This window comes from Citrobacter freundii complex sp. 2025EL-00176, from assembly GCF_053309355.1.
In genome coordinates this window covers 285,385-380,612 of sequence record NZ_JBRYHT010000002.1, presented here as the reverse complement: position 1 = coordinate 380,612, position 95,228 = coordinate 285,385, and the positions used below count along the sequence as shown (strand labels likewise).

Below are 95,228 nucleotides of genomic sequence, written 5' to 3'. Positions count from 1 at the left end.
TGTCACTTGTGGAGAACGGCAGCCCGCTGCATAAATCTACACTACAGGTTGTTAACCTAAGGCCTGATACGGCATGCGGGCTGCATGGCAGAAAGAACTGGCCGGTTCTCTCTGCACAGAAAGGATAATACAAGGCCCGATAAGCGAAACGCCATCAGGCCCTGTTCCTGTCAGCATGCCGGATGGCGGCGTTGGACGCCTTATCCGGCCTACAGGAAGCGGTTAATCAACACTGGCGGTGGTATGGACCATATAGTTCACATCCACGCCCGGACCGAGTTTAAAGCTGTTGGTGATCGGGTTGTAATGCAGGCCGGTCATATGACGCTCTTTCAGCACCGTCTGATCTACCCACTGTAATAACTCTGCCGGCTTAATAAATTTTTTCACATCATGCGTGCCTTTCGGCACCATGCGCAAAATATATTCCGCTCCGACCACGGCCATCAGCCAGGATTTACCGTTGCGGTTAAGCGTGGAGAAAAACACTTCGCCGCCCGGTTTGACCAGCCTGGCGCAGGCGCTGACCACCGACTGCGGATCCGGCACGTGCTCCAGCATTTCCATGCAGGTGACAACGTCATATTGGTGCGCATGTTTTTCCGCGTGCTCTTCGACGGTTTCCTGGACGTACTCGACCTGGATACCGCTTTCCAGCGCATGCAGTTTTGCTACCTGTAACGGTTCAAAGCCCATATCCAGGCCCGTGACGGTTGCGCCTTCGCGCGCCATACTTTCCGCCAGAATGCCGCCGCCGCAGCCGACGTCGAGTACCTTTTTACCAAACAGACCGCCTGAGCGCTCTGTGATGTAGCCCAGACGTAGTGGGTTAATGCGGTGCAGTGGCTTAAATTCACCCTCAAGGTCCCACCAGCGTGACGCGACTGCTTCAAACTTGGCAATTTCTTCATGGTCAACGTTGTGACTTACCGGGGGTTTTTCGGCATTCATTGGGGCTTCTACTCCTAAATTAGCAATGCAAATGAGTATATCAGCCTGACGGGATGAATAAAGCCTCTGTCAGGGGGAATCCATTTACCTGAATCTGTGCGAATGTGTTATAATTTGCGACCTTTGAATCCGGGATACAGTAGAGGGATAGCGGTTAGATGAGCGACCTTGCGAGAGAAATTACACCGGTCAACATTGAGGAAGAGCTGAAGAGCTCATATCTGGATTATGCGATGTCGGTCATTGTTGGCCGTGCGCTGCCAGACGTCCGAGATGGCCTGAAACCGGTTCACCGTCGCGTACTTTACGCCATGAACGTATTGGGCAACGACTGGAATAAAGCCTATAAAAAATCTGCCCGTGTCGTTGGTGACGTAATCGGTAAATACCACCCGCATGGTGATACCGCCGTTTACGACACCATTGTTCGTATGGCGCAGCCATTCTCCTTGCGTTACATGCTGGTAGATGGTCAGGGTAACTTTGGTTCTGTCGATGGCGACTCCGCAGCGGCGATGCGTTATACGGAAATCCGTATGTCGAAAATCGCCCATGAGCTGATGGCTGACCTGGAAAAAGAAACGGTTGATTTCGTCGATAACTACGACGGCACCGAACAAATTCCTGACGTCATGCCGACCAAAATTCCTAACCTGCTGGTGAACGGCTCGTCCGGTATCGCGGTAGGTATGGCGACCAACATTCCGCCGCACAACCTGACGGAAGTGATCAACGGCTGTCTGGCATACATTGACGATGAAGACATCAGCATTGAAGGGCTGATGGAACATATTCCGGGTCCGGACTTCCCGACCGCCGCGATCATCAATGGTCGTCGCGGTATCGAAGAAGCCTACCGTACCGGTCGTGGCAAAGTGTACATTCGCGCCCGCGCGGAAGTCGAAGCCGATGCCAAAACCGGCCGTGAAACCATCATCGTCCATGAAATTCCGTATCAGGTGAACAAAGCGCGCCTGATCGAGAAAATCGCCGAGCTGGTAAAAGACAAACGCGTTGAAGGTATCAGCGCGCTGCGTGACGAGTCTGACAAAGACGGTATGCGCATCGTGATTGAAGTGAAACGCGACGCGGTCGGGGAAGTGGTTCTGAACAACCTTTACTCCCAGACCCAACTGCAGGTTTCTTTCGGTATCAACATGGTTGCGCTGCACCATGGTCAGCCGAAGATCATGAACCTGAAAGATATTATTGCCGCGTTTGTACGTCACCGTCGTGAAGTCGTAACGCGCCGTACTATCTTTGAACTGCGTAAAGCTCGCGACCGTGCGCATATCCTTGAAGCACTGGCGATTGCGCTGGCGAACATTGACCCCATCATCGAACTGATCCGTCGCGCGCCGACCCCGGCAGAAGCGAAAGCAGCGCTGGTGGCGCGTTCGTGGGAGCTGGGTAACGTGTCCGCCATGCTGGAACGTGCCGGTGATGACGCCGCGCGTCCTGAGTGGCTGGAGCCGGAATTTGGCGTGCGTGACGGTCAGTATTATCTGACTGAACAGCAGGCCCAGGCGATTCTGGATCTGCGTTTGCAGAAACTGACCGGCCTTGAGCATGAAAAACTGCTCGACGAATACAAAGAGCTGCTGGAGCAGATCGCTGAACTGCTGCACATTTTGGGCAGCGCCGATCGTCTGATGGAAGTTATCCGTGAAGAGATGGAGCTGATTCGCGAGCAATTCGGCGACGAACGTCGTACCGAAATCACCGCCAACAGCGCTGACATCAACATCGAAGATCTGATTAGCCAGGAAGATGTTGTCGTGACCTTGTCTCATCAGGGCTACGTGAAATATCAGCCGTTAACCGATTACGAAGCACAGCGTCGTGGCGGTAAAGGTAAATCAGCAGCACGTATTAAAGAAGAAGACTTTATTGACCGCCTGCTGGTAGCTAACACCCATGACACGATCCTCTGCTTCTCCAGCCGTGGTCGTTTGTACTGGATGAAGGTTTATCAGCTGCCGGAAGCCAGCCGTGGCGCGCGTGGACGTCCAATCGTCAACCTGCTGCCGTTGGAAGCGAACGAACGCATCACCGCAATTCTGCCGGTACGCGAGAACGAAGAAGGTGTGAACGTCTTCATGGCGACCGCCAGCGGTACGGTGAAGAAAACCGCGCTGACCGAGTTCAGCCGTCCGCGTTCTGCCGGTATCATTGCGGTTAACCTGAACGAAGGCGACGAACTGATTGGCGTTGACCTGACGTCCGGTAGTGACGAAGTCATGCTGTTCTCTGCCGCGGGTAAAGTGGTGCGCTTCAAAGAAGATGCCGTTCGTGCGATGGGTCGTACCGCGACCGGCGTACGTGGTATCAAGCTGGCAGGCGAAGACAAAGTCGTTTCTCTGATTATTCCGCGCGGCGAAGGCGCTATCCTGACCGTGACGCAAAACGGCTACGGTAAGCGTACCGCGGCAGAAGAGTATCCGACCAAGTCTCGTGCGACTCAGGGCGTTATCTCCATCAAAGTTACCGAGCGCAACGGCTCTGTTGTTGGCGCGGTGCAGGTTGAAGATACCGACCAGATCATGATGATCACCGATGCAGGTACGCTGGTGCGTACTCGCGTGTCGGAAATCAGCGTGGTAGGGCGTAACACCCAGGGTGTGATCCTCATCCGTACTGCGGAAGATGAAAACGTCGTGGGTCTGCAACGCGTAGCTGAGCCGGTTGATGATGAAGAACTCGACTCCATCGACGGAAGTGCCGCTGAGGGCGACGAGGATATCGCGCCTGAAGCAGAAACTGATGATGATGCAGCGGACGACGCTGACGAGTAATTGAGATGTTATGAAAAGGGCCGGAGAAATCCGGCCCTTTTTTTAATTCATGCGTTCCACAATCATTGCGATTCCCTGACCGCCGCCGATGCACAGCGTGGCAAGCCCAAGCGTTTGATCGCGCGCCTGTAGCGCATGCAGCAGCGTAACCAGAATTCGTGCGCCGCTGGCGCCAATAGGATGTCCCAGCGCAATGGCCCCTCCGTTGACGTTAACCTTTTGCGGATCGAACCCCAGCGTTTTGCCGACGGCAAGAAACTGCGCGGCAAATGCCTCGTTGGCTTCGATAAGATCGATATCGGACAGCTGCAGCCCGCTCAGCTGTAGCGCTTTTTGCGTGGCCGGAACCGGCCCCATCCCCATCATCGCCGGTGCCACGCCGCCGCTGGCCCAGGCTTTGATCCGCGCCAGCGGTTTTAGCCCTGCCGCCAGTGCCGCTGACTCTTCCATTACCACTAATGCCGCAGCACCGTCGTTGATCCCCGAAGCGTTGCCTGCGGTGACGGTTCCTGTTTTATCGAAAGCCGGGCGCAAGGCGGCGAGGCCTTCCGCCGTCGAGTCAGCTTTGGGAAACTCGTCGCGCTCAAAGATGATGGTTTTTTTACGGGACGACACGCTGACGGGCACGATTTCAGCCTGGAATGCGCCGGACGCGATTGCGGCCACGGCTTTACGCTGTGACTGCAGTGCCAGTTCATCCTGCATTTCGCGGCTGATGCCGTACTCTTTAGCGACATTTTCTGCGGTGATCCCCATGTGGTATCCATGCTCGGCACAAATCAGACCGTCGCGCAGAATAACGTCGGACAATTGCCCATCACCAAGACGATATCCCCAGCGCGCTTTTGCGTCTAACAGGTAGGGGGCCTGGCTCATGTTTTCCATCCCTCCCGCCACGATCGCCTGTGCTTGCCCTGCTTTGATTGCAAGGGCGGCAAGCGCCACGCTTTTCAGACCCGAGCCGCACACTTTGTTGACGGTAAAGCCGCAAACGGTGTCAGACAGGCCGCTTTTTAACAATGCCTGACGCGCCGGATTTTGTCCGAGTCCTGACTGCAACACATTGCCCATAATCACCTCGTCCACGCGTCGAGGGTCAAGGTGAGCACGCTCAAGGGCGGCTCTAATGACGGTTGCTCCAAGCTCGACGGCACCCGTCGTTGCCAGTGCGCCGTTAAAACTGCCGATTGCGGTACGTGCCGCGCTGACGATGACACAGTTTTTCATTTTCAGTTCCTTTTAATAAGTTGTTGCCGTCAGAACACGGTCAATCCAATAACAAAAATGACACCGGAGAAGAGCAGGGCGGTGATGCAATACCCCATAATGTCGCGCACGCCCAGCCCGGCGATGGCCAGCGCAGGTAGCGCCCAGAATGGTTGTGCCATGTTCATCCACTGCTCCCCGTAGGCGATGGCCATCACTGATTTGCCAAGATCGGCACCCAGCGCCTGCGCCGCAGGCATGACGAATGGTCCCTGAATAACCCAATGGCCGCCGCCGGATGGAACGGCAAAGTTAATCAGCGCTGAACTGAAGAACGTCATCAGCGGGAAGGTATCTTTGTTGGCGACGTTAATGAAAAACTCGGTAATAAGACCACCGAGACCGGAGTGCTCCATCATCAACTGAATACCGGCGTAGAAGGGGAATTGCACCAGAATCCCGGCGGTGCTACGTGCGGCAGCGCTGACGGCGCGCATATAGGCCATCGGTGTTTTATGCAGCAGCAGACCGGCAATCATAAACATCAGGTTGACGGTATTGATGGTGATGTTGAAACCTTTCTCGGCAAAGTAGATGCCCAGATAGGCAATACCTAATGCACCGATGATCAGTGCCAGAATGCGGCTTTCTTCCAGTTTTTCCGATGGCGGCGCGTCTGGCGGCAGCTTCTTCTGAAAATCAGCTTCTTCCAGTAATAGTTTCGGATCGATGCTCACCACATCTGCAGGTTTTGGCGTCATCATGCGCGTGATGAACGGCATTACCACAATCAGCGCCACGGTGATGAAGATATTGAAGCCGGTGAACAGGGTATCCGCGACGGGAATTAACCCTGCTACGTGCTCCACCGGGTTGCCAGGCGTTGCCGCCAGCAAAGGCATTGAACCGGAAAAACCACCGCCCCAGGTCAGGAAGCCAATGTAGGCGCAGGCAATCAGTAACGGATAATCGGAACCCGGTACCCGACGAGCGACTTCGCGGGCGAACATCGCCCCGACCACCAGACCGAATCCCCAGTTGATAACGCAGGCAACCGAACCAAAAAAAGTGACCAGCATTACGCCCTGAGCAGGGGTTTTGGCGGCGGATGCCGCCGTACGTAGCAGGCTTTTCACCGGCCCGGAGCTGGCTAACGCATGGCCGGTCACGATGATCAGCGCCATCTGCATACCAAACGCCAGCAGGTTCCAGAAACCGTCACCCCAGAATTTCACCATGCTGATGGGCGTCTGTGGCGTTAACCATAGCGCGATGCCGAAAGTCAGCAATGTTAACAACATGGCGAAAATCAGCGGATCGGGCAGCCAGCGGCTGACCACCCGTGTCATAAAGCGAGCGATGCGGCCAATCATGCGTCACCTCGTACGATGAGCAGATCGTCGGCAATAGCAAACTGCGCTTCGGTTTTTTCACGCAGCGTGGCGATATCACATCCTTCGACAATTTCAGTCAGCCACATTTTGCCGTCAATAAAGCGGAATACGGCAAGTTCAGTGACCAGCATGTGCACAGCATGCTGCGCGGTGAGCGGCATGGTGCATTGGCGCAGGATTTTCGCTGAGCCGTCTTTCGCACAATGCTCCATAGCGATAATGACTTTCCGTGCACCGGTCACCAGATCCATCGCGCCACCCATGCCAGGCACCATTTTCCCCGGGACCACCCAGTTGGCAAGGTTAGCCTGCTCATCCACCTGTAACCCACCCAGCACACAGGCATCAACGTGACCGCCGCGAATCAACGCGAACGACATGGCGCTATCAAACATCGCCGCACCTGGTAAAATACCGCACGGTTGGCCGCCCGCGTTTACCAGATCAGGATGCGCGGTGGTCACGGGGCCCAGTCCCAGAAAACCATTCTCAGATTGCAGCGTAATGTGAATATCTGCAGGCAAGTAGTTGGCTACCATGGTTGGCAGGCCAATACCTAAGTTGACGATATCGCCATCGCGAAGCTCTTGCGCCACCCGGCGCGCAATACGTTGTTTAGCATCCATGATTAGCTCTCCTGTGGAATGACGATATGGTCGATAACGGCGCCGGGGGTAACAATCTGGTCAGGCTGCAGCTCGCCTGTTTCAACCATTTCATCAGGTTCAACCAGCGTGATGTCAGCGGCGAGAGCAATCAGAGGGTTAAAGTTTCGGGCGCTGAGCTGGTAGGTGAGGTTGCCAAGCATGTCAGAGCGATGGGCGCGAATAAGCGCTAAATCGGCGCGCAATGGGCGTTCAAGCAGCCAGGTTTTGCCCTCGAGCGTCATGGTCTGCTTACCATCTTCCACGATGGTGCCAACGCCGGTAGGCGTCAGAAAACCACCAAGACCCGCGCCGCCGCAGCGTATTTGCTCGATCAGGGTACCTTGCGGAACCAACTGTACGTCCATCTCGCCGGCAATCATGCGACGACCGGTTTCCGGGTTGGTACCAATGTGCGAGGCAATCACTTTGCTCACCCGCCCATTGACGATCAATGGCCCGATACCGGTATCGACAAATGCAGTATCGTTAGCAATCAACGTCAGATCTCTGACGCCGGATTCCAGCAGGGCTTCAACCAGGCGAGGCGGTGTGCCAACCCCCATAAAACCACCGACCATGATGGTCATGCCGTCACGAAAGAAGCTTGCAGCGTCTTGTAAGGTAATCAGTTTTGTTTTCATTATGTTTCCCTTTTGCATACTCCATGTTGGGTACGCTCAGGGAAGTGCAAGCAGGATGCCAGGATGATTAAAAAGACACGTTAATCTTTATCGTTTTGAATTTATTGATTTATTTATATGTTTTTGACGAGGTGGTAAAGCGAGGGGCTATGCAGAATTTTGCGCAGTGTGCAAAATTCTGCATAGCAAATTTGCGTCTCAGGAACCCGAAGGGTCGATGCCGTACTCTTGTAATTTATACATCAGGGCGCGTCGGCTAATTCCCAGCATCAACGCCGTGCGGGTGCGATTGCCATCCTGACTGTTGAGGACTTCGAGGATAATGCGTTTTTCCTCACGCTTAATCTCTTCTTTCAGATTGCGCTCCCCGGAGTGAGTCGGTTTTGTCTCTGTCGTGGCGCTCACCGGGTTGCGGAAAGCGTCGGGGAGATCGTCGGCAAAAATTATCGCGCCAGTATTCATAATGACGGCCCGTTCGATGACGTTTGACAGTTCACGAATGTTACCCGGCCAGGGCCAGGCGGTGAGCATCGACATTGCCGTCGGGTCGATCTCGATAATATCGCGCTGATTTTCAGCGCTGAATTTTTGTAAAAAGTGGTTGGCGAGTAAGGCAATGTCTTCACGACGCTCGCGTAAGGGAGGCAAAGTTAAATGGATAACGTTGAGCCGGTAAAAAAGGTCTTCGCGAAACGTTCCTTCCTTCACCATGGTTTGCAGGCAGCGGTTGGTGGCGGCAACGATACGAATATCAACGCGAATGGTCTGGTGCCCGCCGATGCGTTCAAACTCTCTCTCCTGCAAAATACGCAGCAGTTTGGCCTGCAACACCAGCGGCATCTCACCAATTTCATCAAGCAACAGCGTTCCCTGATGAGCGCGCTCGAACAATCCCTGACGCAACGTCTGTGCCCCGGTGAAAGCGCCTTTTTCGTGACCAAATAGCTCGCTTTCCAGCAGCGACTCCGGCAGAGCCGCACAGTTAACTTTGATAAAGGGGCCATTGGCGCGTTTGCTGTTGTAGTGAATGGCGCGGGCGATCAGCTCTTTTCCTGTGCCGCTTTCACCGCTTATCAGGACACTGGCCTGTGAGAGGGCGATTTTCGCCGTGTCTTTACAGATATCCATCATACGCGGACTGTTGGTCAGAATATGCCCCCACTGCCAGCTGGTGCTCAAGGCTTTGTGTAGATTGCGGATTTCCTGTTTCATCTCCTGCAGTTGCAATGCGCGTTGAATCACCATGCTTAGCTCGTCGAGATCAAAAGGTTTAATCACGTAATCAAATGCGCCGCTACGTAGCGCTTCTACTGCGGTTTCGACTTCGGCGTAAGCGGTCATCAGAATGACGGGGATCCGTGGTTGTTGCGCGCGCATCACTTTCAGCGCGTCGATGCCGTCCATCTCCGGCATGCGAATATCCATCAGCACGACGTCTGGCTGCGTTTCGCTAAACAGGCTCAGCGCGGCTTTCCCGTCGCTGGCGCAATGCGTTTCATGCCCTTGCAGGGAAAATGCGGTGGCAAGCATACGGCGAACATTTTCTTCATCATCAACGATGAGAATACGGTATGTCGTTTTCATTCTGACGGATTTCCCTGCGGGTTAAGAGGTAAAATCAGGGTGAATATTGCCCCACAGCCGGGTTGGCTGGTGACGTGGATATCCCCCTGATGCGCATTGATGATGCGCTGGCTCAGCGCCAGTCCAAGACCAGTGCCTGACGCTTTTGTCGTAAAAAAGGGATCGAATATTTTCTTCTGGATGGCGAGATCGATACCATTGCCATTATCTTCAATCATCACGGCCTGTTGTGAGGCCGAGTATTGCCAGGTGCGAATGCGAATTTCGCCTCGCGCAGCGATCGCCTGTACCGCATTGATTAAAATGTTGAGGATCACCTGCTTGAGGAGTTCGCGATCGGCGACGATCGGCGGCAGGCTGGGATCTAATTCCGTGGTAAAACCAATCCGTGCCTGAAGGCCGGCGGTTTGCACCAGGATTAGCGTTTCTTCAATTAACGCATTGAGCTGAATCTGCTGCCACTGGCTTTGTCGCGGGCGTGAAAAATCTAACAGTTGTTGAATAACTTTATTGATGGAATCAATTTCGTTAAGCACAACAGATAAATACTCCTGATGTTCGGGCAGGGAGGTTTGCTGGCGGATGATCTGGACGTAGCCACGAATTGCGGTCAGCGGGTTTCGCACTTCATGCGCGACCCCGGCCATCAGTTCACCCAGAGTGGCGAGCCTTTCGGTTTGCGCCAACCGACGCTGGGTCTCTTTCCGGGCGGTTAAATCGGAGAAAATAACCAGTGCGCCAATCAGTTCGCCGTGTGCGTTATGGATCCGACTGGTGGTAACACTTATCTCAATGGTGCGTTCTCGTCCCGGAAAGCTAATCTCCTGAGCCACGTGCTCAGTACCGTGCTCGAGAGTATCCAGTACCGGGCTATGAAACTGCGTGTTGGCAAACAGCGTCGCATAGGACTGTCCGACCAGCTCATGCAGCGTGTAGCCAGTTATCTGTTCTGCCGCCGGGTTCATGGTGGTGACGTCGCCTTGTCTGTCGATGGCGATCACACCATCTGCGGCATTTTCAATAATCAGATCGTTGAGGGTTTTGGTTTCCCGTAGCGTTTGCGCCAGCGCATTCACGCTACGGCTGATTTGTCCCAACTCGCCGGGAAGTTCAGGCAGTCGGGCGGGCGTTTTTTGTGCCAGCGTTGAGAGCCCATCAGTGATGATGTCGATATTCGCACTGAGTCGACGTGAAAAATGCACGATCAGCAGCAGACTAAAGATGAGCCCGGTAACCAGTATGGCAATTATTCTGACGTCCATTCTCCAGGCCTGCTGGCGGATATCTTCGGTTAGCTCATTGGCCCAGATATACCCAATAACCTCTCCCTGGCGCTCTATTGGGATCATGGAGTTGAGTATGTCGCCGCGAACCTGTCGTCCTGAATAGACCACTGGCGCATTACTACTCATCACTTCGCGTCCCGGATGATCGTCGGTGATAGTGATACCTACATTGCTCTGATACAGCGCAGAGGGCGCGTAGGTGATAATGGCATCCAGCGCTTTGTGATAATACCCTGCGCCAACGCCGGGAAATGCCCGGGTAATTCGCTCGGTAACGGGGGCTAACTCATGATTAAGCGCCCGAATGCGCGCTTCGCGCGGCAGGTTATCGTAGTCATTAAAGCTGTCGCCCAGTGCATCGTTTAGCAGAGCTATGACTGATGACAGTTTTTTCTCTTTTTCAGATAAGACTGCTGAACGGCCTTCAGTTTCTACGATATAACCTATGGATATCGTCGGAATGATGACCATCAGAATGGCCATCATGATCATTTGGTTGCGTAATCGTCGTGGGTATAACCGACGAGCCAGCCATCTCAGGTCGCGCATTCTGACATCCGTGCAGTGTTTTTCAGGCAAACGACGATTATCACGGGTTAAGACAATGGTTTCAGAGCGGTGTATCATATTCCCGTAAAGAGAGGGCATTGCGACGCCGGACATTTACCGCTACCTTAACCACACTCTATTAATGCCCTGAGGCGGAGCTTCGCCCCTTTGAAATACCTTGCTTCCGTTCATTCAACCCTAAAAGTCTCACGCTACCTGTTCAGAGCGTTGGCGCTCCTGATCTGGTGTCTGATCGCTTTTGCCTCCGTGTTCTACATTGTGAACGCGCTGCACCAGAGAGAGTCTGAGATCCATCAGGAGCTTAACCTCAGCTCCGATCAGGCCCAGCGTTATATCCAGCGCACATCGGATGTTATTAAAGAGCTTAAATATATTGCCGAGAATCGCTTAACGGCGGAAAACGGCGTGATGTCGCTGCGGGCGCGGGATGACAAAACCGTCGTACCCAATTTTGAGCCGCTGTTTGCCGACTCCGACTGTTCGGTGATGGGCAATGCCTGGCGAGGTTCTCTGGAGTCGCTGGCGTGGTTTATGCGCTACTGGCGTGACAATTTTTCTGCTGCCTATGATTTGAATCGCGTATTCCTGATCGGCAGCGACAATCTCTGTATGGCGAATTTTGGTCTGCGTGAGATGCCCGTCGAACGTGACCAGGCCCTGAAAGCGCTGCATGAGCGCATTATTAAGTATCGTAATGCGCCGCAGGATGAAAACGGTAATAACCTGTTCTGGATTAGCCAGGGGCCGCGTCCTGGCGTGGGCTATTTCTATGCTCTGACGCCGGTTTATCTTGCCAACCGTCTGCAGGCGCTGCTGGGCGTGGAACAACCTATTCGCATGGAGAACTTTTTCACGCCGGGCAGTTTGCCGATGGGGGTGACCATTCTCGATGAAAATGGTCATGCGCTGATTTCGCTCACCGGCCCTGAGGGTAATGTTAAGGCTGAACCACGCTGGATGCAGGAGCGTTCCTGGTTTGGCTATACGCCGGGTTTTCGCGATCTGGTGCTGAAGAAAAATCTGCCGCCGTCATCGCTGAGCATTGTGTACTCGGTTCCGGTTGATCTGGTGCTGGAGCGGATCCGCATGATGATCCTGAATGCTATCCTGCTGAATGTGCTGGTCGGCGCGGCTTTATTTATGCTCACGCGTATGTATGAGCGGCGTATTTTTATTCCTGCGGAAAGCGATGCTCAGCGCCTGGAGGAACACGAGCAATTTAACCGTAAAATCGTGGCTTCCGCGCCGGTGGGGATTTGTATTTTGCGCACGCTGGATGGTATTAACATCCTGAGTAATGAACTGGCGCATACCTATCTGAACATGCTGACGCATGAAGACCGGCAACGGTTAACGCAAATCATCTGCGGCCAGCAGGTCAATTTTGTCGATGTGCTGACCAGTAACAATACCAATCTGCAAATCAGCTTTGTGCATTCGCGCTATCGCAATGAAAACGTGGCAATTTGCGTCCTGGTTGACGTCAGCGCGCGCGTTAAAATGGAAGAGTCGTTGCAGGAGATGGCCCAGGCGGCGGAGCAGGCGAGTCAGTCCAAATCGATGTTCCTTGCGACGGTGAGCCATGAGCTGCGTACACCGCTGTATGGCATTATCGGTAACCTCGATTTGTTGCAAACCAAAGAGTTACCCAACGGAGTGGATCGCCTGGTGACGGCGATGAATAACTCTTCCAGCCTGCTGTTGAAAATTATCAGCGATATTCTCGATTTCTCGAAAATCGAATCTGAACAGTTGAAGATTGAACCGCGCGAGTTCTCACCGCGTGAAGTGATGAGCCACATTACAGCAAACTATCTGCCGCTGGTGGTGCGTAAGCAGTTGGGATTGTACTGTTTTATTGACCCGGATGTGCCCGTCGCGTTGAATGGCGATCCTATGCGTTTACAGCAGGTGATCTCTAATCTGCTGAGTAACGCGATCAAGTTTACCGATACCGGCTGCATTGTGCTGCATGTGCAGTGTGACGGCGATTATCTCAGTATCCGTGTGCGTGATACCGGGGTGGGTATCCCCGCCAAAGAAGTGGTCCGTTTGTTCGATCCTTTCTTCCAGGTAGGCACTGGCGTACAACGTAATTTCCAGGGAACCGGGCTCGGTCTGGCTATCTGTGAAAAACTGATCAGCATGATGGATGGCGATATTTCCGTTGATTCAGAACCGGGAATGGGCAGCCAGTTTACGCTACGTATTCCTCTTTATGGCGCCCAGTATCCACAGAAAAAAGGTGTAGAGGGACTGGCTGGTACCCGTTGCTGGCTGGCGGTGCGTAACGCATCGCTGTATCGCTTTGTCGAATCCAGCCTGACGCGTAACGGGGTGACGGTGCTGCGTTATGAGGGGCAGCGCCCGGATGCTGATGATTTGCTGGTTGCCGACGATGTGCTGGAACAGGCGTGGCAAGGACGTGCTGCGGTAATTTTCTGCCGTCGCCATATTGGGATTCCATTGGAAAGGGGGCCAGGGGAGTGGGTGCACAGCGTAGCGTCACCGCACGAACTGCCCGCGCTGCTGGCGCATATTTACAGCGTTGATCTGGGGAGTGAAGAACTTTCCACGGCGCTACCCGCCCCGGATAAAGTCGGTGCGACCAACGATGACATGATGATACTGGTGGTCGACGATCATCCTATCAACCGGCGTTTACTGGCCGATCAACTGGGATCGTTGGGATATCAGTGTAAAACGGCGAATGACGGTGTTGATGCACTCAATGTACTGAGTAAAAACCATATCGACATCGTGCTGAGCGACGTCAATATGCCAAATATGGATGGTTATCGCCTGACGCAGCGTATCCGTCAGTTAGGCTTAACGTTGCCGGTTGTGGGCGTGACGGCAAACGCGCTGGCTGAAGAGAAGCAACGTTGTCTGGAGTCCGGTATGGATAGCTGTCTTTCCAAGCCAGTGACATTAGATGTATTGAAGCAAACGCTGACGGTCTATGCGGAAAGAGTGAGGAAGGCGCGGGGATAAGAGATGCCTTATCAGGCCTACGGAACAACCTGTTCGTAGGCCTGATAAACGCAGTGCCATCAGGGCAGTTAATTACTCTTTATCTGAAGGACTCAGCGTCACGGAAGAGAGGTAATTCAACAGCGCGATATCGTTTTCTACACCGAGTTTCATCATCGCCGATTTTTTCTGGCTGCTGATGGTTTTAATACTGCGGTTGAGCTTTTTGGCAATTTCCGTAACCAGGAAACCTTCGGCAAACAGACGCAGAACTTCGCTCTCTTTCGGTGACAGACGTTTGTCGCCATAGCCACTGGCGCTGATTTTTTCCAGCAGACGAGAAACGCTTTCCGGGGTAAATTTCTTGCCCTTTTGCAGTGCAGCCAGCGCTTTCGGCAGGTCTGTTGGCGCGCCTTGCTTCAGAACAATCCCTTCAATATCGAGATCCAGTACCGCGCTCAGAATGGCCGGGTTATTGTTCATGGTCAGCACAATAATCGACAGGCTCGGGAAATGGCGCTTGATGTATTTAATTAACGTGATCCCATCACCGTATTTATCTCCCGGCATGGAAAGGTCGGTAATCAACACATGAGCATCTAACTTAGGCAAATTGTTGATCAGTGCTGTGGAGTCTTCAAATTCGCCGACAACATTAACCCACTCGATCTGTTCAAGTGATTTACGAATACCGAACAGTACAATCGGGTGGTCATCGGCAATAATTACGTTCATAGTGTTCATGTATTGGGCTACCTTGCTACAGCAAGCTCTTGACGTATGCGTCAATGTCGCTGATGTATTTTTCTATACCTGGAGCATCTTTCTCTTGAATAAGATGTTCCAGCGCTTCACATAACTGCTTGCCGGGTACCAGATTAAGCATGGCAAACACGCCTTTCAGGCGATGAGCCGTTTGGGCTAACGCAGCGAAATCACTGATTGCTGCCTCAGTATACAACCTCTTAACATCATCCGGTACTGTGTCTACAAAGAGTGCATAGTAACCGCTGGCATGAAGTTCAGCGTTTTCATCTCCGCCGAGGGGGAGCTCCTGGAGCTCTTCTTGTGCCAACTGCTCTTCTATCAGCTCGAGGACAGCTTCCTGCATAGCATTGCTCATATTAAAGTTGACGCGCAGCTGACCGGGGCCAATTTTCCGTACGCCAGACTCATCATCGCTTAAAAGCAAGCCCGAGGCAGTAAGATTAGACGGATTATCTGTTAAAAAGAGATCATATTCTTGACTATTCAACCGTTCATCGGGCGTGATGCAGGTTGCCCCCCAGTTTTCCAGTTGACGTAATACAATGCTCCGTACGTCATTAGAGGTCACATCAACCATCACGCAGACGTCATCTAACAGGCGCTCTTCACTATCAGCATGTTGATCGTGCAGCGGCATTTTAACATGGACTATATAACGTGTTCCAAGCTCTTCCCGCGCTTTAATGTTCAGGTGTCCACCCAGCTTACGGGCTAACTGATCGCACAGCCAAAACGTTAACGGGTTGGCTTTGCCATAACGATCGCCTTGGGTGTCATTAATGAACGGGAAATGCAGGTTATCAACTTCCTGCAACGTGACGCCTTCCCCGGTATCCAGAATGCGGAAGGTCAGACGTTCAGCCTCCGATTCATCCTGGTCGACTTCCAGCGTGATTTTACCAATTTGCGTGGTGGTTACCGCATATTGAATCAGCAGCAGCAAAATACGGCGCAGGGCATCGCGGTCGCCACGGCGTTCGTCATGAGCGCTAAGGTGATTTTTAATCAGTAGCTGCAGCCCTTTACGCCTAATAGCCGGCAACACCTCCGGGACCACATCGTCAATCAACGCCTGCACGGAAAACAGCGTCGATTCACCTTTCCACGCGTCGCTTTCCAGCAAGTTAGCCAACTGGATTTCATCCACCATACGAACCAAAACGTCAGCCTGATTTGCCAGTTTTTGGCTGTCGGGGGTATTGAGCGCGGCGGCATTAGCAGCCAGTGTTTTAGCGGGGTCTTTCAGCGCATTACCAATATTCTGCATAAAGGCCGCGCGGGCCTGCTGGTTTTTCTCATACAGTCGCTGTGCTTGCTTCAACTTCTTATTAACCAGCACTTCGCGGTCCTGGTCACGAATGATAAAGATCTGCGTTCGCGATGAGATCTGACTGCGAAATAGCCTGATTTCATACAGTTCATTATTGATCGTGGCTTGAATGACGCCCTGATGCTGTTCCGCCATATTGGTAATGTTTTGCAGATTTAAATGCGGCAGCAGGTGGTCGGCAATTTTATTGCTAATTACCGTGCGGTTGGCTTCTTGATCGTGCACCAGTAATCCCAGCGGCAACAGGGAAACAATTTCTTCATTGATCGCACGCAGGATCCGCAGTTCATTATTCGCCGCAAGATTTGGCGCCACTTCCGTGGAACGGGCAGGAAGGTGACGAAAGGTGGTATAACCAAACAGCGCCAGGGCCAGCAACGCGATGTTCAGTAACAGCGGTAGTAGAATGTTCTGCAGCGTATCGAGTAGCAATGAGCCAAACGGAACCTGCCAGACCAGCCGCATATCCGTTGAGTCCAGCGCCGATGAGATCTCAATTTTGCTGTTGTTGAAGCTAATACTGACGCTGTCAGGCGACTCTTTTTCATTAACATGTTCAGTCGTTGAGCTGGCATCAGGTACCAGATGGAAACTGTCCAGCGGCATGCCGGCAGGGATCAGGTCATTAATCGGCAGGTCAAAGGCGACAACTGTTGCCAGATGTCCCGGCTGATTAAAGGTCGTGCGTAGCGTGAAGTAATGTCCGTTTTGCCAGACCAGACGGCGCAGCGATGAGAAGCTTTCACGCTCATCCAGCGCATTGGCCTGCTGCAGCATTTCAGCGCGACGGGAGTCGACAATATTACCGATCGTCGATTCCTTAAAGCCGGAAGTGAGATCTTTCAGCGGCAATGTTGAGATAAGGATCAGGCTATTGTCCTGACCATTGAGGTAATACATTGACCATGGGACATTTTCCGCGCCCCATAGCGTATCCAGATAGGTTGAGATACGTTGGGTCATCTCCAGCGTAGAGCTGTCATGCGAGCCGAAAATCAGCGCCTCGGTCTTTCTGCGAGGTTTCTCAAGATAGTAGACGTCTTGCTTCAGGCGAGTTTCCTGCAGCCCTTCTGCGCCAGGCGAGCTGGCCGTGGCGGCGATATTGTCATAAATTTGCCAGGTCACGTATCGCCAGGTATCGACCCTTTTATGAATAGCATGAGTGATATCGACAATCTGATAGCTCTTATCCTTTAGCCAGGTATTGACGGCGCTCTGGACCATGACGCCCATCATCACCAACAGCACCACGATCAGTAATAAGAAGTAACGGGTAATATTTCCCGGTAGTAGGGAAAATCGGGTAGAAGCCGTTGTGTCAGACTGACTCATTCGTGTTTATGACCTGTTAAACGACGCGAAACATGAAGGGGCAGTATAAAGGGTAATGTATGAATTGCCATACCTGGAGCATGCCACAGAGTTTGTATTGTCTGCGCCGCATTTTGCTGAAACCACGATGATGCAAAGATGTACAGCGAATAATAGCGGGTACAAATATTTTGTAGTGAATGTATACATTTAGCATTAAATAACAAGAAATTAATAATAAGATTTATTTCTGTTCTCGACATGACGGGATGGTTAATAGTCGTGATAGTTGTTCATCGGTAGCACAGAACAGTCAGTTTTGTGTAAAGAAGAGTAAAAAAAAACCGAACGCAGAGCATTCGGTTGAAATAGGGGTAAACAGACATTCATGAATGAATGACGGTAATAAATAAAGTTAATGATGATAGCGAGTCTATTTTAGTTGCGAGTGAAGATTTTTTTTTATCATTCAGTGCTATGGTTGTGATTTGTTTAAATTATTGATTTTTATTTATTTTATAATAATTCTTGACTATTCGTGCTTATTCTCTCCATTTTCTTAATTAAAAAAAGTTCCCTTTTGTTAATATTTTGAAACATCTACATGGATAAATGAAACATCTTTAAAGTATTAGTATCATATTCGTGTTGGATTATTCTGTGTTTTTGCGGAGAATGAAGTTGCCGACTGGTTAATGAGGGTTAGCCAGTGAGCAGTGGCATAAAAAAGCAATAAAGGCATATAACAGAGGGTTAATAACATGAAAGTTAAAGTACTGTCCCTCCTGGTACCGGCTCTGCTGGTAGCAGGCGCAGCAAATGCGGCTGAAATTTACAACAAAGACGGCAACAAATTAGACCTGTACGGTAAAGTCGATGGTCTGCACTATTTCTCTGATGACTCTACTAAAGATGGTGATCAGACCTATATGCGTATCGGCTTCAAAGGCGAAACCCAGGTTAACGACCAACTGACCGGTTACGGCCAGTGGGAATACCAGATTCAGGGTAACTCCTCTGAAAACGAAAACAACTCCTGGACCCGTGTGGCGTTTGCTGGTCTGAAATTCGCTGATGTAGGTTCTTTCGACTACGGTCGTAACTACGGCGTGGTTTACGATGTAACGTCCTGGACCGACGTTCTGCCAGAATTCGGCGGCGACACTTACGGTTCTGACAACTTCATGCAGCAGCGTGGTAACGGCTTCGCGACCTACCGTAACACCGATTTCTTCGGTCTGGTTGATGGCCTGAACTTTGCCATTCAGTATCAGGGCAAAAACGGTAGCCCGGAAGGCGAAGGTATGACTGGTGTGACCGGCAACGGTCGTGAGGCACTGCGTCAGAACGGCGACGGCGTTGGTGGATCCATCACTTATGATATCGGTGAAGGCTTCGCGCTGGGTACTGCAGTTACCAGCTCTAAACGTACTGACGAGCAGAACAAGCTGAACTTCGGTACCGGCGATCGTGCTGAAACTTACACCGGTGGTCTGAAATACGACGCGAATAATGTGTACCTGGCAGCACAGTACACCCAGACCTACAACGCAACGCGTGCGGGTAACTTGGGCTGGGCGAACAAAGCACAGAACTTCGAAGCCGTTGCGCAGTACCAGTTCGACTTCGGTCTGCGTCCGTCCGTGGCTTACCTGCAGTCTAAAGGTAAAGACCTGGGCCGTGGCTATGGCGACGAAGATATCCTGAAATATGTTGATGTTGGCGCAACCTACTACTTCAACAAAAACATGTCCACCTATGTTGATTACAAAATCAACCTGCTGGATGACAATGATTTCACCCAACGTGCCGGTATCTCTACCGATGATATCGTAGCACTGGGCCTGGTTTACCAGTTCTAATCTGCGTTCATGTTGTTAAAAGGCCCTGCGGGGCCTTTTTTAATGCTTTTTTTCCGCCGTACAAACAACGATTTTTGGTGTACTCTTGCGCCCGTTCGCATGAGGATAATTACGTATGGAAATGAATTTTTATCGCGCAGCGCTAATAGCTGTGACGATCTTTTTTGTCGGGTGCGATGAAGCTCCGAAACCGGCTCAGGCCACACAACCCGCCACCGTTCTGGAAGGTAAAACGATGGGCACCTTCTGGCGGGTCAGCGCGGTGGGCGTGGATGGCAAACGCGCCAGAGAATTGCAGGCGAAGATCCAGACTCAGCTTGATGCTGACGATCAGCTTCTTTCGACCTATAAAAATGAATCTGCCCTGATGCGCTTTAATCTGTCGAAAAGCCTGTCGCCGTGGCCGGTTAATGACGCGATGGCGGATATCGTCACGTCGGCGCTGCGAATTGGCGCGAAAACCGATGGGGCGATGGATATCACCGTGGGACCGTTGGTCAACCTGTGGGGTTTTGGTCCGGATCAGCAACCCGTGCACATTCCCACTCAGGCGCAAATTGACGCCGCAAAAGCGCAAACCGGACTTTCACATCTGAAGGTAGTGAATGAGGCACAACGTAACTACCTGCAAAAAGACTTGCCGGATCTGTATGTGGATCTGTCTACCGTTGGTGAAGGTTATGCCGCCGATCATCTGGCACGACTGATGGAGCAAGAGGGGATCGCCCGTTATCTGGTTTCCGTTGGCGGTGCGCTAAACAGTCGAGGTATGAATGCGGAAGGACATCCATGGCGGGTGGCGATCCAGAAACCAACCGATCGTGAAAACGCAGTGCAAGCGGTTGTCGACATTAACGGGCACGGCATCAGCACCTCCGGTAGCTACCGAAACTATTACGAGCTGGACGGTAAACGCCTGTCGCATGTTATCGATCCGCAAACCGGTCGTCCGATCGAACATAATCTGGTGTCTGTGACGGTGATAGCCCCTACAGCGCTGGAAGCTGATGGCTGGGATACCGGTTTGATGGTGCTCGGCCCGGAAAAAGCCAAAGAGGTGGTGCGTCGTGAAGGGCTGGCGGTGTATATGATTGTGAAAGAGGGGCAAGGGTTTAAAACCTGGATGTCGCCGCAGTTTAAAAGCTTTCTGCTCAGCGAAAAAAATTAAAAAGCAAGATTGCGGGTTTTTATACCTGGCTATCAGGACACACTGAGGCTAAGCGCTATGCTTAACAAAGGAGTCCATAATGAAAAGTCGTTTACGCATAACTGATGATGACCGTTGGCAGTCTGTTGTGGATCGTGATGCTGACGCCGACGGTCAGTTTGTTTTCGCCGTCCACACCACCGGTATTTTCTGCCGTCCGTCCTGTCGGGCGAAGCATGCGCTGCGCAAAAATGTCAGTTTCTTTGCTGATGCCCAGCAGGCGCAGGACGCCGGGTTTCGGCCCTGTAAACGCTGTCAGCCGGATAAAGACAGTGCGCAGCAGCATCGGCTGGACAAAATAGCCCACGCCTGTCAGTTGCTGGAGCAGGAGTCGCCCCTCACGCTGGATGACCTGGCGCAGCAGGTGGCGATGAGCCCGTATCATTTACACCGCCTGTTTAAAGCCACGACGGGCATGACCCCGAAAGCGTGGCAGCAGTCCTGGCGCGCTCGTCGTCTGCGCGATGCCCTGGCAAAAGGGGCGCCAGTAACCCAGGCAATTCTGAACGCCGGATTCCCCGACAGCAGCAGCTATTACCGACAGGCGGATCAGGCGTTAGGCATGACCGCCAGGCAATTTCGCAAAGGCGGCGACAACGTTTCTGTGCGCTATACCCTGACAGATTGCGCCCTGGGTCGTTGCCTGGTGGCGGAAAGCGAACGCGGTATCTGCGCGATCTTGCTGGGTGATGATGATGCTACCTTGGTTGCGGAACTGCATGAGCTGTTTCCCGCCGCTCAGGATGAAGCAGCCGATGCCGATTTCCAGCAGCATGTGCGTGAAGTCATCGCCGTGATTAATACGCGCAATACGCCGCTGTCACTGCCGCTGGACATACGCGGGACCGCATTCCAGCTGCAGGTGTGGCAGGCGCTGCGCGCAATCCCATGTGGTAAGACGGTTAGCTACCAGCAGTTAGCCAGCGCCATCGGCAAACCGAAAGCGGTACGCGCGGTGGCCAGCGCCTGCGGAGCCAACAAGCTGGCGATTGTCATCCCGTGTCATCGGGTGATCCGCAATGATGGTGCGCTTTCGGGCTATCGCTGGGGGATTGCGCGCAAGGCGAAGTTACTGCAACGAGAAACCACTGGGGAGGAAACGTAATGCTTGATCTCTTTGCGGATGAGAAACCCTGGCAGGAACCGCTGGCATCCGGCGCGGTAATTTTGCGACGTTTTGCCTTTGAGTCCGCACCGTCTTTACTGCAAGCGATCGCGGCTGTCGCCAGACGGTCGCCGTTTCGCCAGATGGTGACGCCCGGCGGTTACACGATGTCGGTGGCGATGACCAACTGTGGCCATTTGGGCTGGACGACGGATCAACATGGCTACCTTTATTCTCCGTTTGACCCGCTATCCGGTACGCCCTGGCCGCCGATGCCGGATACTTTCGCGGACCTGTGCCAGCAGGCGTCATCCGCAGCAGGCTATGCCGATTTTCAACCCGATGCCTGCCTGATTAACCGCTACACGCCAGGGGCGAAACTGTCATTACATCAGGATAAAGACGAACCAGACCTGCGGGCGCCTATCGTTTCTGTCTCACTGGGATTACCGGCCATCTTTCAGTTTGGCGGTTTGCGCCGTAATGACCCTTTAAAGCGTTTACTGCTGGAGCATGGCGATGTTGTGGTATGGGGTGGGAATTCGCGGCTGTTTTATCATGGGATCCAGCCGCTTAAGACAGGGTATCATCCGTTAACCGGTGACTGCCGTTACAATCTGACGTTTCGCCAGGCTGGTAAAAAAGAATAAAAATAAGAATTATTATTGCTGTCGGCAAAGAGATGTTTAAACTGCGGGCTGTTATTACTTGCCCGGGTTGTTTGCATGGAACTTTTACTTCTTGTCTGGCGGCAGTATCGCTGGCCATTTATCAGCGTCATGGCACTCAGCCTCGCCAGCGCTGCGTTGGGAATTGGGCTGATTGCGTTTATTAACCAGCGCCTGATTGAAACGGTCGACACCACGTTGATGGTGCTGCCGGAGTTTCTTGGCCTGCTGCTGTTGTTGATGATTGTTACCCTTGGCTCACAGCTGGCGTTAACCATGCTGGGACACCACTTTGTTTACCGCCTGCGTAGCGAATTTATCAAGCGTATTCTGGACACCCACGTCGAGCGTATCGAACAGCTTGGCAGCGCCTCGTTGCTGGCCGGTTTAACCAGCGATATCCGCAACATCACCATCGCTTTTGTCCGTCTGCCTGAGCTGGTGCAAGGGATTATCCTCACCATCGGGTCGGCGGCGTATCTGGCGATGCTATCAACCAAAATGCTGCTGGTGACGGCAATCTGGATGGCAATCACCATCTGGGGCGGGTTTGTACTGGTCGCGCGGGTATATAAACATATGGCGACCCTGCGCGAAACAGAAGACAAATTGTACAACGATTACCAGACGGTGCTGGAAGGGCGCAAAGAGTTGACGCTCAACCGCGAGCGCGCCGAGCATATCTTTAATCAATTATACGTCCCGGATGCCAAAGAGTATCGTCACCATATTATCCGCGCCGATACCTTCCACCTCAGTGCAGTAAACTGGTCGAACATTATGATGCTGGGCGCCATTGGCCTGGTGTTCTGGATGGCTAACAGTCTGGGCTGGGCGGATACCGCCGTGGCGGCGACCTATTCGCTGACGCTGTTATTCCTGCGTACGCCGCTGCTCTCTGCCGTTGGCGCACTGCCGACGCTGCTCACCGCACAGGTCGCATTTAACAAGCTGAATAAGTTTTCACTGGCGCCCTTTAAGGCCGAATTCCCGCGCCCAACTGCGTTTCCGGACTGGCAAACGCTGGAGCTGCGTAACGTGGTCTTCCACTATCAGGATAACGCGTTCTCTGTCGGGCCGGTAAATCTGACTATTCGTCGCGGGGAACTGATCTTCCTGATTGGCGGCAATGGTAGCGGGAAATCCACACTGGCTATGTTACTGACCGGATTGTATCAGCCGCAGTCAGGCGAGATCCTGCTCGACGGCAAAGCGGTTGCTGTCGAAAAACCAGAGGACTATCGCAAGCTGTTCTCCGCCGTGTTTACCGACGTCTGGCTGTTCGACAAACTGCTCGGTCCGGAAGGTAAAGAGGCCGATCCGGCGCTGGTGGCGAAGTGGCTTGAACATCTGAAGATGGGTCACAAGCTTGAGCTGAACGATGGGCGTATTCTCAATCTCAAGCTGTCGAAAGGGCAGAAAAAACGCGTGGCGCTGCTGCTGGCGCTGGCGGAGGAGCGCGACATTATTCTGCTGGATGAATGGGCTGCCGATCAGGACCCTCACTTCCGCCGTGAGTTCTATCAGGTGTTATTGCCGCTGATGCAGGAAATGGGTAAAACCATCTTCGCTATTAGCCATGACGATCACTATTTTATTCACGCCGATCGTCTGTTGGAGATGCGTAACGGACAGTTAAGTGAATTAGTGGGCGATGAGCGTGATGCCGCCTCGCGTGATGCCGTCGCTCGTACTGCGTAATCCCAGCAACCGCCGGTTTTTTATCCGCCCGGCGGTTCCGTTTATTGTTATTTACATAAATCGGCATCATGATTAATGATATTTCATATCATGGATTTATGATTAATGTCCGCATTCAACAAAAACAGCGCCAGACTGCGTGATGAAGAGCGTGCGCGCCTCATCTGGCTGCTGACCACTGATAAAGCCATTATTTCCACGCTGTTGGGCAAGCTTACCCTGGCTGAGCAATATGACGTCGGTACCTTAGCCGACGATATTGCTGAGGTAGGGGCGCTGGTGGCGCACCTGCCGCCGCCGGATCTGGCCGATACCCTCGAAGCATTACCCTCTGAAGAGCGCCACGCCCTGTGGCGGCTGGTCGAAAATGAAAAACGCGGTAACGTCTTGCTTGAGGCGTCAGAAAACGTCTGGGACGACCTGATTGATGAGATGAGCGACCGCGAGCTGCTGGATGCGCTGCAATATCTCGATATCGATGAACAGATTTACCTGGTCCAGCATCTGCCGCGTAATCTCACAGGCCGTCTGCTGGCAACGTTACCCGCAGAGGAGCGGGCGCGCGTGCGCCAGGTGTTGCACTACGAGAAGAATCGCGTCGGTGCGATTATGGAGTTCGAAGTCATCACCGTGCGCCCGGACGTGACGCTGGAAGTGGTGCAGCGCTATTTACGGCGGCTCGGCAGGATGCCGGAGAACACCGATAAACTTTTCGTGACCGATCGTAATAAGGTGCTGGTCGGCGAACTGACGCTAACCTGTATCCTGCTCAATGATGTGCAGCGTAAAGTCTGCGAAGTGATGGAAAATGACCCGCTCACCTTTTCCCCGGAAGACATTGCCGAAAACGCCGCGCGTACGTTCGAACGTGACAACCTGGTCAGTGCCGCGGTGGTTGATCCTGCCGGTAAGTTGATGGGCCGTTTGACCATCGATGAGATCGTGGATGTGGTATACGAAGAAACCGATACCGATCTGCGTCGAATGGGGGGCTTGAGCGCTGAAGAGGATGTGTTTGCTCCGGTTACCAAAGCGGTAAAAACCCGCTGGGCATGGTTGGCCATTAATCTCTGTACCGCCTTTATCGCCTCGCGGGTCATTGATGGCTTTGAACATACGATCTCGCAACTGGTGGCGCTGGCTTCGCTGATGCCGATTGTGGCAGGGATCGGCGGCAATACCGGAAATCAAACTATCACCATGATCGTTCGCGCGCTGGCGCTACAAAATATTCAGCCGGGAAACCTGACGTTTTTGATCCTGCGTGAGATGGGCGTGGCGCTGGTAAATGGCCTCGTCTGGGGTGGGATTATGGGCGGCATTACCTGGTGGCTGTACGATGATATGGCGCTCGGCGGCGTGATGACTCTGGCGATGATGCTTAATCTGCTGATGGCGGCGTTGATGGGGGTGATTATTCCCATGACCATGGTGAAGCTCGGGCGCGACCCGGCGGTCGGCTCAAGCGTCATGATTACGGCAATTACCGACACCGGCGGTTTCTTTATTTTTCTCGGTCTGGCAACGCTGTTTCTGATGTAGCCGCGCGTTTACGTCTGACGATGCGCGGCAGGATGAGCATGGTCATCACTCCGGCAACCACGCCAATCGCCAGGTTGCCGGTAGAGACCGTTGCGCCGACGGTTATCAGCATGACCAGTGTTTCAGTGGCGGGGATTTTGGTCAGCGTGGTGGGCTGAATGCTGTGCCAACTGAAGGTTTTCACCGCCACAATCACCATAATTCCCGCCAGCACCGACATGGGTATTTTCGCCATGACTTCGCTCAACGCGGTGACTAACAGCAGCAATACAAGCCCGGCGGCAATCGTCGAAATGCGGCTGCGTCCTTTGCCCATCTCGACGTTAACGATGGTTTGACCAATCATCGCGCATCCGGCAATACCGCCATAAAATCCGGCCAGAATATTGGCTATCCCCAATCCAGCGCTCTCTCTATTCTTATTCGACGGTGTCACCGTCAGGTCATCCACCAGACGGGCGGTTAACAGCGATTCCATCAAACCGACAAAAGCGATGCTCAGCGCACAGGGCCAGATAATGGCCAATGTTTGCAGGTTGAGCGGCACTAACAGCTGCGTTATTCCCGGAAGTCCACCGCTCATTGAACCTTCATCACCGACGGTTGGTAACAGTTGTCCGCTGCTTACAGTGAATACCGTCAGCAGCACGATGGCGATAAGCGGCGCGGGGATTGTTTTAATAAACCGTGGAACCCACAGCACAATCAGCAGTGTCAGGACAAACAGTCCCCAGATTAGCGGGCTTTTACCCCAAAAATGCGGGACCTGAGCAAAGAAAATCAAAATGCCCAAGGCGTTGACAAAGCCGGTCATGACGGCTGTAGGAATGAATCGCATCAGACGCGCCATCCCTGATACGCCAAACAGGATCTGGATAATCCCAGCCAGCGCCACCGCAGGCAGAATGTACTGCACGCCGTGTTGATGCACCATCGGACCAATCACCAGCGCAACCGATCCTGCAGCAGCCGTAACCATTGCCGGACGGCCACCTAAAAAAGACATGGCCAGGCACAACACGACGGAAGCGATCAGGCTGACTTTAGGGTCGACGCCCGCAATAACGGAAAAAGAGATCACTTCCGGGATCAGCGCCAGGGCGGTTACCACCCCCGCCAGCGTTTCACGTACCAGCAGGCGGGGTTGTCGCAGTACGGTGCGGGTGCTCTGTTCTGTCACAGCAGAGGAGGAGTGTGTTGCAGACATAGTAACTCTCAGGTCAGAAAGGGCCTGATAACAGCAGACCGACAGGCATCCGTGCGGTGAATAGCAAAGCGCAGCATAGTACGCGTCTGACGGGCGGGTTTCCAGAAGTGATTGTCAATAACCGTATAAATTATCAACGTATTAATAACATTTTTAAAATTAAAATATAATTTATAAACAATATTTAATTATTTTTACTTAAGTGTTACCGTTAGTGCCGCTCGATTTTCACCTGCATTAAAAGCAAAAAGCGATACTAAAAGTAAGGCATTAACATTATGAAAAAAGTGACTGCCATGCTCTTCACCATGGCTGTAGGGCTGAACGTTGTCTCTATGGCAGCAAAAGCGAAAGCGGCGGAAGAGCAGGAAACGGATGTACTGTTGATTGGCGGCGGTATCATGAGCGCCACGCTGGGAACCTATTTACAGGAGCTGGAGCCACAATGGTCAATGACCATGGTCGAGCGACTGGATGGCGTCGCTCAGGAAAGTTCGAACGGCTGGAACAACGCCGGAACCGGCCACTCCGCACTGATGGAGCTGAACTACACGCCTAAAAAGGCCGACGGTAGCATCAGCATTGAAAAGGCAGTCGAAATCAACGAAGCCTTCCAGATTTCCCGTCAGTTTTGGGCTTATCAGGTTAATAATGGCGTGATGCATGAACCACGCTCATTTATCACTACCGTCCCGCATATGAGTTTTGTCTGGGGCGACGAGAACGTGAATTTCCTGCGCGCCCGTTACACCGCACTGCAGCAGAGCACCTTATTCCGTGGTATGCGTTATTCCGAAGATCACGCGCAGATTAAAGAGTGGGCGCCGCTGGTTATGGAAGGTCGCGATCCGAAACAGAAAGTTGCGGCAACGCGTACCGAGATTGGTACCGACGTTAACTATGGTGAAATCACGCGCCAACTGATTGCCTCGTTGCAGAAAAAGCCCAATTTTGCGCTGCAGCTCAGTACCGAAGTGCGTGGCTTTAAACGCAATGCGGACAATAGCTGGACCGTCACGGTTGCCGATCTCAAAAACAACGAAGCGGAACATGATATCAAGGCGAAGTTTGTCTTTATCGGTGCCGGTGGCGCTGCGCTGAAGCTGTTGCAGGAAACCGACATTCCAGAAGCAAAAGGCTATGCCGGATTCCCGGTTGGCGGCCAGTTCCTGGTGGCGGAAAACCCGGACGTGGTAAATAGCCACCTGGCGAAAGTATATGGTCAGGCCTCTGTGGGCGCGCCGCCGATGTCCGTACCGCACATCGATACCCGTATCCTCGATGGCAAACGCGTCGTGCTGTTTGGGCCATTCGCGACATTCTCCACTAAGTTCCTGAAAAACGGTTCGTTGTGGGATCTGCTCAGCTCGACCACGACGTCGAACTTTATGCCGATGGTCAACGTAGGCCTGGATAACTTCGATCTGGTGAAATATCTGGTAAGCCAGGTGATGCTGAGCGATGACGACCGTTTTGCCGCACTGCAAGAATACTATCCGCAGGCGAAAAAAGAAGACTGGCGTTTATGGCAGGCGGGTCAGCGTGTGCAGATCATTAAAAGTGATGCAGAGAAGGGCGGCGTGCTACGTCTGGGAACCGAAGTCGTCAGCGATAAAGAAGGTACGATTGCTGCGCTGCTGGGCGCTTCGCCTGGTGCGTCAACCGCGGCACCGATCATGCTGCATCTGATGGAAAAAGTGTTTAAAGATAAAGTCGCCAGCCCCGAGTGGCAGGCGAAGCTGAAAACGATTATTCCGTCTTATGGTACTAAGCTGAACGGAAACGTTGAGGCGACTGAACAAGAGCTGCAATACACCAGCGAAGTTCTGGGTCTGAAATACGACAAGCCGCAGGTTGCCGATGAAGCGCCAAAACCGCAGCTGAAACCTCAGGCTCAACCGCAGCCTGAGCAGAAAGCTGTGGCGGATATTGCGCTGTAAATAAAATGCCGGATAAGCGCAGCGCTTATCCGGCCTGGTTCATGCGTCTGTAGGCCGGATAAGGCAGTACGCCGCCATCCGGCACATTCTCACTTATCGCGCGATTGCGTCCTGAATCTTCTCTTCCGCTTTCCAGATACGGTATTTCACTTCCACGTTTTCCGGGGTGTAGACCACAATCGGCAGCTTGCTGTTGTAGCGCAGCATGCCGTCATCACCCAGATACGCGGTAATAAATTTCTTCTCTTTCTTACCGTCCGGGCAGGCCATCATGGTTGAAACCGGAGAGGTGACTTTGTCGAAAACATAGTAGTCGTATCCCCAACCTTCCAGCGTTTTGCTGTCCAGCTCTCCGCCCAGGCGGTGCTGGTTACAGTCAACTTCCAGCGTTTGTCCGATCAGCAGTTCTACTTTCAGAGTAGATTCATCTTTCTCAGGGGTAAGCTGGATAACCTGGCGCTTCATACCCTTTTCCGCTTGAGGATAAGGGGCGACTTTTTCCAGCGGCTGTGCGCCGGTATCGTTACTGGCAGCCCAGGCAGAGGTGCTGGCAAAGGCGGCGAAAAGTACGGCAGGGACAATTGTCTTCATCTTATTGTTCACAGTGTTTCCTTTCTTCTGTCTTATGAACGAGTCTGGGGCAGGTTAACATATTCGTATTATCTATTAATCTAGATTTACTTATATTTTAAGTTAGTTTTTGATTAGTTTAGGTTCGGTGTAGTGATATGTTCTAAGATTTATCTTAATAGTAAGATAATTCTCTTGTTGCTTTGTTCGCTATATACTTCATTATATAACTCATTGAAATGTGAGCAAAAGCGCATTTTTTCCCGTCAACTCAACACTCTTTTGATCCGGCAACAGCATTTACCCCGATCGGGGTATGCTCCTCTTACACATCCTGAAATATCTTACGACTAAAAATAACTACTCATAAATAGTGCAGTTTTTTATGTCGTTCAACCCGCCGAGGGTGAGCGTCATTATGGAAGGACAATGTCATGGTTGATCTATCCCGTCGAGGCATGTTGACAGGCAGTTGGCGTAACGCCAACGCAGGGATTCGTCCGCCGTGGAGCAAGGAAGACTCTCACTTTCTGACCCATTGCCTCCGTTGTGACGCCTGCATCCAGGCGTGTGAAACCGACATCCTGCAGCGAGGCCAGGGTGGTTATCCGAGCGTAAATTTCAAACACGGCGAGTGCAGCTTTTGTTATGCCTGCGCAGAGGCCTGTCCCGAATCACTTTTTCTTCCGCGCCACACCAGGGCATGGGATCTGAATTTTACGATCGGGGAAGACTGTCTCGCACACCAGTCAGTTGAGTGTCATCGCTGTCAGGATAGCTGTGAACCTATGGCCATAACCTTTCGCCCCACGCTGTCCGGTATTTATCAGCCACAGCTCGACAATCAGGCTTGTAACGGATGCGGCGCGTGTGTCGCTATTTGCCCGGTATCAGCCATTAATGCGGAGTACAACCATGGACAGTAACTGGCAGGTCTGCAGCCTGGTCGTTCAGGCCAAAAGTCAGCATATCAATGATATCGCCACGCAGTTGCGTTCATTTCCGGGTTGCGAAGTTGCACTTAGCGATGTGGAAAGCGGCCAGCTCATTGTGGTGGTGGAAGCAGAGCAAAGTGAAACGTTAATGAAAACTATTGAGTCAGTGCGCAACGTTGCGGGCGTGCTGGCGGTGTCGCTGGTTTATCACCAGCAGGATGAGCAAGGTGAGGAAACACCATGAAACTCAGTCGTCGTAGCTTTATGAAAGCTAACGCCGTTGCGGCCGCTGCGGCGGCTGCCGGGTTAAGCGTGCCGGGCGTAGCCCGCGCGGTAGTCGGTCAGCAAGAAGCCATCAAATGGGACAAAGCCCCGTGCCGTTTCTGCGGGACGGGCTGTGGCGTATTGGTCGGGACGCAGCAAGGGCGTGTTGTGGCATGCCAGGGCGACCCGGATGCGCCGGTTAACCGTGGACTTAACTGCATCAAAGGTTACTTCCTGCCGAAAATCATGTACGGAAAAGACCGTTTAACACAGCCGATGCTGCGTATGAAGGACGGTAAGTATCACAAAGAAGGCGAATTCACCCCGATTAGCTGGGAACAGGCCTTTGACGTGATGGAAGAGAAATTCAAAACCTCCATGAAAGAAAAAGGCCCAGAGTCTATCGGCATGTTCGGCTCGGGTCAGTGGACGATTTGGGAAGGTTACGCTGCCGCCAAATTGTTTAAAGCCGGCTTCCGTTCTAATAACATCGACCCGAACGCGCGTCACTGCATGGCGTCAGCGGTGGTTGGCTTTATGCGTACCTTTGGTATGGATGAGCCGATGGGCTGTTATGACGATATTGAGCATGCCGATGCTTTCGTCTTGTGGGGCGCGAATATGGCGGAGATGCACCCGATTCTGTGGTCGCGCATCACCAACCGTCGTCTGTCCGATCCGAATGTTAACGTCGCGGTGCTCTCCACCTTCCAGCATCGTAGTTTTGAGCTGGCGGATAACGGCATGGTCTTCACGCCGCAAACCGATCTGGTGATCCTCAACTACATCGCGAACTACATCATTCAAAACAATGCGATCAACCAGGATTTCTTTAGCAAGCACGTTAACCTGCGTAAAGGGGTGACGGACATTGGCTACGGCCTGCGTCCAACTCATCCGCTGGAAAAAGCGGCGAAGAATCCAGGTTCCGATGCCTCTGAACCGATGAGCTTTGAGGATTACAAAGCCTTCGTTGCTGAGTACACGCTGGATAAAACCGCCGAAATGACCGGCGTACCGAAAGATCAACTGGAACAGCTGGCGCAGCTGTATGCCGATCCGAAGAAAAAAGTCATCTCCTACTGGACGATGGGCTTTAACCAGCATACCCGCGGCGTGTGGGCCAACAACCTGGTCTATAACCTGCACCTGCTGACCGGTAAAATCTCTCAGCCAGGCTGTGGCCCGTTCTCATTGACCGGTCAGCCTTCCGCTTGCGGTACCGCGCGTGAAGTCGGTACGTTCTCCCACCGTCTGCCTGCGGACATGGTGGTCACCAACGAAAAACACCGCGATATCTGCGAGAAGCACTGGAATATCCCGTCAGGGACCATTCCGGCAAAAATCGGGCTGCACGCCGTGGCGCAGGACCGTGCGCTGAAAGATGGCAAGCTGAATGTTTACTGGGCGATGTGTACCAACAACATGCAGGCCGGTCCGAACATCAACGAAGAGCGTATGCCGGGTTGGCGCGATCCGCGCAACTTCATCATCGTTTCCGATCCGTACCCGACGGTCAGTGCCCTGTCAGCCGACCTGATCCTGCCGACCGCGATGTGGGTAGAGAAAGAAGGTGCCTACGGTAACGCGGAACGCCGCACTCAGTTCTGGCGTCAGCAGATTAAAGCGCCGGGTGAATCGAAATCGGATCTGTGGCAACTGGTGCAGTTCTCCCGTCGCTTCAAAACCGAAGAAGTGTGGCCGGAAGAGCTGCTGGCGCAGAAACCAGAGCTGCGCGGCAAAACGTTGTATGACGTGCTGTTCGCCACGCCAGCCGTGACCAAATTCCCGGTTGCTGAACTGGCTGAAGATCAGCTCAACGATGAATCCCGCGAGCTGGGCTTCTATCTGCAAAAAGGGCTATTCGAAGAGTATGCCTGGTTTGGTCGTGGTCACGGGCACGATCTCGCACCATTCGACGACTACCACAAAGCGCGTGGTTTACGCTGGCCGGTCGTTGAGGGCAAAGAGACCCAGTGGCGCTACAGCGAAGGCAACGACCCTTATGTGAAAGCGGGCGAAAGCTACAAGTTCTACGGTAAGCCGGACGGCAAAGCGGTCATCTTCGCGCTGCCATTTGAACCTGCCGCTGAAGCACCGGATAAAGAGTATGACCTGTGGCTCTCCACCGGACGTGTGCTGGAGCACTGGCATACCGGCAGCATGACGCGTCGTGTGCCTGAACTGCACCGCGCCTTCCCGGAAGCGGTGCTGTTTATCCACCCGCTGGATGCAAAAGCGCGCGATCTGCGCCGTGGCGATAAAGTCAAAGTGGTTTCCCGCCGTGGCGAAGTTATCTCGATTGTTGAAACGCGCGGGCGTAACCGTCCGCCGCAGGGGCTGGTATACATGCCGTTCTTCGATGCCGCACAGCTGGTGAACAATCTGACGCTGGATGCGACGGATCCGCTCTCCAAAGAGACGGATTTCAAGAAGTGCGCCGTGAAACTGGCGAAGGTGTAACGCGTTATGTCCCGGTCAGCAAAACCCCAAAATGGCCGCCGCCGCTTTCTGCGCGATATGGTTCGCGCAGCGAGCGGGCTGGCCGTCGTTGGCGTGGCGCTGGGGTTACAACAGCAAACCGCACGTGCAACCGGCGTGCGGTTACGCCCGCCAGGCGCACTGAGCGAGGAGGCCTTCGCCAGCGCCTGTGTGCGCTGCGGTCAGTGCGTTCAGGCATGCCCGTATGACACGCTGAAGCTGGCGACGCTGGCCTCCGGGCTGGCAGCCGGTACGCCGTATTTTGTCGCCCGCGATATTCCCTGCGAAATGTGTGAGGACATTCCGTGCGCCAAAGTCTGCCCCAGCGGCGCGTTGGACAGGGAAATTGCATCCATTGACGATTCGCGTATGGGGCTGGCGGTACTGCTGGATCACGAAAACTGCCTCAACTATCAAGGGTTACGTTGCGATGTTTGTTATCGCGAGTGCCCGAAAATCGATGAGGCTATCACCCTTGAGCTGGACCGCAATATGCGTACCGGCAAGCATGCGCGGTTTATTCCAACCGTCCATAGCGATGCCTGTACCGGCTGCGGGAAATGCGAAAAAGTCTGCGTGCTGGAGCAGCCGGCAATAAAAGTGCTGCCGCTGTCGTTGGCGAAAGGGGAGTTAGGACACCATTACCGCTTCGGTTGGCTGGAGGGGAACAATGGCAAATCGTAAACGTGACGCCGGGCGTGAAGCGCAGGCAAAAAAAGGGTGGTGGAAGAGTCATCGCTGGCTGCTGCTGCGTCGTCTGAGTCAGTTTTTGATACTGGCGATGTTCCTGAGCGGCCCGTGGTTTGGCGTATGGGTCCTGCATGGCAATTACAGTGGCAGCCTGCTGTTGGATACCGTCCCATTCACCGATCCGCTGATTACGCTGCAAAGCCTGGCCAGTGGACACCTGCCGGCAACGGTTGCATTAACGGGGGCGGTCGTTATCACGGTGCTGTATGCCCTTGCGGGTAAGCGTCTGTTTTGCAGCTGGGTTTGTCCGATGAACCCGGTCACCGATTTAGCCAGTTGGTTACGTAGAAGGTTTGACCTGAATCAGTCCGCGACCTTGCCGCGCTATATACGGTATGTCCTGCTGGTGGTTATCCTGGTCGGTTCCGCCTTGACCGGTACGCTGCTGTGGGAATGGATAAATCCCGTCTCTCTGCTCGGGCGGAGTCTGGTCATGGGATTTGGCAGTGGAGCGCTGCTGATTCTGGCGCTGTTTATATTTGATCTACTGGTCGTTGAGCATGGCTGGTGCGGGCATCTCTGCCCACTGGGCGCACTGTATAGCGTGGTGGGAAGTAAAGGTGCATTAACCGTTTCGGCAAAAGAACGTAACAGATGTAACCGCTGTATGGATTGTTTTCATGTTTGCCCGGAACCGCATGTGCTACGTGCGCCGGTGCTGGATGAGCAAAGCCCGGTGCAGGTAACCAGTCGCGATTGCATGGCCTGCGGTCGCTGCGTGGATGTCTGTTCTGAGGATGTTTTTACAATAACAACACGATGGAGTTCGGGAGCGAAATCATGAAAAGCCATGACCTGATTAAAAAGCTGAGTCAATGGACGGCCCTGCTTGCCCTGGTCGTCAGTGGGGCCGTTTGGGCTGCAAACGGAGTGGATCTGAGCCAGTCACCGGAAGTCTCAGGAACACAGGAAGGGGCGATTCGCATGCCGAAAGAGCAGGAGCGTATGCCGCTTAACTATGTGAATCAGCCGCCGATGGTTCCGCACAGCGTTGAAGGGTATCAGGTGACAACCAATACCAACCGCTGCCTGCAATGCCACGGTGTGGAAAGCTATCGCACCACCGGCGCGCCGCGCATCAGTCCGACGCACTTTATGGACAGCGACGGCAAGGTATTGGCTGAAGTCGCGCCACGTCGTTATTTCTGTCTGCAATGTCACGTCCCGCAGGCTGACGCTGCGCCGATTGTTGAAAATACCTTCACCCCCTCGAAAGGTTACGGGAAATAAGAGGTCATTATGGAAAATTCTAACCGTAAACCAGGCTGGATTAAGCGCGTCTGGCAATGGTGGCGCCGCCCCAGCCGTCTGGCGCTCGGCACGCTGTTGTTAATCGGCTTTGTGGGCGGCATTATTTTCTGGGGCGGCTTTAATACCGGTATGGAAAAGGCCAATACGGAAGAGTTCTGCATTAGCTGTCACGAAATGCGCAATACGGTGTACCAGGAATATATGGAAACCGTACACTACAACAACCGCAGTGGTGTGCGTGCGACTTGCCCTGATTGCCACGTCCCGCATGAGTGGGGCCCGAAAATGATCCGTAAGATCAAGGCCAGTAAAGAGCTGTACGCGAAAGCATTGGGGTTAATAGATACACCGCAAAAATTTGAAGACCATCGTCTGACGATGGCGCAAAATGAGTGGCGGCGTATGAAAGACAATAATTCGCAAGAGTGTCGCAACTGTCACAACTTCGAGTTTATGGATTTAACCGCCCAGAAAGGCGTAGCGGCCAAAATGCACGACCAGGCCGTGAAAGACGGGCAAACCTGTATTGACTGTCATAAAGGGATAGCGCACAAACTGCCTGATATGCGCGAAGTCAAACCGGGATTTTAACAGGATGTAGATAACCAGGTATGCTTGAAGCCAGAGAATTACTTTGCGAGCGGGATGACCGAATACTGTTCAGCGATCTGTCATTTCGCGTCAACGCAGGGGAATGGGTACAAATTACCGGCAGCAACGGCGCGGGGAAAACCACTCTGCTGCGGTTGCTTACCGGGCTGGCGCGTCCCGACGCAGGGGAGGTTTGCTGGCAAGAGCAACCCTTGCATCACGTGCGGGACAGCTACCATCAGCAATTGCTGTGGATCGGACATCAGCCGGGGATAAAAACCCGGCTTTCGGCGTTGGAGAACCTGCGTTTTTTCCATCACGATGGCGACATCGCACAGTGCCTGGACGCGCTGGCGCAGGCGGGACTTGCCGGATACGAAGATATTCCGGTGAATCAGCTCTCCGCCGGACAACAGCGGCGCGTGGCGCTGGCCCGTTTGTGGCTGACCCGCGCTCGACTGTGGATCCTCGATGAACCCTTTACCGCCATTGATGTGAACGGCGTTGAGCGACTGACTCAGCGTATGGCGCAGCATACGGAGCAGGGCGGTATTGTCATTCTCACCACCCACCAGCCGCTTAATGTTGAGACCAATAAAGTGCGACGTATTGCGCTGACCAGCGAGAGGGCAACGCAATGATGTGGCGAATCTTCCGTTTAGAACTGCGGGTTGCGTTTCGTCATAGTGCGGAAATCGCCAATCCTTTATGGTTCTTCCTGATTGTTATCACGCTGTTCCCCCTGAGCATTGGACCGGAGCCACAGCTGCTGGCGCGTATTGCGCCGGGCATTATCTGGGTTGCGGCGCTGCTGGCGTCATTGCTGGCGTTGGAGCGCTTGTTCCGTGATGACTTACAGGACGGCAGCCTCGAACAACTGATGCTGCTGCCGCTGCCGCTGCCGGCGGTCGTGCTGGCGAAAGTGATGGCGCACTGGGTCGTAACCGGTTTGCCGCTGTTAATCCTTTCTCCGCTGGTGGCATTACTGCTGGGCATGGATATGTACGGCTGGAAAATTATGGCGCTGACCTTGCTGCTCGGCACGCCGACGCTAGGTTTTCTCGGCGCGCCTGGCGTAGGCCTGACGGTGGGTTTAAAGCGCGGCGGCGTGCTGTTAAGCGTGCTGGTTCTCCCGCTTACTATCCCACTACTGATTTTTGCGACCGCGGCGATGGATGCGGCTTCCATGCACTTGCCTGTTGAAGGATACATGGCGATTTTGGGGGCGTTGTTGGTAGGCAGCGCCACGTTAAGCCCGTTTGCCACGGCTGCGGCGTTACGGATCAGCGTGCAATAATGCGAACAGGATTTGCAGGCCGGGCAAGGCGCTCCGGCAAAACGGATATTAATTAATGGAGTCTGGTGACTGAACTATGTGGAAAACACTTCATCAATTGGCGATGCCCCCTCGGCTCTATCAGATCTGCGGCTGGTTTATTCCGTGGCTGGCGATTGCCAGCGCGGTGGTACTCATAACGGGATGGGTCTGGGGCTTTGGCTTCGCGCCAGCTGATTATCAGCAGGGTCAGAGCTATCGCATCATTTATCTGCACGTTCCGGCGGCAATCTGGTCGATGGGGATTTATGCCTCGATGGCTGTTGCCGCGTTTATCGGCCTGGTCTGGCAGATGAAAATGGCCAATCTGGCGCTGGCTGCGATGGCGCCCATTGGTGCCGTGTTTACCTTTATTGCGCTGGTGACGGGGTCCGCATGGGGCAAACCGATGTGGGGAACCTGGTGGGTCTGGGACGCCCGACTCACCTCTGAACTGGTGCTGCTGTTTCTCTATGTTGGCGCCATTGCGCTGTGGCATGCGTTTGACGACCGCCGCCTGGCGGGGCGTGCTGCCGGTATTCTGGTGCTGATTGGCGTGGTCAACTTACCGATTATTCACTACTCGGTCGAGTGGTGGAATACGCTGCATCAGGGGTCAACCCGTATGCAGCAGAGCATCGATCCGGCAATGCGCGCACCGCTGCGTCTGGCGATTGTCGGCTACCTGTTGCTGTTCGTCACGCTGGCGCTAATGCGCATGCGTAACCTGATTTTGATGATGGAAAAACGCCGCCCGTGGGTGAGCGAACTGATCTTAAAAAGAGGCCGCCAATGACCCCTGCATTTGCATCATGGAGTGATTTTTTCGCGATGGGCGGTTACGCCTTGTATGTCTGGCTGGCTGTCGCCATGAGCGTTATTCCGTTGCTGGTGCTGGTGCTGCATTCTGCGTTACAGCATCGCGCAATTTTACGCGGCGTGGCTGAGCAGCGGGCGAGGGAAGCGCGCATGCGCGCAGCGCAAGTACAACGGGAGGCGGCGTGAATATTCGACGTAAAAATCGGTTATGGATAGCCTGCGCGGTACTGGCAGGTCTGGCGTTGACCATTTCGCTGGTGCTCTACGCGCTGCGTTCCAATATCGATCTGTTCTACACGCCGGGAGAGATACTCTACGGTAAGCGCGAAACGCAGCAGATGCCTGAAGTCGGGCAACGACTGCGCGTGGGTGGGATGGTGATGCCCGGCAGCGTGAAGCGCGATCCGCAATCACTGAAGGTGAATTTCAGCATCTATGACGCCGAAGGTGTGGTGGATGTGACCTATGAAGGCATTTTGCCGGACCTGTTCCGTGAGGGGCAGGGCGTCGTCGTTCAGGGCGAACTGGACAAGGGAAATCATGTGCAGGCCAAAGAGGTTCTTGCCAAACATGATGAAAATTACACCCCACCGGAAGTCGAAAAAGCGATGCAGGAAAACCACCGTCGCCCGGAAAGTGTTTATAAGGATAAAACGTCATGATGCCTGAAATTGGCAATGCGCTGTTGTGCCTTGCGCTTGGCGTTGCATTACTGCTGTCGGTCTACCCGCTGTGGGGCGTGGCGCGCGGCGACGTACGGATGATGGCCTCAGCACGACCTTTTGCCTGGGTTTTGTTTATCTGCGTGATGGGGGCGTTCCTGATTCTGGTTAATGCCTTCGTGGTTAATGACTTTACCGTGACCTATGTCGCCAGCAACTCCAATACCCAGCTTCCGGTCTGGTATCGGGTTGCGGCGACATGGGGCGCGCATGAAGGCTCGCTGCTGCTGTGGGTGCTGCTGATGAGCGGCTGGACTTTCGCCGTCGCGGCCTTCAGCCAGCGCATGCCGCTGGATATCGTCGCCCGCGTGTTGGCGGTGATGGGGATGGTCAGCGTCGGCTTCCTGCTGTTTATCCTGTTTACCTCTAATCCGTTTGCCCGCACGTTGCCCAACTTTCCTATTGAAGGGCGCGACCTGAACCCGCTGTTGCAGGATCCGGGACTGATTTTCCATCCGCCGTTGCTGTACATGGGATATGTCGGTTTCTCGGTGGCCTTCGCGTTTGCGATTGCCGCGTTGATGAGCGGACGTCTGGACAGCACCTTCGCCCGCTTTTCGCGTCCATGGACGCTGGCGGCGTGGGTATTTCTGACGCTGGGCATTGTACTCGGTTCGGCCTGGGCCTATTACGAGCTGGGTTGGGGCGGCTGGTGGTTCTGGGATCCGGTTGAGAACGCCTCCTTTATGCCATGGCTGGTGGGCACCGCCCTGATGCACTCGCTGTCGGTAACCGAACAGCGCGCCAGCTTCAAAGCCTGGACGCTGCTGCTGTCAATCAGCGCCTTCTCGCTGTGCCTGTTGGGCACTTTCCTGGTGCGCTCCGGCGTACTGGTTTCGGTACATGCTTTCGCCTCTGACCCGTCGCGAGGGATGTTTATTCTGGCCTTTATGGTGCTGGTGATTGGCGGTTCCCTGCTGCTGTTTGCGGTGCGTGGGCATAAGGTTCGCTCGCGGGTAAACAACGCGCTGTGGTCGCGTGAATCGCTGCTGCTGGGCAACAACGTCCTGCTGATCGCCGCTATGCTGGTAGTGTTATTGGGCACGCTGCTGCCGCTGGTGCACAAACAGCTTGGGCTGGGCAGCATTTCGATTGGCGAGCCGTTCTTCAATACCATGTTTACCTGGCTGATGGCGCCGTTTGCGCTGCTACTGGGCATTGGGCCATTAGTGCGCTGGGGCCGTGACCGGCCGCGTAAACTGAAAACGTTACTGATTATCGCGTTTGTCACCACGCTTATTCTGTCGCTGCTGCTGCCGTGGCTGTTTGAGGATCGCATTGCCGCCATGACGGTGGTGGGGCTGGCGATGGCGTGCTGGATATTTGTGCTGGCCATGTCCGAAGCGTACCTGCGCATTTCTCGTGGAACGAAGCTGACGCCAAGCTACTGGGGGATGGTATCGGGTCACGTTGGGCTGGCGATTACCATTGTTGGTATTGCCTTTAGCCAGAATTACAGCGTGGAGCGCGATGTACGTATGAAAGCGGGTGATAGCGTCAGCATCCATGACTATCAGTTTACCTTCCGTGAAGTGAAAGATATTACCGGGCCAAACTACCGGGGCGGGGTCGCCATTATTGGCGTCACGCGTGATGGTAAACCGGAAGCCACGCTGCATGCGGAAAAACGCTTCTATAACAGTACCAGTTCGATGATGACCGAAGCGGCGATTGACGGCGGGTTCACGCGCGATCTGTATGCTGCGCTGGGTGAAGAGCTGGATAACGGCGCATGGGCTGTACGTTTGTATTACAAACCGTTTATTCGCTGGATTTGGGCCGGAGGATTGCTGATGGCGCTGGGCGGGTTGTTCTGCCTGTTTGATCCCCGCTATCGCCAGCGCACGCGTCCTCGCGTTGCGGTGCAAAAAAATGCGTCGGAGGCTGTATGAAGCGCAACGCACTGTTAATTCCGTTTATTATTTTTCTCATCATTGCGGCGGCCCTGCTGTGGCAGTTAGCGCGTAACGCGCAGGGAGACGATCCTACTAATCTGGAGTCGGCGTTGATCGGCAAACCTGTTCCGACGTTCCGCCTGGAATCGCTGGAAAACCCGGGTCAGCATTATCAGGCCGATGTGCTGACGCAGGGCAAGCCGGTGTTGCTGAACGTCTGGGCGACCTGGTGTCCGACCTGTCGCGCCGAGCATCAGTATCTGAATCAGCTGTCTGCACAAGGCGTGCGGGTAGTGGGTCTGAACTATAAAGACGATCGTCAGAAAGCCATTGTCTGGCTGAAAGAGCTGGGCAATCCTTACTCATTAAGTCTGTTTGACGGCGACGGTATGCTCGGCCTCGATCTTGGCGTGTATGGCGCACCGGAGACGTTCCTGATCGACGGGAAAGGTATTATTCGCTATCGCCATGCCGGCGATCTTAACGCCCGGGTGTGGGAAAGCGAGATCAAACCGTTGTGGGACAAGTACAGTAAGGAGGCTGCGCAATGAGATTTTTATTGGGCCTGCTGATGCTGGTTATCTCGGGATCCGCACTTGCGACTATCGACGTAATGCAGTTTAAGGATGAAGCGCAGGAGCAGCAGTTCCGCCAGCTTACCGAGCAACTGCGTTGTCCTAAATGTCAGAACAACAGCATTGCCGACTCTAACTCAATGATTGCCACCGACCTGCGGCAGAAAGTGTACGAACTGATGCAGGAAGGCAAAAGTCAGAAAGAGATTGTTGACTACATGGTGGCGCGCTACGGCAACTTCGTCACTTACGATCCGCCGTTAACTCCGCTGACCGTGCTGCTGTGGGTGATGCCGGTGGTAGCGATTGGTCTCGGGGGCTGGATTATTTTCGCCCGTACTCGCCGACGCGTGCGGGTGAAACAAGAAGAGTTTCCTGACGACATCATCCCGGATGGCAAGCGCGGTGGATTCGGACTATTTGTGCCCGGCATCGTGGTGGCGCTGGGGGTCGGCGCGGTGAGCTATTACCAGACCGGGAATTATAAGCAGGTGCAGATCTGGCAGCAGGCCACTGCTCAGACACCTATGCTGCTGGAGCGGGCATTGGATCCAAAAGCCGACCCGCTGAATGAAGAAGACATGACGCGTCTGGCATTGGGGCTGCGCACTCGCTTACAGGCCGATCCCGCAAACGTTGAAGGCTGGATTATGCTTGGACGCATTGGCATGGTGCTCGGCAACGCCAGCACGGCTACTGAAGCCTATGCCAATGCTTATCGGCTGGATCCGAAAAACAGCGATGCGGCGCTGGGCTATGCGGAAGCGCTGACCCGTTCATCCGATCCTGATGATAACCGTCGGGGCGGAGAGCTGTTACGTCAACTAATACGCGGCGAACATGCCAACGTGCGAGTATTGAGCATGTACGCGTTTAACGCTTTCGAACAGCAGCGCTTCGGCGAAGCGGTTGCGGCGTGGGAGATGATGCTGAAATTATTACCCGCTAACGACACCCGTCGGGCGGTAATAGAGCGCAGTATTAAACAGGCGATGGAGCAGCTAACGCCGCAGGAGAAGTAAGAGTGGAATGGGCCGGATGGCGACGCAAAGCGTCTTATCCGGCCTGGCGATGCACGCGACTTGTAGGCCCGATAAGCGTAGCGCCATCGGGCAATATCTGATTATTGCATTCCGCGTGTTTGCAAAAACAGAATAGTGGCAGCAACGCGAGAGCGCACGTTGAGTTTGCGCAGCAGGTTGCGAATGTGCACCTTCACCGTCTGTTCGGAAATATTCAGCACCGAAGCAATCTGTTTATTCGACAGCCCCTGAGCCAGTTCATGCAAGACATCCAGCTCGCGTTCGGTGAGAATGCTGAACGGATCTTCTTGCGCGCCGAACAGGTCGCGTTCGCGCAGATATTCACTGACGCGTGTACTGAACGCTTTACCGCCTTTGGCGCCGCTGCGAATGGCCTCCAGCAGGACTTCAGGATCGCTGTCTTTGAGCAAATAACCATCCGCACCCGCGTCAATGAGGGCGTATACATCGCTGGCGGCATCCGAAACGGTCAGAATGATAATTTGCGCGGTCACACCGTCCCGACGCAGCGCATTCAGGGTATCCAGCCCACTCATACCTTTCATATTGAGATCCAACAGGATCACGTCAAGGTCCAGACGGTTTGCCAGATCGATCGCACTTGCGCCGTCACCTGCTTCAGCTACCACGTTAAATGCGGGATCCAGTTGCAATAATTGACTAATTCCCCGCCGCATCAGTGGGTGGTCGTCGACAATCAGCACCCGAAAAGGCGTTGCTTCAGGCATACTATTCTCCTGAGTTTTATTAGTATCATTATTGTTTTCAGCGCATCAATCGTCCAGATTCATCGCGCTGATGAGAGGATAAATTTTACCCCAATTTGTGCATGGGTAAGTAGTAAAACCTGTGCTGAATAGAGGGGGAATACCTGGACAATGTGATGCTCAAGAACGGTAAGACGCCGGGAGGGGGCTGGGGGGCGGGGTGAAAGTGGGATCAGGCTATGGCATAACTTTTCAGTATCTGCAGTCGAACTGATCCTGCATACGGTTACTGTCAGTAATGTATAGTTACAGCGCCTTATTGAGAACCAACGTTCAAAAATGGTTATGGTGTAACAATCTTGAGCATTGAGGATCGACCCGTACGTCTTTACGTATCAGCCGTCGTTCTTCATCAGGAATGGGTACCCAAGTACAAAAGCGTTAACCACGTTCTGATATTGTAGAGTTTAAAATTTATTGATGGAATAGGGGGCGCATGATGCCCCTTTATTTATTGTTGCTGTTCTTTCTTTGCTGGTTTCAGCCATGCATCGTTGTATTTAATATTTCCTCTAACATAATTCCATTCAATGCCATGGAATCGAAGACCCACTACCTCATGCATGTTAGGAGATGAACTACCGGGATAGTAGACATGTGTAAAATCTACAGAGGATATAACAACATCTTCCAGAGTAATATTATAAATCTCTACTTCGATCCCTGCTTCTATAGTCATCATAATATTTAATGACTGCCTTTTGCAGTCTCTTCCCTTCACAAACAGCTACAGCCAGGTAAGGGCTGACTTTATCAAGTTGCTTATGCACAATTACGGGATTATGCTGCCTACAGCCTGTCATGCTACCTGTATTGCTATCTACAGCTTGTCTAACACCGTAACTACTATTCATGACTTCTATAGCACCTTCACGCCCTAAAGATAAACAATCTCCTGGGATCTGCATTCCGTTTTCATCATATAAAAATAAATAAGCTGGTAATGACATGATTATTAGTTTCCATCGTTATCTATAAAGAATGAATCTGAATAGCTTTTATTATTGAGAGAATAAGATATATTATATACATACCCATGTTTTAATTTAATTTTAAAACAAGTGTCAGGGTATTTTAGAGAGATTCCATCATCTGCTTTAATAACTGTATATTTCCTGCCAGGCGAATAGTAGATGCTATAACGCTCTAAAACATCTGTTTTATTTACAGTGAAGCAAATAGTATCGCCTTGTTTAAAAACACTGCGTTGTTGTGAAACTGGTACGCCTCCACCGGGGCAACCTGACAGAAGAAATATTAAGGGGACAATAGTTGATTTTTTCATCCGGGGAATCCTTTCATAACAGATTTATATATTGATAATATTGAATGAATAGATTCATTAGGATTGAGGTTACGGTATTTAACCAGGACGTAAGTATCTCTGTTAATCCCAAATGCTTGTATCAACCAATAATCGCTGGCTATAGTTGCCTGTTGTTCTAATCCATAGTGAAGAAAGTCAGCCTTATCTAAACTGTAACTGTAATCAGCGAAACGAGAGAATAAACCTCTGGTTCTAACAAACATACCTTTCTGTGCTTGTCAGGCGTGAACCATCTCATGCATGAATCTGTGTTTTTTCTCTAGTATATCTAATGAAAAATCAGGTGAATATGTTCCCTCTCTAAACCAAAGTTCACCGTTTGGCGTCATGGCAATATCTATGGGTTGTAAGTTGAAGGGGAGATAGCTTTCACGGTGTACCCACACCTTGCTGTAGATAATACTCTCACCAAACAGCGTCCTGGCTAGTGCAATCTCTCCTATTGTAAGTTGCCTTACCCCCTCCGGGGGTTATGAGAGTTCCCGACGTGGGTTTTATTGTTCCGTTTACGGGCATAGAATATCCATGCGATTTGTATTGTTTTATGCGCTAATGGTACTCCTACCCTAAAGCATTGGAAATGTTTCTTTCCGGGAAGAATTCTGAATTCTTTAAAATTAAATTATTATAAATAATCTGGTTACTGAATAAATAAGCCTTGTCAGATATCGTTTTGCACCAGGCAGACCATCAAAATCCCTTTTTCATAAACGAGTTTGATGACTTCCCGGTGATATATATAGAGCTGAAATTTTACAACGAAGTCGACGCTTTGCGTCGGATGGCCCCGATTAACCCCTGTTGCTTTCCCGCTAAGAAAACAGGCATAAAAAAACCAACCACAAGGGTTGGTTTTTTTTGGGGATTTTTGGTCGGCACGAGAGGATTTGAACCTCCGACCCCCGACACCCCATGACGGTGCGCTACCAGGCTGCGCTACGTGCCGACGCTATGGCTGATAATACTACTGCTTTCCAGCGTGAATGCAAGAGGATGGCTTGCTAACTGATTTATAATTAATCAGTTAGCAATAAATCGTTTCTCATCCGTCAGAACTTGCAGCAGCAGGCTCAGCTGCGGTTTCTGATCTTTTATCTTCTCACCGTGTAAATCATAGGTCTGATAATTACCGTTGTTGTTAAGCACCAGCGTCATCTCTGGTGTGGTAATTGCCAGCGTGCTGCCGTCGGCGGCGGTAACCCAGTAATGGCGGCGGGTTGCATTAAACAAATCCTGACCCTGCGAGTACTCGTTCGCTGGCGTGCTGACGTGGAGCAGACGTTGCATGAGCGTCGTCATCAGGTCCGTATGATCGGTCAGGCTATTGATGCGCTGAGCAGGTGTTCCCGGCCAGTGAATAATCAGAGGAACCTGCAGATGGCCGCGTGACCAGGCAAAATTGTTCTCTTCCTGAGTCAGCGGCACGCCCCGGCCCGCGGTAATAATCACCACCGTGTTGTTCAGTTTACCGGAGTCGCGCAGGGCGCTAAGGATCCGGTTAATGTTGGCATCCACATCCTGAGCGGCATTGGCGTAGCGTTTGGCAAAGTTCTTCTGGTTGCTGTCATCCAGGTTTGTCCCGTTAAAGGAAACCCAGGAGAACCAGCGGTTATCTTCCTGCGCGTAGCGGCCCAGCCAGTTGATCCACTGGCTTGCGGTTTGCTCGTCAGACTGCGTTTGCACGCTCGGCATGGAGAAATCTGACAGCAGTGCCTGGCGATAAAGTGGGCTGGTAAAGCCATCCGAGGAGAATAGCCCCAACTGATACCCCTGCTGGTTCAGCGCAGAGATCAGCGCCGCAGGCGTTCGGGTCGACAAAATGCCGTCCATGTAGCTTGGGGAAACGCCATAGAACAGGCCAAAAATCCCGTTATCCGTGGTGTTGCCTGTGCTCATGTGACGCGTAAAGGCGATATTCTGCTCAGCGAATTCAGCCAGCGCTGGCATCTGTTTTTCAAAACGGGAGTAGTTCAGGCCGTCTACGGTGATCAGCAGAACGTTCTGTCCGGTTCCCATATCGCGGTAGCGCAGTTCACTGAGCGGGTACTGCACGGAAACTGCTTCCGGATTTCCCTGCTCGATCAGGCGGCGTTGATATTCTTGCGCATCCAACAGACCATGTTTTTCCAGAAACTTACGCGCCGTCATCGGATAGGAGAGCGGCAGGTTCGCGCGTTGCATGGTAATAGGGCGATAGAAATTGGCATCTGCCCAGATGTACACCACATGCGAGGCGATAAAGGAAACGAAGAAGAATGCTGCTAAGGGTTTAGCAAAATGGCGACGACGCGTCAGACTGCGCAGTTTTTGCCAGCTCCAGGTCGCAAACAGCATTTCTATTAACAGAATAATCGGCACGCTGATAAACATCAGCTGCCAGTCACGCGCCGCTTCATTCTGGTCAGGGTTAATGACCAGTTCCCAGACGATCGGGTTGAGGTGCAGGTGGAAGCGGGTAAAAACTTCGCTGTCGATTAACAACAGCGTCATGCCAGCCGTCGCCAGGATAGCTGATAAGAATCGCATCAGCCTCTGGGACATGACGATAAACGTCAGGGGAAACAGGATCAGCAGATAGGTGGCAAACACCAGGAAGCTAAAATGCCCGACAACGCTCAGGTAGGAATATACGCGCCCTGCAAGCGTAGTCGGCCAGTCGGCGACAAACAGGTAACGGCTACCGAGTACCATGGCCAACAGAATGTTGAACAAAGCAAACCAGTGCCCCCAGCTAACCATCTGGGAGACTTTCTCACGGTAGCGCTGACGATGAGTTACCATAAACTGTTGTTCGTTTCCCCGGAGCAGGCTCTTAATGCGCTTGGTCGTCGTTTACCGAAGACTGCAATGCGCGGGCAAAAGAGTTGGCAATCGCCTGGCGCTGGGCCGGTGCGATGCTTGTATTGATAAGGTTAGTCACCATGTTTCCCAGTACCATCAGGGAAAGATCGGTCGGCGCCTTATGTTTTTCCAGTACGTTGAGCATCTCATTCAGCAGTTGTTCAACGTGTTCGTCACTATAGCGGGAAATTTGTGGCATAAATCGAAATCAGTCTGTTCATGAAAGGGCAACATATTACCGTACGGACAGTTTTTTTTCTGCTTTTTTATCTTCTATTGCGTCACTGCCCGGCAGGTGGTTGAATACCGCCCGGTCTAAAAGGAGAGTTTATCATGAGTCTGGATATCAACCAGATTGCCCTGCACCAGCTTATCAAACGTGATGAGCAAAACCTTGAGCTGGTCTTGCGCGATTCATTACTGGAACCGACAGCGACCGTTGTCGATATGATGGCTGAACTGCATCGGGTGTATAGCGCCAAGAATAAAGCCTATGGCCTGTTCAGCGAAGAGAGCGAGCTGGCGCAAACGCTGCGTTTACAGCGTCAGGGTGAAGAGGATTTTCTGGCTTTTAGCCGTGCCGCGACAGGGCGTTTGCGGGATGAGCTGGCGAAATATCCTTTTGCCGACGGCGGTATTGTCCTGTTCTGCCATTACCGCTATCTGGCGGTAGAGTATCTGCTGGTTGCCGTGCTGAACAATTTAAGCAGCATGCGCGTTAATGAAAATCTGGATATCAACCCGACGCACTATCTGGATATCAATCATGCGGACATCGTGGCGCGGATTGATTTAACCGAGTGGGAAACCAATCCGGAGTCCACACGCTATCTGACGTTCCTGAAAGGGCGGGTAGGGCGCAAAGTCGCTGATTTCTTCATGGACTTCCTCGGTGCCAGCGAAGGTCTGAACGCCAAAGCGCAAAACCGCGGTCTGCTGCAGGCGGTCGATGACTTCACCAATGAGGCGCAACTGGATAAAGCCGAGCGCCAGAACGTGCGCCAGCAGGTGTACAGCTACTGTAACGAGCAACTTCAGGCCGGTGAAGAGATCGAGCTGGAGTCGCTGTCTAAAGAGCTTTCCGCCGTCAGTGAAGTCAGCTTCAGCGAATTTACCGCTGAGAAAGGGTATGAGCTGGAAGAGAGTTTTCCGGCGGATCGCAGTACGCTGCGCCAGTTAACCAAATTTGCCGGCAGCGGCGGTGGGTTAACCATCAATTTTGACGCCATGCTGCTGGGCGAGCGTATTTTCTGGGATCCGGCTACAGATACTCTGACCATCAAAGGTACGCCGCCGAACCTGCGCGACCAGCTCCAGCGTCGCACGTCTGGCGGAAAATAAAGCCGTTTGCCGGATGGGGGCGGAAACGCCTTATCCGGCAAGCGTGATTTATCTTGAGCGCCAACAAAATCCCATAAAAAAACCCCGCCGAGGCGGGGTTTTCTTCAACTTCCAGGCGATTACGCGCGAACGAAGTCGATGTGAGTCAGCTTCGGCTTGAAAGCGTGACGCTGTACAGCCTGAGCTTTAACTTTAACTTCTTTACCGTCAACAACGATGGTCAGAACTTCGCTGTAGAATTCAGCTTTAGCTTGCATGTTCATAACTGCATCGTGATCCAGTTCGATAGCAATCGGGGCTTCTGCGCCACCGTAGATGATTGCCGGGAACTTGTTAGCGGCACGCAGGCGGCGGCTCGCACCCTTACCCTGCTCTTTACGTACTTCAGCATTGATAGTAAACATTTAAATCTCTCTTTAATAATTCCTGCTACAGGCGACCCAGCAACAGGTAAGTGATCTGCTTTGCGTATGCAAAAGCGGGCGAGATTCTATACTCAAACGGCTGGTACATCAATCAAAAGTACAATTAACCGCGTAATTCATGTGCCCGGCGAAAGCGACCTTCATAATCGAAGACCTTTTCGCGGACCTGCCAGTACTGGCCTTTCATACGCGCAACCACGAAATCAGGATGGCGTAACAGCGCCTGCTGGGTAAGGATATCGGCGGCAGTTATCCAGCGTAAGGGAATACCGGGGGTACGAGTGTGTGGGCGAATAAACAGTTGTTCGAATGCCGTACGCTGCGCGGGAGTGTGCAGACGAAAGCGCTCGCTAACGTCGGCCCCGTCTTCATCGTAATAGGTGATTTTTAGCCATTCACCTTTTTCATCAAGGCCATTTTGTAACACCATACCGCTACAGCGCAGGACCAGCGCATCTTTAAGCCTCAACGCCGCTTTCAGCATGTCATCCGGGTCGACCAGCACCGTATCGCATTCACGACAGCGACGGGCGGCAATGTCATTTTCCGCGTTGCACTGGGGACAATTTTTAAAACGGAAACGAAAGTCGCACTGTTCACGATGACCGTCATCATCTTCAAACCATCCCTGGCAGCGGCGACCAAAATGTTCAATCAGCGTGCCGTCAGCCGTTGTTTTGCCCCAGAAGGTGTTGGCAAATCCGCAGGCAGGACAGAACACCTGCACCGGCACGTTGTCGCTTTTTCCCTTCGGCGCACCCACTTCCGGGGCGTACAGATCGTGGGGATTCCCCGCGTAATCGAGGATCAGACAGTCGGTTTTACCCGGGGCCAGGCGCAGTCCGCGACCAACAATTTGTTGGTACAGGCTGACTGATTCCGTCGGGCGCAGAATAGCGATAAGGTCGACGTGTGGGGCATCGAAGCCGGTAGTCAGGACCGACACATTCACCAGAAAGCGAAAATGCTGGGCTTTGAATTCTTCAATCAGCACGTCACGCTCTGCGCCTGGCGTATCTCCGGTGATAAGCGCGGCATCGTCAGCAGGCAGCAGGCCCAGAATTTCTTTGGCGTGCTCAACGGTTGCGGCGAAAATCATCACCCCTTTGCGCGTCTGGGCAAACTCGATAATCTGGCTGATGATATGCGGCGTGATTCGCTGCTGCTTTTTTAATTCCCGATTAAGGTCCGCCTCGCTGAACAGGCCGTTACTCTGCGCCTGCAGGCGGCTGAAGTCATACTGCACGACCGGCATATCGAGGCGTTCTGGCGGCGTCAGGTAGCCGTGTTTAATCATATAGCGCAGCGGTAATTCATAAATGCAGTCGCGAAACAGCGCTTTTTCATCGCCGCGCACCATACCGTGATAATGAAAATGATAAATCCAGCCCTTACCCAGACGAAAAGGTGTGGCGGTAAGCCCCAGCAGGCGTAAGTGAGGATTGACGTTGCTCAGGTGAGTGAGAATTTGCTGATACTGACTGTCTTCATCATCACCGATGCGGTGACATTCATCGACGATAAGCAGGGAAAACTCTCCCTGAAAGGCATCCAGATTACGCGCCACCGACTGTACGCTGCCAAATACCACTTTTCCGTGGCTCTCTTTACGTTTCAGACCGGCAGCAAAAATGTCGGCTTCCAGCCCCAACGCGCAATATTTGGCGTGGTTTTGCGCGACCAGCTCTTTGACGTGCGCCAGTACCAGCACGCGACCACGCGCCACGCGGGCCAGTTCCGCTATCACCAGGCTTTTGCCTGCGCCAGTGGGCAGGACGATAACCGCCGGCGTGCGGTGGTGACGAAAATGGTTGAGCGTGGCGTCCACGGCTTCTTTTTGGTACGGGCGAAGAGTAAAAATCATGGGCTCACTAAGGTAAACAGTAACAATGAATAGTATGCCATGAATCATTTCCCTTGAGGGATGGTGTAACGCCGCTATACTGGGCGGATAACAGTCCCACTTTTCGGGCGCAAACCCGATTCTCGTATTTTTACAGGCAAAAATCACACTCATGCGACTTGATAAATTTATCGCTCAGCAACTCGGCGTCAGCCGCGCTATTGCCGGGCGTGAGATCCGTGGTAACCGCGTTACCGTCGACGGTGAAATCGTCAGAAATAGCGCCTTTAAGCTGCTGCCAGAACACGACGTCGAATATGACGGCAACGCCCTGGCTCAACAAAATGGCCCGCGCTATTTTATGCTCAATAAGCCTCAGGGCTATGTTTGCTCAACGGATGACCCGGATCACCCGACGGTACTTTATTTCCTTGATGAACCCGTCGCTCACAAACTCCATGCGGCAGGCCGTCTGGATATCGACACCACCGGACTGGTGCTGATGACCGACGACGGACAGTGGTCGCATCGCATCACTTCACCACGTCACCATTGTGAGAAAACCTATCTGGTTACGCTGGAATCGCCGGTGGCGGATGATACCGCCGAGCAGTTTGCCCGTGGCGTACAACTGCATAACGAAAAAGACCTGACAAAGCCGGCCGTACTGGAAGTCATTACGCCAACTCAGGTGCGATTGACCATCAGCGAAGGGCGCTATCATCAGGTGAAACGCATGTTTGCCGCCGTGGGGAACCACGTTGTAGAACTGCACCGTGAACGGATCGGCGCCATTAAGCTCGATGATGATCTTGAGCCAGGTGAATACCGTCCATTAACTGAAGAAGAAATTGCCAGCGTTAACTTAACCCCGCGTTAATCTCAGGAGCTAAATGTGACCACCCGGCAGAACTCGTCAATTGCCATTGTCTTTATCCTTGGCTTATTAGCCATGCTGATGCCGTTGTCGATTGATATGTATCTTCCGGCACTGCCTGTTATCTCTGAACAGTTTGGTGTGCCTGCCGGTAGCGCGCAGATGACCCTCAGTACCTATATTTTAGGTTTTGCGGTGGGGCAGTTGCTATATGGTCCAATGGCAGACAGCATTGGGCGTAAGCCGGTGATTCTGGGCGGAACGCTGGTGTTTGCGGCGGCGGCAGTTGCTTGTGCGCTGGCGCAAACTATCGATCAACTGATCGTGATGCGTTTCTTCCATGGTCTGGCAGCCGCGGCGGCGAGCGTGGTTATCAACGCCCTGATGCGCGATATCTATCCGAAGGAAGAGTTTTCGCGCATGATGTCATTCGTCATGTTGGTCACCACCATAGCGCCATTGCTGGCGCCCATTGTGGGCGGCTGGGTACTGGTATGGCTGAGCTGGCACTATATCTTTTGGATCCTCGCTGTGGCGGCTATTCTGGCTTCGGTGATGATCTTTACACTGATCAAAGAAACGTTGCCCGTAGAGCGTCGCCAGCCGTTTCGCTTGCGCACTACCCTGGGCAACTTTGCCTCGTTGTTTCGTCATAAGCGCGTCCTGAGCTATATGCTGGCCAGCGGGTTTAGCTTTGCCGGCATGTTTTCTTTCCTTAGCGCCGGGCCTTTTGTTTACATCGAGATCAACCATGTTTCACCGCAGCATTTCGGTTACTACTTCGCGCTGAATATTGTTTTCCTGTTCGTGATGACCATCATCAACAGCCGCTTTGTCCGTCGGGTAGGGGCATTGAATATGTTCCGTACAGGGCTGTGGATCCAGTTTGTGATGGCGGGCTGGATGGTGTTCAGTGCGCTGTTCGGGGTCGGTTTTTGGGCGCTGGTGGTGGGCGTGGCGGCATTTGTCGGCTGCGTGTCGATGGTGTCATCTAACGCGATGGCGGTCATCCTGGATGAATTCCCGCATATGGCGGGAACGGCATCATCTTTGGCTGGGACGTTCCGCTTTGGCATTGGCGCCATTGTTGGGGCACTGTTGTCACTGGCGACCTTTAACTCGGCCTGGCCAATGATTTGGTCGATAGCGTTTTGCGCCACCAGTTCTATTCTCTTCTATCTCTACGCCAGTCGCGCTAAAAAACGGTGATCTAATACACAACCTGGAGGTCATAAGGCCTCCAGAGTTGATGTATATCAACCGCAAATCTATCAATTCCCCTGCTTATGTTTATTTTATGTAAAATCAATTTATGTAAAAAGTCACATCATTGTAGTTAAAAAGGTTGAGTTAGATCGCAGAAACGAGTACATATAGCCCAGAAATTTGCCAGAACCATTGAATAAATTTAAATACCTGGTTCGGAAAGCGGCATATGGACAGGGATGTAAACGTTTACCAACTGTTTAAAGACGTTTTGTCAATGATGTGTTAATATTGATGTAAAATAATTGTGAAGTAATTGTACTTCCAGGGAAAGAAAGTGATGACATTACAACTCTCAATCGTTCATCGTCTGCCGCAGTGCTATCGTTGGTCGGTGGGTTTCGCAGGTTCGAAAGTTGAACCGATTCCGCAGAACGGCCAGAGCAATGAGAACAGCCTGGTAGCGCTCAAATTGCTCAGCCCGGATGGTGATAGCGCGTGGTCAATCATGCATAAACTCAGCCAGGCCCTCAGTGATATTGAGGTTCCTTGTTCCGTGCTGGAATGCGAAGGGGAGCCGTGCCTGTTTGTGAATCGTCAGGATGAGTTTGCGGCGACCTGCAGACTGAAAAATTTCGGCGTGGCAATTGCAGAACCTTTTTCAAATAACAATCCGTTTTGAGCGTCAGCTTAGCGCGAGCAACTGACGCGTATAGGCCTGTTGTGGCGCGTTGAATACGTGCTCGCATTGCACCTGTTCCACAACCTCTCCCTGCCTTAGCACAATAACCTGATGGCATAACGCGCGTACGACATGCAAATCATGGCTGATAAAGATATAGGCCAGGCGATGCTTTTCCTGTAAGGACTTTAACAACATCAGGATTTGCGCCTGTACGGTCCTGTCGAGTGATGATGTAGGTTCATCCAGAATGATCAGAGAAGGTTTAAGAATCAACGCCCTGGCAATAGCTATGCGCTGGCGTTGACCACCGGAAAACTCCGCGGGATATCGATGCCGCGTTTCACTATCCAGCCCCACTTCCGTCATTACCGCTTTCACCTGCGCTTCGCGTTGTTCAGTTGAAAGGGCCGGTTGATGAACCCGTAGTCCCTCCTCAATAATCTGCAGCACGCTTAAGCGCGGGTTTAGCGAGGAGTTAGGATCCTGAAATACCACCTGAATGCGGTGACGTACGGGTAACAGCTGGCGACGATTTAAGGTATGCAACGCCTGGCCGTCGAACACAATACTTCCCTGCGATGTGATTAGCCTCAGTAGCGCCAGTCCGGTGGTGCTTTTCCCGGATCCAGATTCACCGACCAGCCCCAGCGTTTCACCGGGCCGGAGGGAAAAACTGACGTCGTTAACCACGACGTTATGGTCTACTACGCGCTTTAGAATACCTTTGCGGACAGGGAAGGCGACGCGGAGTTTTTCCACTTCCAGCAGTGGAGCTTGCCCTACTGGTAAGGGAACCGGATCACCGGAAGGTTCGCTGTTTAACAATTTCTGCGTGTACGGATGCGAGGGCGCAGAGAGCAACAGTGCGGCACGATTTTGCTCCACGCACTGGCCGTTTTGCATGACCGCCACGGTATCGGCTAGCTTTTTCACAATGCTGAGGTTATGGGTGATGAACAGTAATCCCATATTCAGCTCTCGCTGTAACTCCCGCAGCAGTTGCAGGATCTGCGCCTGGACGGAGACATCCAGCGCGGTGGTGGGTTCATCGGCAATCAGCAGTTCTGGGCGCGTTAGCAATGCCATGGCGATCATCACACGTTGGCGCTCACCGCCGGACAACTGGTGCGGGTAATCTGCGAGACGTTTGGCCGCCTGGCGGATGCCGACGCGGTCCAGACAGGTCAGAATCTCTGCCCGGGCGGCCTCGCGACGCATCCCCCGATGCAGCGACAGCACCTCGTAAAGCTGCTTTTCCAGGTTGTGAAGCGGGTTCAGTGACACCATTGGCTCCTGGAAAATCATGGCGATTTTGTTCCCTCGTACGCCGCGAAGCGTCTGCTCGTCGGCGTGAAGCAATGATTCACCATGGAAACGAATATCACCGGCAAGATAAACCGCGGGAGGGGACGGTAATAAGCGCAGAATAGAAAGCGCGGTCACACTCTTCCCCGAGCCAGATTCGCCCACCAGTGCCAGCGTTTGCCCGGCATCAACCCGCAATGAGAGAGTGTTGACCACGGTGCGCACGGTCTCTTGTTGGCGAAAACCTACCGATAAATTCTCAATAGCTAACAGAGGTTGTGTCATTTTAAATCGCCTTATTGGGATCAAACGCGTCGCGTACCGCTTCACCAATAAAGATCAGTAGCGATAAAAGCAGGGCAACGGAGATGAACGCAGTGATCCCAAGCCACGGCGCTTGCAGGTTATTTTTACCTTGTAACAGGAGTTCTCCCAGCGATGGCGAGCCAAGCGGTAAGCCGAATCCGAGAAAATCCAGCGAGGTCAGGGTTGTGATCGAGGCGCATAATATAAACGGTAAAAAAGTCAGGGCGGCGACCATCGCGTTGGGTAGCATATGACGCAGAATAATACTGCGATCGCTGACGCCGAGCGCCTGCGCGGCACGAATGTAATCAAAGTTTCGGGTACGCAAAAATTCCGCACGCACCACGCCAACCAGGCTCATCCAGCCAAACAGCACGGTAATGCCCAGCAGCCACCAGAAGTTGGGCTGGACGACGCTCGACAGCAGAATGATCAGAAACAGCGTTGGCATGCCGGACCAAACCTCAATGAATCTCTGTCCCCACAGGTCCACCTTGCCGCCATAATAGCCCTGAATAGCACCAGCCATAATGCCCATCACGCTGGAACACAGGGTCAGCATTAAACCAAACAGGACCGAGATACGCGTGCCGTAGAGGATACGCGCCAGTACGTCGCCGCCGTTGGCGTCCGTCCCCAGCCAGTTTTGTGCAGAAGGTGGGGAAGGGAAGGGCTTATCGGTGGCAAAGTTAATGCTGGTAGCGCCAAATCGTATTGGCGCCCACAGGATCCAGCCCTGCTTCTCCAGGCGCTGCTGTAGCCAGGGATCCTGATAATCAGCTTTGGTCGCCAGCGGTCCGCCGAAGTCGCTTTCACTGTAGTTTTTGAAAAGAGGGAAATACCAGCTGCTGTCATAGCGCACCAGCAGTGGCTTATCGTTGGCAATCAGTTCGGAACACAGGCTAAGGCCAAACAACACCAGAAAAATCCACAGCGACCAGTAGCCGCGGCGGTTATGGCGAAAACGCGCCCAGCGGGCCTGATTGACGGGGCTTAATCGCGACATTAGCGTCCCTCAAAATCAATACGGGGATCGACCAGCGTATAGCTGATATCACTGAGAATATTCAGCAGCAGTCCGATCAGGGTGAAGATATAGAGCGTACCAAACATCACCGGGTAGTCGCGTGATACGGTGGATTCATACCCCAGTAACCCCAGTCCGTTAAGCGAGAACATGACTTCAATCAGCAGCGAGCCGGTAAAAAACATGCTGATAAACGTTGCCGGGAAACCTGCTATCACCAGCAACATCGCGTTGCGAAACACATGTTTCCATAGAATATTTTTCTCGCTTACCCCTTTGGCGCGCGCGGTGACGACATACTGTTTGCGGACTTCATCCAGAAATGAGTTTTTGGTCAGCATGGTCAGCGCGGCAAACCCGCCAACCACCGTCGCCAGCACCGGCAGGGTAATATGCCAGAGATAATCGGTGATTTTTTGATACCAGGGCAGAGTGTCAAAATTGGCGGAAACCAGCCCGCGTAGCGGGAACAGATCGTAGTAGCTTCCCCCGGCAAAAAAGACGATCAGCAAAATCGCAAACAGAAATGCCGGGATGGCATAGCCAATAATAATGAATGCGCTGCTCCACACATCAAATCGACTGCCATTGTGAACCGCTTTGCGGATGCCTAGCGGTATCGACACCAGATAGATGATGAGCGTGCTCCACAGCCCTAGCGTGACGGAAACGGGCAGGCTGTCTTTTATGAGCGTCAGCACCGAAGCGCTACGGAACAGACTGTCGCCGAAATCGAAACGAATGTAGTCCCAGAGCATTTTAAAGTAACGCTCATGAATGGGCTTATCGAACCCGTAGCGGCGGGTGATTTCTGCAATCACTTCCGGGTCAAGACCGCGGCCTCCGCGATAATTGCTGTCGCTGATGTTACCCACGCCGGTTTGCGCGTGGCTGGCGCGAACGCCTTCGCTGCCCGCACCGGGTAAGGCCCCACTTTGCCCGAACTCAATAGCGGCGACGGCCTGCTCAACCGGACCGCCGGGGGCAATTTGCACGATAAAAAAGTTAATGGTAATGATGGCCCAGAGCGTCGGGATCACCAGCAGCAGACGTCGAATCAGATAAGCGCCCATTTACTCTCCCTGTCGTCTGGCAGCGGGTAGCTTTGCCGCTTTGTTGACGTCATACCACCAGTTATCGAGGCCGATGGTGTAAATTGGGCGAATAGCAGGATGTGAAAATTTGTCCCACCAGGCGATACGATCCTCGGCCATGTACCACATTGGCAACATGTAGTAGTTCCAGGTTAATACCCTGTCCAGCGCCCGTCCCAGCGGGATCAGTTTGGCTTTATCACCTTGCGCCGCGATGATTTGATTGATCAATTTATCAATCACCGGGCTTTGCACGCCGGGGGCGTTGTAGCTGGAGTCAATGTATTCAGAGGCCCACAGAATTTGCAGGTCTGAACTCGGCCACGGCATCGCGCGATACAACCTCGGCATCATGTCATAGTCGCGACTGCGCAGGCGATTCGTGATTTGCGAATTATCAACCTGGCGGATGTTCATGGTGATGCCTAAGCGCTGCAGGTTGTGCTGGAACGGCAATACCCACTGGCTGTTACTGCCCGCCGGGAGCAACAGTTCGAAGCTCAGAGGTTTACCGCTGGCGCTGTTCACGCGCTGCTGTCCCTTTAGTATCCAGCCAGCCTGTTCCAGTAAGGTATTGGCTTTTAATAAGTTGTCACGATCGTAACCATCACCTTTTGATGTCGGCGGCTGATAAATTTGACTGAAGACCTCAGGGGGAAGATCTTTTTTCAATGGCGCGAGGATGACCAGCTCATCCGCATCGGGGTAATTTTTTGCAGCATACTCGGTATTCTGAAAATAGCTGTTTGTCCGGCTCCATGCGTTATAGAACAGGGCCTTATTCATCCATTCAAAATCAAAGGCCAGCGTGATGGCTTCACGCACGCGTCGATCGTTGAATACCGGACGCTGAATATTAAATGCCAGCCAACGCGTATCCTGTGCGGACTCGTTTTTCTGCTCATCTTTGATGATGTAATGATTTGCGAAATTTTTGCCGGTATAACGTGTCGCCCAGTTTTTGGCATCGTTCTCCAGACGCAGATCAAACGCACCGGCCTTAAACGCTTCAAAGGCGACGTTGTCATCCAGATAGTAATCGTAGCGGATGGTATCAAAGTTCCACCGTCCGCGGTTAACGGGCAGGTTCGCGGCCCAATAATCTTTGACACGCGAATAGACAATATACTGGCCCATTTTCCACTGGGTGATGCGGTACGGGCCGCTGGCAAGCGGTGGTGAAGATAAGGGATCGCTGAGTTTATGATCCTTCCAGAACTTCTCAGGCATTACGGGTAACGAAAACAGGCTGAGCATATCCTCTTTGCCCAGTTTGGCTAATTCAATGCGCACGGTTAACGGTGCAATGGCTTTTACCGTCGTGCCTTTGTAGACGAGGCGAAACTGTGGCACGCCTTCAGTCATAAATTTGTGAAAGGTGAAGGCGACATCGCTGGCGGTAATGGGTGAGCCATCATGAAAACGCGCCCGCGGATTGATGGCGATTTCTACCCAAGAATAGTCGTCAGCATAGCGCGCGCTGTCGGCTATGAGCGGGTAATAGCTGCCAGGCTCGTCGTCAGAGGTGGTAAATAGCGTATCGTAAAGCGTTTCGGTACGCGCGCCGGGGTTGCCACGCATTGCATAGCGGTTGAAGTTATCGAACGTACCAATCGCGGAGAGGGTGATTTGCCCGCCTTTGGGAGCGGCCGGGTTTACGTAATCAAAGTGGTTAAAGTTAAACGCGTACTTCGGTTCGCCCAGTACGGCAAACGCATAGCTTTCTTTGATGGATTGCGCCTGGACGCTAAACCCGATAAGGGCGATAAACAGCAGCAGTAGGCGAGGGATCATATAAAAGCGCTTTCCTTTTCCTGTCACAACCCGACGGGCATCATGCCTGAGAGATAAGGGGTGCGGCGGCGAGTAAGAGTATATGAATCGCAAACTGCGATCACCACGTCGGCTTATTGGGCTGCGCCATCCAACGCACGAAATCAGCAAGCTTTAACGGTCGGCTAACCCAGTACCCCTGGAAAAAATGTACTCCACGATCGCGCAGCCACCGAGCTTGCTCGGGTGTTTCTACCCCTTCAGCAACCGTCAGCATATTAAGACGCTTAGAGAGTGTCAACACGGCGTCCAGAACCGGAGATGTCAGGGTTTCAGTACCGATGGCGTTAATAAACCCACGATCGATTTTCAGGTAGTCAACGGTGAAGCGTTCCAGATAGATAAGCGCGCTATGACCAGTGCCGAAATCATCAATAGCAATTTCAAAATCAACAGAGTGTAGCCATTCAAATAGCTGTGTCGCCTCGTGTTGATTGAGCATATCGCGTTCAGTGATTTCCAGCACTAACTGAAAATGGTTCGCGGGAAGCGAGGCGCGCAGTTGTCGAATGTCGTCTTTAAAACTCTCGCCGTGCAGGTGCGTTGGCGCGATGTTAATCCCCAGTTTGGCACCAGCAGGTAACACTTTTTGCAGCGTCGGGGCGTCCTGCGCGATCAACTTAAAGAGATGTTGGGTCAGCGGGACAATCATTTTCTGCGATTCGGCGTAGTGAATGAAGGCATCCGGGGGGATCTCACCCGTTGATGGATGATGCCAACGTAATAACACCTCAGCACCTTTTACTTCCAATGTTTGCATCTCTACCACGGGCTGGTACACCACATAAAATTGATTATGTTTGATGGCGTGGAGGATATCTTTGCCAGGGCGTAACCGGATAGTGAAGATGTAGTACCAGAGGAGAACCCCGGTGATAATCCCGGCCATACATCCCAACATAATCGCGTACCAGATGTCGTTGTACGTCCACTCTTGCGCATACAAACGAATCTTCAGCGGCACCTCTTTAAGCGCCGCCTCGCGCCATGGCGTTTTAGGCAGCGCCGAGACGTCCATAATTCGGGATGAAAATGTTGAAATAGCCGTGTCGCCAGCAATAACGGCAATACCATTAAAATTATCTTCACGGGCGGTATAAAGCAGATAGGGCGCCAGGTTGATATTCAATGAAGAAAATACGCCGCTGTTATGGAGTGAGTGATTGCGGTGCCAAATCATTATCGCGGGTTTATCCGGCATCATGGGCGTCCCGGACAGTATTTCCACATCAACATCTTTGTTGATATTCAGCTTGGGGATCAGCGACAAAATGGGGGAGTTCATTGCGCCTGTTGCGGAGGAGCAAAAAGCAATACCATCTTTTACCAGCAAAAAAGCACGAACGTTGAGGTTAAAAGCCGCACTGGAGGTAAGTTTTGCAGCGACTTGCTGGCAGTTCTTTTCCAGCAGGGGTTGAAGCGCGTCTGTGGTGGTTTTGAGATCTGCAAAGTAACTACTGACATAATTCTGTATATCGGCAAGCAGCGTTTCGTACTTAACTTCTCGTTTATGCCAGGTGACCAAAAATTGCAGGGTACTCACGAGCAATGCAACGATTAGCCCTGTTAACATACAGGAAAGCAGGATTTTCCGACCGGATGAAGAGCTGCGTCTGAACATAGTTCCTTATGTTTACCTGTAGTAACCGCTTATTCTGTATGAATATAACCTGAAATGGTTCATGTTGTGAGATTTTTCTTAGTCGAGAGGCGAAACAAAAAAGCACCGCCGAAGCAGTGCTTTTGATATGTCTCATCAGGATAGCCAAGGGATAGCTGCCAAACGAAATTAACTGCGGCTCAGAACCCGGCGAGCTTCGTTGTAACGTTTTTTCCAGTAAGGCTCGTTCATGCTGGAAATGATAACGCCACTGCTGGTCGAGGCATGAACAAACTGGTTGTTGCCGATATAGATACCGACGTGGCGGCCTGTGGAGCCAGCACGGAACAGAACCAGATCGCCTGTGCGCAGATTAGTACGCGAAACGGATTTACCCGTTTCCTGTTGTTCGTAGGTTGAGCGCGGAAGCTCTAAACCAAATTGCTCACGGAACGTACGCTGTACGAAGCTGGAGCAATCAATACCTTTTTTGGTGCTGCCGCCAAGGCGGTAACGCACGCCTTTCCAGTCAGCATACTGATCCATAATACGTGATTTAACATCGATATTACGGACCATATTTTCAAATTCATCCTGAGAGGCTTGCAGTGAAGAGTTATCTCCATTGCCCACAGCATGCGTCTCAGAATGCATATTCCTGGCGGTGTTCGTGGTACTACATGCGGAAAGCAGAACCGCAACTGCTATCGCGGGTATGCCCCGCAAGATATATCTCAAAATCGGTTGAGATCTGACCATTTTGTTTGTTTTCCCTTGAAGTCCTTAACGATAAATATCGTTATAAAAAATGCCAAACGTGACGAGACTAATTACCATCGCACGATGAGACAATTCCTTAAGGTCAAATCTGTGGCAGAACGCACAAATTTATTCAGAAAGGGAATAATTGTCCCGCGAGGCAAAACGAGTCCGAGGTTACCCGATCGCCCCAGTCATTGCGAGAGATTTTATGTGATTTCTTATAAGAAAAATTGATACAGAAAGTGAATAAACGGCATTGGCTAAATTAAGAACAATTAGCGTAAAAAATACGCAAGCCATTCATTCTAAACATGAATAAGATGACAAGAGAATGACAATCAGAATGATGGAATATCGGCCGGCATCATCAGGGAATCAGAAGTATCCCTGATGATGTTAATTGTTTTGCGTTATTTGTTTGAGAATTGTTTGTTTTTGCCGGGCAGATAATTCACAAACAGCGTGACCAGACGATCGCTTAATGGCGTCATTAACCACCAGGGCAGGCCAATCAGCACAACCGTCATGGAGCCGACCACGATATCGGTGAGCCAGTGAGCGCCAATCATTACACGTGGAAAGGCAAAAACCACAGTGATAATAAGGCCGATTATTGCTGCAACTTTTCCGAAATAACGCAGCATAAATGCGGAAAAAATAAGCAGCATCATGCCGTGATCGCCAGGAAAACTGTCTCGGGAGGCATCTTTGGTTGGAATATGCAGCAGTTCGCTGACGCGATGAATATTATCCAGCATCAGCGTGGGGCTGGCGCGTTTAACCGGAATAAGCGCCTGGCCCAACTGATTTAATACCACCGCGGTGAGCAGCATCACCAGACCAATAGCCACAATACGCCGGCGACCTTCCGCCGTATCCTTCAGCCAAAAGTGCAGCATCAGTGCGCCCATGGCCAACAACGAGCAGCCATCAAATGCCCGGTTATTAGTGATCGCAACAATCCACAGGAACAGCGGGCTTTCAACCAGCTTCTGGTTGAAGAAACGGAAGACGCCCGTATCCAGTGAGGACCAGAACCCATGCCCGGCCGGAATATACCAGGACAGAAACAGCGCCAGACCTGCAATATTGAGCAGAAGAATGAGAGGGTATCGGGTTTTCATCGTCGTTTACCATTGCTATAAAACGAAGGCAACCTTACGCGTTACCGTCTAAACGAAGTCTCAACAATGCGCTCTGTAACGTATTCCAGTCGGTGTCGGTATCGGAGATGAGTTCAATACGGCTATCCGGCGGAGCGACGTTTTGCGTCTCAATATGCCAGTCGTCTCCCTGACGATTAATGCGCACCAGCCCCTCTTTGATACGCATTACACCTTTTACACGCCCTACCGGGGCAAGGCGCGACCATTCCAGCAGGCCGATAGTATCGAACACCGTATCGGCGTCAAAGATCCAGCCGCAGGCCTGATGACCCTGACCGCTGTTCAGGCTGCGACGCCAACGCTGTTGTGCGGGCAAACTTAACGCCGCCAGCCCTTTTTTATCGGCATGACTATGGGCGTGCTCAGCGCTTGCGGGAAGCTGCGCCAGGTTGAGTCGGGGTAAATCCAGTAATTGCCCGGCAATATTTCCATGGTCGGCATGAACCAGCTGGCGATTGCCGCCGTAGTGCTGCCACCAGGTCTGCAGGGCGTTTTCGCTTTCCGATGTGGCGCGGTCGGCTTTGTTGGCGACGATGATATCGGCGGCAGCCAGCTGATCGCGGAAATTGTCATTGGCGACGCTTTTTTCATCCAGTAGCTGGCGAGGATCAAGAACACAAAGGGTCGCGCGCAAATCAATCCACGGTTCGTAAACCGGAGCGGTAAGTAAATCCAGAATCTGTTTGGGATGCCCGAGGCCGGTAGGTTCAATGAGCAGTCGGTCAGGTTTTCCCTGACGCAACAACGTATTGAGGCCAACCTGCATTGGCAGGCCGTTAACACAGCACATACAGCCGCCAGGGATCTCTTTTAGCAATGCGCCGCTGTCGGCTAACAGGGCGCCATCAATGCCTACTTCGCCAAACTCATTGACCAGTACGGCCCACTTCTCTGCGGGATCTTTGTTAGCCAATAAATGAAGAATAGAGGTGGTTTTGCCACTGCCGAGAAAACCGGTGATGAGATTGGTTTTAGTCACATTTACTCCAGAATCATAAATTGCCGTAATGGCATTTAACAATCCTGGCGAAAAACAGGGAAAAAGAGAAGGGGTGAGAGGACGAAGACGCGCTTCGTCCTGATTAATGGCAGAAATCGTTAACTTTTTAACGTCTCAATGACAGCCTGATGCGCACCGTATTGGGCAATGCGTTGCCAGGCGAGCTGAATGGCCGCAACAAACTGCGGATTCTGTACGAGTTCGGTGGCGAAAATCTCATGCAGAGAAAGCAGGGCGTTGACGCGTTCTGACTCTGTACTCTGCTCCACAAGCGCGCCGATTTTCTCGCTCAATGGATCACGAATATCAATGGCCGCACCTGAATCATCCACCCCGCTCACGTAACGCATCCAGCCGGCGACGCCGAGCGCCAGCAGCGGCCACTCGCTGTGCCGTGCTAAATGTACGCGGATCCCTTCCAGCATGCGTTGGGGTAATTTTTGGCTACCATCCATCGCGATTTGCCAGGTTTTATGCTTCAGCGCCGGGTTGGCAAAGCGCTCCAGCAGGCCAGAGGCGTACTGGTCTAAATCAACATCGGTGATTTGCAGCGTAGGCGCCTGCTCGTTGAGCATCAGACGGTAGGCGGCTTCACGAAATGCGCTGTCCTGCATGCAGTCGCTGATGTGCTGAAATCCGGCCAGATAGCCGAGATACGCGAGAAACGAATGGCTACCGTTCAGCATCCGCAGTTTCATTTGTTCCCACGGCAGAACGTCTTCAACCATTTGTACCCCAGCGGTTTCCCACTGCGGACGACCACACACAAAGTTGTCTTCAATCACCCACTGGATAAAGGGCTCGCAGCTGATTGCGCAGGGATCGGCCACCCCCAACTCGCGGGCGATTTCAGCCAGTGACTCTTCGGTGGCGGCAGGAACAATCCTGTCTACCATGGTACCCGGGAAGCTGACATGTTCCTGGATCCAGTGTGCCAGCTCAGGTGAGCGTTTCTCCGCCATTCCCAGTACGGCGTTTTTTACCACATGGCCATTGTCCGGGATATTATCGCAGGAGAGGACGGTAAAAGGCTGCAGCCCGCGTTCACGTCGACGGTGCAGCGCTTCAACAATAATGCCGGGTGCGGAGTGGGGCTCAGCCGGAGTCTGTAGATCATGAACAATGCGTGGATGAGAAAGATCCAGCGAGCCAGTTGCCGGATCGATGCAATAGCCTTTTTCCGTAATGGTTAACGAGACAATCGCCACCTGAGGTTCACAGAATTTTTCGATAATGGCCGCCAGCGAATCCAGCGTGGCATTCAGGCATTCTTTGACGGAGCCGATAACAATCGGCTGGTTACCATTTGCCCCTTTTTCTAACACGGTAAATAAATGATCCTGCTCGCGAAGCTGACTCATTAGCCGATCGCCGCTGAACAGACTTATCTCGCAAATTCCCCAGTCCCCACCCTGTGCATTCAGTACCCGATCGGTCAGTAATGCCTGATGGGCGCGGTGAAAAGCACCGAAACCAAAATGCACAATCCGCGTTTTTAATTGGTGGCGATCGTACTGTGGCATCATGACATTTTTCGCGAGCGGCACTGAGGCAATAGTTTTCATTCAATACACCTGATTAACCATTAATTAACAATGGCAGTATAAAGTTATATGACAGCAAATTGAATTGGTGTGCCTCATTTATCCGGGTAATGTGAGCTGGATCAACCAATCATCGCGGATTCGTTGATCCTCACCCAGATGCCTGTATGGTAGTCGTCATTCAGTGAGTCTAATTTGGTATAACAACTTGTGAGGTGAAACAATGGAACAAACCTGGCGTTGGTACGGACCTAACGATCCAGTATCGCTTGATGATGTGCGTCAGGCTGGCGCAACGGGTGTTGTGACCGCCTTGCACCACATTGCCAACGGTGAAGTATGGCCGGTAGAAGAGATTAAAAAGCGCCAGGCTATTCTGGCTGAAAAAGGGCTGACCTGGTCAGTGGTGGAAAGCATCCCTGTCCACGAAGATATCAAAACGCACTCTGGTCAGTACCAAACGTGGATTGCCAACTATCAGCAGAGTATCCGTAATCTGGCGACCTGTGGCATCGATACCGTGTGCTATAACTTCATGCCGATCCTCGACTGGACGCGTACTGACCTCGAATATCAGTTGCCGGACGGCTCCAAAGCGCTGCGTTTTGACCAGATTGCTTTTGCGGCCTTCGAACTTCACATTCTGCAACGCCCGGGAGCTGAAGCAGATTACACTCCGGAAGAACAACGCCAGGCGCTGGACTATTTCAATGCCATGAGCGAGGCCGATATTGAAAAACTGACGCGCAATATTATTGCAGGTCTGCCTGGTGCCGAAGAGGGATATACCCTGGATCAGTTCCGTGCGCGCCTCGCTGAATATGACGGCATTAGCAAAGACGATTTGCGCAATAATATGGCGGTATTCCTGCGGGCGATAGTTCCCGTGGCAGAAGAAGTCGGCGTGCGTCTGGCCGTGCATCCGGACGATCCGCCGCGTCCGATCCTTGGCCTGCCGCGCATCGTTTCGACCATCGAAGATATGCAGTGGCTGAAAGACACCGTCGACAGCATCAATAACGGTTTCACCATGTGCACCGGTTCCTACGGCGTACGCGCCGATAACGATCTGGTGAAGATGATTGAAACCTTTGGCGATCGTATTCACTTCACCCACCTGCGTTCAACTTGCCGTGAAGATAACCCGAAAACCTTCCACGAAGGTGCGCACCTGCAGGGCGATGTGGATATGGTATCGGTGGTGGCGGCGATTCTAAGCGAAGAGCAGCGTCGTAAAAAAGCGGGCGATCTGCGTCCAATCCCGATGCGTCCCGATCACGGGCACCAGATGCTTGATGATTTGCATAAGAAAACCAACCCGGGCTACTCGGCGATTGGTCGTCTGAAAGGACTGGCGGAAGTCCGTGGCGTTGAGCTGGCGCTGAAACAAACGCAGTTCCGCGATCTGCTGTAAGGCGAACAACAGGGATTGAGCAGCAGGCTCGATCCCTGTAATCCATTAAGGCTGCGATAGCGCCTGTTCCAGTACTGCCAGCACTCTTTTTATCTGCTGTATCTGCAATCCGCCAAAACCGAAAAACATGACTGCATCGCTGTTCTCTTCACGCCATGCGGCTTCTGAGCCATTCTCTATATCTGGCAACGTATCGAAACGAATCCCGGCCAGCAGGCAGCGTTGTTGCAGCCTGGCGATAGTTTCGGGGGACCTGGCAATACGTAAAGAGAGGTGCAGACCTGCCGTTGCGCCAGCGATTTTCCCTTCGGGAAACAGCGCGGATAGGCCGTCGCGTAATAGCGTTAGACGTGCCGCATAATTGCAGGCCAGCTTGCTGATATGCGTATAAAACACCTGATTTTGCATTAATTCGGCCAAAAATTGCTGCAACAACCACTGGCTCCCGTTGTTGTTGAGCGCTTTCATATTCTGTACGGCTGGAAGCAGTTCGTCAGGGCAAATCAGATAGCCAAGACGTCCTCCTGGTCCCAATGTTTTGGAAAATGTCCCCATATAGATAACCCGGTTGTGATAATCCATGGCTTTCAATGCGGGAAGGGGATTCTCTCCATAGGTAAAAACGGCATCGTAATCGTCTTCAATAATGTAAGCGCCGACGCGCTGCGCCCACGTCAATAATGCCTGACGCCGCTCCAGTGACAGGACGTTACCCAGCGGATACTGATGCGCTGGAGTGACATAACAAAGCTGGGTTGCATATTCCGGTAATTTATCTGTTTGCAGTCCGTGGTTATCGACGGCAATTGGCGTAATGTCTGCGCCGTAATAATTAAACAGATGCCATGCACCCGAATAACAAGGGGACTCGGTTACAATATGGCACTTTTTTTGCTGACTGAAAGCATGATGAGTAATAAAAATTTGACTGAGCAGTGATAGCCCTTCCTGAATCCCATTGGTAATAATGATGTTCTCTGCACGCGTATTAATACCGCGAGATAAATTAAGGTATCTGACCAATTGTTCACGTAGTGAAAATAATCCATTTGGTGAATGATATCGGGTGAATAATTGTTCCTTGAGGACGCTGGGGACGTTATTCCATTTTCGCCAGCTTGACCAGGGAAAAGCATTGGGATCGGGAACGCTCATTTGGCAATAGCACTCCCGGCCAGGCTCTGCATAAACATCGGTAGCGATCCCGGCCGCTTTAGGTTTCATCGGTGGGGAACCCTGCGCGACGGGCACGATTGCTGGTGTTGTGCGTACAGGTGTGGTGAAAATGACTTCGTAGCCGATACCTTGTCGACTCTTAATTAAGCCTGCGGCCGTGAGCTTGTCATAGGCCATCACGACCGTTATTTTGGCAACGTTCAATACCTGCGCCTGCTCGCGAATAGAGGGGAGTTTATCTCCACAAAGCAAATCACCGCGCTGAATGGCCTGGAAATAAAATTGAAATATCTGCAATTGCAGCGGGGTACGGCTTTCTCGATCGAGAGTCAGTGTTAGCATGAGAAATTCCTTATGTATATATACGCACTATATTACGAGCTTCTCTTCTTTACGCTTTGATGCACCTCATAGAGTAGATGCTGTTCCTATAACCTGCTTTCGCTGTCTCTATTTTTGATTTTTATTATCGCTTAGCGTGTCGCTATTAAAAAATGGAGGCAAGCATGTCGTGGATAAGAAAGAACGCACTGTGGTGCGCATTCGTCGGGGCAGTAGCAATGGCCCTGGCAATTTGGGGAACGTGGCAAGGCGTTCATTACACCAGTACCACCGAATTTTGTTTATCGTGTCACTCGATGCGCACATCAGGAGAGGAATATAAAACCAGCGTGCATTTTCGCAATGCTTCTGGCGTGCGTGCTGAGTGTAAGGATTGTCATATTCCGCCAGGGATCGTCCCGACGCTGGTTCGTAAAACGGAAGCCTTAAACGACCTCTACCACACCTTTATCTCTCCTTCGATTGATACCCCGGAAAAATTTGCCGCAAAACGAGCGGAATTGGCCCAGCGAGAGTGGGCGCGAATGAGCGCCAACAATTCAGCTGCATGTAAATCTTGCCACAGCTATGAGGCGATGGATCACGGCAAACAATCTGCGAATGCGGCAGCACAAATGACCGCGGCGGCGGCGAAAGACAGCAACTGTATTGATTGCCATAAAGGTATTGCCCATCACAAACCCGATATGAGCAGCGGTTTCCGCGATCGCTATAAGCAGTTGCAGCAGCAGGGAGCGTCTTTATCGAATGCGAGCACGCTGTTCTCGTTAAGCGAAAAAGCATTGACGGCAACGGCCGGAAGTCCCGCAGGTAAAGCGCTGTTATTTCCCGCCACCGAGGTCAAAGTGTTGCAAAAAGAGGGCAGCAACGTGCAGCTTGAACTGACGGGCTGGCGTGAAAGCAAAGGACGCGGGCGGGTGATAACCCAGTATATGGGTAAGCGCGTTTTTTCCGCCGTGCTGGATGACTCTCTGATGGCTAACGTCAAAGTGCTGCAAACTCAGGTTGATCCTGACTCACACCAGCAATGGCAGCAGGTGAGCGTGACCGCCTGGACCTCTGCCCAAGGGCTTATCAGCGATATTGCACCGATCTGGGAATATTCGGATCAAATGCTGCAATCCACCTGTAGCGCCTGTCATAGCACTCCTCCTACGACCCGATATACCGCCAACGGCTGGATCGCCGGATTGAAAGCGATGTCCACTTATTACCGACTGAATCCGGTGGAAGAACGTACGTTGTTGAAATACCTCCAGACCCATGCCAGCGATGTGTCTGAACCTCACAAAAATTAAGGAAAATGTATGGATATTCATGACTTTAACCCGTCTCGCCGCCGTTTTCTGACCGGTATGCTGGCGGTGGGCGCAGCCAGTACGCTGGCGCCGAATCCGCTGATCTCAAAAGTATGGGCGGCGGGAGAAAACCCCGAACAGTGGATCCAATCCGGCTCGCATTTTGGCGCTTTTGAAGCCAAAGTGGTCAACGGCGAGTGGACAGAAACCCGGCCTTTCAAACATGACAAATACCCTTGCGATATGCTGAACGCGGTGCGTGAAGTGGTCTATAACCCATCGCGAGTGCGTTATCCAATGGTTCGTCTGGACTGGTTACGTAAACGCGAGAAATCGGATCGCAGCCAGCGTGGAGATAATCGTTTTGTACGGGTTAGCTGGGATCAGGCGCTGGATCTGTTTTACGAAGAGCTGGAACGGGTACAAAAAACCTACGGCTCATCGGGGGTATTTACCGGGCTGGCCGACTGGCAAATGGTGGGGAAATACCATAAAGCGGGCGGGGCGATGGACAGAGGGCTTGGCCTGCATGGTAGCTATGTGACGACCGTCGGCGACTACTCTGCGGCCGCGGCGCAGGTTATCTTGCCGCATGTGATTGGTTCGCTGGAAGTTTATGAGCAACAAACATCACTGCCGTTGGTTATCCAGAACAGCAATACCATCGTGCTGTGGGGGTGCGATCCGATCAAAAACTTGCAGATCGAGTTCCTGGTCCCCGATCACGATGCGTTTGGCTACTGGCAACAGATTAAAGAGGCGGTTGCGCAGGGTAAAATGCGCGTTATCAGCGTCGATCCAGTGCGTAGCAAATCGCAAAACTATCTTGGCTGCGAACAACTGGCGCTTCGGCCACAAACCGATGTCGCGCTAATGTTGGCACTCGCCCATACTCTGTATGAAGAAAAACGGTATGACACGGCGTTTATTAACGATTACACCGTCGGTTTTGAGCAGTTTTTGCCGTATCTGCTTGGAGAGAGTGATAAACAGCCGAAAAATGCCGAATGGGCAGCGGAAATCTGTGGCCTGACGGCGGATCAGATCCGTGACTTCGCGCGCCTGCTGGTCAAAGGCCGGACCCAATTTATGGGCGGCTGGTGCGTACAACGCATGCATCATGGCGAACAGTATCCCTGGATGCTGGTGGTGCTGGCCAGCATGGTTGGGCAAATTGGCTTACCGGGCGGCGGCGTAGGATTTGGCTGGCATTACAACGGCGGTGGTACGGTGACATCCGCCGGACCTGTACTCTCCGGGCTGGGAGGGATCGCGAATCCACCACCGGCGAAGTATAAAGCGGATTTTCGCGGCGCATCGGAGCATATCCCCACCTCACGCATCGTTGACTGCCTGCTTGAGCCGGGCAAAAAGGTTGCCTTTAACGGCGAAACGTTAACCTGGCCTGATATCAAAATGGCGATCTACAGCGCGGCGAATCCATTCCACGCGCAGCAGGATCGTAATCGCATGATTGAGGCGTGGAAGAAGCTGGAAACCGTGGTGGTATTGGATCATCAATGGACCGCATCGTGTCGATTTGCCGATATCGTCCTGCCCGTTACCACCCGCTTTGAACGCAACGATATTGAACAGTTTGGTACGCATTCGAACAAAGGGCTGATGGCCCTGCATCAGATTGTTAAACCGCAATATGAAGCCCGGCATGATTTTGACGTTTTTGCTGGATTATGTAAACGCTTTGACAAAGAGGCGGTGTACCGCGAAAACCGTGATGAAATGCAGTGGATACAGGCGCTTTACGATGAAGGCGTGAAGATGGGCGCGTCGCTCGGTGTCTCCTTACCGGACTTTACGACGTTCTGGCAGGGCGAAGGATATATTGAATATCCGGCCGGACAGCCGTGGGTGCGTCACGGTGAGTTTCGCGACCAGCCAGACCTTAATCCTCTGGGAACACCGTCAGGTCTGATTGAAATCTACAGTAAAACCATTGCCGGCTTTGCCTACGAGGATTGTCCAGGTCATCCGGTATGGATGGAACCGTTTGAACGTAACCATTCCGCTAAAAAAAATAAATACCCGCTGCATCTGCAATCCTGTCATCCGGATAAACGTCTGCACTCTCAGCTGTGCTCAAGCGAGGCGTTTCGCAACACCTATGCGGTTGCCGGAAGAGAACCGCTTTATATCAGCGCGCAGGATGCCGCCGCCCGTGGTCTGAAAGCAGGTGATATTGCACGCGTCTTCAACGACCGCGGTCAGGTGCTGGCTGGGGTGGTGATTAGCCCGGATTTCACCCCGGGCGTGATCCGCATTCATGAAGGGGCGTGGTATTCCCCGCAGGAAGGTGGAAAAGCCGGGACGTTATGCACCTATGGCGACCCGAATGTCCTGAGTGCCGATATTGGTACTTCACAGCTGGCGCAAGGCCCTTCAGCGCATACCGTGCTGGTGGAGGTCGAACGTTATCAGCAAAAAGCTCCACAAGTAACGGCATTCGGTGGCCCGGAGACAGTAAAAGAGGAGGGGGGAAGTGCAGCATAACCAAATACACCAACAGCGGGCGGACATGTACCAGTGGTTCTCGCAATTGTTATTCCGTGAGCTGGACGAAAAGCAACTTGCCAGCCTTGAAAGCGGCGAGAATCGGGCGTGGATTATCTCACTGGCGGCGGTTCCTGGGCTGTCTGGCAAGGTTAAGCAATTTGAGCTTAGCCTGACCCGGGTTTTGCGCCGTGATTCGCGACAGCTGGAGCTGGCCGCGGATTTTGCCTCGCTGTTTCTGCTGGCGCCGCCTGGCGGAGTTTCTCCCTATGCAGGGCACTATCCGCATACGACCGCGTCAGCAGAACGTCAGCAAATGAATGTGCTGCTGATCGAACAAGGTCTGGCCGCGCGGGAAAATGAGCCATCCGATCATATCGCCATTCAACTGGCATTGATGGCGAAGATGGTTGCTAAAGAGGAGGCGGTATCTGCGCAGTATTACTTTTTGCATCACCATATGATGTGTTGGGCGCCATTGCTACGCGATGCCTGCCTGGCGCGAGATGAACAGGGGTTTTACCCGCAGGCGGTTAACCTGATAGTGAGTTTTATGCGCGAGGATGAACAGTATCTGGAATCGCTGTTAATGGATGATTTTTATCTCAGCAGCCAGCGCTGAAAATGACAAAGGGATAGTCTGCGCTGTAATGCCAGTCAGTCAGCGCCTCAGTTTCAGAAAGTATCAACCTGGGCTGGCGGAGGTAAAGAACATGCTATCTCGGAGAAAGCGTTCCGTTCACCTCATGTTCATCGTTTCTCTGAAGCACCTATACCCGTGAACGTGTAAAGGGCGTTCTCCGCCACGCCCTTTACAATCCCGGCTCCCGGCGGGAAAATTGCCACTTCGTGGTTCCCTCCGCTTATTCCTCCAGGCTACCGAGCCGGGCGCGAGGTAGCGTCCCTGCAAAGCGCGCCCTGAACCCGCATCCCTGCGGGTTCTCCCGGCCTTACGGAAACACGTCGGCAATTTTCAGCCGGACCAGCCCACACCTCACCATCTGCGTTTTTGGTCTGAACAGCAAAACAGATTTAACTGGAAGTCAGAGCGTTGAAGCGATGACTCCGGTCCGGCTGAAAATCGATGAGGCGTTGACGGCTGACCGGGACTGCCCGCAGGGATGCGGGCAGAGGGGACGGCCTGCATGGACGCAGGCTCGGCTCCGACCCGACAGGTAGACGGCATAAGCCGAATGACAAAATTGCCGGGAGCAATTTTGAACAGCGCTTGCGCTGGCCCCGAAGGGGTGAGCCCCAGGAATGGGGCGAATAATCGCATCGCGACGATTTTCCCGCCGGGTGCCTGGGATGCAAGGGAGGTGGCGATGAGCCTCCCTTGCACGTTCACGGGCATCAGTGCTTCAGAGAAATGACACCACGGAGGTGAACGGAACCCTGAGCAAGAATTACATGTTCACCATACGTGCTTTACTGATCAGGCTTACACCCGGGGAGCAGAAAATTAGTCTGCACGGCCCATATAGCGACGTTCTTCGATATGAATACGGATTTTTTCGCCCGCACTCAGATACTCAGGAACCAGGATCACCAGACCGGTAGTCAGGGTCGCAGGTTTGTTACGCGCACTTGCTGAAGCCCCTTTAATACCCGGCGCTGTTTCAACAATCTCCAGGTCTACCGTTTGCGGCAGTTCGAGCGCCAGCAACTGGCCGTCCCAGGTCAGAACCTGCATGTCCGGCATTCCGCCTTCCGGCATGAACAGCAGTTCTTCTTCAATCTGGTCTTTGGTGAAGGTATACGGGGTATAGTCTTCTTTATCCATAAAGACATATTCGTTGCCATCGACGTAGGAAAAGTCAACACCACGACGGCTCAGGGTGACAGTATCAACGATATCATCGCCCTTGAAACGCTCTTCAACTTTCAGGCCAGTACGGACATCAGAAAAACGCATTTTGTACAGCGTGGCGGCGCCACGTGCGGTTGGTGATTGAATATCAATATCTTTTACAATCAGCAGCTTGCCGTTGTAATTCAGTACCATACCTTTTTTAATTTCGTTCGCTCTTGGCATCGAAAAAATCCTGTAGTGAGGAGTGTCTAAAATATCGCGTCAAACTACTCGCGCCGGGGCATTCAGGCAAGTGGAATTGATGCTTTTGCTGGTGCAAAAAAGGTGTTACTGTGCGCTTCTCGCCCAATCCGATGGTTTACGATAAAGAGAATACTGTATGGAATGCCGTCCGGATTGTGGTGCATGCTGCACCGCGCCTTCAATCTCCAGTCCTATCCCTGGTATGCCTGATGGCAAGCCCGCTAATACGCCATGCGTTCAGTTGGATGAATCCCTGCGCTGTAAAATTTTTGCTTCGCCGCTGCGACCAAAAGTATGCGCCGGTTTGCAGCCCAGTGCGGAAATGTGTGGGAAGACGACGCACCAGGCCATGCTGTATCTTATTGAGCTTGAAGCACTTACCGCGCCTTAAACGTCTTTGATGCGCGCCAGGCACACGACGGTGGCGACGATCATCACCAGCGCAAACCAGAACACTGCGTGATAATTCCAGATTTCAGCGGCAATACCCGCCAACGATCCGGCAATAATCCAGCCTACGCGAATGGTATTCGTATACAGGGTCGTGGCTGAACCTGCCTGTCCTGGCATCAAATCCTGGAAATAGAGCATGCCAATCCCGCCCAGGATGCCGATATAAATCGCGTTCAGCAGCTGTAAACCTAGCAATACCGTCGGAGAGTGGGCCAACAGCATACCGGCATAAAAGAAAAAGCCGGCGACGACGGCAATTCGCATCAACAGACGCTTGCCCAGACGTTTAGCAAAGTATCCGGCAATCAACATGGTCGGGATTTCCAGCCCGGCAGCGGTGCCCATCATGACACCCGCCAGTTTTTCCGGCAGATGCAGTTCATTGATAATAAACAGCGGCATATTAATGATATAGAGGCTATTGGTCCCCCACATTAATGTGCAGATAACAAAAAGGAGCAGCGTGTCGCGACGATTACGTCGTGGAGCCTCCACCACGCCAGTGGCGAGAGGCACATTTTTACTCATCGACGGTAAGAACAACCAAACCATTGCGCCGCAGACAATAAAAGCAACCGCCGCGCTGAGGTACATCACCGTGAAGCTAAATCCCATTGCCAGTGCGTAGGCCAGCGGCGGGCCAATTACCCAGGCCAGTGATACCTGCGCACGTAAAATTGAGCTGAACATGACCGCTTCCCGACCAGTACGGTCGGCATGCTCGCGGGCGAGAGCAAACATTTGCGGGTTGGCGGTTGAACCAAAGCTGCTGAGGAAGACGCCGACAAACAGCAAAATAAAATAGTTACGGTTCCAGGCAAACAGCACGCAGGCCAGCATGCCCAGGACACAACAGAAGACAATCAGGTTTTTACGATCGCCTTTTTTATCCGATCGCCCGGCCAGAAACTGACTCACCAGGATACCGATTACGGCGCTGCCGGTGAAAAAGAACCCGACCATACCGGGACGGGCATGGACTTCATCGGTCAGAAAAAGACTCAGCGTTGGTGTCTGCAAAGCGCCGGCGATACCCGTCAGAAATGCGACAAGCAGGAACGCCGCAGACGTTAAATCGAACGCCTTAGGTGTGGCGGCTACGGGGGTGTTATGCATGTTTTGATATCAATGATGTGAAGAGACGCGGAGTTTACGCTGCTTGCCAGAAAATAAACAGGTAGCCAAATCAAAATCGGCATCAAAAATCAAAATAGCATTTCAGTCAAAGAATGCGGTTTGCTGATGTTGCTGAATCTGACACGCTGACGCCGTTTTTGCGTCAGCAATTTTATCTCTCCCCGGGAGAAAATGTGCGTTATCTCTAAATTCAGCAAGTAATTTGTCAACTTTACTTGTGTGCTGAAGAAAAAAGATCAAGACTTCTTGAAACGTTTCAGCGTCATCTTGCCATAACTGGTGGAGTCAGGTGACGCCTTTTTTCTCATGTTAGCTGAATCGTTTCAATTCAGCGGGAGAGGAGAACCATGTTCCAGTTATCTGTTCAGGATATTCACCCGGGCGAACAGGCCGGGAATAAAGAAGAGGCTATTCGCCAGGTTGCCGCGGCCTTAGTGCAGGCGGGTAACGTTGCGGAAGGCTACGTCGATGGCATGCTGGCGCGTGAACAACAAACGTCCACGTTTCTTGGCAACGGTATTGCTATTCCTCACGGTACGACGGACACGCGCGATCGGGTGCTGAAAACCGGTGTGCAAGTGTTTCAGTTCCCGCAGGGCGTGACCTGGGGCGAAGGGCAGGTCGCGTATGTGGCGATTGGTATTGCCGCCAGCTCTGATGAGCACCTCGGTTTACTGCGTCAGCTGACGCATGTGTTGAGCGATGACTCTGTTGCTGAACAGCTGAAATCAGCGACTACGGCGGAAGAGCTGCGCGCGTTGCTGATGGGTGAAAAGCAGAGCGAACAATTAAAGCTTGATAACGAAACGCTGTCGCTGGACGTCGTTGCCAGCTCGCTGGTGACGCTGCAGGCGCTCAATGCGGCGCGGCTGAAAGAGGTCGGCGCGGTTGACGCCGCCTTTGTCGCCAGAGCAATCAATGAGCAGCCGATGAATCTCGGTCAGGGTATCTGGCTGAATGACTGTGCTGAAGGCAACGTGCGTAGCGCCGTTGCGGTCAGCCGCGCTGCAACAGTGTTCGATGTGCAAGGGGAAGCGGCAGCCCTGCTGGTAACCGTCGCCATGAATGATGAACAACCGGTTGCAGTGCTGAAGCGCCTTGGCGATCTGCTGCTGAACAATAAAGCTGACCGTTTGTTGAAGGCCGATGCGGCAACGGTGCTGGCGTTGCTGACCAGCGATGACGCCTTGACTGATGATGTACTGAGCGCTGAATTTATTGTGCGCAATGAGCATGGTTTACACGCCCGCCCGGGCACCATGCTGGTAAATACGATTAAACAATTTAACAGTGAAATTACCGTGACAAATCTTGATGGAACCGGCAAACCGGCAAATGGACGCAGTCTGATGAAAGTAGTGGCATTGGGCGTGAAAAAAGGACATCACCTGCGCTTTACCGCTCAGGGCGAGGATGCTGAACAAGCGCTGAAAGCGATTGGTGAAGCCATCGCGGCAGGTCTTGGGGAGGGCGCGTAATGAGCAGACGTGTTGCTACTATCACCCTTAACCCGGCCTACGACCTGGTGGGTTTCTGCCCGGAAATTGAACGCGGCGAAGTGAACCTGGTGAAAACCACCGGCCTGCATGCGGCAGGGAAAGGGATTAACGTCGCTAAAGTTCTGAAAGATTTAGGTATCGATGTCACGGTGGGCGGTTTCCTGGGTAAAGACAACCAGGATGGTTTTCAGCAATTGTTCAGCGAACTGGGCATTGCCAACCGTTTTCAGGTCGTACAAGGGCGTACCCGTATCAACGTCAAGCTGACCGAAAAAGACGGTGAAGTATCCGACTTCAATTTCTCTGGCTTTGAAGTTACCCCGGCTGACTGGGAACGCTTTGTGAACGATTCGCTGAGCTGGCTGGGCCAGTTCGACATGGTGTGCGTTAGCGGTAGTTTGCCGACCGGCGTCAGTCCGGAAGCTTTCACCGACTGGATGACGCGCCTGCGCAGTCAGTGTCCGTGCATTATCTTTGATAGTAGCCGTGAAGCGTTGGTGGCAGGTCTGAAGGCGGCGCCGTGGCTGGTGAAGCCAAACCGTCGTGAACTGGAAATCTGGGCGGGTCGTAAACTGCCTGAAATGAAAGATGTGATTGATGCGGCGCATGCGCTGCGCGAGCAGGGCATTGCTCATGTGGTGATTTCGCTCGGTGCGGAAGGTGCGCTGTGGGTCAACGCTTCGGGTGAGTGGATTGCTAAACCGCCGTCAGTTGAGGTGGTCAGCACCGTTGGCGCGGGTGATTCGATGGTTGGCGGTCTGATTTATGGCCTGCTGATGCGTGAGTCCAGCGAACATACCCTGCGTCTGGCGACGGCTGTTGCCGCCCTGGCGGTAAGCCAAAGTAACGTGGGCATTACCGATCGTCCTCAGTTGGCCGCAATGATGGCGCGTGTCGACTTAAAACCGTTTAACTGACAGCAGGAGAGGCATAATGAAAACGCTGCTGATTATTGACGCTAATCTCGGCCAGGCTCGCGCTTACATGGCGAAAACCCTGCTTGGAGCGGCGGCGCAAAAAGCGCATCTGGAAATTATTGATAATCCGAATGATGCAGAACTGGCGATTATTCTGGGCGACACACTTCCTGCTGACAGTTCGCTGAACGGCAAAAAAGTCTGGCTCGGCGATATCGGCCGTGCGGTTGCGCATCCTGAACTTTTCCTCAGCGAAGCGAAAGGTCATGCAAAACCTTACAACGCTCCGGTTGCGACAGCGCCTGTGGCCAGCAGTGGTCCTAAACGCGTGGTGGCGGTGACGGCGTGTCCGACCGGCGTTGCCCATACGTTTATGGCTGCTGAAGCTATTGAAACAGAAGCGAAAAAACGTGGCTGGTGGGTGAAGGTTGAAACCCGTGGCTCGGTAGGGGCTGGCAATGCCATTACGCCGGAAGAGGTGGCTCAGGCGGATCTGGTGATTGTGGCGGCTGACATTGAAGTTGATCTGGCAAAGTTTGCCGGAAAACCAATGTACCGCACGTCTACTGGCCTGGCGCTGAAGAAAACCAAACAGGAGCTGGACAAAGCGCTGGAAGAAGCCGTGCCGTATCAGCCAACCGGTCAGGCGCAGTCTGCGGCAACCGAAGGGAAGAAAGAGAGCGCTGGCGCGTATCGCCACCTGCTGACGGGCGTGTCCTACATGCTGCCGATGGTGGTCGCTGGCGGTCTGTGTATTGCACTTTCATTCGCCTTTGGTATTGAAGCGTTTAAAGAGCAGGGTACGCTGGCGGCAGCGCTGATGCAGATTGGCGGCGGTTCAGCCTTTGCGCTGATGGTGCCGGTGCTGGCGGGTTATATCGCGTTTTCCATCGCTGACCGTCCGGGTCTGACGCCGGGTCTTATCGGCGGTATGCTGGCAGTGAGCACTGGTTCTGGCTTTATTGGCGGGATTATTGCCGGTTTCCTTGCTGGTTATGTGGCGAAGCTCATCAGCACCAGGCTGAAACTCCCGCAGAGTATGGAAGCGCTAAAACCAATCCTGATCATTCCACTGCTCTCAAGCCTGGTGGTGGGTCTGGCCATGATCTACCTGATTGGTAAACCGGTAGCGGGCATTCTGGAAGGTCTGACCCACTGGCTGCAAACCATGGGTACGGCGAATGCGGTACTGCTCGGTGCGATTCTTGGCGGCATGATGTGTACCGATATGGGCGGCCCGGTTAACAAAGCGGCGTATGCTTTCGGCGTAGGTCTGCTGAGTACGCAAACTTATGCGCCGATGGCTGCCATTATGGCTGCGGGAATGGTACCTCCGTTGGCGCTGGGTCTGGCAACGCTGGTTGCGCGTCGTAAGTTCGACAAAGCACAGCAAGAGGGCGGTAAAGCTGCGCTGGTGCTGGGTCTGTGCTTTATCACCGAAGGGGCAATCCCATTTGCCGCGCGTGACCCGATGCGCGTTCTGCCTTGCTGTATCGTTGGCGGCGCGATTACCGGTGCTCTCTCCATGGCAGTAGGAGCTAAGCTGATGGCGCCGCACGGCGGTCTGTTCGTGCTGTTGATCCCTGGCGCAATTACGCCGGTGGTTGGCTACCTGCTGGCCATTATTGCCGGTACGCTGGTAGCCGGTCTCTCCTACGCGGTGCTGAAGCGCCCGGAAGCAGAGGTTGTGGCAAAGGCGGCCTGATTAAGCGCTGAAAGCCGGGGCAGAGATTTCTCTGCCCTTTTTTAATGCATTAATCTTTACCGTTGCAGCATCGCCACAATAATCCATCCTGCCTTAACCAAATTCGATAAAGTGCCTTTAAATCAAACTGGTCACGGAAATCGAATATGAAAAAAGCACACATTTTTGCTGCTCTGTCTCTCGCAACGCTGCTGCTTACGGGGTGTTCAACAACCTGGGTCATGACAACAACGTCAGGTACAACAATAGAGACACAAGGCAAGCCTGAGCAAGACTCCGGGACGGGGCTGACAAAATATGCTGACGCCTATGGCTATCACCGCGTGATTAAAAGCAGCGATGTGAAGCAAATAGATAAAGGTAAGACGGTATTGATGTGGTGAGCTGGGGCAGGCGAGTAGAGAATCATTCAGGGGCGATATCTCTGTCGCGCCCCTGAATAAGACGGTTCAGGCAATCATTGGGGCGATGATAAAGCCAAACGCAACGCCCGCGATGATCCCACCCAGTCCCGGCAACATAAACGGGTGGTTTAAGACATACTTACCTACGCGCGTTGTCCCGGTGGTGTCGAACTCCATCGCCGCCAGTGAAGTCGGGTACGTTGGTAGAACAAACACGCCGGTCACAGCCACATAGGAAGCCAGGATTGCCCAGGTGGGAACGCCAAGCGCGACGGCAAGCGGAATAATCAGCGGTGTGGTGGCTCCCTGCGAATAGAGCAGCGCGCAGGTGCCAAACAATACCAGAGCCAACAGCATCGGGTAGGCCTGCAGAATATTCCCCGCGATGTCCTTAATCTCCGCTAAGTGCGCGTCAATGAATGTGGTTCCCAGCGTAACAATGCCGAGAATGACTGCCAGAGAACTCATCCCGGCTCGAAAAGTGGACGTCAGGACAATGGCATCTGTAGATGTTTTGCACAGCACCACCATTAGGCAAGCGGCAGCCAGCATGCAGATAATAATGATATCTCGCGTATTCATTGGGCTACCAACATCAAATCCGGGGCGTAGCTGCGGGAATGCGGCAAGAATAACGATGACCACCGTTGCCAGCATAAACAGGGCGACTGAAAGTTTAGCACCCGGCGTGGTACTGTTTTGCCCTTCGTATTTGCGCACCAGACCTTTCTGCAAGCGTTCCAGATAGACCTCATCGTCCTGCAGCTCACATCCCTGGCGCGAGGCGATGAAGGCCCCAACCATTGCGGCAACGAACGAGGCGGGGAGACATACCGCCATAACCTGGATAAAGCTGATGCCGTTGCCTTCCATGATGGTCAGCATCGCGGCCATTGCGGCGCTGATCGGCGAGCCGGATATTGCAACCTGAGATGCCACGACGGAGCCTGCGAGCGTACGAGAAGGGCGGATGCCCGACTCTTTCGCCACTTCGGCAATCACCGGCAGGGTGGAAAAGACAATGAAACCTGTTCCCGCCATTATGGTCATCGACCAGGTGATAATTGGTGCAATGACATTGATGTATTTAGGATTACGCCGCATAAAATTACCGGCAATACGTACCAGATAATCCATGCCTCCGGCTGCCTGTAGTGCTGAGGCCGCCACAACCACCGTCATAATAATAAGAATGACGTCCACAGGCGGCGAGCCAATTTTTAGACCAAATCCCAGGGTTAAAATAGCCAGCCCCAGTCCACCGCATAAACCGATACCAATTCCGCCGAGGCGGATACCGAAAAATATTGCGCCCAATACTACGATAATTTCCAACCAAAGCATAATGGCCTCCGCCAGATAATAATTAGCTATAGAAATGGCTTTTATTTAATATGATAATTAAATGGTGGTTGTTTTTATTGCGCCAGAAGGTGGCTTTTCCCAACGCGTTTTTCATACCACTTGATACCGGCACGAACCAATGAACCGGTTGAATCAATATATTTCGCTGGTGATTTTTTGACGGCTTCAGCAAGGATAACCGGAACTTCAGTACATCCCAGAACGATGACTTCCGCGCCGCGTGAGAAAAGTGCTTCAGCCTGTTCATGCATTAATGTTTGTGCTTGCTTAATATCGCCAGCTTTCAGGCAATAAATACTTTCCATTACTTTTTCCTGGCTGGAGGAATCAGGGCTGACGCAGGTTAACCCCAAAGATTCTATCCCTTTTTGGTACAGCCCCATGTACAACGTGGCGTTGGTGGCAAGCAGTCCGATGCGCGATTTTCCGCAGTTTCTAACCTCACTCAGGGTTGTCTCCACAATACTAAGCAACTCCGTATGACAGGATTCTTTTAACTCGTTAAACCAAAAATGGGCGGTATTACATGGGATGACAATACACTCCGCGCCAGCATCTTCGAGTTTATGCATATAATCGCGCATGGCCGGAAGGGGAGAATTACCATGACGCATCAAGGCGTCAGTTCGGTCGGGTATATCAGGAATGGATGAAATAATTAATGGGATATGTTCCTGATCGCGTTGCGCAGCGGTAAATGTGACGAATTTATTAAATAGATCGACGGTTGCAGCAGGTCCCATACCACCAAGCACGCCAATTAAACCTTTCACGATATATACCTCATTTCACCGTTAAATAATATTCAGGCTGTGTTTTGTCTTGCCCTAATGTTTAACAGCAGAGCGTCGTGAGGAGAAATGCAATAATGTTTGTCTTAATGCAAAAACTGCATAGCTGTAGTTTTTGTCGCCATTCTGTAGGGTTAGGATGGCGTGCGAAGCCTGAAGATCTGCAAGCAGAGTAGGGTTGCGTCTGAATGGTCGCGCAGACATGCTAATGTCAAAAACGAAGGTTTGATGCAAAAAACGAATCATCGTGGGCTAATCGTCTGTATCATCTCTGGAATTCTTTAGGCATGATGCTTTTAGGCTCATCAACATATTTAAACATCCGCGTGACAGGCATGAAAAATATTGAGACAAAATGGTTATATGATTTCCTGACGCTGGAGGCATGCCGTCATTTTTCCCAGGCTGCGGAGGAGCGCAATATATCTCAGCCGGCATTTAGCCGGAGGATCAAAGCGCTCGAATCAGCCGTGGGGGTGCAACTGTTTGATCGCACGACGACGCCGCTGCAATTGACGGAAGAGGGCAAGTTATTCCATTCGCAAACGCGTAGCCTGCTACAACAGCTGGAATGTAATCTGGACGAACTAAGCGGTCACAATCTGCTTGGGGTACCCAATATAAAAATCGCGGCAGCGCATTCTTTGTCGCTGACCATGTTGCCCCGATTAGTGCACTCAATGGCGGCCTGGGGGGAAGAATTTGTTTATCACGTCGAGGCGATTGATGTGGTGCAAGCGGTGAATACCCTGCGCGAGGGGAAAAGTGATTTTATTATCTCGTTTCGTGATGAAGATTTAATGCAATCGCCTTTCTGTGGCTTGAAGGTTTTTGAGTCTGAGCTATATCCCGTCTGTGCTACCGATGGACAGGGGAAAGCGTTGTTTGATATCTATCAGCCACAGGCGCCGATTTTGAACTACACCAGCACATCGTACATGGGAAGATTGGTAAACCGTCAGTTAGCGGAAGTAGGCGGCATTTCAGCACGTACGCTGTTTATGTCTTCGATGAGTGAGTTGTTGAAAAACATGGCGCTGGATGGGCATGGTATCGCCTGGCTACCCGCGTGGTCGATCGTCAACGAGCTGCGTGATAAGCGTCTGGTTCGCCTGGATACACCAGAACTGATGGTGCCTATTCAGGCTTACATTTACCGGATGGATACCCGATTGAATAAAACGGCTGAACATTTCTGGCGTATTTTGTACAACCATATGCCAGAGGACCTGGTTTCACTTACCTGAGGCGCGCCAGTTAGCCTGGCGCGCAGGCATAATTACGCCACCGCTTGTTCTGTTTGCTGGGCTTTCAGCCAGGCAATCTCTTCTGCCCAGATATCCGGATTAATCGTTTCCAGCACCAGCGGAATGCCGTCAAAACGACTATCCTGCATGATCCAACGGAAAGCGTCGTGGCCAATATTCCCTTCACCTAAACTGTGGTGGCGGTCGACGCGACTGCCAAAGGTGCTCTTGGCGTCGTTCAGGTGCATACCGCGTAAATAGTTGAAACCGACAATACGTTCAAATTCCGCAAACGTCTTTTCGCATTCCTCGACGGAACGCAAATCGTAACCGGCAGCGAAAGCGTGGCAGGTATCAATACAGACGCCAACACGGGATTTATCTTCAACACCATCAATAATGGCGGCAAGGTGCTCAAACTTAAATCCGAGATTGCTGCCCTGTCCTGCGGTATTTTCGATAACTGCCGTAACCCCCTGGGTCTGAGCGAGGGCGATGTTGATAGATTCAGCAATGCGCGCCAGACATTCATCTTCCGGGATCTGCATCAAATGGCTACCCGGGTGAAAGTTGAGCAGAGATAAACCGAGCAGTTCACAGCGCTGCATTTCATCGATAAACGCATCACGTGATTTTTCCAGCGCCTCGCTGACCGGGTGACCGAGGTTAATCAGATAGCTGTCGTGGGGCAGGATCTGGGCGGAAGTATAGTGATACTTCTCGCAAGCGGACTTGAAATCATCAATGATTTCAGTGGTTAGCGGCGCGGCGCGCCACTGGCGTTGATTCTTGGTGAACAGGGCGAATGCGGTCGCTTCGATTTCTGCGGCTCGAATAGCGGCGTTAGCCAGACCGCCAGCGGCGCTTACGTGCGCTCCAATATATTTCATAAATTAAACCCGCCATACTCAAAAGGGGAGAGTATAGCGGGTTAAGGGAGGTGAGTCGTGATCGTTTATGCCATCAGCGCGTGGATAGCGACGTTAATCGCACCACCACCCACAATCAGCCAGACAAACAGCAGCAGAGCCATCAGTAACGGTTTGGCACCGGCTTTTTTCAGGGCGCTAACGTGAGTGGTCAGCCCCAGGGCGGCCATCGCCATCGCCAGCAGAATGGTGTCCAGCGTTACCAACATATTCACTACCGACTGCGGCAGCAGATGGAAAGAGTTAAAAATCGCCACCACAATGAACAGGATGGCAAACCATGGAATGGTGATTTTGCTCTTTTCACCACCGGTTGCCGGAGACAGCTGTTTTACTCGCGCGGCCAGCAGGATGAGGAACGGAGCCAGCATCATGACGCGCAGCATTTTGGCAATCACCGCGGCGTTTTCAGCATCCGGGTTAATGGCGTGTCCGGCGGCAACAACCTGCGCAACCTCGTGCATGGTGGAGCCAATGTAAATGCCGTAGGTTTCTGGACTAAACCAGTGCGCCAACAGCGGATACATCGCTGGATACAGGAAGATTGCGATGGTACCGAAGATGACCACGGTGGCGACGGCAACCGTCACTTTACTGGCTTCCGCTTTCACCACTGGTTCAGTTGCCAGCACGGCGGCGGCACCACAAATGCTGCTCCCCGCGCCAATCAGCCAACTGGTGTGACGGTCCAGACCAAACACTTTCTGCCCAAGGAAGCAGGCAATCATAAAGGTGCTGCTGAGCGTTAATATGTCGATTACGATACCGCTGACGCCGACGTCAGCAATTTGCGCGAAGGTGAGGCGGAAACCGTAGAGGATAATCCCCAGGCGTAATAAATGTTGTTTGGCAAACAGCACGCCGCCATCGCAGCTTTTCCAGATTTGTGGATACACGGTGTTGCCGATAACCATCCCAAACAAGATGGCTAAGGTGAGGGCGCTGAACCCGGCACCAGCGACGGCGGGAATGGATCCCCCCCATAAGGCGGCCCCGGTGATAACTGCACTCAGGGCAAGCCCCGGAATAAAATGCCACGCTGTACGACGATGAGTCTGTAAGGTGAGTTCTGTCATATCCTTCTCCTTTATCTGGGTAAAAGAGTACGGCGATGTGGTTTAAAAATAAAATTGATTATATATTTATAATTAATCTATATAAGTGGTATACCCGTCATACTTCAAGTTGCATGTGCGTTGGCTGCCCTCGTTCACCCCAGTCACGTACTTAAGTACGCTCCCGGGGATGCTCTCTCTTGCCGCCTTCCTGCAACTCGAATTATTTAGGGTATAAGTAACGGATATCCGGTGGAAAACGACTATGCATATCACCCTGCGACAACTTGAAGTGTTTGCTGAGGTACTGAAAAGCGGCTCGACAACCCAGGCATCTGTCATGCTGGCATTGTCGCAGTCGGCGGTGAGTGCGGCGCTTACCGATCTGGAAGGGCAGCTTGGCGTACAGCTGTTTGACCGCGTTGGCAAGCGGTTGGTGGTCAATGAGCACGGGCGTTTGCTCTACCCGCGCGCGTTGGCGTTACTTGAGCAAACGATAGAAATCGAACAGCTTTTTCGTGAGGATAATGGCGCGATTCGCGTCTATGCCAGCAGCACCATTGGCAACTATATTTTGCCCGCCATGATCGCCCGTTATCGCCATGATTTCCCGGATTTACCGCTGGAGTTAAGCGTGGGTAACAGCCAGGATGTGATCAACGCTGTTCTGGATTTTCGCGTAGATATTGGGCTGATCGAAGGGCCGTGCCACAGCACGGAAATTATCTCTCAACCGTGGCTGGAGGACGAGCTGGTGGTGTTTGCCGCCCCGTCTTCGCCGCTAACAAAAGGCCCCGTGACGCTGGATCAACTGGCTGCTTCGCCATGGATCTTACGTGAGCGAGGTTCCGGTACGCGTGAACTGGTCGATTATCTGTTGTTATCGCATCTGCCGAGGTTCCAGATGGCGATGGAGTTGGGTAACTCCGAGGCCATTAAGCATGCGGTACGCCATGGGCTCGGTATCAGCTGCTTGTCGCGCCGGGTCATTGCAGAACAGTTACAGGCGGGAACGCTGAGTGAAGTTCCCGTGCCGCTGCCGCGTTTAGTTCGCACGCTCTGGCGCGTTCATCATCGGCAAAAACATCTCTCTAACGCCATTACGCGCTTTTTACATTACAGCGACCAGGTTGCGCAGAGCGAATAAGGTACTCTCTGGCGTAATATCACTTCTATGCATAATGGCGGTTTCGTCTTTACCGCCATGCTCCGTCCATTTTCTGCTTTACTTATAATCCGCGGCCAGTCATGAAGGTCTCTTATAACAGCGCATTTGTGCCGGAAGAAAGCCGTTTCGTCTGCTACAATCGCGCCTCATTTTTTGGATGGATAGCATTTTCACATGGTTTCCGAAACTAAAACCACAGAAGCGCCCACGCTACGTCGTGAATTGAAGGCGCGTCACCTGACGATGATTGCCATCGGAGGCTCCATCGGTACAGGTCTTTTCGTTGCATCTGGTGCAACTATTTCTGCAGCGGGTCCTGGCGGCGCGTTGTTCTCTTATATTTTGATTGGTCTGATGGTGTACTTCCTGATGACCAGTCTCGGTGAACTGGCTGCCTATATGCCGGTTTCCGGTTCTTTCTCCACCTACGGTCAAAACTATGTAGAAGAAGGCTTCGGCTTCGCGCTGGGCTGGAACTACTGGTACAACTGGGCGGTGACAATTGCCGTTGACCTGGTGGCCGCACAACTGGTGATGAGCTGGTGGTTCCCGGACACGCCAGGCTGGATCTGGAGTGCGCTGTTCCTCGGCGTTATCTTCTTGCTGAACTACATTTCCGTGCGCGGGTTTGGCGAAGCGGAGTACTGGTTCTCACTGATCAAAGTGACCACCGTGATTATCTTCATCGTAGTTGGCGTGATGATGATTTTCGGTATCTTCAAAGGCGCTCAGCCGGTGGGCTGGAGCAACTGGACGACCGGTGACGCGCCGTTTGCCGGTGGTTTTGCCGCAATGATTGGCGTGGCGATGATTGTCGGCTTCTCCTTCCAGGGGACTGAGCTTATCGGTATCGCCGCAGGGGAATCGGAAGATCCTGAGAAGAATATTCCACGCGCGGTGCGTCAGGTGTTCTGGCGAATCCTGCTGTTCTATGTGTTCGCGATTTTGATTATCAGTCTGATCATTCCGTACACCGATCCAAGCCTGCTGCGCAACGATGTAAAAGACATCAGCGTTAGTCCGTTCACGCTGGTATTCCAGCACGCGGGTCTGCTGTCTGCGGCGGCGGTAATGAACGCGGTTATCCTGACAGCGGTACTGTCTGCGGGTAACTCCGGGATGTACGCTTCCACGCGTATGCTTTACACCCTGGCCTGCGACGGTAAAGCGCCGCGTATTTTCGCCAAACTGTCTCGTGGTGGTGTGCCGCGTAATGCACTGTATGCAACTACGGTGGTGGCGGGGCTGTGCTTCCTGACCTCAATGTTTGGCAACCAGACCGTGTACCTGTGGCTGCTGAATACCTCCGGGATGACGGGCTTTATCGCCTGGCTGGGGATTGCTATCAGCCATTATCGTTTCCGTCGTGGCTATGTAATGCAGGGGCATGATGTGAAGGATCTGCCATACCGTTCTGGCTTCTTCCCACTGGGTCCGATCTTTGCCTTCGTGCTGTGCCTGATCATCACTCTGGGTCAGAACTACGAAGCGTTCCTGAAGGACAGCATTGACTGGGGTGGCGTGATGGCAACCTATATCGGTATCCCGCTGTTCCTGATTATCTGGTTTGGCTACAAGCTGACGAAAGGCACCCATTTCGTACGCTACAGCGAAATGAAATTCCCGGAACGCGTGAAGAAATAATTCTTAACCCGATACGGCAGAAAAAACAAAACCCCGGCATGATGAGTGCCGGGGTTTTTTATTGCGCCAGACTTAGAAGCTGTAAGTCAGACCAACCGTGTAACGACGACCATCGAGAACGGTATCGTAGGTATCATAATCGATTTGCTTATCCAGCACGTTATACACGCCAGCGGTCATCAACAGATCTTTGGTAGCATAGTAACGTAAACCGACATCGACTTGGGTATAGGATGGCGTACCCTGTGCCATGGAGGTACGGCTCAGGTACTCAGACGTTTTCCCGCGCAGATTCAGACGGCTCCAGAAACCGAGATCCTGCGTAGCCTGCCAGTCCAGGGTGGTGTTAAACATATGCTTTGGCATTTTGTTTAATGGCTGACCGGAGAACTGACCGCTCTTCTGTTCAGATTCCGTGTAGGTGTAGTTCGCTGTCCAGTTGACGTCGGAGGTGATTTTCCAGCCGAAGGTGGATTCCACGCCGCGCATATTGGCTTTATCGACGTTAACGCGATCGCTGACGAAATCATAATGGGTGCCACCGATGGTGCAGGCCGGATCGGAACTGCTGTTACAGCGACGCACCTCGGTAATTTTGTTTTTGAAGTCGGTATTGAACAGCGTCACGCCCGCGTTGAGGTCGTTGCCATTATCCCACAGTAAACCGATCTCTTCGCTCAAGCTTTTCTCTGGCTTCAGATCCGGGTTGCCGACAATGATTCCGTTCAGACGGCCGCCGCCGGTAACCTGTCCCCAACTGGCAGAAGACTGACGCAGATCCGGAGCGCGATACCCCGCGGATACGCCACCTTTTAAGGTCCACTGATCGCTCAGATGCCAGACGCCGTAACCGCGCGGTGTCCAGTTGTCGCCGTAGTTTTCATCTTTATCCATGCGCAGACCGCCGGTCAGCGCGAAGGTATCGGTAATAGCCCATTCGTCTTCCGCAAACAGCGCCCAGCTCCAGCGGGTCAGTTTGTTCAGGCCATCAGCAGCTTGCAACTGGTTGCCGTTATCGCGCAGTTTCTCATAACGGTACTGTCCACCCACTGTCAGGGTGTGCGCCCCGAGGAAAATCTGGTTCTGATTGTTAAAGATGGTGTTGTAGGACTTCATCTGACGACCAGGGTTGTCGGTCTCTTCCTGCTGGATATAGCTGGTGGAGTTGAAGTCGTCGTAATAGCCGCTATGGGTGAGTGAATATGTGGTGTGCACATACTTGCTTTCGCTTTTACTGTTGGGCTTACAGCTTCCATTGCGGCAGATTTCTTCAGCCTTGGATTTGCCCGGCGTACTGTCACGATCCTGCAGTTCACGAGCGTAATCGAAGTCGATGTCGTTTTTATCATCCGGCGTGAAGTTCAGGGTTAAACCCCCGTTACGCATACGCTGTTCATTGTAGCCATTGAGGATTTCATCTTCGGCACGATGAGAGAATAATCCGGTCACTTTCGCACCGAGTAATCCGTCAATCAGCGGCCCGGACGCATAGGCATTGGTCTGGTAAATATCACCGGAATCTCTGTCTTCCTGGAAAGTGGCATCGCCATGCAAGGAGCCGGTCCAGGCTTTGGTATTCGACACTTTTTTGGTGATGACGTTGATAACGCCACCCATCGCATCGGAGCCGTAAAGCGATGACATTGGGCCACGGATAACTTCGATGCGCTCGATGGATTCCAGCGGCGGTAACCAGCCTTGTTCAATACCTGAGTTATCGCTGTTAGGTCGTGTACCGCGTGTGCTGATGCGTTTGCCGTTGACCAGGAACAGCGTGTATTGCGAAGCCATACCGCGAATACTGATATCGCTGCTGCTACCGCCACCGGTGACGACGACGCCAGGGACATCTTTTAGCGCATCGGTGACATCGCGATAGGCTTTGTCTTCAATCTGTTGCTTGGTAATAACAGATATCGACGCGGGGGCATCCTGAATTTTCTGCTCGAAGCCGGTAGCGGTGACGACGACGGTGTCCTGTTCAGCGGCATGGCCGAGTGATGGGAGACTGGCGACGCATACTGCGGCAGCTACAGCCTTAACGTGAGGTATAGTCATTTGTATCATTCCATTTAAATGAATCAAACTGCGCGTCATGTGAAAGGCCATGACAATTGTATGTATTTGTCTTTTAAGGACTCTTTTCAGTAAAGAAGCGGTGGGATTGTACAAAAGTGAGAATTTTTGTAAACGCAAATGATAATAGAAATCATTTGTGTTTAATGTTGGTTGGGTGGGAACTATTTTTAAATCAATAAGATAAGTGAAAAAGAAATATGGAGAAAAAGTGAAGGAAGGAGGGCGAAATGAAGAGGGCTTTCGCCCTCACTCAGGGGTTACTTGAGTAAATATTGCGCATGGAAACGCAGGTGATCCTCAATAAACGACGCAATAAAGTAATAGCTGTGATCGTAACCCGGCTGGATGCGTAACGTCATTGGCCATGCGGTCTGACGTGCCGTTTCGGCCAGTACCGCGGGCTGTAGCTGATCGGCAAGAAACTGATCGTTGTCTCCTTGATCGATAAGCGTCGGAATCGCATCTTCGGGCCTGCTGGCCAACATTAACGCGCAGCTATCCCACTCGGCCCACTGCGATTTATCTTCACCCAGATAAGCGCTAAAAGCTTTCTCGCCCCACGGTACGCGGCAAGGATTAACGATGGGGGCAAAGGCGGAGATGCTGGTGTATTTCCCCGGATTTTTCAGCGCCATAATCAACGCCCCGTGGCCACCCATGGAATGTCCGCTGATGGCGCAACGGTCGCTGACGTTAAACTGCGACTGGATCAGGGCCGGAAGCTCATCGCGCAGATAGTCATACATGCGAAAATGGGTTGCCCACGGCTGCTGGGTGGCATTGAGGTAAAATCCAGCCCCCTGGCCTAAATCGTAGCCATCATCGTTGGCAACGTGATCGCCACGCGGACTGGTATCCGGCATCACCAGCACAATACCCAACTCAGCCGCGACACGTTGCGCGCCCGCTTTGGTGGTAAAGTTTTCGTCATTGCAGGTCAGGCCCGACAACCAGTACAGCACCGGAGGCGGGGTATTCTCACGAGGAGGGGGAAGAAATATACTGAAGGTCATAGCGCAATTTAACGTAGCGGAGTCGTGACGCCAGCGTTGCTGCCAGCCTTCAAAACAGCGGTGCTCTTCAAGCATTTCCATGCGTGGCTCCTTGTTGTGTTGAACCTGAATATGTTTGCGAATTCACCATAATACAGATTATTCATTGCACTGTGAGTAACTTTCACTTCCGCATTGGGCAAACATACTCCATCATCTATATAACTTTACATTAACACTCCAGAACGTCGGGCTGAACGCTACGTGAATTTGGTACGCTGAAAGGCTGTGCCAATTTCAATAATTATCGCGGTGAATACTGGATTATGTGCGCCGCCTCACGCACAATGTTCTGGCTGACACAGCCTAAAAACTTTGCCCCATGCAGGGCAGAGGCGCCACACCTGCAGGAGAAAAAGAAATGTCATCACTCAGTAAAGAAGCGGCTTTGGTTCATGAAGCGCTGGTCGCGCGTGGTCTCGAAACACCACTACGCCCGCCCGTGCAAGAGATGGATAACGAAACGCGCAAACGTCTTATCTCAGGCCATATGACCGAGATTATGCAATTGCTCAATCTCGATTTGAGCGATGACAGTTTGATGGAAACTCCGCATCGCATTGCGAAAATGTATGTCGATGAGATTTTCTCCGGCCTCGATTACGCCAACTTCCCGAAAATCACCGTCATTGAAAACAAAATGAAGGTGGACGAGATGGTCACGGTCCGCGATATCACGCTGACCAGCACCTGCGAGCATCACTTTGTCACTATCGATGGTAAAGCGACGGTGGCGTATATCCCGAAAGATTCGGTCATTGGGCTGTCGAAAATCAATCGTATTGTGCAGTTCTTTGCGCAGCGTCCGCAGGTGCAGGAGCGTCTGACCCAGCAAATTCTCACCGCGCTGCAAACGCTGCTTGGGACGAATAATGTCGCGGTGTCGATTGATGCGGTGCATTACTGCGTGAAAGCGCGCGGCATTCGCGATGCGACCAGCGCGACCACCACCACTTCTCTGGGCGGATTGTTTAAGTCCAGCCAGAACACGCGTCAGGAATTCCTGCGCGCAGTACGTCATCACAACTGATTAGGGCAGGGGCCATGGAGCGTAATGTCACGCTGGATTTTATTCGTGGCGTCGCCATTCTTGGCATCCTGCTTCTCAATATTAACGCCTTTGGCCTGCCAAAGGCGGCATACCTCAATCCCGCCTGGTATGGCAATATCACCTTATCCGACGCCTGGAGCTGGGCGGTGCTTGACCTCCTCGCCCAGGTCAAGTTTCTCACGTTGTTTGCATTGCTGTTTGGGGCAGGGCTGCAAATGCTGCTCCCGCGCGGCAAACGCTGGATCCAGTCACGGCTTACGCTGCTGGTGCTGTTGGGGTTTATTCACGGTTTACTCTTCTGGGACGGCGATATCCTGTTGGCGTATGGCTTAATTGGTCTGATTTGCTGGCGGTTGATTCGCGATGCCCCTTCGGTAAAAAGCCTGTTTAACACCGGCGTCCTGCTTTATCTGGTGGGGATTGGCGTGCTGCTGCTGCTGGGCGTTATCTCTGGGGGGGAAACCAGTCGGGCCTGGACGCCGGATGCCTCAGCCTTGCTGTATGAAAAATACTGGAAAGTGAATGGCGGTCTGGAAGCGGTTAGCAATCGCGTGGATATGATGTCCAATAGCTTGCTGGCACTGGGCGCGCAGTACGGCTGGCAACTGGCAGGGATGATGCTGCTTGGCGCAGCATTAATGCGCAGCGGCTGGCTGAAAGGGCAGTACAGTTTGCCGCATTATCGACGTACCGGCGTACTGTTGGTCATTGTTGGGATGGCGATTAACCTGCCTGCTATTATCATTCAGTGGCATCTGGACTGGGCCTACCGCTGGTGTGCTTTCCTGTTACAAGCCCCCCGCGAGCTGGGCGCGCCGTTGCAGACTATCGGCTACGCCGCGCTGATGTTTGGCTTCTGGCCGCAGCTGAGCCGGCTAAAGTGGGTGATTGCCATTGCCTGCGTGGGACGTATGGCATTAACCAACTATCTATTGCAAACCTTAATTTGCACCACGCTGTTTTATCAATTCGGCTGGTTTATGAAATTCGATCGGCTGGAGCTGCTCTGTTTCGTCATCCCTGTCTGGGCCGTTAATCTTCTTTTCTCCGTCATTTGGCTGCGTTTTTACCGGCAGGGCCCGGTAGAGTGGCTATGGCGTCAATTAACCCTGCGTGCTTCAGGGACATCATTACCTCGTACATCTAGATAACGATCTGGATCACATTCATTAACAAAATGGATGTAAGCGCTTTCATTCCTGTGACATCACTCACGCAGTCCGTTTCATTGTGCTGACAAAATACCCAGCCTGGGGTGTCTGTGGGTAACCGCAATCTAAAACAGGGCAGTGAATATGGTAACCATCCGTGATGTGGCACGACAGTCTGGCGTATCCGTAGCGACCGTTTCCCGCGTACTGAACAACAGTGCGCTGGTGAGTCCCGACACGCGTGAAGCGGTGATGAAGGCAGTCACTCAGTTAGGCTATCGACCTAACGCCAATGCGCAGGCGCTGGCGACCCAGGTAAGTGACACCATTGGTGTGGTGGTGATGGATGTGTCAGATGCGTTTTTTGGCGCGCTGGTTAAAGCTGTCGATATGGTTGCCCAGCAGCATCAGAAATATGTCCTGATTGGCAATAGTTATCATGAGGCTGAAAAAGAACGTCATGCTATTGAGGTTTTGATTCGCCAGCGCTGTAACGCTCTGATCGTTCACTCTAAAGCGCTCAGCGATCGGGAGCTGGCAGAGTTTATGGATCAGATCCCCGGCATGGTGCTGATCAATCGCCTTGTTCCAGGCTACGCCCACCGTTGCGTCTGTCTGGATAATATCAGCGGCGCCAAAATGGCGACCCGTATGCTGCTGAATAATGGTCATCAACGCATTGGTTACCTGGCATCAAGCCACCGTATTGAAGATGATGCGATGCGCAAAGAAGGGTGGTTATCGGCCCTGAAAGAACAAGGCATTGATGCGGCGGAAAGCTGGATCGGTACCGGTTCGCCAGATATGCAGGGCGGAGAGTCTGCGATGGTGGAGCTGCTGGGGCGCAATTTGCAACTGACGGCGGTTTTCGCCTACAACGACAACATGGCAGCTGGCGCACTGACTGCGTTAAAAGACAACGGCATCGCCATCCCATTACATCTTTCTATCATTGGCTTTGATGATATTCCCATTGCGCGTTACACCGATCCACAACTGACAACCGTGCGCTATCCCATCGCCTCAATGGCAAAAATGGCGACGGAGCTTGCGCTGCAAGGCGCGGCGGGCACGCTAGATCCTGCGGCGTCGCATTGCTTTATGCCGACGCTGGTGCGTCGTCATTCTGTGGCATTGCGGCAGAATGCGGCACCGATCACTAACTCATAAAGTCGAGCTATGTAACCGCTTTCAATATGTGAGTAAATTCACAGTATATTAACAATGCGATAGCTATGATGACACTGTTTGTTGCGCTGTAACTACTATGTAACGGTGAATAATCACTTTCATCGAGGCATTGGTGCCTTAAACAAAAATTAAAGCCAGTTTTTGGAGCGTTGCCAGGCACGGAAGAATTATTTTTAAAAGTGAGCTTCGGCGTTCAGTAACACTTCAGTAACGTTCTGCCTGCCGAGCATTTATCTCAAGTACTACCCTGCATAATAAAACCGGAGATACCATGAATAAGAAGGTGTTGACCCTGTCTGCTGTAATGGCAAGCATGTTATTCGGCGCGGCTGCGCACGCTGCTGATACCCGCATTGGTGTGACGATTTATAAGTACGACGATAACTTTATGTCAGTAGTACGTAAGGCTATTGAAAAAGATGCCAAAGCGGCGCCTGACGTACAATTGCTGATGAATGACTCGCAGAACGACCAGTCCAAACAAAACGACCAGATCGACGTATTGCTGGCAAAAGGCGTTAAAGCACTGGCGATTAACCTGGTTGACCCGGCAGCTGCAGGCACGGTAATTGAAAAAGCACGCGGTCAGAACGTACCGATCGTGTTCTTCAACAAAGAACCTTCTCGTAAAGCGCTGGACAGCTATGACAAAGCGTATTACGTCGGTACTGACTCTAAAGAGTCTGGCATTATTCAGGGTGATTTGATTGCTAAACACTGGGCTGCTAACCCGAACTGGGATCTGAAT

81 protein-coding genes and 1 tRNA gene (1 of these 82 running past the window's edge) are annotated in these 95,228 nt (G+C 52.6%); 44 read left to right on the top strand and 38 right to left on the bottom strand.

Annotated elements, in window-relative coordinates; translation table 11 throughout:
* Positions 1 to 222: 222 nt before the first annotated feature.
* A complete protein-coding gene (gene ubiG / locus ACVXHP_RS08870; protein WP_038642230.1) occupies positions 223 to 951 on the bottom strand; it encodes a bifunctional 2-polyprenyl-6-hydroxyphenol methylase/3-demethylubiquinol 3-O-methyltransferase UbiG in 729 nt (242 codons plus the stop codon).
* A 158-nt stretch (positions 952 to 1,109) separates the two neighbouring features.
* On the opposite strand from ubiG, the gene gyrA reads away from it, so the two are divergent.
* The gene (gene gyrA / locus ACVXHP_RS08865; RefSeq protein ID WP_447571308.1) at positions 1,110 to 3,746 is read left to right on the top strand and encodes a DNA topoisomerase (ATP-hydrolyzing) subunit A; all 2,637 of its coding nucleotides are present in this window, start codon (positions 1,110 to 1,112) and stop codon (positions 3,744 to 3,746) included.
* A gap of 42 nt (positions 3,747 to 3,788) precedes the next feature.
* On the opposite strand, the gene ACVXHP_RS08860 is transcribed toward gyrA, so the two are convergent.
* The 6 genes from ACVXHP_RS08860 to atoS all read right to left on the bottom strand — a co-directional run bounded on the left by ACVXHP_RS08860 (position 3,789) and on the right by atoS (position 11,053).
* A complete protein-coding gene (locus ACVXHP_RS08860) occupies positions 3,789 to 4,973 on the bottom strand; it encodes an acetyl-CoA C-acetyltransferase (protein WP_447571307.1) in 1,185 nt (394 codons plus the stop codon).
* Between the two features lie 29 nt (positions 4,974 to 5,002).
* Complete coding sequence (locus tag ACVXHP_RS08855; protein WP_447571306.1) at positions 5,003 to 6,325, bottom strand: TIGR00366 family protein; 1,323 nt, start codon at positions 6,323 to 6,325, stop codon at positions 5,003 to 5,005.
* The gene (locus ACVXHP_RS08850; protein WP_316129723.1) at positions 6,322 to 6,972 is read right to left on the bottom strand and encodes a 3-oxoacid CoA-transferase subunit B; all 651 of its coding nucleotides are present in this window, start codon (positions 6,970 to 6,972) and stop codon (positions 6,322 to 6,324) included. Before ACVXHP_RS08850 ends, ACVXHP_RS08855 begins: the two co-directional genes overlap by 4 nt.
* A 2-nt stretch (positions 6,973 to 6,974) precedes the next feature.
* The gene (atoD, locus tag ACVXHP_RS08845) at positions 6,975 to 7,634 is read right to left on the bottom strand and encodes an acetate CoA-transferase subunit alpha (protein WP_316129722.1); all 660 of its coding nucleotides are present in this window, start codon (positions 7,632 to 7,634) and stop codon (positions 6,975 to 6,977) included.
* Positions 7,635 to 7,832: 198 nt separating this feature from the next.
* Entirely contained in the window at positions 7,833 to 9,218 is a 1,386-nt protein-coding gene (gene atoC / locus ACVXHP_RS08840; protein ID WP_447571305.1) for an acetoacetate metabolism transcriptional regulator AtoC, read from the bottom strand.
* The gene (gene atoS / locus ACVXHP_RS08835) at positions 9,215 to 11,053 is read right to left on the bottom strand and encodes a two-component system sensor histidine kinase AtoS (protein ID WP_447571304.1); all 1,839 of its coding nucleotides are present in this window, start codon (positions 11,051 to 11,053) and stop codon (positions 9,215 to 9,217) included. The genes atoC and atoS overlap by 4 nt, the downstream gene beginning before the upstream one ends.
* Positions 11,054 to 11,221: 168 nt before the next feature.
* Here atoS and rcsC point away from each other — a divergent pair, with 168 nt between their 5' ends.
* Positions 11,222 to 14,068 (top strand): two-component system sensor histidine kinase RcsC, encoded by a 2,847-nt coding sequence (gene rcsC, locus ACVXHP_RS08830; protein WP_447571303.1) that lies wholly within the window; start codon positions 11,222 to 11,224, stop codon positions 14,066 to 14,068.
* A gap of 72 nt (positions 14,069 to 14,140) precedes the next feature.
* On the opposite strand, the gene rcsB is transcribed toward rcsC, so the two are convergent.
* Complete coding sequence (gene rcsB / locus ACVXHP_RS08825) at positions 14,141 to 14,791, bottom strand: response regulator transcription factor RcsB (protein ID WP_003027592.1); 651 nt, start codon at positions 14,789 to 14,791, stop codon at positions 14,141 to 14,143.
* 16 nt (positions 14,792 to 14,807) lie between these two features.
* A complete protein-coding gene (rcsD, locus tag ACVXHP_RS08820; RefSeq protein WP_447571302.1) occupies positions 14,808 to 17,477 on the bottom strand; it encodes a phosphotransferase RcsD in 2,670 nt (889 codons plus the stop codon).
* 740 nt (positions 17,478 to 18,217) lie between these two features.
* On the opposite strand from rcsD, the gene ACVXHP_RS08815 reads away from it, so the two are divergent.
* The 6 genes from ACVXHP_RS08815 (at position 18,218) to mgtE (ending at position 25,541) form a co-directional block, all read left to right on the top strand.
* Positions 18,218 to 19,318: a porin OmpC gene (locus ACVXHP_RS08815; protein ID WP_447571301.1), complete on the top strand. Its 1,101-nt coding sequence runs from the start codon at positions 18,218 to 18,220 to the stop codon at positions 19,316 to 19,318.
* Positions 19,319 to 19,433: 115 nt separating this feature from the next.
* Positions 19,434 to 20,486, top strand: coding sequence for an FAD:protein FMN transferase ApbE (apbE, locus tag ACVXHP_RS08810; protein ID WP_447571300.1), 1,053 nt, complete (start codon positions 19,434 to 19,436; stop codon positions 20,484 to 20,486).
* A 79-nt stretch (positions 20,487 to 20,565) separates the two neighbouring features.
* The gene (ada, locus tag ACVXHP_RS08805; RefSeq protein WP_447571299.1) at positions 20,566 to 21,630 is read left to right on the top strand and encodes a bifunctional DNA-binding transcriptional regulator/O6-methylguanine-DNA methyltransferase Ada; all 1,065 of its coding nucleotides are present in this window, start codon (positions 20,566 to 20,568) and stop codon (positions 21,628 to 21,630) included.
* Positions 21,630 to 22,280, top strand: coding sequence for a DNA oxidative demethylase AlkB (gene alkB / locus ACVXHP_RS08800; RefSeq protein ID WP_407062852.1), 651 nt, complete (start codon positions 21,630 to 21,632; stop codon positions 22,278 to 22,280). Before ada ends, alkB begins: the two co-directional genes overlap by 1 nt.
* Positions 22,281 to 22,355: 75 nt before the next feature.
* Positions 22,356 to 23,999: a multidrug ABC transporter permease/ATP-binding protein gene (locus ACVXHP_RS08795; RefSeq protein WP_447571298.1), complete on the top strand. Its 1,644-nt coding sequence runs from the start codon at positions 22,356 to 22,358 to the stop codon at positions 23,997 to 23,999.
* 105 nt (positions 24,000 to 24,104) lie between these two features.
* The gene (gene mgtE / locus ACVXHP_RS08790; protein WP_447571297.1) at positions 24,105 to 25,541 is read left to right on the top strand and encodes a magnesium transporter; all 1,437 of its coding nucleotides are present in this window, start codon (positions 24,105 to 24,107) and stop codon (positions 25,539 to 25,541) included.
* On the opposite strand, the gene ACVXHP_RS08785 is transcribed toward mgtE, so the two are convergent.
* Positions 25,504 to 26,748 carry a SulP family inorganic anion transporter gene (locus ACVXHP_RS08785; protein ID WP_447571296.1) on the bottom strand — a complete coding sequence of 415 codons (1,245 nt, stop codon included), beginning with the start codon at positions 26,746 to 26,748 and terminating at the stop codon, positions 25,504 to 25,506. The genes mgtE and ACVXHP_RS08785 overlap by 38 nt on opposite strands.
* A 278-nt stretch (positions 26,749 to 27,026) precedes the next feature.
* On the opposite strand from ACVXHP_RS08785, the gene mqo reads away from it, so the two are divergent.
* The gene (mqo, locus tag ACVXHP_RS08780) at positions 27,027 to 28,688 is read left to right on the top strand and encodes a malate dehydrogenase (quinone) (RefSeq protein ID WP_447571295.1); all 1,662 of its coding nucleotides are present in this window, start codon (positions 27,027 to 27,029) and stop codon (positions 28,686 to 28,688) included.
* A 93-nt stretch (positions 28,689 to 28,781) separates the two neighbouring features.
* Here mqo and eco read toward each other — a convergent pair whose 3' ends face one another.
* The gene (gene eco / locus ACVXHP_RS08775; RefSeq protein WP_447571312.1) at positions 28,782 to 29,279 is read right to left on the bottom strand and encodes a serine protease inhibitor ecotin; all 498 of its coding nucleotides are present in this window, start codon (positions 29,277 to 29,279) and stop codon (positions 28,782 to 28,784) included.
* Positions 29,280 to 29,692: 413 nt separating this feature from the next.
* Here eco and napF point away from each other — a divergent pair, with 413 nt between their 5' ends.
* The 15 genes from napF to ACVXHP_RS08700 all read left to right on the top strand — a co-directional run bounded on the left by napF (position 29,693) and on the right by ACVXHP_RS08700 (position 41,878).
* The gene (gene napF, locus ACVXHP_RS08770) at positions 29,693 to 30,184 is read left to right on the top strand and encodes a ferredoxin-type protein NapF (RefSeq protein ID WP_316129713.1); all 492 of its coding nucleotides are present in this window, start codon (positions 29,693 to 29,695) and stop codon (positions 30,182 to 30,184) included.
* Entirely contained in the window at positions 30,174 to 30,437 is a 264-nt protein-coding gene (napD, locus tag ACVXHP_RS08765) for a chaperone NapD (RefSeq protein ID WP_038642193.1), read from the top strand. The genes napF and napD overlap by 11 nt, the downstream gene beginning before the upstream one ends.
* Positions 30,434 to 32,920, top strand: a complete 2,487-nt coding sequence (gene napA, locus ACVXHP_RS08760) for a nitrate reductase catalytic subunit NapA (protein ID WP_316129712.1) — start codon at positions 30,434 to 30,436, stop codon at positions 32,918 to 32,920. The genes napD and napA overlap by 4 nt, the downstream gene beginning before the upstream one ends.
* A 6-nt stretch (positions 32,921 to 32,926) precedes the next feature.
* The gene (napG, locus tag ACVXHP_RS08755; protein WP_447571294.1) at positions 32,927 to 33,622 is read left to right on the top strand and encodes a ferredoxin-type protein NapG; all 696 of its coding nucleotides are present in this window, start codon (positions 32,927 to 32,929) and stop codon (positions 33,620 to 33,622) included.
* Positions 33,609 to 34,472, top strand: coding sequence for a quinol dehydrogenase ferredoxin subunit NapH (gene napH / locus ACVXHP_RS08750; protein WP_447571293.1), 864 nt, complete (start codon positions 33,609 to 33,611; stop codon positions 34,470 to 34,472). The genes napG and napH overlap by 14 nt, the downstream gene beginning before the upstream one ends.
* Positions 34,469 to 34,918 carry a nitrate reductase cytochrome c-type subunit gene (gene napB, locus ACVXHP_RS08745; RefSeq protein WP_038642185.1) on the top strand — a complete coding sequence of 150 codons (450 nt, stop codon included), beginning with the start codon at positions 34,469 to 34,471 and terminating at the stop codon, positions 34,916 to 34,918. The genes napH and napB overlap by 4 nt, the downstream gene beginning before the upstream one ends.
* Before the next feature lie 9 nt (positions 34,919 to 34,927).
* A complete protein-coding gene (gene napC / locus ACVXHP_RS08740; RefSeq protein WP_003027548.1) occupies positions 34,928 to 35,530 on the top strand; it encodes a cytochrome c-type protein NapC in 603 nt (200 codons plus the stop codon).
* Positions 35,531 to 35,550: 20 nt separating this feature from the next.
* The gene (gene ccmA / locus ACVXHP_RS08735; protein ID WP_038642182.1) at positions 35,551 to 36,171 is read left to right on the top strand and encodes a cytochrome c biogenesis heme-transporting ATPase CcmA; all 621 of its coding nucleotides are present in this window, start codon (positions 35,551 to 35,553) and stop codon (positions 36,169 to 36,171) included.
* Positions 36,168 to 36,827 carry a heme exporter protein CcmB gene (gene ccmB, locus ACVXHP_RS08730; protein WP_003027542.1) on the top strand — a complete coding sequence of 220 codons (660 nt, stop codon included), beginning with the start codon at positions 36,168 to 36,170 and terminating at the stop codon, positions 36,825 to 36,827. The genes ccmA and ccmB overlap by 4 nt, the downstream gene beginning before the upstream one ends.
* A 76-nt stretch (positions 36,828 to 36,903) precedes the next feature.
* A complete protein-coding gene (locus ACVXHP_RS08725; RefSeq protein WP_006683732.1) occupies positions 36,904 to 37,641 on the top strand; it encodes a heme ABC transporter permease in 738 nt (245 codons plus the stop codon).
* Positions 37,638 to 37,850 (top strand): heme exporter protein CcmD, encoded by a 213-nt coding sequence (ccmD, locus tag ACVXHP_RS08720; protein ID WP_200005746.1) that lies wholly within the window; start codon positions 37,638 to 37,640, stop codon positions 37,848 to 37,850. The genes ACVXHP_RS08725 and ccmD overlap by 4 nt, the downstream gene beginning before the upstream one ends.
* The gene (gene ccmE / locus ACVXHP_RS08715; RefSeq protein WP_042307191.1) at positions 37,847 to 38,326 is read left to right on the top strand and encodes a cytochrome c maturation protein CcmE; all 480 of its coding nucleotides are present in this window, start codon (positions 37,847 to 37,849) and stop codon (positions 38,324 to 38,326) included. Before ccmD ends, ccmE begins: the two co-directional genes overlap by 4 nt.
* Complete coding sequence (locus ACVXHP_RS08710; RefSeq protein ID WP_316129709.1) at positions 38,323 to 40,278, top strand: heme lyase CcmF/NrfE family subunit; 1,956 nt, start codon at positions 38,323 to 38,325, stop codon at positions 40,276 to 40,278. The genes ccmE and ACVXHP_RS08710 overlap by 4 nt, the downstream gene beginning before the upstream one ends.
* Positions 40,275 to 40,832: a thiol:disulfide interchange protein DsbE gene (gene dsbE / locus ACVXHP_RS08705; RefSeq protein WP_003834613.1), complete on the top strand. Its 558-nt coding sequence runs from the start codon at positions 40,275 to 40,277 to the stop codon at positions 40,830 to 40,832. The genes ACVXHP_RS08710 and dsbE overlap by 4 nt, the downstream gene beginning before the upstream one ends.
* Positions 40,829 to 41,878, top strand: a complete 1,050-nt coding sequence (locus ACVXHP_RS08700) for a cytochrome c-type biogenesis protein CcmH (RefSeq protein WP_447571292.1) — start codon at positions 40,829 to 40,831, stop codon at positions 41,876 to 41,878. Before dsbE ends, ACVXHP_RS08700 begins: the two co-directional genes overlap by 4 nt.
* A gap of 101 nt (positions 41,879 to 41,979) precedes the next feature.
* Here ACVXHP_RS08700 and narP read toward each other — a convergent pair whose 3' ends face one another.
* From narP to ACVXHP_RS08665, 7 genes are all read right to left on the bottom strand, one after another.
* On the bottom strand, positions 41,980 to 42,627 hold the full coding sequence (gene narP, locus ACVXHP_RS08695) for a nitrate/nitrite response regulator protein NarP (RefSeq protein ID WP_016153764.1): 648 nt from the start codon (positions 42,625 to 42,627) through the stop codon (positions 41,980 to 41,982).
* Positions 42,628 to 43,117: 490 nt separating this feature from the next.
* Positions 43,118 to 43,345 (bottom strand): type VI secretion system tube protein Hcp, encoded by a 228-nt coding sequence (locus ACVXHP_RS08690; protein ID WP_447571311.1) that lies wholly within the window; start codon positions 43,343 to 43,345, stop codon positions 43,118 to 43,120.
* Positions 43,308 to 43,616 (bottom strand): Hcp family type VI secretion system effector, encoded by a 309-nt coding sequence (locus ACVXHP_RS08685; RefSeq protein ID WP_447571291.1) that lies wholly within the window; start codon positions 43,614 to 43,616, stop codon positions 43,308 to 43,310. Before ACVXHP_RS08685 ends, ACVXHP_RS08690 begins: the two co-directional genes overlap by 38 nt.
* A gap of 5 nt (positions 43,617 to 43,621) precedes the next feature.
* Positions 43,622 to 43,951 carry a putative T6SS immunity periplasmic lipoprotein gene (locus tag ACVXHP_RS08680; protein WP_447571290.1) on the bottom strand — a complete coding sequence of 110 codons (330 nt, stop codon included), beginning with the start codon at positions 43,949 to 43,951 and terminating at the stop codon, positions 43,622 to 43,624.
* A gap of 911 nt (positions 43,952 to 44,862) precedes the next feature.
* A tRNA-Pro gene (locus tag ACVXHP_RS08675) sits at positions 44,863 to 44,939 on the bottom strand.
* Between the two features lie 74 nt (positions 44,940 to 45,013).
* Positions 45,014 to 46,774 carry an LPS biosynthesis-modulating metalloenzyme YejM gene (yejM, locus tag ACVXHP_RS08670; protein ID WP_447571289.1) on the bottom strand — a complete coding sequence of 587 codons (1,761 nt, stop codon included), beginning with the start codon at positions 46,772 to 46,774 and terminating at the stop codon, positions 45,014 to 45,016.
* Positions 46,775 to 46,805: 31 nt separating this feature from the next.
* Positions 46,806 to 47,033, bottom strand: coding sequence for a YejL family protein (locus ACVXHP_RS08665; protein ID WP_003027506.1), 228 nt, complete (start codon positions 47,031 to 47,033; stop codon positions 46,806 to 46,808).
* A gap of 134 nt (positions 47,034 to 47,167) precedes the next feature.
* On the opposite strand from ACVXHP_RS08665, the gene yejK reads away from it, so the two are divergent.
* Positions 47,168 to 48,175 (top strand): nucleoid-associated protein YejK, encoded by a 1,008-nt coding sequence (yejK, locus tag ACVXHP_RS08660; protein ID WP_447571288.1) that lies wholly within the window; start codon positions 47,168 to 47,170, stop codon positions 48,173 to 48,175.
* Between the two features lie 119 nt (positions 48,176 to 48,294).
* Here yejK and rplY read toward each other — a convergent pair whose 3' ends face one another.
* Both rplY and ACVXHP_RS08650 read right to left on the bottom strand, forming a co-directional pair.
* Positions 48,295 to 48,579, bottom strand: coding sequence for a 50S ribosomal protein L25 (rplY, locus tag ACVXHP_RS08655; protein WP_006683755.1), 285 nt, complete (start codon positions 48,577 to 48,579; stop codon positions 48,295 to 48,297).
* Positions 48,580 to 48,703: 124 nt separating this feature from the next.
* The gene (locus ACVXHP_RS08650) at positions 48,704 to 50,464 is read right to left on the bottom strand and encodes a DEAD/DEAH box helicase (RefSeq protein ID WP_447571287.1); all 1,761 of its coding nucleotides are present in this window, start codon (positions 50,462 to 50,464) and stop codon (positions 48,704 to 48,706) included.
* Between the two features lie 151 nt (positions 50,465 to 50,615).
* Between ACVXHP_RS08650 and rsuA the strand changes: the two genes are divergently transcribed.
* From rsuA to ACVXHP_RS08635, 3 genes are all read left to right on the top strand, one after another.
* Positions 50,616 to 51,323: a 16S rRNA pseudouridine(516) synthase RsuA gene (gene rsuA / locus ACVXHP_RS08645; protein ID WP_200005759.1), complete on the top strand. Its 708-nt coding sequence runs from the start codon at positions 50,616 to 50,618 to the stop codon at positions 51,321 to 51,323.
* Between the two features lie 15 nt (positions 51,324 to 51,338).
* Positions 51,339 to 52,529: a Bcr/CflA family multidrug efflux MFS transporter gene (locus tag ACVXHP_RS08640; RefSeq protein WP_043016992.1), complete on the top strand. Its 1,191-nt coding sequence runs from the start codon at positions 51,339 to 51,341 to the stop codon at positions 52,527 to 52,529.
* A 334-nt stretch (positions 52,530 to 52,863) separates the two neighbouring features.
* Positions 52,864 to 53,208 carry a YejG family protein gene (locus tag ACVXHP_RS08635; RefSeq protein ID WP_200005761.1) on the top strand — a complete coding sequence of 115 codons (345 nt, stop codon included), beginning with the start codon at positions 52,864 to 52,866 and terminating at the stop codon, positions 53,206 to 53,208.
* A 3-nt stretch (positions 53,209 to 53,211) separates the two neighbouring features.
* On the opposite strand, the gene yejF is transcribed toward ACVXHP_RS08635, so the two are convergent.
* The 9 genes from yejF to ACVXHP_RS08590 form a co-directional block, all read right to left on the bottom strand.
* Complete coding sequence (gene yejF / locus ACVXHP_RS08630; RefSeq protein WP_447571286.1) at positions 53,212 to 54,801, bottom strand: microcin C ABC transporter ATP-binding protein YejF; 1,590 nt, start codon at positions 54,799 to 54,801, stop codon at positions 53,212 to 53,214.
* A 1-nt stretch (position 54,802) separates the two neighbouring features.
* Positions 54,803 to 55,828, bottom strand: coding sequence for an ABC transporter permease (locus ACVXHP_RS08625; protein ID WP_200005765.1), 1,026 nt, complete (start codon positions 55,826 to 55,828; stop codon positions 54,803 to 54,805).
* Positions 55,828 to 56,922 (bottom strand): microcin C ABC transporter permease YejB, encoded by a 1,095-nt coding sequence (locus tag ACVXHP_RS08620; protein WP_137360920.1) that lies wholly within the window; start codon positions 56,920 to 56,922, stop codon positions 55,828 to 55,830. The genes ACVXHP_RS08625 and ACVXHP_RS08620 overlap by 1 nt, the downstream gene beginning before the upstream one ends.
* Positions 56,923 to 58,737 carry an extracellular solute-binding protein gene (locus ACVXHP_RS08615; RefSeq protein WP_447571285.1) on the bottom strand — a complete coding sequence of 605 codons (1,815 nt, stop codon included), beginning with the start codon at positions 58,735 to 58,737 and terminating at the stop codon, positions 56,923 to 56,925. It abuts the gene before it with no gap.
* A gap of 100 nt (positions 58,738 to 58,837) precedes the next feature.
* Positions 58,838 to 60,397, bottom strand: coding sequence for a cyclic di-GMP phosphodiesterase (locus ACVXHP_RS08610; protein ID WP_316130133.1), 1,560 nt, complete (start codon positions 60,395 to 60,397; stop codon positions 58,838 to 58,840).
* A gap of 168 nt (positions 60,398 to 60,565) precedes the next feature.
* Positions 60,566 to 61,135: a bifunctional murein DD-endopeptidase/murein LD-carboxypeptidase gene (gene mepS / locus ACVXHP_RS08605; RefSeq protein WP_200005773.1), complete on the bottom strand. Its 570-nt coding sequence runs from the start codon at positions 61,133 to 61,135 to the stop codon at positions 60,566 to 60,568.
* A 413-nt stretch (positions 61,136 to 61,548) separates the two neighbouring features.
* The gene (locus ACVXHP_RS08600; protein WP_200005775.1) at positions 61,549 to 62,262 is read right to left on the bottom strand and encodes a phosphatase PAP2 family protein; all 714 of its coding nucleotides are present in this window, start codon (positions 62,260 to 62,262) and stop codon (positions 61,549 to 61,551) included.
* A gap of 34 nt (positions 62,263 to 62,296) precedes the next feature.
* Entirely contained in the window at positions 62,297 to 63,283 is a 987-nt protein-coding gene (locus tag ACVXHP_RS08595) for a CobW family GTP-binding protein (RefSeq protein ID WP_304700780.1), read from the bottom strand.
* 119 nt (positions 63,284 to 63,402) lie between these two features.
* The gene (locus ACVXHP_RS08590; RefSeq protein WP_447571284.1) at positions 63,403 to 64,869 is read right to left on the bottom strand and encodes a mannitol dehydrogenase family protein; all 1,467 of its coding nucleotides are present in this window, start codon (positions 64,867 to 64,869) and stop codon (positions 63,403 to 63,405) included.
* 202 nt (positions 64,870 to 65,071) lie between these two features.
* On the opposite strand from ACVXHP_RS08590, the gene uxuA reads away from it, so the two are divergent.
* Positions 65,072 to 66,262: a mannonate dehydratase gene (gene uxuA / locus ACVXHP_RS08585; RefSeq protein ID WP_316130131.1), complete on the top strand. Its 1,191-nt coding sequence runs from the start codon at positions 65,072 to 65,074 to the stop codon at positions 66,260 to 66,262.
* Positions 66,263 to 66,307: 45 nt separating this feature from the next.
* On the opposite strand, the gene pdxR is transcribed toward uxuA, so the two are convergent.
* On the bottom strand, positions 66,308 to 67,780 hold the full coding sequence (gene pdxR, locus ACVXHP_RS08580; RefSeq protein ID WP_316130130.1) for a MocR-like pyridoxine biosynthesis transcription factor PdxR: 1,473 nt from the start codon (positions 67,778 to 67,780) through the stop codon (positions 66,308 to 66,310).
* A gap of 164 nt (positions 67,781 to 67,944) precedes the next feature.
* On the opposite strand from pdxR, the gene torC reads away from it, so the two are divergent.
* The 3 genes from torC to torD are packed head-to-tail and all read left to right on the top strand — an operon-like array spanning position 67,945 to position 72,208.
* The gene (gene torC / locus ACVXHP_RS08575; protein WP_447571283.1) at positions 67,945 to 69,078 is read left to right on the top strand and encodes a pentaheme c-type cytochrome TorC; all 1,134 of its coding nucleotides are present in this window, start codon (positions 67,945 to 67,947) and stop codon (positions 69,076 to 69,078) included.
* 9 nt (positions 69,079 to 69,087) lie between these two features.
* Positions 69,088 to 71,586 carry a trimethylamine-N-oxide reductase TorA gene (gene torA / locus ACVXHP_RS08570; protein WP_447571282.1) on the top strand — a complete coding sequence of 833 codons (2,499 nt, stop codon included), beginning with the start codon at positions 69,088 to 69,090 and terminating at the stop codon, positions 71,584 to 71,586.
* Entirely contained in the window at positions 71,576 to 72,208 is a 633-nt protein-coding gene (torD, locus tag ACVXHP_RS08565) for a molecular chaperone TorD (RefSeq protein ID WP_447571281.1), read from the top strand. Before torA ends, torD begins: the two co-directional genes overlap by 11 nt.
* Positions 72,209 to 73,048: 840 nt before the next feature.
* Here torD and yeiP read toward each other — a convergent pair.
* Positions 73,049 to 73,621, bottom strand: coding sequence for an elongation factor P-like protein YeiP (yeiP, locus tag ACVXHP_RS08560; RefSeq protein WP_038642029.1), 573 nt, complete (start codon positions 73,619 to 73,621; stop codon positions 73,049 to 73,051).
* Between the two features lie 157 nt (positions 73,622 to 73,778).
* On the opposite strand from yeiP, the gene ACVXHP_RS08555 reads away from it, so the two are divergent.
* On the top strand, positions 73,779 to 74,033 hold the full coding sequence (locus tag ACVXHP_RS08555; RefSeq protein ID WP_005129254.1) for a YkgJ family cysteine cluster protein: 255 nt from the start codon (positions 73,779 to 73,781) through the stop codon (positions 74,031 to 74,033).
* Here ACVXHP_RS08555 and setB read toward each other — a convergent pair.
* Entirely contained in the window at positions 74,030 to 75,211 is a 1,182-nt protein-coding gene (gene setB, locus ACVXHP_RS08550; RefSeq protein WP_447571280.1) for a sugar efflux transporter SetB, read from the bottom strand. The genes ACVXHP_RS08555 and setB overlap by 4 nt on opposite strands.
* 368 nt (positions 75,212 to 75,579) lie before the next feature.
* Between setB and fruB the strand changes: the two genes are divergently transcribed.
* From fruB to ACVXHP_RS08530, 4 genes are all read left to right on the top strand, one after another.
* Positions 75,580 to 76,710, top strand: coding sequence for a fused PTS fructose transporter subunit IIA/HPr protein (gene fruB, locus ACVXHP_RS08545; protein ID WP_447571279.1), 1,131 nt, complete (start codon positions 75,580 to 75,582; stop codon positions 76,708 to 76,710).
* Positions 76,710 to 77,648 carry a 1-phosphofructokinase gene (gene fruK / locus ACVXHP_RS08540; RefSeq protein ID WP_003027446.1) on the top strand — a complete coding sequence of 313 codons (939 nt, stop codon included), beginning with the start codon at positions 76,710 to 76,712 and terminating at the stop codon, positions 77,646 to 77,648. The genes fruB and fruK overlap by 1 nt, the downstream gene beginning before the upstream one ends.
* A gap of 16 nt (positions 77,649 to 77,664) precedes the next feature.
* Entirely contained in the window at positions 77,665 to 79,353 is a 1,689-nt protein-coding gene (fruA, locus tag ACVXHP_RS08535) for a PTS fructose transporter subunit IIBC (RefSeq protein WP_447571278.1), read from the top strand.
* Positions 79,354 to 79,499: 146 nt separating this feature from the next.
* Positions 79,500 to 79,736, top strand: coding sequence for a YgdI/YgdR family lipoprotein (locus ACVXHP_RS08530; protein WP_200005815.1), 237 nt, complete (start codon positions 79,500 to 79,502; stop codon positions 79,734 to 79,736).
* Positions 79,737 to 79,802: 66 nt separating this feature from the next.
* Here the strand turns inward: ACVXHP_RS08530 and ACVXHP_RS08525 are convergent, their stop codons facing one another.
* A complete protein-coding gene (locus tag ACVXHP_RS08525; RefSeq protein WP_200005817.1) occupies positions 79,803 to 81,101 on the bottom strand; it encodes an anaerobic C4-dicarboxylate transporter in 1,299 nt (432 codons plus the stop codon).
* Positions 81,102 to 81,175: 74 nt separating this feature from the next.
* On the bottom strand, positions 81,176 to 81,895 hold the full coding sequence (locus ACVXHP_RS08520) for an aspartate/glutamate racemase family protein (protein ID WP_316129781.1): 720 nt from the start codon (positions 81,893 to 81,895) through the stop codon (positions 81,176 to 81,178).
* Between the two features lie 353 nt (positions 81,896 to 82,248).
* Between ACVXHP_RS08520 and hypT the strand changes: the two genes are divergently transcribed.
* Positions 82,249 to 83,160 carry a hypochlorite stress DNA-binding transcriptional regulator HypT gene (hypT, locus tag ACVXHP_RS08515; RefSeq protein WP_447571277.1) on the top strand — a complete coding sequence of 304 codons (912 nt, stop codon included), beginning with the start codon at positions 82,249 to 82,251 and terminating at the stop codon, positions 83,158 to 83,160.
* Between the two features lie 32 nt (positions 83,161 to 83,192).
* Here hypT and nfo read toward each other — a convergent pair whose 3' ends face one another.
* Both nfo and ACVXHP_RS08505 read right to left on the bottom strand, forming a co-directional pair.
* A complete protein-coding gene (gene nfo, locus ACVXHP_RS08510; protein ID WP_042307296.1) occupies positions 83,193 to 84,050 on the bottom strand; it encodes a deoxyribonuclease IV in 858 nt (285 codons plus the stop codon).
* Positions 84,051 to 84,115: 65 nt separating this feature from the next.
* A complete protein-coding gene (locus ACVXHP_RS08505) occupies positions 84,116 to 85,165 on the bottom strand; it encodes a YeiH family protein (RefSeq protein WP_200005825.1) in 1,050 nt (349 codons plus the stop codon).
* 244 nt (positions 85,166 to 85,409) lie between these two features.
* Between ACVXHP_RS08505 and yieE the strand changes: the two genes are divergently transcribed.
* Together yieE and lysP are read left to right on the top strand one after the other, a co-directional pair.
* The gene (gene yieE / locus ACVXHP_RS08500) at positions 85,410 to 86,291 is read left to right on the top strand and encodes a DNA-binding transcriptional regulator YeiE (protein ID WP_447571276.1); all 882 of its coding nucleotides are present in this window, start codon (positions 85,410 to 85,412) and stop codon (positions 86,289 to 86,291) included.
* Positions 86,292 to 86,486: 195 nt separating this feature from the next.
* Positions 86,487 to 87,956, top strand: coding sequence for a lysine-specific permease (lysP, locus tag ACVXHP_RS08495; protein WP_200005828.1), 1,470 nt, complete (start codon positions 86,487 to 86,489; stop codon positions 87,954 to 87,956).
* Between the two features lie 72 nt (positions 87,957 to 88,028).
* Here lysP and ACVXHP_RS08490 read toward each other — a convergent pair whose 3' ends face one another.
* Both ACVXHP_RS08490 and fghA read right to left on the bottom strand, forming a co-directional pair.
* Entirely contained in the window at positions 88,029 to 90,014 is a 1,986-nt protein-coding gene (locus tag ACVXHP_RS08490) for a ligand-gated channel protein (protein ID WP_200005830.1), read from the bottom strand.
* A 278-nt stretch (positions 90,015 to 90,292) separates the two neighbouring features.
* Positions 90,293 to 91,129: an S-formylglutathione hydrolase gene (gene fghA / locus ACVXHP_RS08485; RefSeq protein ID WP_447571275.1), complete on the bottom strand. Its 837-nt coding sequence runs from the start codon at positions 91,127 to 91,129 to the stop codon at positions 90,293 to 90,295.
* A 319-nt stretch (positions 91,130 to 91,448) separates the two neighbouring features.
* On the opposite strand from fghA, the gene folE reads away from it, so the two are divergent.
* From folE to mglB, 4 genes are all read left to right on the top strand, one after another.
* Positions 91,449 to 92,117: a GTP cyclohydrolase I FolE gene (gene folE, locus ACVXHP_RS08480; protein WP_003027410.1), complete on the top strand. Its 669-nt coding sequence runs from the start codon at positions 91,449 to 91,451 to the stop codon at positions 92,115 to 92,117.
* 14 nt (positions 92,118 to 92,131) lie between these two features.
* Positions 92,132 to 93,289, top strand: coding sequence for a DUF418 domain-containing protein YeiB (gene yeiB / locus ACVXHP_RS08475; protein WP_304700711.1), 1,158 nt, complete (start codon positions 92,132 to 92,134; stop codon positions 93,287 to 93,289).
* A 144-nt stretch (positions 93,290 to 93,433) separates the two neighbouring features.
* The gene (gene galS / locus ACVXHP_RS08470; RefSeq protein ID WP_038641992.1) at positions 93,434 to 94,459 is read left to right on the top strand and encodes an HTH-type transcriptional regulator GalS; all 1,026 of its coding nucleotides are present in this window, start codon (positions 93,434 to 93,436) and stop codon (positions 94,457 to 94,459) included.
* Between the two features lie 292 nt (positions 94,460 to 94,751).
* Positions 94,752 to 95,228 carry the 5' portion of a galactose/glucose ABC transporter substrate-binding protein MglB gene (mglB, locus tag ACVXHP_RS08465; RefSeq protein WP_003027399.1) on the top strand. Its footprint extends 522 nt past the window's final position, so the window shows 477 of its 999 coding nt (coding positions 1–477); it begins with the start codon at positions 94,752 to 94,754; its stop codon lies off the right edge, out of view.

Coding starts and splice junctions, on each gene's coding strand:
- ubiG (WP_038642230.1), bottom strand. CDS start 951: ATGAATGCCGAAAAACCCCCGGTAAGTCACAACGTTGACCATGAAGAA.
- gyrA (WP_447571308.1), top strand. CDS start 1,110: ATGAGCGACCTTGCGAGAGAAATTACACCGGTCAACATTGAGGAAGAG.
- ACVXHP_RS08860 (WP_447571307.1), bottom strand. CDS start 4,973: ATGAAAAACTGTGTCATCGTCAGCGCGGCACGTACCGCAATCGGCAGT.
- ACVXHP_RS08855 (WP_447571306.1), bottom strand. CDS start 6,325: ATGATTGGCCGCATCGCTCGCTTTATGACACGGGTGGTCAGCCGCTGG.
- ACVXHP_RS08850 (WP_316129723.1), bottom strand. CDS start 6,972: ATGGATGCTAAACAACGTATTGCGCGCCGGGTGGCGCAAGAGCTTCGC.
- atoD (WP_316129722.1), bottom strand. CDS start 7,634: ATGAAAACAAAACTGATTACCTTACAAGACGCTGCAAGCTTCTTTCGT.
- atoC (WP_447571305.1), bottom strand. CDS start 9,218: ATGAAAACGACATACCGTATTCTCATCGTTGATGATGAAGAAAATGTT.
- atoS (WP_447571304.1), bottom strand. CDS start 11,053: ATGCGCGACCTGAGATGGCTGGCTCGTCGGTTATACCCACGACGATTA.
- rcsB (WP_003027592.1), bottom strand. CDS start 14,791: ATGAACACTATGAACGTAATTATTGCCGATGACCACCCGATTGTACTG.
- rcsD (WP_447571302.1), bottom strand. CDS start 17,477: ATGAGTCAGTCTGACACAACGGCTTCTACCCGATTTTCCCTACTACCG.
- ACVXHP_RS08815 (WP_447571301.1), top strand. CDS start 18,218: ATGAAAGTTAAAGTACTGTCCCTCCTGGTACCGGCTCTGCTGGTAGCA.
- apbE (WP_447571300.1), top strand. CDS start 19,434: ATGGAAATGAATTTTTATCGCGCAGCGCTAATAGCTGTGACGATCTTT.
- ada (WP_447571299.1), top strand. CDS start 20,566: ATGAAAAGTCGTTTACGCATAACTGATGATGACCGTTGGCAGTCTGTT.
- alkB (WP_407062852.1), top strand. CDS start 21,630: ATGCTTGATCTCTTTGCGGATGAGAAACCCTGGCAGGAACCGCTGGCA.
- ACVXHP_RS08795 (WP_447571298.1), top strand. CDS start 22,356: ATGGAACTTTTACTTCTTGTCTGGCGGCAGTATCGCTGGCCATTTATC.
- mgtE (WP_447571297.1), top strand. CDS start 24,105: ATGTCCGCATTCAACAAAAACAGCGCCAGACTGCGTGATGAAGAGCGT.
- ACVXHP_RS08785 (WP_447571296.1), bottom strand. CDS start 26,748: ATGTCTGCAACACACTCCTCCTCTGCTGTGACAGAACAGAGCACCCGC.
- mqo (WP_447571295.1), top strand. CDS start 27,027: ATGAAAAAAGTGACTGCCATGCTCTTCACCATGGCTGTAGGGCTGAAC.
- eco (WP_447571312.1), bottom strand. CDS start 29,279: ATGAAGACAATTGTCCCTGCCGTACTTTTCGCCGCCTTTGCCAGCACC.
- napF (WP_316129713.1), top strand. CDS start 29,693: ATGGTTGATCTATCCCGTCGAGGCATGTTGACAGGCAGTTGGCGTAAC.
- napD (WP_038642193.1), top strand. CDS start 30,174: ATGGACAGTAACTGGCAGGTCTGCAGCCTGGTCGTTCAGGCCAAAAGT.
- napA (WP_316129712.1), top strand. CDS start 30,434: ATGAAACTCAGTCGTCGTAGCTTTATGAAAGCTAACGCCGTTGCGGCC.
- napG (WP_447571294.1), top strand. CDS start 32,927: ATGTCCCGGTCAGCAAAACCCCAAAATGGCCGCCGCCGCTTTCTGCGC.
- napH (WP_447571293.1), top strand. CDS start 33,609: ATGGCAAATCGTAAACGTGACGCCGGGCGTGAAGCGCAGGCAAAAAAA.
- napB (WP_038642185.1), top strand. CDS start 34,469: ATGAAAAGCCATGACCTGATTAAAAAGCTGAGTCAATGGACGGCCCTG.
- napC (WP_003027548.1), top strand. CDS start 34,928: ATGGAAAATTCTAACCGTAAACCAGGCTGGATTAAGCGCGTCTGGCAA.
- ccmA (WP_038642182.1), top strand. CDS start 35,551: ATGCTTGAAGCCAGAGAATTACTTTGCGAGCGGGATGACCGAATACTG.
- ccmB (WP_003027542.1), top strand. CDS start 36,168: ATGATGTGGCGAATCTTCCGTTTAGAACTGCGGGTTGCGTTTCGTCAT.
- ACVXHP_RS08725 (WP_006683732.1), top strand. CDS start 36,904: ATGTGGAAAACACTTCATCAATTGGCGATGCCCCCTCGGCTCTATCAG.
- ccmD (WP_200005746.1), top strand. CDS start 37,638: ATGACCCCTGCATTTGCATCATGGAGTGATTTTTTCGCGATGGGCGGT.
- ACVXHP_RS08710 (WP_316129709.1), top strand. CDS start 38,323: ATGATGCCTGAAATTGGCAATGCGCTGTTGTGCCTTGCGCTTGGCGTT.
- dsbE (WP_003834613.1), top strand. CDS start 40,275: ATGAAGCGCAACGCACTGTTAATTCCGTTTATTATTTTTCTCATCATT.
- ACVXHP_RS08700 (WP_447571292.1), top strand. CDS start 40,829: ATGAGATTTTTATTGGGCCTGCTGATGCTGGTTATCTCGGGATCCGCA.
- narP (WP_016153764.1), bottom strand. CDS start 42,627: ATGCCTGAAGCAACGCCTTTTCGGGTGCTGATTGTCGACGACCACCCA.
- ACVXHP_RS08690 (WP_447571311.1), bottom strand. CDS start 43,345: ATGACTATAGAAGCAGGGATCGAAGTAGAGATTTATAATATTACTCTG.
- ACVXHP_RS08685 (WP_447571291.1), bottom strand. CDS start 43,616: ATGTCATTACCAGCTTATTTATTTTTATATGATGAAAACGGAATGCAG.
- ACVXHP_RS08680 (WP_447571290.1), bottom strand. CDS start 43,951: ATGAAAAAATCAACTATTGTCCCCTTAATATTTCTTCTGTCAGGTTGC.
- yejM (WP_447571289.1), bottom strand. CDS start 46,774: ATGGTAACTCATCGTCAGCGCTACCGTGAGAAAGTCTCCCAGATGGTT.
- ACVXHP_RS08665 (WP_003027506.1), bottom strand. CDS start 47,033: ATGCCACAAATTTCCCGCTATAGTGACGAACACGTTGAACAACTGCTG.
- yejK (WP_447571288.1), top strand. CDS start 47,168: ATGAGTCTGGATATCAACCAGATTGCCCTGCACCAGCTTATCAAACGT.
- rplY (WP_006683755.1), bottom strand. CDS start 48,579: ATGTTTACTATCAATGCTGAAGTACGTAAAGAGCAGGGTAAGGGTGCG.
- ACVXHP_RS08650 (WP_447571287.1), bottom strand. CDS start 50,464: ATGATTTTTACTCTTCGCCCGTACCAAAAAGAAGCCGTGGACGCCACG.
- rsuA (WP_200005759.1), top strand. CDS start 50,616: ATGCGACTTGATAAATTTATCGCTCAGCAACTCGGCGTCAGCCGCGCT.
- yejF (WP_447571286.1), bottom strand. CDS start 54,801: ATGACACAACCTCTGTTAGCTATTGAGAATTTATCGGTAGGTTTTCGC.
- ACVXHP_RS08625 (WP_200005765.1), bottom strand. CDS start 55,828: ATGTCGCGATTAAGCCCCGTCAATCAGGCCCGCTGGGCGCGTTTTCGC.
- ACVXHP_RS08620 (WP_137360920.1), bottom strand. CDS start 56,922: ATGGGCGCTTATCTGATTCGACGTCTGCTGCTGGTGATCCCGACGCTC.
- ACVXHP_RS08615 (WP_447571285.1), bottom strand. CDS start 58,737: ATGATCCCTCGCCTACTGCTGCTGTTTATCGCCCTTATCGGGTTTAGC.
- ACVXHP_RS08610 (WP_316130133.1), bottom strand. CDS start 60,397: ATGTTCAGACGCAGCTCTTCATCCGGTCGGAAAATCCTGCTTTCCTGT.
- mepS (WP_200005773.1), bottom strand. CDS start 61,135: ATGGTCAGATCTCAACCGATTTTGAGATATATCTTGCGGGGCATACCC.
- ACVXHP_RS08600 (WP_200005775.1), bottom strand. CDS start 62,262: ATGAAAACCCGATACCCTCTCATTCTTCTGCTCAATATTGCAGGTCTG.
- ACVXHP_RS08590 (WP_447571284.1), bottom strand. CDS start 64,869: ATGAAAACTATTGCCTCAGTGCCGCTCGCGAAAAATGTCATGATGCCA.
- uxuA (WP_316130131.1), top strand. CDS start 65,072: ATGGAACAAACCTGGCGTTGGTACGGACCTAACGATCCAGTATCGCTT.
- pdxR (WP_316130130.1), bottom strand. CDS start 67,780: ATGCTAACACTGACTCTCGATCGAGAAAGCCGTACCCCGCTGCAATTG.
- torC (WP_447571283.1), top strand. CDS start 67,945: ATGTCGTGGATAAGAAAGAACGCACTGTGGTGCGCATTCGTCGGGGCA.
- torA (WP_447571282.1), top strand. CDS start 69,088: ATGGATATTCATGACTTTAACCCGTCTCGCCGCCGTTTTCTGACCGGT.
- yeiP (WP_038642029.1), bottom strand. CDS start 73,621: ATGCCAAGAGCGAACGAAATTAAAAAAGGTATGGTACTGAATTACAAC.
- ACVXHP_RS08555 (WP_005129254.1), top strand. CDS start 73,779: ATGGAATGCCGTCCGGATTGTGGTGCATGCTGCACCGCGCCTTCAATC.
- setB (WP_447571280.1), bottom strand. CDS start 75,211: ATGCATAACACCCCCGTAGCCGCCACACCTAAGGCGTTCGATTTAACG.
- fruB (WP_447571279.1), top strand. CDS start 75,580: ATGTTCCAGTTATCTGTTCAGGATATTCACCCGGGCGAACAGGCCGGG.
- fruK (WP_003027446.1), top strand. CDS start 76,710: ATGAGCAGACGTGTTGCTACTATCACCCTTAACCCGGCCTACGACCTG.
- fruA (WP_447571278.1), top strand. CDS start 77,665: ATGAAAACGCTGCTGATTATTGACGCTAATCTCGGCCAGGCTCGCGCT.
- ACVXHP_RS08530 (WP_200005815.1), top strand. CDS start 79,500: ATGAAAAAAGCACACATTTTTGCTGCTCTGTCTCTCGCAACGCTGCTG.
- ACVXHP_RS08525 (WP_200005817.1), bottom strand. CDS start 81,101: ATGCTTTGGTTGGAAATTATCGTAGTATTGGGCGCAATATTTTTCGGT.
- hypT (WP_447571277.1), top strand. CDS start 82,249: ATGAAAAATATTGAGACAAAATGGTTATATGATTTCCTGACGCTGGAG.
- nfo (WP_042307296.1), bottom strand. CDS start 84,050: ATGAAATATATTGGAGCGCACGTAAGCGCCGCTGGCGGTCTGGCTAAC.
- ACVXHP_RS08505 (WP_200005825.1), bottom strand. CDS start 85,165: ATGACAGAACTCACCTTACAGACTCATCGTCGTACAGCGTGGCATTTT.
- yieE (WP_447571276.1), top strand. CDS start 85,410: ATGCATATCACCCTGCGACAACTTGAAGTGTTTGCTGAGGTACTGAAA.
- lysP (WP_200005828.1), top strand. CDS start 86,487: ATGGTTTCCGAAACTAAAACCACAGAAGCGCCCACGCTACGTCGTGAA.
- ACVXHP_RS08490 (WP_200005830.1), bottom strand. CDS start 90,014: ATGACTATACCTCACGTTAAGGCTGTAGCTGCCGCAGTATGCGTCGCC.
- fghA (WP_447571275.1), bottom strand. CDS start 91,129: ATGGAAATGCTTGAAGAGCACCGCTGTTTTGAAGGCTGGCAGCAACGC.
- folE (WP_003027410.1), top strand. CDS start 91,449: ATGTCATCACTCAGTAAAGAAGCGGCTTTGGTTCATGAAGCGCTGGTC.
- yeiB (WP_304700711.1), top strand. CDS start 92,132: ATGGAGCGTAATGTCACGCTGGATTTTATTCGTGGCGTCGCCATTCTT.
- galS (WP_038641992.1), top strand. CDS start 93,434: ATGGTAACCATCCGTGATGTGGCACGACAGTCTGGCGTATCCGTAGCG.